General features: G+C 72.2%; 69 protein-coding genes. 36 read left to right on the top strand and 33 right to left on the bottom strand.

What is annotated here, in order from left to right; translation table 11 throughout:
* From AWX74_RS40370 to AWX74_RS32965, 3 genes are all read right to left on the bottom strand, one after another.
* Positions 1-3170 (bottom strand): TIR domain-containing protein (locus AWX74_RS40370; protein ID WP_114476444.1); only part of this gene is annotated, 3170 nt, incomplete at its 3' end.
* A gap of 80 nt (positions 3171-3250) precedes the next feature.
* Positions 3251-4165, bottom strand: a complete 915-nt coding sequence (locus AWX74_RS32970; RefSeq protein ID WP_423212989.1) for a PKD domain-containing protein — start codon at positions 4163-4165, stop codon at positions 3251-3253.
* Positions 4162-4932 carry a hypothetical protein gene (locus AWX74_RS32965; RefSeq protein ID WP_091284683.1) on the bottom strand — a complete coding sequence of 257 codons (771 nt, stop codon included), beginning with the start codon at positions 4930-4932 and terminating at the stop codon, positions 4162-4164. The genes AWX74_RS32970 and AWX74_RS32965 overlap by 4 nt, the downstream gene beginning before the upstream one ends.
* 82 nt (positions 4933-5014) lie before the next feature.
* On the opposite strand from AWX74_RS32965, the gene AWX74_RS32960 reads away from it, so the two are divergent.
* Positions 5015-6259, top strand: coding sequence for a tyrosine recombinase (locus tag AWX74_RS32960; RefSeq protein WP_091284681.1), 1245 nt, complete (start codon positions 5015-5017; stop codon positions 6257-6259).
* Positions 6260-6294: 35 nt separating this feature from the next.
* Here the strand turns inward: AWX74_RS32960 and AWX74_RS32955 are convergent, their stop codons facing one another.
* The gene (locus AWX74_RS32955) at positions 6295-6513 is read right to left on the bottom strand and encodes a hypothetical protein (protein WP_006542192.1); all 219 of its coding nucleotides are present in this window, start codon (positions 6511-6513) and stop codon (positions 6295-6297) included.
* A gap of 565 nt (positions 6514-7078) precedes the next feature.
* Between AWX74_RS32955 and npdG the strand changes: the two genes are divergently transcribed.
* Both npdG and AWX74_RS32945 read left to right on the top strand, forming a co-directional pair.
* Positions 7079-7762 (top strand): NADPH-dependent F420 reductase, encoded by a 684-nt coding sequence (npdG, locus tag AWX74_RS32950; RefSeq protein WP_242666525.1) that lies wholly within the window; start codon positions 7079-7081, stop codon positions 7760-7762.
* A 77-nt stretch (positions 7763-7839) separates the two neighbouring features.
* Positions 7840-8670 carry a helical backbone metal receptor gene (locus AWX74_RS32945; RefSeq protein WP_091284677.1) on the top strand — a complete coding sequence of 277 codons (831 nt, stop codon included), beginning with the start codon at positions 7840-7842 and terminating at the stop codon, positions 8668-8670.
* A 72-nt stretch (positions 8671-8742) separates the two neighbouring features.
* Here the strand turns inward: AWX74_RS32945 and panB are convergent, their stop codons facing one another.
* Positions 8743-9795, bottom strand: a complete 1053-nt coding sequence (gene panB / locus AWX74_RS32940) for a 3-methyl-2-oxobutanoate hydroxymethyltransferase (RefSeq protein ID WP_091284676.1) — start codon at positions 9793-9795, stop codon at positions 8743-8745.
* Positions 9796-10288: 493 nt separating this feature from the next.
* Between panB and AWX74_RS32935 the strand changes: the two genes are divergently transcribed.
* Positions 10289-10933, top strand: a complete 645-nt coding sequence (locus tag AWX74_RS32935; RefSeq protein ID WP_054566668.1) for a TetR-like C-terminal domain-containing protein — start codon at positions 10289-10291, stop codon at positions 10931-10933.
* Between the two features lie 263 nt (positions 10934-11196).
* Positions 11197-13173 (top strand): threonine--tRNA ligase, encoded by a 1977-nt coding sequence (gene thrS / locus AWX74_RS32930; protein ID WP_091284673.1) that lies wholly within the window; start codon positions 11197-11199, stop codon positions 13171-13173.
* Between the two features lie 156 nt (positions 13174-13329).
* Here the strand turns inward: thrS and AWX74_RS32925 are convergent, their stop codons facing one another.
* Positions 13330-15123, bottom strand: coding sequence for an NAD+ synthase (locus AWX74_RS32925; RefSeq protein WP_091284671.1), 1794 nt, complete (start codon positions 15121-15123; stop codon positions 13330-13332).
* 239 nt (positions 15124-15362) lie between these two features.
* Here AWX74_RS32925 and AWX74_RS32920 point away from each other — a divergent pair, with 239 nt between their 5' ends.
* Complete coding sequence (locus AWX74_RS32920; RefSeq protein WP_006542200.1) at positions 15363-16721, top strand: glutamine synthetase family protein; 1359 nt, start codon at positions 15363-15365, stop codon at positions 16719-16721.
* Entirely contained in the window at positions 16658-19882 is a 3225-nt protein-coding gene (locus tag AWX74_RS32915) for a bifunctional [glutamine synthetase] adenylyltransferase/[glutamine synthetase]-adenylyl-L-tyrosine phosphorylase (RefSeq protein WP_226931355.1), read from the top strand. The genes AWX74_RS32920 and AWX74_RS32915 overlap by 64 nt, the downstream gene beginning before the upstream one ends.
* 150 nt (positions 19883-20032) lie before the next feature.
* On the opposite strand, the gene glnII is transcribed toward AWX74_RS32915, so the two are convergent.
* Together glnII and glnA are read right to left on the bottom strand one after the other, a co-directional pair.
* Complete coding sequence (glnII, locus tag AWX74_RS32910; RefSeq protein ID WP_091284667.1) at positions 20033-21088, bottom strand: glutamine synthetase GlnII; 1056 nt, start codon at positions 21086-21088, stop codon at positions 20033-20035.
* A gap of 520 nt (positions 21089-21608) precedes the next feature.
* Positions 21609-23033 carry a type I glutamate--ammonia ligase gene (gene glnA, locus AWX74_RS32905; protein ID WP_006542203.1) on the bottom strand — a complete coding sequence of 475 codons (1425 nt, stop codon included), beginning with the start codon at positions 23031-23033 and terminating at the stop codon, positions 21609-21611.
* Positions 23034-23214: 181 nt separating this feature from the next.
* Between glnA and AWX74_RS32900 the strand changes: the two genes are divergently transcribed.
* Positions 23215-23691, top strand: coding sequence for an RDD family protein (locus AWX74_RS32900; protein ID WP_235497891.1), 477 nt, complete (start codon positions 23215-23217; stop codon positions 23689-23691).
* Between the two features lie 138 nt (positions 23692-23829).
* On the opposite strand, the gene AWX74_RS32895 is transcribed toward AWX74_RS32900, so the two are convergent.
* The 5 genes from AWX74_RS32895 to AWX74_RS32875 form a co-directional block, all read right to left on the bottom strand.
* Positions 23830-24843 (bottom strand): DUF4191 domain-containing protein, encoded by a 1014-nt coding sequence (locus AWX74_RS32895; protein ID WP_165615889.1) that lies wholly within the window; start codon positions 24841-24843, stop codon positions 23830-23832.
* 57 nt (positions 24844-24900) lie between these two features.
* Entirely contained in the window at positions 24901-25344 is a 444-nt protein-coding gene (locus AWX74_RS32890) for a hypothetical protein (protein WP_091284663.1), read from the bottom strand.
* Between the two features lie 218 nt (positions 25345-25562).
* Positions 25563-26555 (bottom strand): lipoyl synthase, encoded by a 993-nt coding sequence (lipA, locus tag AWX74_RS32885; RefSeq protein WP_091284661.1) that lies wholly within the window; start codon positions 26553-26555, stop codon positions 25563-25565.
* Positions 26552-27253, bottom strand: a complete 702-nt coding sequence (gene lipB, locus AWX74_RS32880; protein ID WP_165615888.1) for a lipoyl(octanoyl) transferase LipB — start codon at positions 27251-27253, stop codon at positions 26552-26554. Before lipB ends, lipA begins: the two co-directional genes overlap by 4 nt.
* Positions 27254-27349: 96 nt before the next feature.
* The gene (locus tag AWX74_RS32875) at positions 27350-28072 is read right to left on the bottom strand and encodes a Type 1 glutamine amidotransferase-like domain-containing protein (RefSeq protein WP_054566679.1); all 723 of its coding nucleotides are present in this window, start codon (positions 28070-28072) and stop codon (positions 27350-27352) included.
* Between the two features lie 193 nt (positions 28073-28265).
* Here AWX74_RS32875 and AWX74_RS32870 point away from each other — a divergent pair, with 193 nt between their 5' ends.
* Complete coding sequence (locus tag AWX74_RS32870) at positions 28266-30137, top strand: protein kinase (RefSeq protein ID WP_242666523.1); 1872 nt, start codon at positions 28266-28268, stop codon at positions 30135-30137.
* 10 nt (positions 30138-30147) lie between these two features.
* On the opposite strand, the gene AWX74_RS32865 is transcribed toward AWX74_RS32870, so the two are convergent.
* From AWX74_RS32865 to AWX74_RS32850, 4 genes are all read right to left on the bottom strand, one after another.
* Positions 30148-31059 (bottom strand): TIGR01777 family oxidoreductase, encoded by a 912-nt coding sequence (locus AWX74_RS32865; protein ID WP_091284656.1) that lies wholly within the window; start codon positions 31057-31059, stop codon positions 30148-30150.
* A 92-nt stretch (positions 31060-31151) separates the two neighbouring features.
* A complete protein-coding gene (gene sucB / locus AWX74_RS32860; protein ID WP_091284654.1) occupies positions 31152-32570 on the bottom strand; it encodes a 2-oxoglutarate dehydrogenase, E2 component, dihydrolipoamide succinyltransferase in 1419 nt (472 codons plus the stop codon).
* A gap of 84 nt (positions 32571-32654) precedes the next feature.
* Complete coding sequence (gene lpdA, locus AWX74_RS32855; protein WP_091284652.1) at positions 32655-34037, bottom strand: dihydrolipoyl dehydrogenase; 1383 nt, start codon at positions 34035-34037, stop codon at positions 32655-32657.
* Between the two features lie 329 nt (positions 34038-34366).
* Positions 34367-35956, bottom strand: coding sequence for a leucyl aminopeptidase (locus AWX74_RS32850; protein WP_091284651.1), 1590 nt, complete (start codon positions 35954-35956; stop codon positions 34367-34369).
* Positions 35957-36284: 328 nt separating this feature from the next.
* Here AWX74_RS32850 and gcvT point away from each other — a divergent pair, with 328 nt between their 5' ends.
* Positions 36285-37400, top strand: a complete 1116-nt coding sequence (gene gcvT, locus AWX74_RS32845; protein ID WP_091284649.1) for a glycine cleavage system aminomethyltransferase GcvT — start codon at positions 36285-36287, stop codon at positions 37398-37400.
* A gap of 211 nt (positions 37401-37611) precedes the next feature.
* On the opposite strand, the gene cobS is transcribed toward gcvT, so the two are convergent.
* Both cobS and cobT read right to left on the bottom strand, forming a co-directional pair.
* Positions 37612-38451, bottom strand: a complete 840-nt coding sequence (gene cobS / locus AWX74_RS32840) for an adenosylcobinamide-GDP ribazoletransferase (protein ID WP_083473244.1) — start codon at positions 38449-38451, stop codon at positions 37612-37614.
* Positions 38448-39650, bottom strand: a complete 1203-nt coding sequence (cobT, locus tag AWX74_RS32835) for a nicotinate-nucleotide--dimethylbenzimidazole phosphoribosyltransferase (protein ID WP_091284647.1) — start codon at positions 39648-39650, stop codon at positions 38448-38450. Before cobT ends, cobS begins: the two co-directional genes overlap by 4 nt.
* Before the next feature lie 167 nt (positions 39651-39817).
* On the opposite strand from cobT, the gene AWX74_RS32830 reads away from it, so the two are divergent.
* Entirely contained in the window at positions 39818-42043 is a 2226-nt protein-coding gene (locus tag AWX74_RS32830; protein WP_226931357.1) for a WD40 repeat domain-containing protein, read from the top strand.
* 99 nt (positions 42044-42142) lie between these two features.
* On the opposite strand, the gene AWX74_RS32825 is transcribed toward AWX74_RS32830, so the two are convergent.
* Both AWX74_RS32825 and AWX74_RS39655 read right to left on the bottom strand, forming a co-directional pair.
* A complete protein-coding gene (locus AWX74_RS32825) occupies positions 42143-43639 on the bottom strand; it encodes a bifunctional adenosylcobinamide kinase/adenosylcobinamide-phosphate guanylyltransferase (RefSeq protein ID WP_091284642.1) in 1497 nt (498 codons plus the stop codon).
* Between the two features lie 35 nt (positions 43640-43674).
* On the bottom strand, positions 43675-43860 hold the full coding sequence (locus AWX74_RS39655) for a hypothetical protein (protein ID WP_131799601.1): 186 nt from the start codon (positions 43858-43860) through the stop codon (positions 43675-43677).
* Positions 43861-44189: 329 nt separating this feature from the next.
* Between AWX74_RS39655 and AWX74_RS32820 the strand changes: the two genes are divergently transcribed.
* The 3 genes from AWX74_RS32820 (at position 44190) to AWX74_RS32810 (ending at position 45753) form a co-directional block, all read left to right on the top strand.
* A complete protein-coding gene (locus tag AWX74_RS32820) occupies positions 44190-44402 on the top strand; it encodes a hypothetical protein (protein WP_006544309.1) in 213 nt (70 codons plus the stop codon).
* 180 nt (positions 44403-44582) lie between these two features.
* A complete protein-coding gene (locus AWX74_RS32815) occupies positions 44583-45071 on the top strand; it encodes a nitroreductase/quinone reductase family protein (protein ID WP_091284640.1) in 489 nt (162 codons plus the stop codon).
* Between the two features lie 118 nt (positions 45072-45189).
* Positions 45190-45753, top strand: a complete 564-nt coding sequence (locus AWX74_RS32810) for a TetR/AcrR family transcriptional regulator (protein ID WP_091284711.1) — start codon at positions 45190-45192, stop codon at positions 45751-45753.
* 67 nt (positions 45754-45820) lie between these two features.
* Here AWX74_RS32810 and AWX74_RS32805 read toward each other — a convergent pair whose 3' ends face one another.
* The 3 genes from AWX74_RS32805 to nadA form a co-directional block, all read right to left on the bottom strand.
* Positions 45821-46798 carry an aldo/keto reductase family protein gene (locus AWX74_RS32805; protein WP_091284638.1) on the bottom strand — a complete coding sequence of 326 codons (978 nt, stop codon included), beginning with the start codon at positions 46796-46798 and terminating at the stop codon, positions 45821-45823.
* 163 nt (positions 46799-46961) lie between these two features.
* The gene (locus tag AWX74_RS32800; RefSeq protein WP_091284637.1) at positions 46962-47603 is read right to left on the bottom strand and encodes a DUF3043 domain-containing protein; all 642 of its coding nucleotides are present in this window, start codon (positions 47601-47603) and stop codon (positions 46962-46964) included.
* Positions 47603-48790 (bottom strand): quinolinate synthase NadA, encoded by a 1188-nt coding sequence (gene nadA / locus AWX74_RS32795; RefSeq protein ID WP_091284635.1) that lies wholly within the window; start codon positions 48788-48790, stop codon positions 47603-47605. The genes AWX74_RS32800 and nadA overlap by 1 nt, the downstream gene beginning before the upstream one ends.
* A 653-nt stretch (positions 48791-49443) precedes the next feature.
* Here nadA and erpA point away from each other — a divergent pair.
* Both erpA and AWX74_RS32780 read left to right on the top strand, forming a co-directional pair.
* Positions 49444-49806, top strand: coding sequence for an iron-sulfur cluster insertion protein ErpA (gene erpA, locus AWX74_RS32785; RefSeq protein ID WP_054566692.1), 363 nt, complete (start codon positions 49444-49446; stop codon positions 49804-49806).
* A 260-nt stretch (positions 49807-50066) separates the two neighbouring features.
* A complete protein-coding gene (locus AWX74_RS32780; protein WP_091284709.1) occupies positions 50067-51047 on the top strand; it encodes a carbohydrate kinase family protein in 981 nt (326 codons plus the stop codon).
* Between the two features lie 99 nt (positions 51048-51146).
* On the opposite strand, the gene AWX74_RS32775 is transcribed toward AWX74_RS32780, so the two are convergent.
* Positions 51147-51422, bottom strand: a complete 276-nt coding sequence (locus tag AWX74_RS32775) for a sulfurtransferase TusA family protein (RefSeq protein WP_091284631.1) — start codon at positions 51420-51422, stop codon at positions 51147-51149.
* Positions 51422-52588: a cysteine desulfurase family protein gene (locus tag AWX74_RS32770; protein WP_091284629.1), complete on the bottom strand. Its 1167-nt coding sequence runs from the start codon at positions 52586-52588 to the stop codon at positions 51422-51424. The genes AWX74_RS32775 and AWX74_RS32770 overlap by 1 nt, the downstream gene beginning before the upstream one ends.
* Positions 52589-53071: 483 nt before the next feature.
* Between AWX74_RS32770 and ctaC the strand changes: the two genes are divergently transcribed.
* Genes ctaC through AWX74_RS32755 form a run of 3 tightly spaced genes read left to right on the top strand, consistent with a single transcriptional unit; the run spans position 53072 to position 56024 of the window.
* Positions 53072-53932: an aa3-type cytochrome oxidase subunit II gene (gene ctaC / locus AWX74_RS32765; protein ID WP_091284707.1), complete on the top strand. Its 861-nt coding sequence runs from the start codon at positions 53072-53074 to the stop codon at positions 53930-53932.
* Positions 53929-55626, top strand: a complete 1698-nt coding sequence (gene ctaD / locus AWX74_RS32760) for an aa3-type cytochrome oxidase subunit I (protein ID WP_054566696.1) — start codon at positions 53929-53931, stop codon at positions 55624-55626. The genes ctaC and ctaD overlap by 4 nt, the downstream gene beginning before the upstream one ends.
* Positions 55623-56024 (top strand): cytochrome c oxidase subunit 4, encoded by a 402-nt coding sequence (locus tag AWX74_RS32755; RefSeq protein WP_054566697.1) that lies wholly within the window; start codon positions 55623-55625, stop codon positions 56022-56024. Before ctaD ends, AWX74_RS32755 begins: the two co-directional genes overlap by 4 nt.
* 339 nt (positions 56025-56363) lie before the next feature.
* Here AWX74_RS32755 and trpD read toward each other — a convergent pair whose 3' ends face one another.
* Both trpD and AWX74_RS32745 read right to left on the bottom strand, forming a co-directional pair.
* Positions 56364-57551, bottom strand: coding sequence for an anthranilate phosphoribosyltransferase (trpD, locus tag AWX74_RS32750; RefSeq protein WP_091284627.1), 1188 nt, complete (start codon positions 57549-57551; stop codon positions 56364-56366).
* 107 nt (positions 57552-57658) lie between these two features.
* Entirely contained in the window at positions 57659-58084 is a 426-nt protein-coding gene (locus AWX74_RS32745; protein WP_091284705.1) for a response regulator transcription factor, read from the bottom strand.
* A gap of 517 nt (positions 58085-58601) precedes the next feature.
* On the opposite strand from AWX74_RS32745, the gene AWX74_RS32740 reads away from it, so the two are divergent.
* The 8 genes from AWX74_RS32740 to qcrB all read left to right on the top strand — a co-directional run bounded on the left by AWX74_RS32740 (position 58602) and on the right by qcrB (position 65662).
* Entirely contained in the window at positions 58602-59030 is a 429-nt protein-coding gene (locus AWX74_RS32740; RefSeq protein WP_006543965.1) for a Fur family transcriptional regulator, read from the top strand.
* Positions 59031-59066: 36 nt separating this feature from the next.
* The gene (locus tag AWX74_RS32735) at positions 59067-59507 is read left to right on the top strand and encodes a rubrerythrin family protein (protein ID WP_006543966.1); all 441 of its coding nucleotides are present in this window, start codon (positions 59067-59069) and stop codon (positions 59505-59507) included.
* A gap of 183 nt (positions 59508-59690) precedes the next feature.
* Positions 59691-60290, top strand: a complete 600-nt coding sequence (locus AWX74_RS32730; RefSeq protein WP_091284624.1) for a DUF3501 family protein — start codon at positions 59691-59693, stop codon at positions 60288-60290.
* A gap of 196 nt (positions 60291-60486) precedes the next feature.
* Entirely contained in the window at positions 60487-60948 is a 462-nt protein-coding gene (locus tag AWX74_RS32725) for an SseB family protein (protein ID WP_242666522.1), read from the top strand.
* A 247-nt stretch (positions 60949-61195) separates the two neighbouring features.
* Complete coding sequence (gene ctaE, locus AWX74_RS32720; RefSeq protein WP_006543969.1) at positions 61196-61834, top strand: aa3-type cytochrome oxidase subunit III; 639 nt, start codon at positions 61196-61198, stop codon at positions 61832-61834.
* A 5-nt stretch (positions 61835-61839) separates the two neighbouring features.
* Complete coding sequence (qcrC, locus tag AWX74_RS32715) at positions 61840-62718, top strand: cytochrome bc1 complex diheme cytochrome c subunit (RefSeq protein WP_076825285.1); 879 nt, start codon at positions 61840-61842, stop codon at positions 62716-62718.
* Positions 62715-64046 (top strand): cytochrome bc1 complex Rieske iron-sulfur subunit, encoded by a 1332-nt coding sequence (gene qcrA / locus AWX74_RS32710; protein ID WP_091284622.1) that lies wholly within the window; start codon positions 62715-62717, stop codon positions 64044-64046. Before qcrC ends, qcrA begins: the two co-directional genes overlap by 4 nt.
* The gene (gene qcrB, locus AWX74_RS32705) at positions 64043-65662 is read left to right on the top strand and encodes a cytochrome bc1 complex cytochrome b subunit (RefSeq protein WP_091284620.1); all 1620 of its coding nucleotides are present in this window, start codon (positions 64043-64045) and stop codon (positions 65660-65662) included. The genes qcrA and qcrB overlap by 4 nt, the downstream gene beginning before the upstream one ends.
* A 168-nt stretch (positions 65663-65830) precedes the next feature.
* Here qcrB and AWX74_RS32700 read toward each other — a convergent pair whose 3' ends face one another.
* Both AWX74_RS32700 and AWX74_RS32695 read right to left on the bottom strand, forming a co-directional pair.
* A complete protein-coding gene (locus AWX74_RS32700) occupies positions 65831-67528 on the bottom strand; it encodes a DEDD exonuclease domain-containing protein (RefSeq protein WP_091284618.1) in 1698 nt (565 codons plus the stop codon).
* 90 nt (positions 67529-67618) lie between these two features.
* A complete protein-coding gene (locus AWX74_RS32695; RefSeq protein WP_091284616.1) occupies positions 67619-68086 on the bottom strand; it encodes a VOC family protein in 468 nt (155 codons plus the stop codon).
* A 160-nt stretch (positions 68087-68246) separates the two neighbouring features.
* On the opposite strand from AWX74_RS32695, the gene AWX74_RS32690 reads away from it, so the two are divergent.
* Positions 68247-68663: an HIT family protein gene (locus tag AWX74_RS32690; protein ID WP_091284614.1), complete on the top strand. Its 417-nt coding sequence runs from the start codon at positions 68247-68249 to the stop codon at positions 68661-68663.
* A gap of 374 nt (positions 68664-69037) precedes the next feature.
* Here the strand turns inward: AWX74_RS32690 and AWX74_RS32685 are convergent, their stop codons facing one another.
* On the bottom strand, positions 69038-70342 hold the full coding sequence (locus AWX74_RS32685) for a DUF4352 domain-containing protein (RefSeq protein ID WP_091284612.1): 1305 nt from the start codon (positions 70340-70342) through the stop codon (positions 69038-69040).
* Positions 70343-71084: 742 nt separating this feature from the next.
* Between AWX74_RS32685 and AWX74_RS32675 the strand changes: the two genes are divergently transcribed.
* The 3 genes from AWX74_RS32675 (at position 71085) to AWX74_RS32665 (ending at position 74067) form a co-directional block, all read left to right on the top strand.
* Positions 71085-72401, top strand: coding sequence for an NYN domain-containing protein (locus tag AWX74_RS32675; protein WP_091284609.1), 1317 nt, complete (start codon positions 71085-71087; stop codon positions 72399-72401).
* A gap of 159 nt (positions 72402-72560) precedes the next feature.
* The gene (locus AWX74_RS32670) at positions 72561-72740 is read left to right on the top strand and encodes a hypothetical protein (protein ID WP_091284607.1); all 180 of its coding nucleotides are present in this window, start codon (positions 72561-72563) and stop codon (positions 72738-72740) included.
* 205 nt (positions 72741-72945) lie between these two features.
* A complete protein-coding gene (locus tag AWX74_RS32665; RefSeq protein WP_091284701.1) occupies positions 72946-74067 on the top strand; it encodes a glycosyltransferase family 4 protein in 1122 nt (373 codons plus the stop codon).
* 98 nt (positions 74068-74165) lie between these two features.
* Here the strand turns inward: AWX74_RS32665 and AWX74_RS32660 are convergent, their stop codons facing one another.
* The gene (locus tag AWX74_RS32660; protein WP_091284606.1) at positions 74166-75980 is read right to left on the bottom strand and encodes an AMP-dependent synthetase/ligase; all 1815 of its coding nucleotides are present in this window, start codon (positions 75978-75980) and stop codon (positions 74166-74168) included.
* Between the two features lie 334 nt (positions 75981-76314).
* On the opposite strand from AWX74_RS32660, the gene AWX74_RS32655 reads away from it, so the two are divergent.
* The 5 genes from AWX74_RS32655 (at position 76315) to AWX74_RS32635 (ending at position 80511) form a co-directional block, all read left to right on the top strand.
* A complete protein-coding gene (locus tag AWX74_RS32655) occupies positions 76315-77082 on the top strand; it encodes a metallophosphoesterase family protein (RefSeq protein ID WP_035956038.1) in 768 nt (255 codons plus the stop codon).
* A gap of 165 nt (positions 77083-77247) precedes the next feature.
* A complete protein-coding gene (locus AWX74_RS32650) occupies positions 77248-77694 on the top strand; it encodes an SRPBCC family protein (protein WP_054566710.1) in 447 nt (148 codons plus the stop codon).
* Positions 77695-77700: 6 nt separating this feature from the next.
* Positions 77701-78933 carry an ArsA family ATPase gene (locus AWX74_RS32645; RefSeq protein WP_278184673.1) on the top strand — a complete coding sequence of 411 codons (1233 nt, stop codon included), beginning with the start codon at positions 77701-77703 and terminating at the stop codon, positions 78931-78933.
* Positions 78930-79532 (top strand): hypothetical protein, encoded by a 603-nt coding sequence (locus AWX74_RS39650; RefSeq protein WP_131799600.1) that lies wholly within the window; start codon positions 78930-78932, stop codon positions 79530-79532. Before AWX74_RS32645 ends, AWX74_RS39650 begins: the two co-directional genes overlap by 4 nt.
* Positions 79533-79539: 7 nt before the next feature.
* Complete coding sequence (locus AWX74_RS32635) at positions 79540-80511, top strand: ROK family glucokinase (RefSeq protein ID WP_091284600.1); 972 nt, start codon at positions 79540-79542, stop codon at positions 80509-80511.
* Here AWX74_RS32635 and AWX74_RS32630 read toward each other — a convergent pair.
* Positions 80512-81144, bottom strand: a 633-nt coding sequence (locus tag AWX74_RS32630; protein WP_131799599.1) for an HNH endonuclease, incomplete at its 5' end; no start/stop codon positions are given.

Here is an 81144-nt window from a genome sequence, read left to right as displayed (position 1 = left end):
GTCAGTCTCCGGGTTTGTTGGCCAGTTGTGGTCGCCCACAGACGCACTGCTCCGCTGCGGTCGCCGGTGGCGAGGGTGGTGCCGTCCGGGGAGAACCTCACCGTCTCCACACCGCTGCCGCTGGTCAGTTTCTGGGTTTGTTGGCCGGTGCTGGTTTCCCACAGGCGGACTGCTCCGCTGGTGTCGCTGGTGGCGAGGGTGGTGCCGTCCGGGGAGAATGCCACTGTCTTCACCCAGCCGTGGTGGCCGGTTAGTTTCCGGGTTTGTCGGCCAGTGGTGGTTTCCCACAGGTGGACCGCTCCGCCGCGGTCAGCGGTCGCGAGGGTGGTGCCGTCCGGGGAGAACGCCACCGCCTCCACCAAGCCGTGATGGCCGGTCAGCAGGCGTAGCGGGCGCAGGGTGGCCATGTGCAGGAGCGCCACGGTTGGACCCCAACCGACCGCGAGAACACCGTCGGGGGTGACTGCGGCGCAGGTGATGGCGGCGGGGCCAGGAAGAACCATGAGATCGACGGGGTCGCGGCCGGGGATCGCGGCTCGGGCAAGCTCGGGACTTTGCGCGGCCTCGGAGTCGAGCAGCGGGTTGAGGAGCGCCGCGTCCGTCCAGAGGCTGCTGGTCAGCCGTGCCCCGCTGAGAGCGGGGTGGACGAGTAGCGCGCCGGTGAGGTTGGCGCCGGTGAGGTTGGCGCCAGTCAGGTCGGCGTGGTGTAGGCGGGCCCCGCTGAGGTTGGCCCCGCGCATGTTCGCGAACCGCAGGTTCTGGCCGGCCAGGTCTTGGCCGCGCAGGTCCTGACCGGCGAGCTGAGCGCCGTCGATGGTCAGGTCCATCCGGCGGGTGATACGCAGGGCATTGCTGCGAGCCGTGCCATTGGTATCCCTGCGGTCGGCTAGGGCGGAACGGGCCCATCGCCGTAAATCGGCGTGCGGGGCGGCGCCGTGCAAGAAGTCGACCATCAGCTCGGACATCTCTCGTCCGGAGAGCAGCCCTGGGGCGACCTCGTCGTCCGTCTGGGCGAGCTGGGCGGCAGCCTGCACGGCGACGAGATACTCCAGCACGGAGCGGTGTACGAAGCTGAACGTGTTGTCGTCGGTGCGCGTGAGCAGGCTGCCGGAGCCGACCATGAATACTGCATGCCCCGGTTCAATCTTCGCTTCCCCAAGGTCGTTCAGGGTCGCCTGCACGGTAGTCGATAGGCCGGCGAGGTCCGTGGTGTCCTGCCCGCTTTCCCACAGGAAGACCGCGAGCGCGTCGACGGCCCGCCGTAACTGGTCGGCATCGAGAGTCTGGTGCCCGCCGCGGGTCGGTCGACGGCGTGCCACCTCGTGGTGTAGCCAGCGCTCCAGCAGCTTGGCGTACAGGTCCGCGGAGGTGATGGTGCCGTCGGCCGCGCGGGCGTTCAGCAAATCCTCTTCGTCGAGGTCGGCGATGAACCCCAGCATGCGGGGATTGGCTGACAGGCCCAGCAAGTCACGGATGGAACCGATGAGGGTGAGCCGGCTCTCGGCTCGCCGGGTCGCCTCCGCGCAGCTTTCCTCATCAGTGAGGGCGGCCCCGCGAGTCTCAGTCTCTGCGGTGACCTGTCGGCGGAAAAGCTGGACGAGGAACTGGCGGATCTGGTCGTGGTCGAAGTCGGCGAGGTGGATCTCGCGGCTACCTGCCCCGAGCCGCACTGCGGTACCGAGCTCGGTGCGGTGCTGGCTGTTGGTGAGAAAATGCTGGGTCCGGCTGGTCAGGACCACCTTGGCCCGGCCGGTAACCGCGGAGAGGACCATGCGTAGGTATTCGGCCGCGTTGTCGTAGGTCACCCGCAGCGCCAGCTCGTCGAACCCGTCGAAGAGAAGCACGACTTGGCCTTGGTCCACCTTGCGGCGCACCTTACGGACATCGACGCCGTGCTCGCCCTCCTTGCTCAGGTGTAGTGCCAGTAGGTCGTCGATCGAATGTGTCTTCTCCAGGGTCCGCAGCTCGACCAGTATCGGCACGATCTGGGGCAGCTCCTTCGGGATTCTCCGGGCGAGTTCCCTGAGCAGGAAGGTCTTGCCGTGCCCGAAGGCACCCAGCACCAGCAGGAAGCGTGCTTCCTCAACATCAAGCCAGTCGCGCATCGCGGCAAACACGTCATCCTGTACGTCGTGCCGTTCGCCCCGGCCGACGATGAGGCTGTCGATGGCATTGCCGGCCACGGTGTAGCGTTGCGGCACGTACAATCCAGGTGGATACGTGGGATCATCGGTTAGGCGCTGCGTCTGGCGGGCCACATACCGGCGCGGATCCCAGCGGCCCTCGAACTTTGTCAGGCTGAACACCTGGATCCGGTGCCGCCGAGCGTGACGGAGAGCCTCTTCCCCTGCGGGATCACCGAGATGGACCAGCTCGGAACCCACGAACTCGTCGATCGGCACGTAGACCGGCTTCACCACCGCCTCGTAGAAGGCCTCGACCGCGGCCACGTCGGGGGAATCGATGCTGACCCCTACGGGCCACCGTTGCCGTTCGCCGTCGCGTTCCCCGGCCACGTCCAGGTAGCCGGACAGCCCGCGTGCCCTGCCCCGGCGGATCGTCGCCTCGGGATGGCGTAGTCGGCACGCCTCCTCTGCCAGTTCGAGTAGTTGGGCGGTCAACGCATCTCGGTCCGGTCCCGGGAACGGTGGTGCCGGCTGGCCCCTGACCTCGCCGCTGTCACCCGGAAAGGCCGGTGAAATCTTGGGAGTCGTTGCCTGACCTCCGAAGGCCGCCCGCATCCCCTCGATCAGAACTCTGTGGGCGTCGTCCTCGCCGCGGTCGACCAGGCTGATCCGGGCGATCTCACGTATCAGCGGCGGCGACTCGCACGGCACCACCCGAACGGGAACCAGCAGCCGGCGCCCGGAGACTGAATCCGCCAGCGCCGAGTTCAACTCCGCCCTGGGCCACTCGGACCTGAGGTAGGCGGGGGAGAGGATCACCACTACGCAGGACGCCGCCGTCAGCTCCTGAACGGTCCATTCGACGAGGTTGCGGCCGGGAACCGCGTGCCAGGCCTGTAGCCGGGGCTGGTATCCGGCCTGTTGCAGCTGCCAGGCGACCCACAGCGCCCAAGGCTCGTCCGCCGCCGCATAGCTGATGAAGACCGCGCGGCGAGTCGCTGGCGTTCCCGTGCCGCCGTTCTGGCCCCCGATGACCCCCGTCATAAGTGCCAAGCCTGCCACGTACCGTCACAGAGCGGACGGCCGCTCTGTCGATCCCGACATCCGTCGGGGGTGGGGTGAGGTCAGTCGTTGCCGACGAGGACGCCGCCGGCTTCCTCGATGGTGATCGGGGTGGTGGCGTTGAGGGCGACGGCGTCGAGGGGGAAGGCCTGGGCGACGCCGGGGACGGTGAAGTAGCCGTCCCAGGTCACGGTGAGGGTCACCTGGTACGTCCCGGGCCGGTGGTACTGGTGGGTGACGTAGGCGTCCGGGTGGTCGCGGGGGGAGATCGCCGGGTCGTAGGGTCGGCCGGGGGCGTCCGGGCCGGTCTCGCCGTCGCCGAACTGCCAGGAGTAGTGCGGGACCGCGCTGATCGTCGCCAGCACCGGTTGGGTGACGTCGAAGGTGAACGCGGCGGGCACGCCGGTGTACATGATCGTCGGGAGGTTCGCGAAGCTGTTCCCGATCGGCTGGACGACGACCTTCGGGGTGGGCAGCAGCTCCTCGCGCAGGTAGTCGGCGAACTGTGCGGCGAGGTCGTCGACGGCGATGCCGTCGGGGTCGTAGAGGACCGGCCCGCAGTCGGCGATCAGGGCGTCGTACTCGGCCCGCTCCGCCGCGGTCATCTCCGGGGGGGCTCCGACACCGGTCAGCGCCGCGCATCTCGCGTCCGGGTCGGGTGGGCAGTCGTCGCCGCAGCCACCACCGGTGCCGGTGCCGTCGTCGAGCGGGACCTTGGTGAGGTAGCCGCCGCGGTAGTGGTACTGGAAGCCGTTGTCCGTGGCGCGGGTGTCGCAGCTGCCCCAGACGGCTCCCGTGCAGGCGCCCTGCGGGTCTGGTGCGGCGAGGGCCGGCCGGGTGGCGCCGGGCAGCGGTCCGCCGCCGGGCGCCAGTATCGCGGCGATCACCGCCGCCCCCACCAGCATGGTGCGGGTGGCCGCGCGGGCCGAGGTCGGCGGGTGAGCACGGGGACCGGGGCGGGGGCGGCTGCCGCTCATGACGGCCGTCCCGCCGCGTAGGTGATGTTCTGGATGCGCCAGCCCGGGCCGGTCAGGACGAGCCGTGCGACGGCGGAGCGGGTCGGGACCGCGGGCACCTGCCCGGCGTCGCGCCCGGCCGGGTCGAGGAGCCCGACCGCGCGGGTGGTCGCGGCGAACCGGACGTCGACGACGGTGCCGCGGCGTGCTCCCGCCGCCAGGCCGGTGATCTCGTAGGGTGCCTGGGCGGCCCGGGCGCCGGTCTGGTCGAGGTAGCGGGTCATGCCGACGTCGAGCGCGCAGGTCTGGCAGCCGGGCAGCGCGGTCGCGGAGATGTCGGCGACCCGGCCGGCCTGCGCGGCCGCGTTGATCTCGCCGTAGTAGGCGGAGACGACCCGGCCGGCGCCGGCGGGGGAGTCGTCCCTGGCCGCGGGCCCACCGGCGGCTCCGCCCGTACCTCCCGTGCCCGCGGGGCCTGCCGCGCCCGTGGCGGCCGTGGCGGCGGGCCCGGCGGCGGCGGTGGTTGCCGGTGCCTCGGTGCCGGCCCCGGCCCCGGCGCCGGCGCCGGCGCCGGCCGATGCCGCCGAAGTGGTGGCGGAGCCGGGGCGGGCTGGGGGCGGTGCGCCGGCCGACCGGCCCTGCGCGTCGCCGCACCCGGCGAGGGACACGCCCGCGCAGAGGGTGAGGACGACCGAGACAGCGGCGACCGGGACAGCGCCGGCCGAGACAGTGGCGATGACAAGCCTCCGGCATGCGGCGAAACGTGACGATCCAGCGTCAGTCCGCACAGGGTGTCACGATAGACGTTCGCTGGCGCCGTCGGGAACGGGCATCAACGAACCGGCGTCGTCGCGCCCTAATATCAGTTCGATGATGACCACGGCGGAAGGCGGCGACGCCCGCCGCGGTGGGCCCACGTACGACCACGCCCGGACCGCGGCCGGAGATCCGGCTGATGAGTCGACCGATGTCGCCAGCGGTGGCCCGGTGGGCGATGGGGCAGGTGAGGGGGCCGACGCGGGCCAGGTCATCGCCCGGTACCTCGATCATGTGGACGGTGAGCGCGGGCTGGCGCGTAACTCGGTGCTCGCCTACCGCCGGGATCTGCGCCGCTACCAGGAGCACCTGTCGGGGCGGGGAATCCGGTCGCTCGGCGCGGTCGGCGAGGCGCAGATCGCGCAGTTCGCCATCACGTTGCGTACCGGCGACGAGTCGCATCCGCCGCTCGCGGCGGCGTCGGTCGCCCGGATGCTGGTCGCGGTGCGGTCGCTGCATCGCTACGCGGCCCGCGAGGGGGATGTGAGCGCGGACGTGGCCGGGCTGGTCCGGCCGGCGGCTCCGCCGCGGCGTCCACCCCGGGCGCTGACAGTCGACCAGGTGACGGCGCTCATCCTGCAGGCCGGGGCGGCCACGGGGGAGGATCAGACCGGCCTGGCCCGCCGGCTGCGCTCCGCGGCCCTGCTCGAGCTGCTGTACGGGACCGGTGCTCGGATCTCGGAGGCGGTCGGGCTCGACCTCGACGATCTCGACCTGGACGAATCCGTGGTCCGGCTGCGCGGCAAGGGCGGGCGGGGCCGGGTGGTGCCGCTGGGGCGCTATGCGGTGATCGCGCTGGAACGGTATCTGCGGGGCGGCCGACCGCTGCTGGTGGCCGGCGTCGGAGATGCTGGCCCGGCGGTGTTCGTCTCGCGGCGGGGTACCCGGCTGTCCCGCCAGAGCGCCTGGTCGGCGTTGCGGGCGGCGGCGGACGCGGCCGGTGTGACCGGGGCGTCACCGCATGTGCTGCGGCACTCGTTCGCGGCACACCTGCTCGATCGCGGCGCGGACGTACGGGTCGTCCAGGAGTTGCTGGGTCACGCGTCGGTCAGCACGACCCAGATCTACACCCTGACGAACACGGACCTGACGACCATGGACCATCTTCGCGAGGTGTACACGTCGTCGCATCCGCGGGCGGTGCCATGCCCATGCCCGGGCACGACCGCAACAGTGACAGCGCCGGCGGTGACGAGACTGCCCGTGCCGGCGCCGGTCGGAGAGCGGCCGATCGGTGATGGTGATCCGATCGGCGCAGGTGATCGTGATGGTGCCCGGTCGCCCGAGGCGGGAGCGTAGCCGCCCGCCTCAGGACGGATGACCGGGAGGCCGGCTCAGGACGGGGTGTACGGCCCGAGGCTCGGCATGCCGTTGGAGGGCGCGGGCGAGGGGACCCCGCCGACACCGCCAACCGACTGGTTGCTGCGCTCGGCGAGGGTTTCGCCCACCTTGCGCGCGATCGCTTCCATCAGGCGCAGTGCCTGCGGCAGCGACAGGTTCAGCACCACTTCGCTGTCGTTCGTCATCGCGAAGCGAACCGATACGTCCGCCATTGCTCGACCTCTCTCGCCTGACTCGGAAGGTCTACCTACCGAAGATCTGTCTGGTGCGTATGACTGGGGTACGTGTGACTGGGAACGGTACGGCCCATCTTGGACGAACGCACGCTCGGGGTTCCCTGAAGCGGGCCGCCCCTCACGGTGTGTCAGATCGTTGGCGCTCCATGTCGCGGTCAGAGTTCTGTGCGGATCCGCCACTGGTCCTGCTCCTTCGCCGGTCGCGACGCTTTTCCTGAGGTCCGCGCTGCTGTTCGTCGGGCCTGGGGTGCAGGCCGGCCCGGGATTCGCGGTCGCGATCGTAGCTGCCCCGTTGTTCCCTCATAGTCCACTATCGGGTGAGTGTCCGCGTCGGCGGGGTGGGGAAAAATGTCCTGTCGTCTCCCGTTGTGGCATCTGTGCTGGCCGTGGGCCCTCGTCGGATCTGACGCCCAGTCCACGTGAGCGCCCCGGGGCCCGCCGGACGACCCGGGCAACTGGGAGCGGAGTCACAGGCGTCACAGCCAGCACAGGCTGTGACGCACACCAGCACCTGCGGGCCGATTCGGGCAGGATGGGTTTCGTGACCTCAGCCGCGCCCTCCCTTCCTGACGTGTCCTCCCTCGCGATCGGCATCCTGGGCGGTTCCGGGCCCCAGGGTGGCGGGCTCGCGGTCCGTTTCGCGCTGGCCGGGCACCGGGTGCTCGTCGGCTCGCGCTCGGCGGAACGCGGTCGGGACGCCGCAGCCAAGCTCTCCGGGGCCGGGCGGCTCGTCGAGGGTGGGGACAACGCCGACGTCGCCGAGCAGGCGGACGTGGTCATCGTCGCGGTGCCCTGGGAGGGCCACGGCGAACTGCTCGCCGACCTGCGCAAGCAGCTGGCGGGCAAGATCGTCATCGACTGTGTCAACCCGATGGGCTTCGACAAGGGCGGCGCCTTCGCGCTGCCGGTCGAGGAGGGCAGTGCCGCGCAGCAGGCCGCGGCCGTGCTGCCGGACAGCACCGTCGTCGGCGCCTTCCACCACGTCTCCGCGGTCCTGCTCATGGACGAGTCGGTCGCGTCCATCGACACCGACATCCTGGTCGTCGGCGACGACCGCCCGGCGACCGACACGGTGATCGCGCTCGCGAACCGGATCCCCGGGATGCGCGGCATCTACGCCGGCAAGCTGCGCAACGCCGGTCAGGTCGAGGCGCTCACCGCGAACCTCATCTCCGTCAACCGCCGCTACAAGGCGCACGCCGGCCTGCGGGTCACCGACGTCTGAGGCGTCTGGGGACGTCCGGGACGACCGCGGAGACGTCCGAAGCGCCTCCCGGCACGGGCTCGGGTGAGACTGGCGGTATGACGTCCCCGCCGGCGGCACCGTTCCCGGGCTCGTCCCGCGGGCCCGCCCGTGACGACCTGGGTGCCCGTAATGACTCGGGCGCCCGTGACGACCTGGGTGATCTGGTGCCCGTGCCGGCGGTGGTCCGGCGGGTGGTCTCCCTGGTGCCGAGCCTGACGGAGTCCGTCGCGGCGAGCGCACCGGAGCTGCTGGTGGGTGCCACCGACTGGTGCTCCCACCCACCGGGCCTCGCGGTGCGTCGGGTGCGTGGGACGAAGAACCCGGATCTGGCCGCCATCGAGGCGCTGGCGCCCGACCTGGTCTGCGCCAACGCGGAGGAGAACCGCGCGGAGGATCTGGCCGCGTTGCGCGCGGCGGGTCTCGCGGTCTGGGTCACCGCGCCGACCACCGTCCCCGCGGCGCTGCGCAGCCTCGACCGGCTGCTGCGGCTGGGCTGCGGCCTGGCGCGCCCGGACTGGCTGGACGTCGCGGAGCAGGTGTGGGCGGAACCGTTCCGCGGCCGGCGCCGCCGCGCGATCATCCCGATCTGGCGGCGGCCGTGGATGGCGGTCGGGCGGGACACCTTCACCGGCGACGTGCTGGCCCGGCTCGGAGTGGACAACGCGCTGGCCGGATCCGAGCAGCGCTACCCGCGGGTGGACATCGCCGCGCTGCCACCGCACGACCTGGTGGTGCTGCCGGATGAGCCGTACGCGTTCAGCCTGTCCGACGGCCCGGAGTCGTTCGAGGCCCGGGCGGTCTGCGTGTCCGGCCGGCTGCTGACGTGGTACGGCCCGTCCCTGGTGCAGGCACGGGCCGACCTCGCGAACGCGCTGGCGTCTCAGTAGTCGCTGGTAAGGCCGCCGGTCAACGGCTCGACCGCCGGCGGCTCATGGCCGGCGGTCAGTAATGGCCGGCGGTCAGTAGCTGTGCTCCACCGTCGGGTACACCCCGCGGGAGACCTCGTCGCTGTACGCCGCGGCCGCGTCGGCCAGCGCCGTCCGCAGCTCGGCGAAGCGCTTGACGAAGCGAGGTGCCTGGCCGCCGCTGAGCCCGGCCATGTCCTGCCAGACGAGCACCTGCGCGTCGCAGTCCGCGCCCGCGCCGATGCCCACGGTGGAGATCGTCAGTTCCTTGGTCACCCGGGCGGCCAGATCGGCGGGTACGACCTCCAGCACGACCGCGAACGCGCCGGCCTCCTGCAGGCCCAGCGCGTCGGCGAGCAGCACGTCACCGGCGCGGTCACGCCCCTGGACGCGGTAGCCGCCCAGCGTGTGGACACTCTGCGGGGTGAGGCCCAGGTGGCCGACCACCGGGACGCCGGCGGCGACGAGCGCCTCGACCTGTGGCAGCACCCGCGCGCCGCCCTCGAGCTTGACCGCCTGGGCGCCGCCCTCCTTGAGGAACCTGGCGGCCGTCTCCAGCGCCTGCTGCGGGCTCGACTGGTAGGAGCCGAAGGGCAGGTCGGCGACGACCATCGCGTTCGACGCGCCGCGCACCACCGCCTGCACCAGCGGGATCATCTCGTCGACCGTGATCGGAACGGTGGTCTCGTAGCCGTAGACCGTGTTCGCGGCGGAGTCACCGACGAGCAGGACCGGGATGCCGACCTCGTCGAAGATTCCGGCCGAGAGAACGTCGTAGGAGGTGAGCATGGCCCACTTCTCGCCCCGCTCCTTGGCGGCGCGGATGTCGCGCACCGTCGTCCGGCCGCTGCGGCCCAGGCGGATCGAACGGGTCGAGCGGGTCGTGCTCCGGGCGCCGGTCGCGGCGGTGGTGGTGCCAGTGGCGCCGGTGGTGCCGGATGCATCGGTCGCGGCGGGTGCGGTGGCGGCCGCGGCGGTGGTCGGCGCGCCGTAGAGCGTCGCCGCCTCGTCGCTGCCGTCGGCGGCGCTGGCTGAGGTGGGGCTGGCTGGGGTGGAGCTGGGGCCGCCCGCGGCGGAGGAGGTGGGATTGCCGATCGACGAGTTCATGCAAACTCCCGGTAAGCCGTCCGGGCGCGGGATCGCGTCCCGGCGTGTCTCCATGCTGCCACCGAGAGGGCTGTCGCTGACAGGTCTGGCGCGGGCCTGCCCGTACCGGGCCATCATTCGTGCCGGTGATGTCGCCAGCTGCGCCGGAACGGCTGCGGGCGGTGTTCTGGCGGATGCACGTCCCGGCGGAATCGGCCGGGTGTGGTGTGGCCGGCCGTCGCAGGGACGTTACCCAGGCGTGTTGTTCGCGCAATCAGATGCATGTGGCGTCGAACGCACGTACTCTCCGATCTTGACAAATCCTCGGGGCCGGGAAACACCGGCACGATGGGCCCGGTGTCGACCGGGCCAGGCATTCGCGGCCGTGCTCCACGGCCGCGTGAATCGTGAATGGTGCGAAGAAGGCGCGGGTGGCGGCGGGCATGTGGACGGATCGGCCGGGCGACCGGCGCAGGCGCGACGCCTTCCACGGGCGACCCGGCAAGGCGGTCTGATGTCGGTGGCACATGCCAACGGGACGGACCCGCGTGAACACTCGTCCCGGCCACCGTCAGGTGTGGCCCGCCCACCGGGGCGGCCCCGTGACACCCGGCGCGACCCGCTGATCATCGAGGCCACCCTGACGGAGCTCGCGGCCAACGGCTTCGGGGGCCTGTCCATGGAGGCGGTCGCGGCCGCGGCGGGCGTGGGCAAGGCCACCGTCTACCGGCGGTGGCCGACGAAGGGCGCCCTGGTCGCCGAGGCGCTCGCGACCCTGGCCACCTCGCACGAGCCGCATGACACCGGATCCCTGCGCGACGACCTGGTCGCGGCGGTGAACGCGGTGCGCCGGCACGGCATCCAGACGCTGTCGGGGCGGATCATGCCCCGGGTGCTGGCGGAGAAGGAGTCCCACCCCGACCTGTTCGACACCTACCGCCAGCAGGTGATCGTCCCGGCCCGGGAACAGGTCGCGAACGTGCTGCGCCGCGGGGTTGCCAGCGGTGAGCTCAAGGCGGACCTCGACATCGACCTGGCGACGGACATGCTGGTCGGCCCGGTCTCGTACCGGCAGTACACCGCCGGCAGCAACGAGGTGAGCGGGACGCGGATCAGTCAGATCGTCGACACCGTTCTGGGCGGCATCCGCGCCGACTGACGCGCTCCGCGATCGGGCTGGCCGACGCCGCCGGAAAATCGCCTGGGGACGCTCTGTGCGCACGAGTAGCATCGCGATCGGGGAGGCACCCCGCCGCGCGTGCGTGGCCCCGCCCGGCTCCGGCCGGCGTCGGGTGCCGGGCATCAGGTGCCGGCGTGGGCTGTCGTCCCGACAAATGAACAGCCTCCAGAGTTCATCACCAGCCATGGTCAGGGCGTGCGTGGGTGCGCCCGGCCATCCGTTTACTGCCGCAGGAGAATCCGGTGTCCGACGTCCGCGTTACCGTTCAGCGAGGTCAGCAGGCCGAGGAGCGGGTGGTGCGGGCGGGTACGACGGCCGCCGAGCTCTTCGACGGCGAGCGGTCGGTGATCGCCGCCCGGGTCGGTGGCCGCCAGCGTGACCTGGCCCATCCACTGGCTGAAGGGGACGTCGTCGAGCCGATCACCGTCGACTCGCCGGACGGGCGGGCGATCGTGCGCCACTCGTGCGCGCACGTGGTCGCCCAGGCCGTGCAGGACCTGTTCCCCAAGGCGAAGCTCGGGATCGGCCCGCCGATCCAGGACGGCTTCTACTACGACTTCGACGTCGAGCGCCCCTTCACCCCGGAGGACCTCAAGGCCGTCGAGAAGCGCGCCCAGGAGATCATCAAGGCGGGCCAGCGGTTCTCCCGCCGGGTCGTCACCGACGACGAGGCCCGCGCCGAGCTCGCCGACGAGCCGTACAAGATCGAGCTGATCGGGCTGAAGTCGAGCGCGGGTGACGACGCCGAGGCCTCGGTCGAGGTGGGCGCTGGCGAGCTCACCATCTACGACAACCTCGACCCGAAGTCGGGCGAGCTATGCTGGAAGGACCTGTGCCGCGGGCCGCACGTGCCCACCACCCGGCACATCCCCGCGTTCGCGGTGCAGCGCTCCGCGGCGGCCTACTGGCGGGGCAGCGAGCGCAACCCGCAGCTGCAGCGCATCTACGGCACCGCCTGGGAGTCGCGCGAGGCGCTGAAGGAGTACCAGCACCGCCTCGCCGAGGCGGAGAAGCGCGACCACCGGCGCCTCGGCGCCGAGCTGGACCTGTTCTCGTTCCCGACCGAGATCGGCCCGGGGCTGGCCGTGTTCCACCCCAAGGGCGGCGCGATCCGCACCGTCATGGAGGACTACTCGCGCCGCCGGCACATCGAGGCCGGGTACGAGTTCGTGAACACCCCGCACATCACCAAGTCCGACCTGTACGAGATCTCCGGGCACCTGGACTGGTTCGCCGACGGCATGTACCCGCCCATGCAGCTCGACGGCGGGGCGGACTACTACCTCAAGCCGATGAACTGCCCGATGCACATCCTGATCTTCCGGTCACGCGGCCGGTCGTACCGGGAGCTGCCGCTGCGGCTGTTCGAGTTCGGCACCGTCTACCGGTACGAGAAGTCCGGCGTGGTGCACGGCCTGACCCGGGTGCGCGGGCTCACCCAGGACGACGCGCACCTCTTCTGCGCCCGTGAGCAGCTCCCGGAGGAGCTCGACTCCGTCCTGAAGTTCGTCCTCGGGCTGCTGCGCGACTACGGCCTGGAGGACTTCTACCTGGAGCTGTCGACCCGTCCCGAGGGCAAGGCGATCGGCTCGGACGAGGAGTGGGCGGAGGCCACCGAGCTGCTGCGCGAGGCCGCCTCCAAGCAGGACCTCGAACTGGTGATGGACGAGGGCGGCGGCGCCTTCTACGGGCCGAAGATCTCGGTGCAGGCCAAGGACGCGATCGGGCGGACCTGGCAGCTGTCCACCATCCAGGTGGACTTCCAGCTCCCGCAGCGGTTCGACATGACCTACCAGGCCGCCGACGGCACCCGCCAGCGCCCCTTCATGATCCACCGGGCGCTGTTCGGCACGATCGAGCGCTTCTTCGCGATCCTGCTGGAGCACTACGCCGGCGCGCTGCCGCCCTGGCTGGCCCCGGTGCAGGTCGTCGGCATCCCGATCACCGACGAGCACGTGCCCTACCTCGACGACGTCGCGGCGAAGCTGCGGGAGCGCGGCATCCGGGTCGAGGTCGACTCCTCCGACGACCGGATGCAGAAGAAGATCCGCACCGCGCAGAAGCAGAAGGTGCCCTTCATGCTGCTCGCTGGCGACGAGGACGTCTCGAAGGGCGCGGTGTCCTTCCGGTTCCGTGACGGCACGCAGCGCAACGGCGTGCCGGTCGACGAGGCCATCGCCGAGATCCTCGACGCCGTGGACCGCCGCATCCAGGTCTGAGCCGCGAAGGCGAACGTGGACCCGGCGACTGCACACCGGGTCCACGGAACAGCGACCACCCTCGTGGCCGACCGTCCGGTCAGGGAAGGCCGTCGCGGCTGACCAGGCAGGCGGCCAGACCCACCAGGCAGGCGGCCAGACCGAGCGGGGAAGGGCTCAGTCCCGTTCGCGCTCGCGCCAGCGGGAGGTGATGGGCAGGCGGCGGTCGCGGCCGAAGGCCTTCGACGTCACCTTCGGCCCGGGCGGGTTCTGTCGCCGCTTGTACTCGGCGAGGTCGACGAGGCGGATCACCCGGTCGACCGTGGCCGGATCGTGGCCGGCGGCGGTCAGCTCGGCCCGGCCGAGGTCGTGGCTGACATAGTCGTCGAGGACGGCGTCGAGCTCGGTGTAGTCGGGCAGCCGGTCGGAGTCGAGCTGCCCCGGGGCGAGCTCGGCCGACGGCGGCTTGACGATGATCTCCTCCGGGATCGGCGGGACCTCCCCGCGGGCCGTAGCCTGGGCGTTGCGCCAGCGGGAGAGCGCCCACACCATCGTCTTCGAGACGTCCTTGATCGGGGCGAAGCCGCCGGCGCTGTCGCCGTACAGGGTGGAGAAGCCGGTGGCCAGCTCGCTCTTGTTGCCGGTGGTCAGCACGAGGTGGCCGTGCTCGTTCGACAGCGCCATCAGCAGCGTTCCGCGTACCCGTGCCTGCAGGTTCTCCGCGGCCAGGCCGTGCAGGCCGCCGGCGGCGGCCAGGGCCGCGTGGAAGGCCGCGACGGTCGGCTCGATCGGGACGACGCTGTGCCGGGTGCCCTGGCGGCGGGCCAGCTCCGCGGCGTCGTCCAGCGACCCCTGGGACGAGTGGGCCGAGGGCATCGCGACGGTGTACACGGCCTCGCCGCCGAGGGCGTCCACGGCGATCGTGGCGACCAGGGCCGAGTCGATGCCGCCGGACAGGCCGAGCGCCACCGAGCGGAAGCCGTTCTTGCGGACGTAGTCGCGGGTGCCCGTGACCACCGCGGCGTACAGCTCACCGACGGGGTCGGGGCGCTGCGCGATCTGGTGTGGCCGCGGCTCCCAGGCCGGCAGCGGCTCGCCGGCCAGCACGATGTGGCTGACCTCCATCATGGTGCCGTCGCCGGCGGCGACCTGCCCGGTCATCCCGGTGGCCGTTCCCGGGGTGTTGCTGGCGGGCAGGTCGAGATCGACGGTGAGCAGGGTCTCCTCGAAGACCGGTGCCCGGGCGAGGACCGCCCCGGCCGGGTCGACGACGAGCGAGTCGCCGTCGAAGACCAGCTCGTCCTGGCCGCCGACCAGGTTGATGTAGGCGAGGGTGGCGTCCGCCTCACGGGCCCGGCGTGCGCACAGCTCGTCCCGGTGGAAGGACTTGCCCTGCTCGTAGGGCGAGCCGTTGATGCACAGCAGCAGCCCGACCCCGACCTTGCGGGCCACGGCGACGGGGCCGCCGGCCTGCCAGAGGTCCTCGCAGACGGTGAGGCCGACGTCCACGCCGTGCAGGCGGAAGACGGGGAAGGTCGTGCCGGGCACGAAGTAGCGGAACTCGTCGAAGACGCCGTAGTTGGGCAGGTGGTGCTTGGCCGAGCGGGCGGCGACGCGGCCCTGCCACAGGACGGCGACGCAGTTCTGCGGCTCGCCGGCGGGGCGGCCGACCGCCGGCGCCGGGGTGGCGGAGGCGTCGAGGTACCCGACGACGACGGCGATGGAGCCCGCTCCCTCCTCGTGGAGGCGGGCCGCGAGCCGCTCCAGTGTCGCCGCGGAGGCCGCCACGAAGGAGCGGCGCAGGACGAGGTCCTCGGCCGGGTAGCCGGTCAGGGTCATCTCGCCGAAGGCGACCAGATGAGCGCCCTGGGCCAGTGCCTGCTTGGTCCAGGAGCTCACCAGGTCGGCGTTGGCGTCCAGATCTCCGACGGTGGTGTCCACCTGGGCGAGGGCGATCCGAAGCTGGGCCATACACCGAAGCGTAGGCCGGGTTTGCCCCGCCGGCGGCCGGTGGTGTGTTGCTGGGGCGCAGGTGACACCGGGGATTGCGGTGGCGCAACTTCGCTGTAACGTGCGGAGCCCGCGGTGCGATCAGTCGCTACTCTCGGGTCGAAGCACCCGGTGGCACCGTGTCCCGACGGGGAACAGCACCACCGGAAGACGACTCGGCTCGCCGTGCAGACGAGTCCGCACTCACGCGCGGAGGGCCCATGGACAAGCAGCAGGAATTCGTTCTCCGCACCCTCGAGGAACGCGACATCCGGTTCGTCCGGCTCTGGTTCACCGACGTGCTCGGCGTGCTGAAGTCCGTCGAGATCGCGCCCGCCGAGCTGGAGGGCGCGCTGGCGGAGGGCATCGGGTTCGACGGCTCGGCGATCGAGGGCTTCGCCCGGGTGCACGAGGCGGACATGCTGGTCCGGCCCGACCCGTCCACCTTCCAGGTGCTGCCGTGGCGCGGTGAGCACCCGATGACCGCCCGGATGTTCTGTGACCTGATCATGCCGGACGGCACGCCGGCCGCCGCGGACTCCCGCTGGGTGCTGCGCCGCACCCTGGCGAAGGCGGCCGACGCCGGCTTCACCTTCTACACCCACCCCGAGATCGAGTTCTTCCTGCTCAAGCATCCGCCGACCCGCGGCGGCCCGGTGCCGCCGCCGGTGGACGAGTCGGGCTACTTCGACCTGACCCCGAACGACATCAGCCATGACTTCCGCCAGCAGGCCATCAGCGTGCTCGAACGCCTCGGCATCTCGGTGGAGTTCAGCCACCACGAGGTCGCGCCGGGCCAGCAGGAGATCGACCTGCGGTACGCCGACGCGCTCACCATCGCCGACAACATCATGACCTTCCGCCAGGTGGTGAAGGAGGTGGCGCTGCGGCAGGGCATCTACGCGACGTTCATGCCCAAGCCGTTCAGCGATCAGGCCGGCTCGGGCATGCACACCCACATGAGCCTGTTCGAGGGTGACCGCAACGCCTTCCACGACCCGACCGACGAGTACCAGCTGTCGAAGGTGGGGAAGGCCTTCATCGCCGGGGTGCTGACCCACGCCGCGGAGATCACCGCGGTGACGAACCAGTGGGTGAACTCGTACAAGCGGCTGGTGGGCGAGGGGCGCGCCGGCGAGCTGCGGGAGGCGCCCGCCTATGTCTGCTGGGGCCACAACAACCGGTCGGCCCTGGTTCGGGTACCGCTGTACAAGCTGAACAAGGCGAACACGGCCCGGGTCGAGTTCCGCTCCCCGGACAGCGCCTGCAACCCGTACCTGACCTTCGCGCTGATGCTCGCCGCCGGCCTGCGCGGCGTCCAGGGCGGTTACGAGCTGCCGGCGCCCGCGGCGGACGACGTGTGGACGCTCACCGACTCCCAGCGCCGCGAGCGTGGCATCACCGAGCTGCCCGGATCGCTCGCCGAGGCGATCACCGCGATGGAGAACTCGTCGCTGGTCCGTGAGACGCTTGGCGACGAGTTGTTCGACTTCTTCCTACGGAACAAGCGGTCCGAATGGATCGAGTACCGCCGCCAGGTCACGCCCTTCGAGATCGACCGGTACCTTCCGACGTTGTGAGTGACCGGCCGGCCAGGGGCGTCGACCCCCGCCGGAACACCGTCGGTGCCCAGCTCGCCCGGCTGGGCTTCTCCGACGTCGAGCGGGTCGCGGCCACGATGCGCCGGCTCGGGCTGCTGCCCCCGTCGGACGGGGCGGCGCCCGCAGGGCCCGGGGAGCCCGCCGGGCCTGCCGGGCCTGCCGCCGGGCTCGCGGTGAATGTCATCATCGGCGAGCTCGCCGCCTCGGCGGACGCCGATCTCGCCCTGCGCTGCCTCGAACGACTGGTCGAGGCCCAGCCCGCCGGGGCGCAACCACGGCTGTTGCCGGCGCTGGCCGACAACCCCGGTCTGCGCCGCCGGCTGATCGCCGTGCTGGGCGCGAGCTCGGCGCTCGGGGACCACCTCGTCGCCCATCCGCTGGACTGGCTGATCCTCGCCCCGGACGGGGCCACCGCGGGGCCGTCGGACCCGGCGGTCACCCGCCGCGGCCTGCTGCGTGCGGTCGGCGCCGATCCGGCGGCCGCGGTGCCCCGGGCCCGCGGTGACGGGGTGGCGGTCCTCGACGCGCTGCGGCTGGCCTACCGGCGTGCGCTGCTGGTACTCGCCGCGCGGGACCTCACCGGCACCGTGTCGCTGGACGACGCCACCGCGGAGCTCGCGGACCTGGCCGGGGCGGCGCTCGACGCCGCGCTCGCGGTCGCCCGGGCCGGAGCGGGCCCGGCGGATGCGCCCGTCCGCCTGGCGATCATCGGCATGGGCAAGTGCGGTGGGCGTGAGCTGAACTACGTCAGCGACGTGGACGTGCTGTTCGTCGCCGAACCGGTCGCCGACCACGGGCCGGGGGCACTGAGAAAGCCAGGAGAGCTGGGGAAGCCAGGAGAGCCGGGAGGCCTTCCCGGCTCCGGCGCTCCGCCCGACCTGGAGGCGACGCTGCGTGCCGCCACCAGGCTGGCCGAGGGCGTCGTGCGGGTGTGCGGCACGCCCACCGCGGCCGGCGAGCTGTTCCCGGTGGACGTCAACCTGCGGCCCGAGGGCCGGCACGGCGCGCTCGTGCGCACCCTGGACAGCCATCGCGCCTACTACCGGCGCTGGGCACGGACCTGGGAGTTCCAGGCGCTGCTCAAGGCCCGCCCGGTGGCCGGCGACCTCGAGCTGGGAGCACGCTTCGGCGAGATGATCGCACCGCTGGTGTGGACGGCGGCGTCGCGCCCCGACTTCGTCACGGACGTCCGGGCCATGCGGCGCCGGGTGGAACGGTCGCTGTCCCGTTTCGAGGCCGACCGCAACCTCAAGCTCGGCCCCGGCGGGCTGCGTGACGTCGAGTTCGCCGTGCAGCTGCTGCAGCTCGTCCACGGCCGGGCGGACGCCAAGCTGCAGGTGGCCGCCACCCTGGACGCCCTGGACGGACTGCGGCGCGGAGGCTACGTCGGCCGCCGCGACGCGGCCGGGTTCGCCGACGCCTACCGGTTCCTGCGGGTCGCCGAGCACCGGCTGCAGCTGCAGCGGCTGCGCCGGCTGCACACCCTGCCCCGGGATCCCGGCGAGCTGCGCTGGCTGGCGCGCTGCATGGGGCTGCCGGGGGCCGCGGAGCTTGCGGAGGAGCACCGGCGGGTGACCCGCACCGTCCGCTCCCTGCACGAGAAGCTCTTCTACCAGCCGCTGCTGGAGGCGGTGGCGCGGCTGTCGGCGGAGGAGATGCGGCTGACCCCGCAGGAGGCCGCGGACCGGCTCGCCGCGCTCGGTTTCGCCCAGCCGGCGCGCTGCCTGCGCCACATCGAGGCGCTGACGAACGGGGTGAGCCGCACCGCCGTCATCCAACGGCGCCTGCTGCCCGCCATGCTCCCCGCGTTCGCGGACGCACCCGAGCCGGACGCCGGGCTGCTCGCCTACCGGCAGGTGAGCGAGGCGCTGGGCCGCACGCCGTGGTACCTGCGCCTGCTGCGGGACTCGGCCGGGGCCGCGGACCGCCTCGCACGGGTGCTCGCGACGAGCCGGTACGTCGCCGACCTGATGACCCGCGCGCCGGAGTCGGTGCGGCTGCTGCGCACCGAGGAGGAGCTGCGGCCGACCTCGCGCGAGGCGATGGTGCGCACCCTGCTCGCGGTGTCGCGACGCAACCCCGAGGCCGCGGACGCGGTCGGCCGGGCGCGGGCGGTGCGGCGGGTGGAGCTGGTCCGCATCGCCTGCGCGGACCTGCTCGGTCTGCTGGACGTCGGCGCCGTCGGGCAGGCGCTGTCCGACGCGGCCGCCGCGACCGTGGAGGCGGCACTGCTGGTCGCCCGCCGCCGCGTCGCCGGCGGGGACGACGAGGCGCTGCCGGTGCGGCTCGCGGTGATCGCGATGGGACGTCTGGGCGGCCGCGAGCTGTCCTATGGCAGTGACGCCGATGTGCTGTTCGTCCACGAGGCGCTGCCGGGCACCCCGCAGCCGCTGGCCGCCCGGCTCGCCGCCGACGTCATCGGTGAGCTGCACCGCCTGCTTGCGCTACCCGGGCCCGACCCGCCCCTCACCCTGGACGCCGGGCTGCGCCCCGAGGGCCGCGGCGGCCCGTTGTCGCGGACGGTCGAGGGCTACGCGGCGTACTACGACCGGTGGTCACTGGGGTGGGAGGCGCAGGCGCTGCTGCGCGCCGAGCCGCTGGCCGGCGACGCCGAGCTCGGCGCCCGGTTCTGCGCGCTCGCGGACCGGATCCGCTACCCGTCCGCGCTGCCGGCGGGCACGATCACCGAGATCCTGCGGTTGCGCGGGCGGATGGAGCGTGAGCGCGTCCCGCGCGGGGTCGACCGGGCGATGCACGTGAAGTTCGGTCCCGGCGGGCTGACGGACGTCGAGTGGACCGTGCAGGTGCTCCAGCTTCGGCACGCCCGCCGCGTCCCGGCGCTGCGCACGACCGCGACCCGCGCCTGCCTGCGCGCGGCCGCGACGGCCGGCCTGCTCGCGCCCGCGCAGCTGTCCGCGCTGGATGCGGCCTGGACCCTGGCCTCCCGGGTGCGCAACGGCGTCATGCTGACGTCCGGCCAGCGTGGTGATCTTCTTCCGGGCGTGGCGCCCGGCCTGGAACGGGTCGCCCGCGCGCTCGGCTACCCCGCCGACGAGGTGGACCAGCTGCCCGGTGACTACCGCCGGGCAGCGGCACGTGCACACGCGGTCGCCCTGGAGGTGCTCGGTCGCGAGCAGTGAGCCTTTTCGATCACACCCGGGGACCGGTGCACACCCGACGGACGGTTCACCGGCTCCGGTACGGGATGCGCCGAACCGGAGCCGATGATGGACGAGCGGTCCCGCGGGCGGCGAGACCCGCCCGCGAGTACCCGCCCGCGGGATCTGACGTCAGACCGTGACGGTGGCCTCGGCGCCCTGCGACGGCACGAACAGGGTCGGCTTGTCGCCGGCCAGCGCGCTGCAGCAGGTGTCGATCATGAGCGCGGAGACCACGTACGGGTCCATGTTCGCGTTCGGGCGGCGGTCCTCGATCCAGCCCTTCTTGGCCTTCTCGACGGCCCACGGGATCCGGATCGACGCGCCGCGGTCCGAGGCACCCCAGGAGAACTTGTTCCACGGGGCGGTCTCGTGCTTGCCGGTGAGGCGGTCCTGGATGCCCGTCCCGTAGTGGGTGACGTGCTCCATGACGCGGGGCGCGAGCGACTCGCAGACGGTGACGATCGCGTCCCAGCTCTCCATGGTCTGCTTGGTGGAGAAGTTGGTGTGCGCGCCAGCGCCGTTCCAGTCACCGAGAACGGGCTTCGCGGCGAAGGAGACCGTGGTGTTGAAGTCCTCGGCGATGCGGTGCAGCAGCCAGCGGCCCAGCCAGATGTGGTCGCCGATGGTCGGCGCCGGCAGCACGCCGATCTGGAACTCCCACTGGCCCATCATGACCTCGGCGTTGGTGCCCTCGATCGCGAGGCCGGCGTCCAGGCACGCCTGGGTGTGACGCTCGACGATGGCCCGGCCGGGCATCTTCTCGCCGCCGACGCCGCAGTAGTACGGGCCCTGCGGCTCGGGGAAGCCGACCGCCGGCCAGCCGAGCGGCCGGCCGTTCTGGAAGAACGTGTACTCCTGCTCGATGCCGAACATCGGCGACATGTCGGCGTACTTCTCGGCCACCCCGCGGGCGATGGCACGGGTGTTCGTCGGGTGCGGCGTGAAGTCGGTCAGCTGCACCTCACACAGGACGAGCACGTTGTCGCCACCGCGCAGCGGGTCCGGAACGGTGACGACGGGCTGCAGCACGCAGTCGGAGTTCGACCCCGGGGCCTGGTTGGTGCTGGAGCCGTCGAAGCCCCAGATCTCCGGCTCCTTGCCGCTCTTGACGATGCGGGTCTTGCTCCGCATCAACGGCTCCGGCTCGGTGCCGTCGATCCAGATGTATTCGGCCTGATAGCTCACTAGTACTCCCCGTGGTTGACGTGTCACGTGACGGAGCGACTGTGTGATCGGCCGGGGGAGGGCCGACCCCGGCCGCGACTGACGGGAGGGTTCGTCCGGAGCTTGGTCGGGCCCGGTTTCCAATCAGTTCCCGTCTTGTTAATTCTCGGTCACTCGGTTGTTGCCGGGCGGCCAAAGCCGTGCCTCGAAGCGAATACCGGTCGAGCCGCGACAGATGCGGAACGGAAAAGCGGCTGTAACGAGAGAAGGCCCGTGTCCAGGGGTTCATGGACACGGGCCCTGCCTCATCGGCTGATCCCGCCACGGCCTTGCCGAGGATATTCCGGCGGGTCTGGCCACAGGTCTTCGCCGACCAGTCGGAGGTCCGGACCACGGGTGCGGAGCGGAGGTCCGGCGCGGAGCAGTCCTAGGTCATGCCGAAAAGGCACCGAAAGCCACCGTGGGCCACCGTGCTCGGTGTGCCGAGAGACCGCGGAACCTCATTGGCGACGCCGGTGGAGGACCGGGACGGAATCGAGACTCAGATGTCGTAGTAGAGGCTGAACTCGTAGGGGTGGGGCCGCAGCCGGATGGCGTCGACCTCGTTCACCCGCTTGTAGTCGATCCAGGTCTCGATGAGATCGCCGGTGAACACGTTCCCCTCGCGGAGGAAGTCGTTGTCGGCCTCCAGCGCCTCCAGGACCTTCTCCAGGGAGCCGGGCACCTGCGGGACGGCGGCCAGTTCGTCCGGCGGGAGCTCATAGAGGTCCTTGTCGATGGGGTCCGGCGGGTCGATCTTGTTCTTGACCCCGTCGAGACCGGCCATCAGCATCGCCGCGAACGCGAGGTACGGGTTGCAGCTCGGGTCGGGCACGCGGAACTCGACCCGCTTCGCCTTCGGCGAGTCACCGCCGAGCGGGATCCGGCAGCAGGCCGAGCGGTTGCGCGCCGAGTAGACGAGGTTGACCGGGGCCTCGTAGCCGGGCACCAGCCGCCGGTAGGAGTTCGTGGTGGGGTTGGTGAAAGCGAGCAGGGCCGGCGCGTGGTGCAGCAGCCCGCCGATGTAGTGCCGGGCGGTGTCGGAAAGCCCGCCGTAGCCGTTGGGGCTGTAGAAGAGCGGCTCGCCGTCCTTCCAGAGGCTCTGGTGGGTGTGCATGCCGGAGCCGTTGTCCTCGAACAGCGGCTTGGGCATGAACGTCACCGTCTTGCCCCGGGCGCGGGCCACGTTGCGGATCACGTACTTGTAGAGCATCAGGTTGTCGGCCGTCTTGAGCAGCGTGTCGAACCTGATGTCGATCTCGGCCTGGCCGGCGGTGCCGACCTCGTGGTGCTGCATCTCGACGGTGATACCGACATCGAAGAGCACCCGGCTCATCTCCGAGCGCAGGTCGGTGAAGTGGTCCGTCGGCGGCACCGGGAAGTAGCCGCCCTTGAAGCGGGGCTTGTAACCGAGGTTGCCGCCCTCCTCCTTGCGCGCGGTGTTCCAGGCGGCCTCGACCGAGTCAACGGCGTGCATGGAACCGTACGGGGTGTAGTCGTACCGCACGTCGTCGAAGATGTAGAACTCGGCCTCGGGCCCGAAGTACGCGGTGTCGGCGATGCCGGTGCCGCGCAGGTACTCCTCGGCCTTCCGCGCGATGTTGCGGGGATCCCGCGAGTACTGTTCCTTGGTGATCGGGTCGTGGATGAAGAAGGTCATCGCGAGGGTGGAGTGCTCGCGGAAGGGGTCGACGAAGGCCGTCCGCGGGTCCGGCAGCAGCAGCATGTCCGATTCGTGGATCGCCTGGAAACCGCGGATCGACGACCCGTCGAACATGAGACCGTCACTGAAGACCGACTCGGAGAAGACCTCCGCCGGGATCGTGAAGTGCTGCATGACGCCGGGCAGGTCGCAGAACCGTACATCAATGAACAGAACTTTTTCGTCACGGATATAGCGGAGTACGTCGTCGGCGTTCGTGAACATCCACCCTCCAGCGTTCTTCAGGCTTCCAATGACTGACAGAGTACGCTCTGATCGGTTGCGTGGCGTCACCGCGTGGCGCGTCGAGGGAATCAACGCACTGTTTCGTGGATGTTACGTTAACGGCGTTGGTGACGTTCTGTCATGGCCCTGGTTGCGCGAGCGGGCGACATAGGCTTGCGCGGTGGGACGCGCACTCGGAGGTTGGCTGGAGGGCCCCGGTCTGCCCCGGGACACGCCGCCCGGAGCCCGGCTCGGGCTTCCGGCGGACGGGCCCGGTTCAGTGGTGGGCTTCGGGCCCCGGATCATTGCGTACATCGTCGACGGCGTGCTGGCGAACCTGCTGGTCGGCCTGCTCTTCGTGGTCGGGGTCGACGCGGCGGCGGATATCCGCGGCCTGGCGATCTACGGTGCCTTCCTCCTGGAGGAGCTGGTGCTGGTCACGGTGGCCGGGCAGACGATCGGCATGCGACTCGCGGGGATCAGGGTGATCCGGGTGCGGGACTTCGGGCGGCAGAGCTGGCCGTGGATCCTGGTCCGGACGCTGCTGCTGGCCCTGCTGGTCCCGGCGTTCATCTGGGACCGTGACCTGCGCGGCACGCACGACCGCGCCGCGGGCACGGTCGTCGTGCGTGACGAGATCGTCCCGTCGAAGGCCTGACCTACAGGCCGTGGAGACAGCCGCGGCCTGAGCGGACGGCGAGACACCGACGCCCACGTCCCCGAGTGGGGACGTGGGCGTCATGACGTTGATGGGCCGCCGCGACCGCTGGCCGCCGCCGCGGCGCGGCGGGCAGGTTCAGCGCGGGCGGCCGCCGCGGGGGATGTTGCGCGGGATCGGGCCCTTCGGAATCGGCAGGACGGGGCTGCTCACGGCCCGCAGCCGGCGCTCGAGGGCGTCGACGTCGCGCTTGCGCAGCTCACGGCGCAGCCGCATGAGGGTGCTCTGCAGCTTCGGCAACGGGATCTCGCCCTCGCCGTTGCCGACGATGTAGTCGACCATCGGCGCCTCGCCGACGATCTTGCGAATGCGTCGCTTCTCGGCGGCGAGCAGCTCCCGAGGCCCGCGCCCGCGGCCCTCCGCGATGAGCACCACGCCGGCCCGGCAGACCACACGATGGACCACATCCTGGTGCCGGTTGACCCCGACGGCGGGGGTGAGGCGCCAGTCACCGCGCATGCGCTCCACCACGCCGGCCGCCGCGCCGGGCTTGCCTTCCATCTCCGCGTAGGCGGTCTTCTGGACCCGGCGGCTGAAGACGTTGAGGGCCACCACGATGCCCAGCAGGATCGCGATCGGCAGCCAGACATACAGGGGGCCGACGAAGACTCCGAGCAGCACGCCGATCACCACCGGCACGGCCAGCCCGAGCAGGCTCAGCCAGAGCACCTGCGGATCGCGCTGCCGGGTGATCTTGTAGACCATCCGGATCTGGGCGAGCCTGCCCGGCGCACCGGCGCCCGCGGCATCGCCGCCGGACGCGGGACCGCTGGCCCGGCCGGCCTTCTCCGGCTGGTCGGTCTTGCCCGACCCGGCCTTCGAGCCCGCCTTGGCACCGGCCTTCGCGCCGCCGTTGCCGGCGCCACCGTTCCTGGCGGCCCCGCCATTCCTGCCAGCCCCGTCACTCCTGCCAGCCATGGTGCTCCGCTCCGGGCCACGTGGGCCATCGCCAGCCGCGCCCGGTCCGTTCCGCCCCGCGGCGCTGGCCTTGCCCGACCGACGGGACGACCCGCCACCACTTGTTCCGTTCCCACCCACGGCCGCGAGCGCCGGCTCCCCGCCGGCACCGGTCGGCTTCCTCCGCAGCGCCATAGGCGCGAGCCTACGGCCTTCGCGGGCCCGGCTGGTGGCCCGGTCGGCGCCTGCGGGTCAGGAACGCGCGGCGGCGGCGGCGCGGGCGCGCGGCGGGGAGACCCGAGGCTTGGGGGCGCGCCCGGTGGAGCCGCGGGTTCCCGGGGCCCTGGCGGCCGCTGGCCGCGGTGCCGACTCCCGCTCGCGCGGCGCCGGGAAGTCGCCCCCGGCGGCCGCTGCCACCGGGCGGGTGACCAGCGGCGCACCCGCCCTCGCCTCCGCGGGTATGCCTGCGTGGGCGGTCGTCGCCGGCGGGACCGCCGGCGACGGGACGGACGCGTTCGCCGGGGCGGGCACCAGGCCGAAGGCGGAGACGGAGATCTGGTCGACCCAGCGATAGCCGGTCGTGACGTGCAGGTCGGTGGCGGCCCGCCAGGCGTTGTGGCGAGCTGTGCGCTGGCCGCCGTGCGGCAGGACGAGAAGAGTCAGTTCCTCAAGGGCGGTGAGGAGTGAGCGGAACACGGTGTCGACGACCTCCCGACGCGGTCGTGGAGCCCGAGGCGGGACCGGTGCCCCGCCGGAACAGCACTGACTGTGAAGGGCGCGGGCGCCGCCGATCACTCCCGCGGTTGGCGGAGATGACGGGGGTGCCCACGCCACGGCGAGCCCCGTGTCTTGTGACCGCCGCGTGACGCAGGCACGAGCCTAGTCGTCCGGGGTAGTCATCACCAGCGCACTCGTCACCCGGTGTGAGAGTCGTGCGACACACTTTGGGAGGTAACCGCCTCACCCCGGGCAGTTTCACTACGGAATGTAATCGCCTGCTGGTAGAGGCGGCCGGCGCGGTAGGAGGAGCGGACGAGGGGGCCGGACAGGACGCCGGCGAAGCCCATCTCGGTGCCGCGTTGCTGCCAGGCGATGAACTCGTCGGGGTGTACCCAGCGTTCGACGGGGTGGTGGCGGGGGGTGGGGCGCAGGTACTGGGTGATGGTGAGCAGGTCGCAGCCGGCCTCGTGGAGGGCGGTCATGGCTTGCGCGATCTCGTCGTCGGTCTCGCCGAGGCCGAGGATGAGGTTGGACTTGGTGACGAGGCCCGCGGCGCGGGCGCGGGTGAGGACGTCGAGGGAGCGTTCGTAGCGGAAGCCGGGCCGGATGCGGCGGAAGATCCTGGGGACGGTTTCGAGGTTGTGGGCGAGGACCTCGGGGGTGGCGGTGAAGACCTCGTCGAGCTGGTCGGGGTTGCCGGCGAAGTCGGGGATGAGGACCTCGACGCCGGTGCCGGGGGAGTGGGTGTGGATCTGTCGGACGGTTTCGGCGTAGAGCCAGGCACCGCCGTCGGGGAGGTCGTCGCGGGCGACGCCGGTGACGGTGGCGTAGCGCAGGCCCATGGTGGTGACGGATTCGGCGACGCGGCGTGGTTCGTCGGTGTCCAACGGGGCGGGGCGGCCGGTGTCGATCTGGCAGAAGTCGCAGCGGCGGGTGCAGGTGTCGCCGCCGATGAGGAAGGTGGCCTCGCGGTCTTCCCAGCATTCGTAGATGTTGGGGCAGCCGGCTTCTTCGCAGACGGTGTGCAGGCCGGCGCCGTGGACGAGGCTGCGGACGTCGGTGTATTCGGGGCCGGTGCGCAGGCGGGTGCGGATCCAGGGTGGTTTGCGTTCGATCGGGGTCTGGGCGTTGCGGGCCTCGAGGCGTAGCAGCGGCCGGCCCTCCGGCGCGACTGGCGTGGCCGTCATCCGGCTGCTCCTCCTTCGATGTTCCCGGCGCCGATCAGTGCGTCGGCCTTCGGCTGCCGGCGGGCCTGAGCCTCGCGGCCGGCAGCGAGGTAGTCGGTGATGGCGCCGGTCAGGTGGCGCTCCACCACCGGGCGGGCGTCCGCCACCGTCACCGTGCGCCCCAGCTCCAGGCTGAGGCTGGTCACGCCCGCGTCGGAGATCCCGCACGGCACGATCCGGCCGAACGAGCCCAGGGCGGGGTCGCAGTTGAGCGCGAAGCCGTGTGTGGTGACCTTCCAGCTCACCCGGACACCGATGGCGGCGAGCTTGCGGGTGCCGTCCACCGTCCAGACCCCGGTGCGGCCCTCGACCCGGCGGGTCGCCACGCCGAACTCGGCGCAGACCGCGATCAGGCCGGCTTCCAGCATCCGGACGTAGGCGACGACGTCCAGCGGCATCGGGAGCCGGACGATCGGGTAGCCCACGAGCTGCCCGGGACCATGCCAGGTGATGCTGCCGCCGCGGTCGACGTCGACGACCTCCGCGCCGTCCACCGGGCGGTCGGCGGGGTCGGTGCGCCGGCCCGCCGTGTAGACCTCGGGATGCTCGAGGAGGATCAGCGTGTCCTCGCCGCGCCCGTGACGGCGCTCCTCGGCCAGCGCGCGCTGCCTGCCCCAGGCTTCGTGATAGGGAACGACACCCAACTGCAGGACATCCACGTCCCGAGGGTACGCCGGTGGGACGACCGGCCCGGCCGGCAACGGACGAGTGGCTCGTCCCACCGGCTTCGGATCGGTCTCAGGCCAGGGAGGACGTCAGTCCGGCAGCCGCCGCGGTGAGACGCGCGTCTCGACCGCGGTCGCGCCCGGGCCCGGCTCGACCCGCCAGGCGTGGACGTCCGGCCGGTCCGAGACGGCCTCGACCAGCTCGGTGCCGCGGAAGTGCAGGCCGACGCCGTCGTCGGTGGCCCAGCCGGCGGGGAGCGTCCCGTCGGCGACGAGCCGCTGGTAGAGCGGGCGGCGGGCGCTCTCGGAGTCGTAGTGCGGGGTGTTGCTGTGTGGCAGCAGGCCCAGGCCGTTCGTGACCGGGCGCAGGTCCGGGCCGAAGGAGTCGGTGGTGCCGCCGACATGCCAGCACAGCGACCCGGCCGAGACGCCGCCCAGCACCACGCCGGCCTCCCAGGCCTCACGCAGGATCTCGTCGAGGCCGTGCACCCGCCAGAGCGCGAGCAGGTTCGCCACGCTGCCGCCGCCGACCCAGATGACGTCCTGGGCGAGCAGGTGGGCCCGCGGGTCGGCGACGTTCGGCATCGGGAACAGCGCCAGGTGGGAGACGGCGACGTCCGGCCGGTCCCGGTTCAGCGCCGCGTAGCCGCGGGCGTAGGCGGACTGGTCGTCGCCGAGAGCTGTCTGCAGCAGGCACAGCCGGGGACGGCCGGTCGGCTCCGCGAGGGCGATCGCGTGATCCAGCAGCGGCCCGACCTTGGCTCCCCACCTGCCGTCGGGCTGGAAGCCACCGCTTGTCGCGAGGATCTGCACAGCTGACTCCTGGTTGAGTTCGGCTCCTGGTCGGCCGAGTGCCCGGCCGGCTCGCTCCCACCGTTCGGAACGAAGTTATCCACAACAGCGAAAAGTGTCCTGCGAGGGTTGCCCGTTCGGCCTAGCGTCGACGATCGTGACCTTCACGGACGATTCCGGCGATCGGCCGGGCCGGCACGGCGGTGATCCCACGGTGCCGGGCATTATCCTGCGCCACCGGCGCTACGACGCCGGGGCCGGTGAGGTCTGGGCCGGTCGTGTCGAGCAGCTCGGCGCGGACGTCACGGTTCGGTATGTGCGGCTGCCGGCGGATCCGCTGGTGCGTGCCGAAGCGCTGGGGGAGATCCGGCGCCAGCTCGACGTCCGCCATCCGCACCTGGTCTCGGTGACCGACGCGATCCGGACGGCGGACGGGCTGGCCGTCGTGGCCGAGCCGGTGCCCGAGACCGTCAGCCTGTCCCGGCTGCTCGCCGCCCGGGGCCGGCTGGAGCCGGGCGAGGTCGTGACGATCGGCCTGCCCGTGGCGCAGGCACTCGCGGCGGCGCATGGCGCCGGGCTGGTCCACGGCGAGCTGACCGCGCTGGACATCCTGCTGGAACCGAACGGCCGGCCGGTGCTCGCCGGCGTCGGCGTCGCCGCCCTGACCAGCCCCGGCGGGTCTTCCGCGGACGACGTGCATGATCTTGCGGAGCTTCTGCTCGGGGCCATGAGCCAGGCCACCGGCCCCGACGCGGCCGCGGTGGCGGTGGCGGTGGCGATGGCGCTGATCGACGATCCGCTGCGCCGGCCGTCCGCGGCCGAGCTGGCCGCCGGCCTCGCACGCAGTGCCACCCCACTGCCGATCCGCATGACGGGTGTCTCGCCCGGCGGCTCCGTGGGCAGCGAGATCGAGCTCGCCTCCGACCCGTGGATCGACGAGGCGGAGCCGGCGGCAGACGCTGGTGATGATCTCGATGATGACCGCGACCCGTGGGCCACCGGGCCGGAGTGGCAGGCCGGCCACCGCCACACCGCGCGTGCCCAGGGTGGCGACGGCGAGGTCGCCGGTGGGGACGGGGCCGGCGGGCGGCTGCTGCCACCCCCCGGCGGCGATCCTTCCGAGGCGGCTGTTCCGGACGTCTGGGCGGGCGGCGGGGCCGACGCGGCCTGGCAGGAGCCCGGCGAGCCCGCTTCGCCGCCGTCGGAGGGCATCGCGGCGGGTACGGCGGCGGGCGAATCCGCGGGTACGCCCCCCGGCCCCGGCCCCGGCGTGGGCGCGGGCGCGGCGAGCGGTCGAACCCAGCCGAGAGACGGACGGACCGCACCCTCCGATCCGTCCGAGCTGGTGGGCTCGCTGCACCCGGTGGGCCGTGATCGTCGCGGCGGCAAGGCGGTGCGTCGTGGCGGGCGGTCGGCGACCCCGGCACCGTCGGCGGCACGGCGGGCGGGCCGGGCGTCCGGGCGGGTCCGTGGTGGCGCCCGTGGGGGCCCGGCGGGGCGTTCGGGGCGGTCCGGCCGCGGCGGGCGGAACCGTCTGCTGCTACCGGCGATCGGCTGCGTCGGGCTCGTGGCCGTCGTCATCGCTGTCGTGCTGATGAACGGCGGCTCCGACCGGGCCGAGACCCGCGGGGCCCCGGCGGCCGGCGGCGGGGGAGGGCAGGACCCGAGCGCGACACCGGTGAACGGGCGGTCACCGGAGCAGGCGTGGCGGGCGGTCCTCGAGGAGCTGAACGTCGCGCGAAGCAGGGCCTTCGAACGCGCAGACCTCACCGCGCTGGACGCGGCGGACGCACCGGACAGTGCCGCGCTGCGCACCGACCAGGCAACCGTCCGCACGCTGCTGGAGAAAGGCGCACACTCGTCGCCGGTACGGATTCAGATCATCGACCTGGAGATTCAGCTGGAACGCGCGGATCAGGTCGTGCTGCGCGTGACGGAGAGCGTCGAGGCGTACAACTTCCTCAACGCCGCCGGCGCGGTCCTGGCAAGCGAACCGGGTTCGCCGGAGAGCATCAAGATCCTGACGCTCTGGCGGACCAGCGGAGGCTGGCGGCTCGCGGGCAGCGAGTCGGTTGCGCCTGGCTGACCAGGTCGGATCAGCCGCCGTGGTGCAGGGCGTCCTCCAGCGCCGCGGCGAGGTCCGGGTGGGCGAAACGGAAACCCGCGTCGAGCAGAGCGGCCGGTGCGAGGCGCTGGGAGGCGAACACCCCCTCGTCGGCGAACTCGCCGAGTGCCAGCCGCAGGGCGGCGCGGGGAACCCGCGCGAACGCCGGGCGGTGCAGCGCCCGGGCCAGGGTGGCGGTGAACTCGGCGTTGGTCACGGGCCGCGGGGCGACGAGGTTGACCGGCCCGCGTGTCCCGTCGGCCTCGAGCAGGTAGAGCGCCGCCGCGACGGTGTCGCGCAGGCTGATCCAGCTGAGCCACTGCCGCCCCGGGCCGAGCTGGCCGCCGGCACCCAGGCGGAACAGCGGGAGCAGCCGGCCGAGCATTCCGCCGCGGGCGGACAGCACGACGCCGGTACGCAGCCGCACAACCCGGATTCCGCCCGCCTCGGCCGCCGCGGTGGCGCCCTCCCAGCCGCGGACGAGGTCGGCGAGAAATCCGACGCCCGCACCGGCGGACTCGTCCAGCGCTGGTCCGGTCGCCCCGGCGGGGCTGCCGTACCAGCCGATGGCGCTGCCGGAGAGCAGGACCCGCGGCGGTACGGCGAGACCGGCGAGCGTCTCGGCGAGCAGGCGGGTGCCCTCGATGCGGCTGGCGCACAGGACCTGCTTGTAGCTCGCGGTCCAGCGGTGATCGCCGAGGCCGGCGCCGGCGAGGTTGATCACCGCTTCGACGCCCTGGAGCTCGCGTGGATCCAACTGGCCGGCCAGGGGGTCCCAGCGGATCTCGCCCGGGCCCCGCGGCGGCCGGCGGACGATCCGGACGACCTCGTGGCCGTCAGCCCGCAGGGCTGGCAGCAACGCGGAACCAATGAGCCCGGACGATCCGGTGACGGCCACCTTCATCTGTCCGGGCTCCTCGGCTCGTTCGGCCTGCTTGGTTCGGCCTGCTTGTCAGGCCTGCTCATCGGGCCTGACAAGCAGGCCTGACCGCTCGGCTACAGCCCGAGCTCGGCCTCGAAGGCACCTTCCTCCAGACGGCTCGCCACCGCGGTCAGGAAGCGGGCCGCGTCGGCACCGTCGACGATCCGGTGGTCGTAGGTCAGGGCCAGGTAGACCTTCGACCGAACCGCGATGACCTCACCGAGCTCCGGGTCCGTGACGACGGCCGGCCGCTTGACGACCGACCCGGTGCCCAGGATCGCCACCTGCGGCTGGTTGAGGATCGGGGTGTCGAACAGCGCGCCCCGGCTGCCGGTGTTCGTCAGCGTGAACGTGCCACCGCCCAGGTCGTCCGGAGACACCTGGTTGGCGCGGGTGCGGGCGGCGAGCTCGTCGATCTTGCGTGCCATGCCGCTGAGGTTCAGGTCGCTGGCGTTGTGGATGACCGGGACGACCAGCCCGCGGTCGGTGTCGACCGCGATACCCAGGTTCTCCGCGTCGTGGTAGGTGACCGTGCCGCCCTCCAGATCGATGCTGGAGTTGATCACCGGGTGCTCGCGCAGCGCCTCGCAGGCGGCCACGGCGAAGAACGGCAGGAAGGAGAGCTTCACGCCCTCGCGGGCCAGGAACCCGGCCTTGGCCCGGTCGCGCAGCTTCGCGATGCGCGTGACGTCGGCCTCCACGACGGTCGTGAGCTGCGCGCTGATCTGCAGCGACTCGACCATCCGGCGGGCGACGAGCGAGCGCAGGCGGGTGAGTTTCTCGGTGCGCCCACGGGCGGCGGCTGCGGCGGCCGCGGGGGCCGGCACCGGCGCGGCTGCCGGGCGAGCGACAGCGGCAGCGGGCACGGGAGCGGGCGCGGCGGGAGCCGCCGGGGCCTTCGCCGCATCCTGGATGTCCTGCTTGGTGATGCGCCCCCCCGGCCCACTGCCGGTCACGATGCCGAGGTCGACACCCAGCTCGGCGGCCATCTTGCGGACCAGCGGCGTGACGTACCGGCCGAGGCCGTCGGCGCTGGCGTCCGCGGTGCTCGCCGCGACCGGAGCCTGCGACGGAACCGGAGCGGGGGCCGGCGGCGGTGGCGGGGTCGGCGCGGGCGCGGGGGCCGGTGCCGGGGCCGGCGGGGGCGGCGGAGCCGGGGTGGGCGCGGGCGGCGGCGGGGGAGCGACTGCCTTCGGCGGCTCGGGGGCGGGCGTGGGCTGCGCGGCCGGGGCGCTGGGGGCGGCAGCCGCGGCGGCACCATCCTCGATCACGGCCAGTTCGACGCCGACCTCGACGGTCTCGTCCTCGGCAACCTTGATCGAACCGAGGATGCCGGAGGCCGGCGCGGGGATCTCGGTGTCGACCTTGTCCGTGCTTACTTCCAGCAGCGGCTCGTCGGCCTCGACGCGCTCGCCTTCCTTCTTCAGCCAGCGGGTGACCGTCCCCTCGGAGACGCTCTCCCCGAGGCGGGGCATTGTGACGGAAACTGACATTCTGACAACGACTCCTTCGTCGCGCCCGACGTCGCGCCCTGCTGCCCGGTCGGGCTGTCAGGGACGAACGGCGGGCACCGCAGGCTAACTGTGGACGTGCAGTGGCTTGCCGGCGAGAGCGAGGTGCGCCTCACCGAGCGCCTCGGAGAGGGTCGGGTGCGGGTGGATCAGCTGGGCGACGTCGGTCGGGTAGGCCTCCCAGTTGGTGATGAGCTGGGCCTCGGCGATCAACTCGCCCACCCGGTCGCCCACCATGTGGACGCCGAGGACGGGCCCGTCCTGCGCCGAGACCACGGTTACCGCTCCCGACGAGCGCAGGATCCGTGCTTTGCCGTTTCCTGCCAGGTGATAGGTGGCGGTGTCGACTTCACCGAAACGCTTGCGCGCGGCGGCGACGGTCAGGCCGACGGATGCCACCTCGGGGTGTGAGTACGTGACCCGCGGAACGTTCACGTAGTCGACCGGCACCGGGTCGAGCCCCGCGAGCCGCTCCGCGACCAGGATTCCCTCGGCGAACGCCACGTGGGCGAGCTGGGGCCCCGGCCGAAGGTCCCCGAGCGCGGAGACCGTCGGCAGGTTCGTCCGCAGCTGGGGGTCGACGACGACGTGGCCGCGGTCGATGGTGACGCCGATGCGCTCCAGGCCGAGCCCGGCGGAGACCGGGCCGCGCCCCACGGCCACCAGGAGCAGCTCGGCGTCGATGGTCGCTCCGTCCTCGAGGACGACCGTGACCCCCCGGTCGGTGGTCTTCGCGTCCGCGAACGGCACACCGAGACGTAGTGAGATGCCGCGCCGGCCGAAGGCGCGCTCGAGCAGCTTCGAGCTGGCCTCGTCCTCGGCCGGCACCAGATGGGGCAGGGCCTCGACGATGGTCACCTCGGCGCCGAACGAGCGCCAGACCGATGCGAACTCACACCCGATCGCGCCACCACCGAGGACGACCACCGACGCGGGTACTTGCCCCAGCGCCAGCGCGTCGTCGCTGTCGATCACCGTGCGGTGGTCGATCTCGAGACCGGGCAGGGTCCGCGGCGCCGAACCGGTGGCGAGCAGAAGGTGCCGGCCTTCGATCAGCCGGGCCCCGACGGCCACCGCCGTAGGGGACACCACCTGGCCGGCTCCGGCGACGACCTCGATGCCGCGGGAGTGCACCAGCCCGGTGAGCCCCTTGTACAGACCGTCCACGACCGAGTCGCGGTATCGCGCCACGCCGGCCGGGTCGATACCGCCCAGCGTCGCGTGGACCCCGAAGGCGGCGCTGTCGGCGACGGTGTCCGCCACCTCGGCCGCGTGCAGCAGCGCCTTGGTCGGAATGCAGCCGCGGTGCAGGCAGGTGCCGCCGAGCTTGTCCTTCTCGATCAGGACGACCCGCAGGCCCAGCTCCGCGGCCCGCAGCGCGGCGGCATACCCGCCGCTGCCACCACCGAGGATGACCAGATCGACGGGACCGGCCGCTGTGTCCGCCACGCGAGGTCCCTTCTTCGACGACTTGCGGACGCCAGGGTCCCGGCATGGCGGCGGCAGGAGCGTGGCCGTCGTCATGGCCGGTGAGCCCAGCCGGAACGACTGCGCATCGGGGGGACGAACGCCCCCCATGCACAGCTGTACCGGCTGGGTCCAGTCTTTCACGAGCAGGCGGCCTGTCTGGGCTCCACGACGCCGACTGTGCCGCATCACGCCACCGAGATGTGGCGCGGCTCACCCCCGGTGGCCCGACCTGGCTGCCCGGTCGGATCTCGCGAACCCACAGGGTGACCGCGCGGACCAGCGGGGTGACACAGCACCACCCGGTGGGGTCAGGAGGTCGCCGCGCGGTCCTCGGCCAGCTGGACGAGGGTGCGCACGATCGCCCCCGTGCCCCCCTTCGGCGTGTAGCCGTACGCCTCGCCGCCGTTCCAGGACGGCCCGGCGATGTCGACGTGCGCCCAGGGGATCTCCTCGGGCACGAAGGCGGCGAGGAAGTGCGCGGCCAGCAGCATCCCGGCGTCGCGGTTGCCGCCGGGCGCGACGTTCGTCAGGTCGGCGACCACCGAGTCGAGGCTCTTGCGCAGCTCCGCCGGCATCGGCATCGGCCACACCGTCTCGCCCGCACGCCCGGCGGCGGTGACGACGGCGTCCGGTGCGTCACCGCGGCCCATGACGCCGCTGGTGCGGGTGCCCAGTGCCACGATCTGCGCGCCGGTGAGCGTGGCGACGTCCACGATGAGTGCCGGGTGGTCCTCGCTGGCGCGGGCCAGCGCATCGCCGAGAACCAGCCGGCCCTCGGCGTCGGTGTTGAGCACCTCGACGCGCTTCCCGCCCCGCAGGGTGATCACGTCGGAGGGCCGGATGGCCTCACCGGAAGGCATGTTCTCCGCGCAGGGCATCCAGCCGGTCAGGTTGATCGCAAGCCCAAGCCTGGCCGCGGCGATCACCGACGCGAGCACGGACGCCGCGCCGGCCATGTCGCTCTTCATCCATTCCATGGCCACCGGCGGCTTCAGCGAGAGGCCGCCGGAGTCGAAGGTGATGCCCTTGCCGACCAGGGCCAGGTCGGTGGCCGCGACGGCGGCGCCGTCACCGCTGCCCCTGCTCTCGCTGTCGCTCTCGCCGGCGGTCTTCTCGCCGGCGCCCGCGTAGCGCAGACGGATGAGCCGCGGAGGGTTGACCGAACCCTGACCGACGCCGAGCAGGCCGCCGAAGGCCCCGTCGGCGAGAGCATGCTCGTCCAGCACCGTCACCTCGACACCGACGGCACCAGCCCGTTCGACCGCGATCTCGGCCAGCCGGGCGGGGGAGAGGTGGCTCGGCGGCGTGTTCACCAGGTCCCGGACGAGCGCGACGGACTCGCTGACGATCACCGCACGCGCCAGGGCGGCCTCGGCCGCGGCGACGGCCGCCGGCTCCTCGACCACCAGGACGATCTCCTGGACGGGGGCCGGCCTGGTCGACGCGGCACGCAGGCTGTCGAAGGCATAGGCACCCAGCAGCGATCCCTCGGCCGCCGCGCGCAGCGACGACGGGCTCGCCTCGCCGCCGGCGAGTGCCAGCGTGGTGGCGACCCGGGTCGTTCCGGCGAGTGCCCGGACAGCCGCGCCGGCCGCGCGCCGCAGGGCCTCGTGATCGGTTTCCGCGTCGCGCAGGAACGTGCTGTGATCGCCGAGGCCGACCGCGAGGACGGTCGGAGCCGTCAGCGTTCCCAGCGTCGCGAACCGCACGGTGTCGCCCGCGGCGCCGGTCGCCCCGAGATCGGCGAGGATCCGGGCGAGGCGGCCACCGAGCGCGGAGTCGAGCGGCCCGGTCCCGCCGAGAGGCACCGGGCCGTCCTCGCCTTTGGCTATTCCGACCACTATCGCGTCGACGTCGAGATCGGTGAGCGCGGTGGCGGCGACAGAGGTGACGGTCATGGCCTGAGCGTATTGGGCCCGCCTGGCAGTGCCCCTCGTGGCGGTGGCAGGTGTGTGGCGGCGGGTGCGACCCGCGGTGCGGGCTGTGACAGGCCGGTTGCCAGGCCGTGACGGGCCTGTTGCCGGGGCATGACGGACATCGGGTCGGGGGTGCGGCGGTCGGTCGAGGCAGCCGCCCTCGGCAACGGCGGGAGCCGCCGTCGGCAACGGCGGGAGCCGCCCTCGGCAACGGCGGGAGCCGCCGTCGGCAACGGCGGGAGCCGCCCTCGGCAACGGCGGGGGCCGCCGTCGGCAACGGCGGAGCCCACCGGACCGCTACGCTGCCGGCATGACAGAGGCTGCCGGAAGGACAGAGCTGCGCCGGTCCCCGCTGTACGAGCGGCACATCGAGCTGGGCGCGAAGACGGCCGGCTTCGGCGGGTGGGAGATGCCGATCGAGTACGCGGGCCGTGGGGTGCTGGCCGAGCACGCCGCCGTGCGTTCCGCGGTCGGTGTCTTCGACGTCAGCCATCTGGGCAAGGCCCGTGTGCGCGGCGCCGGCGCGGTGGACTTCGTCAACTCGTGCCTGACCAACGACCTGCGCCGGATCGGTCCCGGTCAGGCGCAGTACACGTTGTGCTGCGACGAGACCGGCGGTGTCGTCGACGACCTCATCGCCTACTTCTACGCCGATGACGACGTGTTCCTGGTCCCGAACGCCGCGAACACCGCCGAGGTCGTCCGGCGGCTGGCCGCGGCCGCGCCGTCAGGGGTGGCGGTGACGGATCTGCACACCGACTACGCCGTCCTCGCCGTGCAGGGCCCGGCGTCGGTCCAGGTCCTCGCCGCGCTGGGCCTGCCGGCCGACGGCGCCTACATGAGCTTCGCCGACGCCGACTGGAAGGGCCGGCCGGTCGTCGTCTGCCGCTCGGGCTACACCGGCGAGATCGGTTTCGAGCTGCTGCCCCGCTGGGAGGACGCGGTGCCGCTCTGGGACGAGGTGCTGGCGGCGGCGGCCGGCGTCGGTGGTCTTGCGTGTGGCCTCGGTGCCCGCGACACGCTGCGGACCGAGATGGGCTACCCGCTGCACGGCCAGGACCTGTCGCTGTCGATCTCGCCCGTGCAGGCCCGTTCCGGCTGGGCGGTCGGCTGGGACAAGCCGGCCTTCTGGGGCCGGGAGGCGCTGCTCGCCGAGCGTGCGGCCGGCGCGGCCCGCTCGCTGTGGGGCCTGCGCTCGAACGACCGCGGCATCCCGCGCCCGCACATGCGGGTGACCGGTGCCGGTGGCGCCGAGGTCGGCGAGGTCACCAGCGGCACGTTCTCGCCGACGCTGCGCCAGGGCATCGGCCTCGCCCTGCTCGACCGGTCGGTGACCGCGGGCGACACCGTGACGGTGGACGTCCGCGGCCGCGTCTCGTCGATGACGGTTGTCCGCCCCCCGTTCGTCTCCGCCTCCCCGCGCTAGCTTCGCGTCGGCGTTGCTGACGGGTAAACGTTGAGGATTCTGGCTGCTGGAACGACCGAAACCCTCAACGTTTGTCGATCGTCAGGTGGTCCTGCGGACACTTCGCGTCTTTTGTGGTGAATTGCTGGCGCGCTGCGGCGATGCGGCGCTGCGGCGATGCGGGGTCCTGGCGGGTGGCGGGTCGAGGGCCGGGGCCTGGGCGGTTTGCGGATCAGGCGAGGCCGAGGAACCGCAGGATCGACGTCGGGATCGTCATGGCCATCGTCAGCAGGCAGACCATGAGGGTGATCTCGATCGTCGCGCCGAGCGTGTCGCCGGTGATGCCACCGAAGCGGCGGACGAGGCGGTGGCGGACCAGCAACGCCGCGGCGAGCCCGACCACCACGGCCACCACCGCGCGGACGGCCCTGCCGTCGTCGCCACCGTGGAAGTCGAACCGCCCGGCCAGCGCGGCCACCAGCAGCACACCGGCGGTGGCCGCTGTCGCGTCGCGGCGGCGCACCGTGCCCGCGACCAGCGCGCCGAGGCCGTCCGGCCGGGCCGCCGGTGTCCGCTCGACGCAGGACCAGGTCGCGGCGAGCCGGCTGGTCATCGCCGCGACCAGGATCGACACGGTGCCCCGGTGCGCGCTGATCGCGACGCTCAGCGCCGAGACCTGGATGAGCACCACGAACAGCACGGTGATCGCGCCGAAGGCACCGATGGTCGACTCCCGCATGACGGCGAGCATCCGGTCACGGCCGCCGCGGACGCCGAACGAGTCGGCCACGTCCGCCAGCCCGTCCAGGTGCAGGCCGCGGGTGAGCAGCGCGATCAGCGCGAGGCCGACGACTGCGGGAAGCAGCGTCTGCGGGCGTTCGCCCGGTGGCTTCGTCATGACCCGCAGACCCAGCACCACCAGGGCGCAGACGAAGCCGAGCGCGAACCCGACCGCTGGAGCCGCCAGCATGGCGCGCCTGGCCGTGGTGCGGTCCAGGCGCTCGGGGCCGCGGATCGGCACCACGGTGAGCAGGGTGACGGCCGCACGCACCCCGATCACCGGGGCGGTCACGGGGCGTCGGTGCTGGTGCCGTCGGCGGCCGGACCGTCCCCCGAGCCCTCGCCGTCGCCCTCGCTTTCGCTGGGGGCAGGGTCGGACGGGTCGTTCTTCCCGCTGCTGACGCCGGCCTGGTCGAAGGTCGCCATCTCGGCGAGGGTGCGCTGCGCCGCCAGCAGCATCGGCACGGCGAGCAGGGCGCCGGTGCCCTCACCGAGGCGCAGTCCGGCGTCCACGAGCGGCTCGAGCCCGAGCCGGTTGAGGACGAACCGCTGCGCCGGCTCGGGGGAGCGGCTGCCGGCGATCCACCACTGCCGCGCGCCCGGGACGATGGTCTCGGCGGCCAGCGCCGCCGCGCAGACGATCACTCCGTCGAGGACGACCGGTGTGCGCCGGACCCCGGCCTGGACGAGGAGACCGGCGAGCGCGGCGAGATCCGCCCCACCAGCGACCCGCAGCACCGACAGCGCGTTGCCGGCGTGCCGGGCGCGCCGCATCGCGTCCCGGATCGCGGCAACCTTGATCATCCATCGCTGGTCGTCGATGCCGGTTCCGCGCCCGACCACCTCGGCCGGCTCCAGGTCGAGCAGGGTGCCGATCACCGCCGCCGCCGCGGTGGTGTTGCCGATACCCATCTCACCGGGGATGAGCAGATCCGCGCCGGCGTCGATCTCCTCGTCCGCGATCAGCCGGCCCACGGCGAACGCCGCGGAGACCTCGGCCGAGGTGAGCGCGTCATCCTGGTCGATCCGCCCGCTCGCGCGGCGGATCCGGTACCGCTCGGGTGGTGCTGTGCCGTCGACGCCGCCCGGGGCGGTCGGCTCCGGTGTGTCGACGGCGACGTCCACCACCCGGACCGACGCGCCGACCTGGCGCGCCAGCACGTTGACGGCCGCGCCGCCGGCGGCGAAGTTCGCCACCATCTGCGCCGTGACCTCCGACGGGAACGCCGACACCCCGGCGGCCGCGATGCCGTGATCACCGGCGATGACGATCACCCGGATGCGGCCGGGTGGCCGGGGTGGGCAGGTGCCCTGCACGCCCGCGAGCCAGATCGACAGGTCCTCGAGGCGGCCGAGCGCGCCCGGCGGCTTGGTGAGGATGCCGTGGCGCCTGCGCGCGGCCGCCATGGCCTCCTGGTCGAGTTCCGGTACGTCCGGAAAGGTGGTCGAGGTCGGCGGCTGCGGGGCGGATCCGGCCGGAGTGATGTCCACAGGTCCTTATTACCTGATGGGCCACCTTCATCCGACCCCCGGCCAGGTGCCGGGACCGGTCCGCGTACGCAGGTGGTCCCACTGTGTCGTCCGGCCCGCCGGGCGCAGGGTGTTCCGGTAATTTGCCGGATGTGTCTGCCGCCCCGCCGCCCGGTCAGCCGACCGTCTTGGCGGGGGGCCTCGGCCGGCTGACCGGCGAGGACCTGCGGCGGTACCTGGAGCGCGCGGTGGTCGGCGAGGATGCCGCGATCGGGCGGGACGTTCTGGCGGCCTACTGGTCCGCCACGGGTGAGCTGGACCGCGACGAGGTCGACGAGCTGTGCGGGGAGTTCGCCCCCGCACTGGCCCGGGCGCTCGGGCAGAACGCGCATCTACTCGCCCCGACCACGCCGGCCGGAGCGCTCGGCGCGATTGTGCTGAGCCGGCTGGACGGCGTCCGCGCACTGGAGCCGGCGCGGGCGGCGCTGGCCCGTGAGCTCGCCGGTCCGCGGCTGGTCAACCGGTGGCCGCTGCCCGACCAGCCACACCCGGCGCTGCGGCGGGTGCTGGCCGGCCACCGCGGGCAGGTGCACGCGCTGGCCGTCGCACCCGACGGCTCCTGGCTGGCCTCGGCAGGGATGGACGGGACGCTGCGGACCTGGACGGTCGGCACGGGCATCGCGCGGTCGATGTTCACCGGGCACACGGGCAACGTGCTGAGCTGTGCCATCGCCCCGGACGGCGGCTGGCTGGCCTCCGCGGGCCTGGACGGCACCGTGCGGATCTGGGACGTCCCGGACGAGGGATCCCGGGCATCCGGCGCGCACCGCGCGGCCGAGGTGGCGGAGGTGGACGGGATGGTCGGTGCGGGGTGCCCCGCCCGCCTCGTCCTGCGCGGCCACCGGGGCCCGGTGAACGGCGTCGCGGTGAGCCTCGACGGCCGCTCGGTGGTGGCGGTCGGCTCCGACGGCACGCTGCGGACCTGGGATGTCGCCACGGGCAGCCCGAAGCTGACCGTGCCGGTGGCGGTGGGACCGTTGCGTTGCTGCGCGGTCGGCCCGGACCCGACGACGGTCGTCGTCGCCGGTGACGACGGAGCCATCTGGCTGGTCGACCTGCGCACCGGCGCCGCCGGCAGCCGCCTGCCCGGTCACCTCGGGCCGGTGCTCGCGCTGGCCTACGGCCCGGACGGCTCCTGGCTGGTGTCGGCCGGGGAGGACGGCACGCTGCGCCGGTGGGACACGGTCACCGGCCGACAGGTCGCCACGATCGGCGACAACGGGCGTCCCGTGCACGCCTGTGCCCTGTCGCCGGACGGCTCCTTCGCCGTCGCGCCGGAAGGGGATGTGATCGCGGTGCGCGACCCCGGCGACGGTACCCAGCGAGCCGAGCTGACCGGGGCGGTCGGCACCCGGGCCTGCGTCGTCGCCCCGGACGGCTCCTGGATCGCCTCAGGCGGCCGTTACGGCACGATCCGGCTCTGGAGCACCAGGGGGGAGCTGCCCCGGGTGCCGACCGCGGAACGCAACGAGGGCACCCGGGGGTGCTCCGTCGTCGTGCGCTCCGCCGCGCCCGGCCTCGACGCATCCGCCGCGGGTGCCGCGGGCTATGTCGTGTCGTCCAGCGACGATGGAACCGTCACGGCGTGGGATCTCGCGACCGGCGAGCCGGGCGCGGCGCTGGCGGGTCTGCCTGGCCCGGCCCGGGGGTGCCGCAGCAGCCCCGACGGGGGCTGGGCCGTCGTGCCGGCCCAGCCGAACGCGCTGCGGCTCTGGGAGCCGGCCACCGGGACGGTGCGGGCGGTGCTCACCGCGGACGTGGCGATCCTCGGCTTCGCCGTGGCCGCGGACGGCACCTGGGTCGCGGGCGGCTGCGAGGACGACTCGGTGCGGCTCTGGGACGCCGAGTCCGGCGAGTGGATGGCGACCTTCACCGGCCACACCGCGCGGGTGCCGGCCTGCGTCGCCGGCCCGGACGGGACGTGGCTCGCCTCCGGCGCCGACGACGCGACCGTGCGGGTGTGGGATGTGGTGACCCTCGAGCAGCGGGCGGTGCTGCGCGGCCACCACGGGCCGGTGTTCGGGCTCGCGACCGATGCGGCCGGCCGGCTGCTGGCCTCCGCCGGGCAGGACCACACCGTGCGGATCTGGGACGTCGCGACCGGCCGGGCGCTGACCGTGCTCGAGGGCCACACGCAGGCCGTCCGGGAGGTGAGCTTCGCCCCGGACGGGTCGTGGCTGGCCAGCGCGGGTGGCGACGGGTCGGTGCGGATCTGGGACCCGCGGACGTGGACCTGCGGCGCGATGATGCGGTTCGAGGGCACGGCCCGCGGCTGCGCCTGGCTGCCCGACGGCACCGGCCTGGTGGTGGCCGGCTCGTCCGGGCTGTACCTGTACTCGTTCCTGCACGACTGACGCCGCTGAGGCCACGGAGGCCGCCGAGATCCCGCGGGCCGCGCCCGCGTGCTGTGCCGGCCTCCGACCGACCGACCGGCCTGCCTCCGGCCGGCCTGGTCAGCTGGCGGGTTCGGCGGGGCGCAGCCGGACGGGCAGGCCGGCCACGGACAGCCAGACCTCGTCCGCCTCGGCCGCGAGCCGGGCGTTGACCTCGCCGAGGCGGTCGACGAACCGGCGCCCCACCGCGGTAGGCGCCACCGGGCCCGAGCCGGCCTCGTCCGTCACCGCCACCACGCGACGTCGCGCCTCACGCCATGCCTCGACCAGGCCGTGCACGGACGCGCCGAAGTCCGGTTCGTCCTCATCCAGTCGCGCGGCCACCCACAGCGAGATGCTGTCGATGAGCAGCGCGGGGCCGGGCGCGCGCAGCAGCGGCTCGAGATCGAGGGTCTCCACGGTGCGCCAGCCCGGCGGTCGGCGGTCGCGGTGGGCCTGGATCCGGGCCGCCCAGTCGGGGTCGGATCCGTCCGCGGGCCGGCCGGTGGCGACGTAGAGGACGTCCGGCTCGGCGAGCAGCCGATGCTCGGCGTGCGCGGACTTGCCCGACCGGGTGCCACCGGTGACCAGGACCCGCCGCGGCGGTGCCGGTGGCGCCGCGCGGTCCGCTGGCCGGTCCGCCGCGCGGTCCGCTGGCTGGTCCGCCGGCGCCGAGGGTCGCGGCGGGTCCGTCCCCAGGGAGGCCTTCGACGGCGCCCTCGAGGGTGCGCGTGGTGGGACGTCCAGGATGGTGCCGTCGGGTGGGGCCTCGGCACCGAGGTCGTGCAGCCGCCGCGCCAGCTCGTCGCCGGGCGGGTTGCGGTGGCTCAGATGGACGGCGAGCACCCTGGTGGACTCGACGACGGCCCCGAGCTCGCGCAGCTCGGCGACGAGCCGGGCGAACGAGGGCAGGTCCAGGTGCTCGCCGAACCCGGGGCGGTCGCCGTTGTTCTCCTCCAGCAGCACGACGTCGAACGCACGGCCGGCGAGCGCGGTCAGTGTCTGTGGCGGCAGCGGCGCTGCGGTGTCGCAGCCGTACAGCAGCCGTGATCCGTCCGGGGTGGTGACGTCGAAGAGCACCGCCGGCCCGATGTCGGCGTCGCCGTGCCGGGCGGCCACCGGACGCACCAGGTAGCGCGGCTCGTCCCCCCGGCCGAGTTCGACGGGCTCGCCGGCGGTGGCGGTCAGCAGGCGAAGCGGCGAACCGTCAGCGCCGGGTTCCCGGCTCTCCCAGCGGCGGATGAAGGCCCGGCAGACCTCCAGCGCCGCGGGGGGAGCCAGCACGTCGAGCGGCTGGTCCGCGACGGTGGACCAGGAGCGCCACATCAGTGCCTCCGGGCCGAGGTGGTCCGGATGGGCATGCCCCACCAGGAGGTGGCGCAGGCCCGCGAGGCTCACCCCGAACCGCGCCGCGGCGCGGGGGACGTCCGGCCCGAAGTCGATCAGGAGACGATCGTCGACGAGGACGGCGCTCTGGCCACGTGGCTGATGCGTGCGGGCCCACGCGCAGGAGGCGCACTCGCACCACGGGTTCGGCCATCCGTCGGCCGAACCCGTTCCCAGCAGGGTGAGCCGCACCGCGCCCCTGGCCCTTCGTCGGTGATCGGCGGTGATCAGTGGTGGGCGTGCGGGTGGCGCTTGCGCTCCCAGAGCGTCATCAGGGTCAGGACCACGGCGAGCGCGGCGATCGCGCCGAAGGTGAGCAGGGCGGCGGCCCACCACACCATGCCCCCCTCGTGGTGCTCGGCTGTCTCGGCGAGTACCGCCGCGGCGGTGTAGGCGGGAGTCACTGCTGCCATCCTCTCTGACGATCTCTGACGAGCTGAACTGCTTCGGGCTCGAACCGTGTGGTCTCACTCGGTGGAGCCGGCACCGGGCCGGGGCCGCGCGCGTCGGGGCGCGGCCGGAACCGACGTTACCGACCCACGGGCCACTGATGCCGCTCTTGTCCGAAGGAGCATCGGTCGCCGCGGGCCGAAGGTGCACGGAGCGTCCGTGGCGTGCACGTGGCATGTGGCACTCATCCGCGGGTCGCGCGCGCTTGGATGGGGTAATGGGCATCTCCCGGGGTCTGTGGTGGCCCCGGCCGGGCGGTCGACGCCGCCGGACGTCGGGAAGGACGTGGACCGTGAGCTGGACTTGGCGGTACGAGGCAGAGGACGGCTCGGTCGTCGCGGTGGACGGTGCGAACGGATCGGAGTCGTTCACGAGCCAGGGCGACGCCGAGACGTGGATCGGCGAGCTGTGGCGCGACCTGCTGGACAAGGGGGTGACGCAGGTGAGCCTGATGGAGTCGGGTACCCGCGTCTACGGGCCGATGAGCCTGCGGCCGGTGACCTGAGCGGCCGTATCCCCGCCTCCCGCGGACCCGGGCTCGGCAGGTAGCAGAGCTCACGGGGAAAGTCACAACGATCGGGCCCGAAGGGGTTGACACCCAGGCGGCTAACGCTGTTAGCTTCAGACATCGGCTAACAGTGTTAGCTGACCGATGGGTGAAACACCCGGAAGTGAGGCGTCGATCATGAGCTCGAACGCGGACAGCGCGGCGAACGCGGGCGAGGCCCGGCACTACCGTCAGCCCGGCTGGTTCACCAGGAAAGTGGCCAACCGTGCGGTGGCGCTGGTCAACGGGCTCGGGCTGAGCGTGTGGGGAAGCCGGATGCTGGAGGTTCGCGGCCGTTCCTCGGGCCAGATCCGCCGGGTGCCGGTGAACCTCCTGACCCTGGACGGGCGTCAGTACCTCGTCTCGGCGCGGGGCCATGGCCAGTGGGTCCGCAACGTGCGTGCCGCCGACGGTGAGCTGGCGCTGGTACTGGGGCGCCGGCGATCGAGCTACCAGGCGGTCGAGCTGACCGGCCCGGAGCAGGTCCCGGTGCTGCGCGCCTATCTGGTGAAGTGGAAGGCGGAGGTCGGCGCGTTCTTCGAAGGCGTGGGTCCGGAATCCTCGGACGAGGAGCTCGCCCGCATCGCGCCGCGCCATCCGGTGTTCGCCCTCACGCCGCTGCGGTGAGCCGGGCGGCGGTCTGTGGACGGTAGGCCAGGGAGGGACTGCGGTGAGCACAGATGCCGCGGGCGTTGTCGTTGCGAGCACGGCGGCTGCGGGCACGGCGGCCGCGGGCGCGGCGGGCATGGCGCTTCCCGTGGCGCGGATCGCGCCACGGCCGGTGCCACCGGCCCGCTCCGCCCGGGTCACCGAGATCCTGCAGGCGGCACTGCGACTGCTGGAGGACGAAGGCGCGCAGTCGCTCACGATGCGCCGCCTCGGGGAGGTGCTCGGCATCCGGGCGCCGTCGCTGTACAAGCACCTGCCCGGCAAGCCCGCGGTCGAGGCCGCGTTGGTCGAGACCGCGCTCTGGGAGATCGGCGACGTGCTGCACCGGGTGGTGGACGCATCCGGGCCGGACGACGTCGTGGCCCGGCTGCTGGCCGAATACCGCCGGTACGCGCTGGAACGGCCGAACCTCTATCGGCTGGCGGCGGTCGACCCGCTCGGGCGGACCGACCTGACGCCGGGGCTCGAGGACTGGTCGGGCGAGCCGTTCTACCGGGCCACCGCAGAGCCCTACCTGGCTCAGGCGCTGTGGGCGGCGGCGCACGGCACGGTGTTGCTAGAACTCGCCGGGCGGTTCCTGCCCGGGTCGGATCTGGACCGGACCTGGGCGGCGCTGGCCAGGGCGTTCAGCGCCCGGTGAGGGTGCCCTCAGGCACCCGCACCGGACGGTACCCGGCACCCGCATCGGGCGGCGGGCATGGCGCGGCTCAGGCGCCCTCGGGCTCCGTGGTCGCGACCGAGGCGAGGGCCTTGTCGATCCGGGCGAGCAGGGCCGGTTCCAGGACCACCCCGCTGGCCCCGACGTTGTCCTTGACCTGCTCGGGCCGGGTGGCCCCGACGATGGCCGACGCCACGTTGTCGTTCTGCAGGACCCAGGCGACCGCGAGCTGCGCCATCGTCAGGCCGGCGTCCGCCGCGATCGGGCGCAGGTCCTGGACCGCGGTCAGGACCTCGTCCGTCATGAAACGGGCGATGAAGCCGGCTCCGGTGCCACCCGTCGCACGGCTGCCGGCCGGTGGCGGGCTGCCCGGCAGGTACTTGCCGGTCAGCACACCCTGGGCGATCGGCGACCAGACGATCTGCGAGATGCCCAGCTCCCGCGAGGTGGGGACGACCTCGGCCTCGATGGTCCGGTACAGCATCGAGTACTGCGGCTGGTTGGAGATGATCCGGTCCAGGCCCAGCTCACCGGCGATCCGCACCGCGTCGGCGATCTGCGCCGCCGTCCACTCCGAGACGCCGACGTAGAGCACCTTGCCGGCGCGTACCAGGTCGTCGAAGGCGCGCAGCGTCTCCTCCAACGGCACCGTCGGGTCGTAGCGGTGGGCCTGGTAGAGGTCGATGTGGTCGGTTCCCAGCCGGCGCAGCGAGTTGTGCGCCGACTCGATGATGTGCTTGCGGCCCAGCCCCTTGTCGTTCTCACCAGGCCCGGTCGGCCAGAAGACCTTGGTGAACAGCTCGTAGGACTCTCGCCGCACACCGGCGAGGGCCGCACCGAGGACGGATTCGGCGCGGGTCTGGGCGTAGACGTCCGCGGTGTCGAAGGTGGTGATCCCCGCGTCGAGGGCCGCGTGCACGCAGGCGGTCGCGGCGTCGGCCTCGATCTGGTCACCATGGGTGATCCAGTTGCCGTAGGAGATCTCGCTGACCGACAGTCCGCTGTTACCGAGGCGTCGATGCTTCACAGCCGAACCCTTTCACACGATCGCCCGCCGCCTCGCCGTCTCCTGGCGCGTTCTGCCCGCGAGCAGGAGGGAAGCAGGAGCAGAAGCTAGGGCCACGGGCAGCGGCCGGCGCAGCGGCGCAACGGGATGCGCGGACCAGCGGTCCGGCGGTCCGGCCCGCGGGTCAGCGGTCCGACCGGGAGACCCGGGGACGGGGCATCCGCCAGCGGCGCGGCAGCAGCGCCCGCTGCGCAGAGTAGGCCCGCACCTTCACCCGGGAGTCCGGGTACTTCTCCGCCACCCGCCGGCTCACCTGCCGCGCCAGCACGATCGAGTCCACGACGACGGCGATGATCCCGACCAGCATCAGGTAGGTCGCGGTCAGCCGCACGTAGGAGTTCGGCACCAGGCCGCCGATGAAGTAGACGAGGGCGACGGCCAGGAAGATCGGCCCGATGTTGAACCGGGTGTCGACGAAGTCGCGCGCGATCACCCGCTCGGGTGCCCGCTCACGCGGCGGGAGCTTGTTGACGTCGCCGGACATCATCGCCGTGCGGTACTGCTGGCTCTGCTCGCGTCGCTCGGCGCGCTGCAGCCGCCGGCCCTCCTTGCCGGTCGCGGCGCGCACCGCCCCGGCGCCGCCGGCACCGCCGCGCGGCCTGGCGGCCCGTGCCTGCGCCCGCTTGGGGGTCGGCCGCCCCTTCCCGGCGGTGACCCGGGCGTTCTCGGCGGAGTCACCACCGGCCCGGGCGGACGCCGGCACCGGCTCGTCGCCGACCGCCGGGTCCGCCTCGGACTCGGTGTTCCGCTTCTTCAGCAGGGCCATCAGGGGAGCGCCAACATCTGGTCAAGGGCCTTTCGGGCGTAGGTCGCGACCTCGGGGTCGACGGTGATGCGGTTCACGGTCTCCCCACGAGCGAGTGCCTCGAGCGTCCACACGAGGTGCGGCATGTCGATGCGGTTCATCGTGGAGCAGAAGCACACCGTACGGTCGAGAAAGACGATCTTCTTGTCAGGATGACGGTTCGCCAGCCGTTGTACCAGGTTCAGCTCGGTTCCCACCGCGAACATGGCCCCGGGCGGGGCCTCGTCCACCACCTTGATGATGTATTCGGTGGAACCGACCAGGTCGGCGGCCTCGACGACGTCACGCCGGCACTCGGGGTGCACCAGGACCTGTACCCCCGGAACGCGGTTGCGTACCTCGTCCACACACTCCCGGGTGAAACGGCCGTGCACCGAGCAGTGGCCGCGCCAGAGGATCATCCGCGCGTCCTGCAGCTGGGCGCGGGTCAGCCCGCCGCCGGGCCGCCGTGGGTCGTAGACCACACAGTCGGCCTCCGACATGCCCAGCTTGTCGATGGCGGTGTTGCGCCCCAGGTGCTGGTCGGGCAGGAAGATCACCCGCTTTCCGCGCCGCTCGCCGAACGCCCAGCCCAGCGCCCGCTCGGCGTTGGACGAGGTGCAGATCGTCCCGTCGTGGCGCCCGGTGAAGGCCTTGATCGCGGCGGAGGAGTTCATGTAGCTGACCGGGACGGTGTCCGCGGCGACGCCCGCGTCGAGCAGGTCGTCCCAGGCCTGTGCCACCTGCTCGGCGGTGGCCATGTCGGCCATCGAGCAGCCGGCGGCGAGGTCGGGAAGGATCACCCGCTGGTGGTCCGCGGTCAGGATGTCCGCGCTCTCCGCCATGAAGTGCACACCGCAGAACACGATCGAGCTGGCCGCCGGCCGCGCCGCCGCCTGCTGGGCGAGCTTGAACGAGTCCCCGGTGACGTCGGCGAACGCGATGACGTCGTCGCGCTGGTAGTGGTGCCCCAGGACGAACACGTCGTCGCCGAGGGCCGCCTTGGCCGCCCGGGCTCGCTCGGCCAGCCCGGGGTCGGCCGCCGGCGGGAGATCACCGGGGCACTCGACACCCCGCTCGCTGCCGGGGTCGGCGTCCCGCCCGAGCAGCAGCAGTGCGAGCGGTGAGGCGGTGACGCCCAGGCGTTCCAGGGCTGGGTTGACAGTCATGTCCGCTCCTTCGGGCTGGCCCGGTGGGCCGCCGCCGCTCGCTGCTCGTGGCTGGTTCGTCGTGGCCGGTTCTTCGTCGTGGCCGGTTCGTCGTGGTGGGCCGGTGGCGGGGGTCGATCGGGTTGGGCCAGGTCGGTCGGGTCGGCCGGATCGGTCGGGTCGAGGGCGGGTCCGGCCTGGCGGCCATCGCCGGACCGTGCCGCGCGGCTGTTCGCGGGCGGCGAAACCCGTGCCGACCGCGAGACCGGCCCGGGAACCACGCCGGCCCGGGAACCGGCCCAGCCACAGGGGCCGAGCTGGTCACGGAAAACGTGCCGAACGCCGAAAACGTGCCGGTCACAACAGTGTGCCGAACAGCTCCGGGTGCTAATGGTCGTTCAGACTCTAACTCCGGATCGCCTGGTCTGCGCGAACTTGGGGCGGTCGGCCCCGAGATCAAGGACGCATGTCACTTGCGCGTCGTGGCCGACGTCCAGGTCGCTGGCTACGATGGGAAGCGGATCCTTGCTCGCGGTGTTGAGCAAGAACGGCGGCACGGCAGGTGTGTCGCCCGTGGGGAGGCGTCGCCCGGCGCCACTTCCCGCGTACGGCCGCCTTGGGTACCAGGAAGCCTGGTGAACCAGGCACGTCCACAAGGGCAGGGAGCAGCCCCTATGACCGTGCAGGACACAACCGAGACCGAGACCAGGCCGAGCAGCGTCGTTCTCACCGACACGGCCGCCGGCAAGGTGAGGACCCTGCTCGAGCAGGAGGGGAGGGACGACCTCCAGCTCCGGATCGCCGTGCAGCCCGGCGGCTGCTCGGGCATGCGGTACCAGCTCTTCTTCGACGAGCGCCAGCTCGACGGTGACACCGTCCTCGACTTCTCCGGAGTCAAGGTCGCGGTGGACCGGATGAGCTTCCCGTACCTCGGTGGCGCGACGATCGACTTCGTCGACACCATCGAGAAGCAGGGCTTCACGATCGACAACCCGAACGCGCAGGGCTCCTGCGCGTGTGGAGACTCCTTCCACTGATCGGCCGATGATCGGCTGATCGGATGATCGGCACCGGAGTGGTCTGGCCGTCCCGGCGGTACCCGCGCCGTGCCGGCTCCGGTCGGAGTCAGTAGCTCAGCACAGCCAGAAACGGAACCCGGCGTGACGCCGTCTGTCACGCCGGGTTCCGTCATTTCTCCGGGTACACACGCACGAAAGCGGGCATGTTCGGCACACGTCCGAACGGTGCGGTGATGTCCCCGCTGGCCGGGTGGGCGCTGGCGGTAGGCTGCGTCCTCGTGCGTATCGCCGTGACTGGGTCCATCGCCACTGACCACCTCATGCGTTTCCCGGGGCGGTTCGCCGAGCAGCTGCTCGCGGACCAGCTCGAGCGCGTCTCGTTGTCCTTCCTCGTGGACGAGCTGGTGATCCGCCGCGGTGGGGTCGCGGCGAACATCGGCTTCGGCCTGGGGCGTCTGGGGCTTCATCCGATCCTGGTCGGCGCGGTCGGTGAGGACTTCGCCGACTACCGCTCCTGGCTCGACCGGCACGGCGTCGACACCGCCTCGGTCTGGGTGAGCGAGATCGCGCACACCGCCCGGTTCGTGTGCACCACGGACAACGACCTCTGCCAGATCGCGTCGTTCTACCCCGGCGCGATGAGCGAGGCGGCGAGCATCGAGCTGCGTCCCGTCGCCGAGCGCTTCGGTGGGCTCGACCTCGTGGTGATCAGCCCCAACGACCCGCAGGCGATGATTCGCCACACCGAGGAGTGCCGGGAGCGTGGCTACGCCTTCGCGGCGGACCCGTCCCAGCAGCTGGCGACAATGGACGGTGAGAGCATCCGTTCGCTCATCGACGGTGCCGCCTACCTGTTCTGCAACGAGTACGAGAAGGCGCTGCTGGCCTCCAAGACCGGCCTGACCGACGAGGAAATCCTCGGCCGCGTCCAGGTGCGGGTCACGACACTGGGTAAGGACGGAGTCGTCATCGAGTCCGCCGGCACCGAAGCGATCAAGGTTTCGGTTGTTCCGGCGCTCAGCACCGCCGATCCGACCGGGGTGGGCGACGCGTTCCGGGCCGGTTTCCTTTCCGGTGTCTCCTGGGGCCTGTCGCTGGAGCGGGCCGCTCAGACCGGGTGCATGCTCGCGACACTGGTGCTGGAGACCGTCGGCACCCAGGAGTACACGGTGGAGCGCGAGACGTTCGTGAACCGGCTCACCGAGGCGTACGGGGCAGCGGCCGCCGACGAGATCGCCGGGCACCTGCCCGCGCTCTGAGCACAGCCGCGCTCGGCTCCGCCGGCGGGCGAGTGTCTGCCGGCGGAGGTGCCTGCCGTCTTGGCGCCTGCGGTGCCTACCGGCAGGCACCCGGTGCGCTCAGCTCAGCCTGCGGATGAGGAAGACGGCCGCGGTGGGGGCGGCGACCAGCTCGTGGCCGCGCATCCGGCACCAGGCGGCGACGTCCGCCGCGGCCGCCGGGTCGTCGGCCCGCAGCTCGACGAGCTGGCCCACCTCGACGTCGCGGATGCGCCGGGCCAGGTCGATGATCGGCAGCGGGCACCGCCGCCCCAGGGCGTCGACGACGACCGCGGGCCGCTCGGACGCGGGCCGCTCGGACGCGGGCGGCTCGGGCGGCTCGGGTACGGCGTTCATCAAAGTCCCGCGGCGCCGGCGCGCTCACGCACGGCCCGCACCGCGGCCGGCAACGCGGCCAACAGCGCGTCGACGTCCGCCTCGGTGGACTCCCGGCCGAAGGAGACCCGCAGGTTGCCGTGGGTCAGCGCGCCCATCGCGACCAGCACGTGGCTTGGCGTCAGGGTGTCGGCGGTGCAGCTCGATCCGGAGCTGACCGCGATGCCGGCCTGGTCGAGCTCGGCGAGCAGCGCCTCGCCCGCGACGTACAGACACGAGAAGGCCACCACGTGCGGCAGGGCGACCGTGGGATCGGTGCCGCCCGGCCCGAGCAGCTCGACATCCTCCACCAGCTCCGGCAGGCGCTCGCGCAACCGGTTCGCGTAGGACGCCAGCCGTGGTGCCTCGGCGTCGATCTCTGTGGCGCGCACGGCCAGCGCGGCCGCCGTCGCCACCACGGCGGGAACGTTGGGGAAACCGGGGACCCGCCCGTACTCGCGCTCGTCGGCCGGCCCCGGCGCGGCCCACCTGGTTCCCGTGCGGACCACGAGGAGGCCCACCCCGGGCGGCCCACCGAACTTGTGCGCGCTCGCGGTCAGCAGGTCCGCACCCAGCTCGGGCAGATCGACCCGGATCCGCCCCAGCGTCATCGCGGCGTCGGTGAGCAGCGGCACGCCCCGCGCCCGTAGCGCCTGCGCCACCTCGGCGACCGGCTGGACCGTGCCGACCTCGTGGTTGGCGTGCTGCAGTGCCGCCACCGCCGTGTCCGGGCGGGCGTCGAGCGCGGCGGTGAAGGCGGCCGGATCGACGCGGCCGAGCCGGTCCACCCCGATCGTCACGACCTCGCCGCCGGCACCTTCGTGGCGCTGGGCGGCGTGCAGGACGCTGGAGTGTTCCACGGCACTGACCACGACCACCCCGCCGGCCCGGCGGCGAGCCGCCGCGGTACCGAGAAGTGCCAGGTGGGCCGCGGCGGTGCCACTGGCCGTGAAGCTGATTTCGGGGGCGCGGGCACCCAGCACGCCGGCCACGGTCTCGCGGGCGGCATCGAGCAACATCCGCGCGCGACGCCCCTCGCGATGGAGCCGGGCCGGGTCGGCCCAGCCGTCGTCCATCGCGGCGAGCAGCGCTTCCCGGGCGACCGGATGCAGCGGCGTGGTCGACGCGTGGTCGAGGTATGCCGGCACGAGAGTGACGCTACGCCCGTTGCGGGGCATCCGGGTGCCCCCAGCACAGCGGTGTCGCCGCATTCGTGCAGGGAACGGGAAAGGCTTTGCGGGGTGTCGTGAAGAAAGCAGATGGCGGAAAGCACCGCCGGGGGTCCGGTCGGGCCCCGCCGGCGGTCCGGATCAAGGGCACTCCGGCCTGTCCACGTTGCCCCGCGGGTCGCGTCTCACAGCTCCGGACGGGGCCTGCGGCGAGAAGCTCGACCGCTGCTGGGATACGCTGCTGCCGCACCATCTACAGCGTGTCGAAGACAGTCGGAAGACGAAGCAGCGAGGCCGGTTGGACCGGCCGGCCCGCGAAGCGTTTCTATGCGGTCGCGAGGCGGTGGCGGAGCTTGCGATCCGTCCATCGCCGACGCGGCCGCTAGTCGTGGGAGGCAGGACCTGGTGAGGAGATCCTTCGGTCGGACCCGGCCGTCGCTCGCGGATGTCGAGGACACGCCGATGGCCCCGGCTGACACCGTTGACGCGGACGAGCCGGCGAGCCGTCGGGTTGGACACCGACGGCCGGCCCGGCGTCGCGCGGGAGCGCGCATGGGCGCCACGCTGGCGGCCGTAGGCCTGCTGGCGACCGCCTGCGACGTTCCCAACTTTGGATTCCCAGATGGTGTGACCAACCACACCCCGCGGATCCTGAACATGTGGCAGGGCTCGGTGATCGCAGCCCTGGCCGTCGGTGTGTTCGTATGGGCTCTGATCTTCTACGCGGTCATCGTGTTCCGGAAGCGCAGTGATGTACTGCCGCGCCAGGTCCGGTACAACCTGCCCGTCGAGATCCTGTACACCGTCGTGCCAGTTGTGATCGTGGCGGGCCTCTTCTACTACACCGCCCGTGACGAGACCGAGATCACCAAGCTCTCGGACGACCCCGACGTCACGGTGAACGTGATCGGTTTCCGGTGGAACTGGCAGTTCCAGTACCTCGACACCGGCAAGACGCCGGGCACGAACCAGGTCGAGGTCACCGGCCGGCCCGGTGAGGCCCCGGTGCTGGTGCTGCCCGAGGGCCGGTCCGTCCGGTTCGTGCTCACGTCGCCGGACGTGATCCACTCGTTCTGGGTGCCCGAGTTCCTGTTCAAGCGGGACGTCGTCCCCGGGCGCGTCAACCAGTTCGAGCTCACCGCGACGAAGACCGGAACCTTTGTCGGTCGATGCGCCGAGCTGTGCGGTACCGACCATGACCGGATGACGTTCTACGTCAAGGTCGTGCCCGGTGCCGAGTACGACCGCTTCATCGAGGAACGGGAGACCGCCGCGATCAGCGCGGCACCGTCCTCCGGCGCCACCACCGGGAGTGTCCAGTGACCCTTCTGCACGAGTCGCCCGCCGGGCCGGCCGGGCACGCTCACGACTCGGCGGACCCGAACTACAAGCCGCCGATCTCGAACCTGCTCGGCTACCTGCGGACGACGTCCCACAAAGACATCGCGATCATGTACTTCCTGACGTCGTTCGCGTTCTTCGTCATCGCCGGCATTCTCGCGATCTTCATCCGGGCGGAGCTTGCCCGCCCGGGCCTGCAGTACTTCTCGAACGAGCAGTACAACCAGTACTTCACCATGCACGGCACGCTCATGCTGCTGATGTTCGCGACGCCGCTGGCGTTCGCGTTCGCCAACTACCTGGTGCCGCTGCAGATCGGCTCGCCGGACGTCGCGTTCCCGCGGCTGAACGCGCTGTCGTACTGGCTTTTCCTGTTCGGCAGCCTCACCGTCTTCGCCGGGTTCGCGACCCCTGGGGGCGCGGCGTCGTTCGGCTGGTTCGCGTACGCGCCGCTGAGCAACGCGCAGTACTCGCCCGGCGTCGGCTCCGACCTGTGGGTCCTCGGCCTGACGGTGCAGGGTCTCGGCACCATCCTCGGTGCCGTCAACTTCATCACCACCATCCTGTGCCTGCGCGCCCCGGGCATGACGATGTTCCGGATGCCGATCTTCTGCTGGAACCTGCTGGTCACCTCGATCCTGGTGCTGGTGGCGTTCCCGGTGCTGGCGGCCGCGCTGCTGGCACTCGCCGCGGATCGAAGGTTCGGGGCCCACATCTTCGACGCCGAGAACGGCGGCGCGATGCTGTGGCAGCACCTGTTCTGGTTCTTCGGGCATCCCGAGGTCTACATCATCGCGCTGCCGTTCTTCGGGATCATCAGTGAGATCATCCCGGTGTTCTCCCGCAAGCCGCTGTTCGGCTACAAGGGCCTGGTGTTCGCCACCATCGGCATCGGTGCCCTGTCCGTCGCGGTCTGGGCGCACCACATGTTCGTCACCGGCGCCGTGCTGCTGCCCTTCTTCGCCTTCCTGTCGTTCCTGATCGCGGTGCCGACCGGCATCAAGTTCTTCAACTGGATCGGCACGATGTGGCGTGGGCAGCTCAGCTTCGAGGCTCCGATGCTCTTCGCGGTCGGCTTCCTCGTGACGTTCCTGTTCGGTGGTCTCACCGGTGTGCTGCTGGCCAGCCCGCCGATCGACTTCCACGTGAGCGACAGCTACTTCGTGGTCGGGCACTTCCACTATGTCGTGGCCGGCCTCATGTTCGCCGCCTTCGCCGGCGTCTACTTCTGGTTCCCGAAGGTCACCGGCCGGATGATGAACGAGAAGCTGGCGAAGCTGCACTTCTGGTCGCTGTTCCTGGGCTTCAACGCGACCTTCCTGGTGTTCCACTGGCTGGGCACCGAGGGCATGCCGCGGCGGTTCGCCGACTACAGCCCGAATGACGGCTTCACCACGCTGAACACCGTCGCGACGGCCGGCTCGTTCCTGATGGGCCTTTCCACGTTGCCGCTGCTCTACAACCTGTGGTACTCCTACCGCAAGGGTCCGATCGCCGCGGCTGACGACCCGTGGGGGCACGCGAACTCGCTGGAGTGGGCCACCTCGTGCCCGCCGCCTCGGCACAACTTCCGGTCGCTGCCGCGAATCCGCTCCGAGCGCCCGGCCTTCGACGCGCACCACCCAGGTGTCGTCGGGCACGCCACACCGGAACTCGGGCAGGGAGCCGCGCGATGAAGGTAGAAGGCTTCATCTTCAACTTCTTCGGCATCTTCGCCGGGGCGGCCGCGCTGGTCTACTGGTTCTGGGCGAAGGACCCGACCGGGACCGCCGCGCTCACCCTGTGCGCGGGTATGGGCCTGCTGATCGGCGGCTACCTGGTCTTCACCGGCCGCCGGATCGGCATGCGCCCGCAGGACCTGCCGGATGCGGAGATCGTTGACGGGGCGGGCGAGCTCGGGCACTTCACCCCGGGCAGCTACTACCCGTTCTTCCTCGCCGCGAGTGCGTCCGTGGCCGCGATGGGCCTGGCGTTCGGCATCTGGATGACCATCCTGGGCGCGGTGATGACCTTCGTCAGCGCCGTCTGCCTGGTCATGGAGAACTTCTGGCGCCCGCCGCTGCCTGAGGACTGATCCTTCTCCATCGTCGACCGCGCAGGGGCCGCGGTCCCGGGGTGACCATCCCGGGACCGCGGCCCCTGTCGTTTACCGCGGAAGATCCGAAACCGCGCCCACCCCGCCCAGGAGCAGAGGATCTTGGCTGTGAGGATCTTGGTTGTTCTGGAGCCCGCCGCAGAATCCCGAGCTTCGGGCTTCCCCTGCCGCTGCCCCCGCTGTCACTGAGCAAGAAGGGAGGATTCCGGCTGCTGCAGCAACCGAAATCCTCCCTTCTTGCTGATCGACAAGCGTTGCGGGCCGCAAAAGCGTTGCGAGCCGTCAAGTGCCCCCACGCCCCGTTTGTCGGGCGGCCGGTCAGCCCCGGGCCCTGGCCGCCTGCTGGCTCGCCTCGGCCCAGCGGCGCAGGGTCTCCGCGGCGGCACCCGAGTCGATGGACTCGGCGGCGCGGCCGAGCTGGGCGGCGATCTGCTCGGTGACGGGCGCGTCGGTCGGGCCGGCCGCCGAGACCAGCGCCGCCGCCGCGGCGAGCAGGACGGCGTCGCGCACCGGCCCGATCTCCCCGCCGAGGACGGTGTGTACCACCGCCGCGTTGTACGTCGCGTCGGCGCCGCGCAGGGCGGTCGCGTCCGGGGGAGTGATGCCGAGGTCGCGTGGGTCGAAACGGTCGCGGCGTACCTGCGACCGGACCCCCGCCCCGATCTCGGCCCCGATCTCGGCGCCACCGGCTCCGGTGGGCCCGCCAGGCTCCCCGGGCCGGCCGGAGCCGCCCGAGCCGGCTGCGGCCGGCGTGGGTGCGTTCACGACCCAGACGGTGGACGCGGTGGCGGTGGTCAGCTCGTCCAGTCCGTCGTCACCGCGGAAGACCAGGCCCCGGGTGCCCCGGTCGGCCAGGACGTCCGCGACGATCGGGGCGAGGCGTGCGTCGGCGACGCCGATCGTCTGCGCGCCGGGCCGGCCCGGGTTCGCCAGCGGCCCGAGGATGTTGAACGCGGTCTGCACCCCCAGCTCCTTGCGGGTGCTCCCCACGTGCCGTATCGCCGGGTGGAAGACCGGGGCGAAGCAGAACGCGATTCCCGCCGCGGCCAGGCAGGCCTCGACACCGGCCGGTGGCAGGTCGATCACCACGCCGAGCTCGGCGAGGACGTCCGCCGAGCCGCTGGCCGAGGACGCGGCCCGGTTGCCGTGCTTGACGACGGTGACCCCGGCGCCGGCGGTGACGATCGCGGCCATGGTCGACAGGTTCACCGTGTTGGAGCGGTCACCGCCGGTGCCACAGGTGTCGACGGCCGCGGCCCGCAGCTCCTCGGCGAGGGGGAGCGGCTCGGCGATGCTCAGCATCGTGCGGACCAGTCCGCCGATCTCCTGGGCGGTCTCACCTTTCGCCCGCAGCGCGACGATGAAGCCCGCGACCTGGGCCGGGGTGGCCAGCCCGGCCATGATCTGCTCCATCGCCCACCCGGTCTGGTCGGCGGTGAGCGGCTGCCTGGCGAGCAGCATGCTGATCAGGTCCGGCCAGTTCTCGCTGGCCGCTGTGCTCGTCATGACGACTTCCGTCTGTGGGTGAGCCATTTCCATCTCACGAGGCTTGGTTGGGATACCGCAGGTTCGAGCCGACGATGGAAATGGCTCAGTCACGATGCGTGCTGGGGCTAGTGCGCCCGGGTGTTGACCACGGGCCGACGCGAGACCGTGCCGGCGGCCCGGGCCCGCAGCAGCCGGACGACCTCGTCGGTGAGCGTGCCGGGGTCGACGGGGTGGCCCACGACCCCGTCCGCCTGCGACCAGGTCGCGAGCCAGCGGTCGTCGCGCCGGGCGACGAGCAGCAGGGTGGGCGGGCAGTCGGCGACCTCGTTCTTGAGCTGCCGGGACAGCCCCATGCCGCCGGACGGGGTCGCCTCGGCGTCGAGGATGCAGAGGTCGGCCTCGCCGTGGTCGACGGCGTCGATGAGCGTCTCGGCGTCCGTCACCTCGACGAACTCGATCTCGTCGAGGTCGGCTGCGGGGCGACGCCCGACCGCGGCCAGGACGCGCTCTCGGACGTCCGGCTTGCTCGCGTAGACGAGGACGGTGCTCATGGCGTCCACGGGCCTTTCTGGCGGGCGACCGCTGTGGCGGCGATCGGGAGGCGACTGCCGGTACCGGCACTGCGTGGGCACCGGTTGCCGGCGTCGGACCTCGGACATCACGCCGAGACGCCCCGGCCGTGGTGTCACGGGTCTCACCATCCCGGTATCCGTCCCGAAGGCTATCTGTTCGTGGGCCCGCGGTCGCGCACCCCATCCGGCACCGGGGCCCCGGGGGCAGAACGGTACGGTCTTGGCCGTCCGGCGGACGTACTCGGTGGCGGGGGCGGATGGCCTGGAGTGGCCGGGCGATTCGGTCCGGTGAGGTTTGCCAGCAGGCCGCCCGAAGAGTGATACTGAGACTCGTTCTCAACGAGCCTTTTCTCTCGCGGACTCGGACTCGCGGCACCCGTGACCGTGCACCCCGAGAGAGGGAAAAGGGTCGACAGTTTGTCCCAGCGCCTGCCCGGGCGGTCCTCTCCTCCGGGGCTGTGCGCGGGCGGGCGCCAACCGATGACGGGCGTGATCCATGCCGGAGCGAACCGAACTACGCCTCACCCCCCAGCGCGGTGCCGTGCTGGAGGTGCTGAAGGCCGCCGACGACCATCCCACGGCGGCCGAGGTCTACGAGCGCGTGCGGGTCGCTGCCCCTGGGATCGGCAGCGCCACGGTGTACCGCGCGCTCGCGTTGCTGGTGGCGACCGGGCATGCCCTTGAACTGAGCCTCGGGGACGGCACGGCCGCCAGGTACGACGCCAACACCAGCCGGCACGACCATGCCGTGTGCGAGCGGTGCGGTCGGGCCGCGGATATCGACCATCCCGTCCCGGACGGGATGGTGGCCGAGATCGCGCGCCGGTCCGGCTTCACGATCACCGGGTACGACCTGCAGTTCCGAGGGCTGTGCCCGGATTGTCAGACCACCGGCGCGGGCCAGGACCCGGGCCGGTGGGCGTAACAGAACACCCGAATCCTGTAACTGGAGGAGTTTCGCATGCCGAAGCTTGAAGGCACCAAGACCCACGAGAACCTCAAGGAGGCCTTCGCCGGCGAGAGCCAGGCCAACCGTCGTTACCTGTACTTCGCGCGCCGGGCCGACATCGAGGGCCTGACCGACGCCTCCGCCCTCTTCCGTGACACCGCCGAGGGCGAGACGGGCCACGCGTTCGGGCACATGGACTTCCTCGCCGAGGTCGGCGACCCGGCCACGGGTGAGCCGGTCGGCACCACCGCGAAGAACCTCGCGAGCGCCGTCGCCGGAGAGACCTACGAGTTCACCGCGATGTACCCGGGCTTCGCGAAGACCGCCCGCGAGGAGGGCTTCGAGGAGATCGCCGACTGGTTCGCGACTCTCGCGCGCGCCGAGAAGACCCACGCCGGCCGCTTCAAGAAGGCCCTCGACGCGGTGACCGCCGAGGAGACCGCGGACGCCTGATCGGCGCCCGCGCCTGCTGGCGCATCCGCTCGTCGCACGGAAGGGGGCGGGCGTCGGACGTCCGTGTCCGCCCCCGGCCGGCGGCGATTCCGGTCCGCACGGTGGTTCCCTGTCCAGAGTCACACCGTCCAGGGCCACATGGCCACCCGCACACGCCCACCCGACGGGGCAGGAGGTAGCACGATGGCGTTCACCACCGCCGACATCACGACGGACCATCGGTCCTATGCGGCGTCACGCAGCGAGGCCCGGGCCCGGATGATCCCGATCCGCAGCGAACGGCGGGTCCGCGTCGGCGACATCCTGCTGTTCGAGTTCGAGAACGCCCAGACCCTGCAGTACCAGGTGCAGGAGATGGTCTACACCGAGCGGCTCAGCGCGCCGGGCGAGGTCGCCCACGAGATCGACGTCTACTCGCGGCTGCTGCCCTCCAGCCATGTCCTCACCGCCACGATGTTCATCGAGCTCAACCAGCTCGACGCCGTGCGCGACGAGCTGCGCCGCCTGGACGGTGTCCAGCGCCGGATCTCGCTGGAGATCGGCGGCGTCACCGTGCCCGCGGTCGAGATCCCGGGCATCGACGAGGACCCGAACTCCCCGAGCGAGACCGTCTCGGTGCACATGTTCCGGTTCCCGCTCACGGACGAGACCAGGGACGCCTTCCGCGATCCCGAGGTCCCCGCCGAGCTCGTGGTCGACCACCCGGCCTACAGCGACTCGACACCCATCACCGGTGCCACCCGCCGCAGCCTGATCGCGGACCTCGCGCTGCCCAGCAGCTGACCTGGCGCTGCCCGGCCGCGGACCTGGCGCTGCGCAGCAGCTGACCTGGCATTACCGAGCCGCGGACCGGTCCGCTGACCGCTCCGCGGCCGGCCAGACCTTCGTGGCGGCGCCGGCGCGGTCGCCCGTTCATCCCGGCCCGGGCCGGGTATGCGAGTCAGGACAGACTCGTTCCCGGCCCGAGGGGAGCGGCTTCGTGACCGATGACCACGCCCGCCGCGATGATGACTTCAGCCAGCGCATCAACTACTTCAGCCAGCCCGGCGTGCCCGGCCACGGCGTGACGACGCGGGCCGGTGAGGCGCTGCACCGGCTGGCCCGCGATGAGGACGACTCCGCCGCGCTGGGCGCCCTCGCCACCTCCGACGTCCTCGTGCCGGACCTCAGTGACCCCGGGCGGGACAACGGCGACGCCCGGGTGGTGAAGCTCCCGGTCGCCGAGCAGCCGGACGGCAGCCAGTTCGTGCCGACGTTCACCTCGGAGCAGCGGCTCACCGACGCCCTGCCCGGGGTCGGCCGGTACCGGCGGGTGCCGCTTGCGGCCCTGCTGCGGATGTGGCCCTCCGACGATCTCATGCTCGCCGTCGACCCGGGTGCGGACGAGGGGATCACGTTCCCCGCGGAGGGCATCCGGGCGCTCGTCGCACTCGCGGACTGAGCCGTCCGGGCCACCGTCGGCGCGCCGCGGCGCCACGGGTGAGGGACACAACAACTGGCGGGTCCCAAACCGGGCGCAAGGTGTGCGCGACACCTCATCACGTGCCAGAACCTGCGTATTAGCAGGCCTTTCGAGCGTGCTGCGCGCAGTTTTCGATCTTCGACGGGCGGCTTCGGCGCGTCATCGACGCCCTGTAGTCCTACCGATTGTCGAACCTACGGTGGCGCGTGCGGCGTCACATGCCAGAATGACCGTCGTGGCCTCAGCCCCTGTCCTCGAGAAGGCTCCTCCAGCGCACCCGGCGGCCAACCGTCCCTCGATGGTCTCGGTCGGCACAGTGGTGTGGCTGTCGTCGGAGCTGATGTTCTTCGCGGCGCTGTTCGCGATGTACTACACGATCCGCTCGGTCAACAGCGGCAACTGGCCGCCGGTCACCGGCGACCCGGCCGGGTCCGAGATCGGCCCTGTGCACCTGCACGTCCCGTATGCACTCTTCTTCACGGTGATCCTGGTCCTGTCCAGCGTCACCTGCCAGCTGGGAGTCTTCGCCGCCGAGCGCGGCGACGTCTTCGGGCTGCGCCGCTGGTACCTCATCTCCCTGCTGATGGGAATCGTCTTCGTCGGCGGGCAGGCCTGGGAGTACTTCAAGGAGAACGAGTTCACCCTGGCGTCGCACGGCTACGGGTCGGTGTACTACCTGACCACCGGGTTCCACGGGCTGCACGTGATCGGTGGGCTGGTCGCCTTCGTTCTGGTGCTGGCCAGGTCGACCTACGGGCGCTTCACGCCTGAGAAGGCGACGTCAGCCATCGTCGTGTCGTACTACTGGCACTTCGTCGACGTCGTCTGGATCGCCCTGTTCGCCACCATCTACCTCCTCCAGTGAGCGACATGACCACATCCAAGGCATCCGAATCCGCGGCGTCGTCGTCCGCGGGCGCGACCGGCAGACCCCGGCTCGTCTCGGCCAGGTTCGGTCGACGCTCCCGGTCCGCCTCCGCGCGCCGCCGTCGGCGGTCGTCGTCCATCGTCCTGCTCTTCGGCCTGCTGGCCACGGGGGTGCTGTGGACGGTGCTCGCTCCCGGTGGCAACGCGGCGGACACTGCGAGCGCGAACGAGGCCGTGCGCCAGGGCAAGCTCCTCTACTCGCAGGGCTGCGCGACCTGCCACGGCCTGAACGCCCAGGGTTCCACCGAGGGCCCGAGCCTGATCGGCGTGGGCGCGGCCGCGGTGGACTTCCAGGTGTCGACCGGGCGCATGCCGCTCGCCGCGCCCGCCGCGCAGGCCGACCGCAAGGACCCGCTCTACTCGCAGACGCAGATCGACCAGCTTGCGGCCTACATCCAGTCGCTCGGCGGTGGCCCTGAGAAGCCCAACCTGACGGATGAGGACCTCAACGACGCCGATCTCGCCGAAGGCGGCGAGCTGTTCCTGACGAACTGCGCGCAGTGCCACCAGGCCGCCGGCGCCGGTGCGCCGCTGACCTACGGCAAGTTCGCGCCGTCGCTCAGCCAGGCCACCCCCGACCAGGTCGTCGAGGCGATGCGGACCGGCCCGGAGTCCATGCCGGTGTTCGGGTCCGGTCAGATCACCGATGAGGAGGCCGTCGCGGTCGCCGCGTACGTCCGCCACCTCCAGGACTCACCGGCTCCCGGTGGTTCGTCGCTCGGCAAGTACGGCCCCGTCCCCGAGGGCCTGGTCGCGATCGTGATCGGTCTGGGCGCGCTGCTCGGCGTCTGCCTCTGGATCGGCGCGAGGCAGAAGCTGTGAGCGCGAACCAGGGCCCGACCGGGCCGGAGTCCGGTGCCGATGCCGGCGGCGAGCTGCCACCAGACTCGCCGCAGCGTCGTATGCACTACGCCGGCTATCAGGGAGAGTCGGCCGACAAATCAGACCAGGACTCGATGAGCAGCGTTTTCAAGCGGACGAAGCACCCGGTCGACACGTCCGGGCGTCCCAAGGACCCCGCCGACCCCCGAGCCGGTGGCCCGGACGTCTCCTCCGGGGGACATGACGGCCCCGAGGTGCTCGGCACACCCCCGCACCCGACCGACTCCTCCAGTGCCCCGGAGACGTCGGTCATGCGACCCGGCGGTACCGCCACCGCGACGGTGCAGGGCGAGGGCGGTGGCGGCGGCGGGGGGATCACTCCCCGCGCGCCGCACTCCGCGGAGTACGACCGGCGTGCCTCGCGGCGCGCCGAGCGGCTCATCGCCTTCTGGTTCACCATCTCGATCGTCGGCACCGTCGGTTTCATCGTCACCAACTTCGTCGGTGACAAGCACGAGCAGTACTACACGCCCGCCATGGGTACGGCGCTCGGGCTCGCGATCGGCGGCCTCGGGGTCGGCATGATCCTGTGGGCCAAGCGCCTCATGCCGCACGAGCACGCGGTCCAGGAGCGGCACGAGTTCACCTCCTCGCAGGAGGAGATCGCCCTCACCGAGGAGGAGGTCGCCCTCGGCTTCGCCGACTCCGGCCTCGCCAAGTACCCGCTGCTGCGGCGCAGCCTGCTGGCGGCCGGGACGATCCTCGGTGGTCTGGTCGTCGTGCCGCTGCTGAACCTGACCAACAGCAAGCCCGGCAAGAAGCTCGACCACACCCACTGGGTCAAGGGCGCCCGTCTGGTCAACCTGCAGGGTCGCTACGTCAAGATCGGTGACATCGCGATCGGCGGTATCGAGACGGTGCTCCCGGCCATCCCGGTGAAGGAGGCCGACGGCAGCATCTCCTACGAGCCCAAGCTGGACGTCCACACCAAGGCGGACAGCACCACGATCCTCATCCGTCTCGAGCCCGGCGTGAACAAGCCGCGCCCGGGCCGCGAGGACTGGGCCGTGGACGGGCACGTCGCCTACTCGAAGATCTGCACCCACGCCGGGTGCCCCGTCAGCCTCTACGAGCAGCAGACCCACCACCTGCTGTGCCCCTGCCACCAGTCGGTGTTCAACGTGCCGGACGGGTGCCGGGCGATCTTCGGGCCGGCGAGCCGCTCGCTGCCGCAGCTCGCCATCGCGGTGGATGACGAGGGCTACTTCATCGCCCGCAACGGCGACTACACCGAGCCCGTCGGCGCCGCGTTCTGGGAGCGCTCATGACCACCGCATCCGCACCCACGCCGAAGTTCCAGAAGCGGCCCACGCCGGCACGCGCGGTCAACCGGGCCATCGACGAGCGGTTCGGGACCCAGAGCGCGATCCGCCGGAACTTCAACAAGGTGTTCCCGGACCACTGGTCCTTCCTCATCGGTGAGATCGCGCTCTACAGCTTCGTCGTCCTGCTGCTCACCGGTATCTACCTGACCCTCTTCTTCGACCCGTCGAACGTCGAGGTCATCTACAACGGCTCGTACGTCCCGCTCAAGGGCGTCGAGATGAGCCGGGCGTACGCGTCGACGCTGGACATCAGCTTCGACACCCGCGCCGGGCTGGTGTTCCGCCAGATCCACCACTGGGCGGCCCTGGTCTTCGTCGCGTCGATCATCGCGCACATGATGCGGGTGTTCTTCACCGGCGCCTACCGCAAGCCGCGCGAGGTCAACTGGCTGATCGGCATCGGCCTGCTGGCGCTGGGCCTGGTCGAGGGCTTCGCCGGCTACTCGCTGCCGGACGACCTGCTCTCCGGCACCGGTCTGCGGATCGCGGCCTCGATCGCCCAGTCCATCCCGGTCATCGGGACCTGGACGTCGTTCCTGGTGTTCAACGGGGAGTTCCCGGGTGAGAACTTCATCCCGCGGCTCTACGTGGTGCACATCCTGCTCGTGCCCGGCATTCTGCTCGCGCTGATCGGCGCGCACATGGGCATCCTGTGGCACCAGAAGCACACCGACTTCCCCGGCCCGGGCAAGACCGAGCACAACGTGGTCGGTCACCGGGTCTTCCCGGTCTTCGCGGTGAAGTCCGGTGGCTTCTTCATGCTGACCTTCGCGGTGCTCGCGCTGCTCGGCGGTCTCGCCCAGATCAACCCGATCTGGACGTTCGGGCCGTACGACCCGGCCAAGGTCAGCTCGGCGTCCCAGCCCGACTGGTACATCGGCTTCCTGGACGGATCGACCCGGCTCATGCCGCCGTGGGAGTTCCGCGGGCTCGGGCACACGATTCCGGCGGTCCTGTGGCCGACGGCGGTGCTGCCCGGCATCCTGTTCACGCTGGCGGCGCTCTGGCCGTTCCTGGAGACGAAGTTCACCGGGGACAAGGAGTCGCACAACCTGCTGCAGCGCCCGCGGGAGGCTCCGACCCGCACCGCGATCGGTGCGATGAGCCTCAGCTTCTACCTGGTGCTGTGGATCTCCGGTGGTAACGACATCATCGCCCACACGTTCAGCATCTCGCTGAACACGATGACCTGGGCGGGCCGGATCGGGCTCATCGTGGTCCCGCCGATCGCCTATGTCGTCACCAAGAAGCTGTGCATCTCGCTGAACGAGCGGGATCACGAGATCGACCACCACGGCATCGAGACCGGCATCATCCGCCAGCTCGCCAACGGCGAGTTCGTGGAGGACCACCGGCCGAAGCCGCCGCCGGTCTCGGACTACCCGCAGGTTCCGACGGACCGGATCCCGGTGGCGATCGGGGCCGGCGAGGGCGAGCACGGCAAGGGCCTGGTGCGCCGCGCCGGCGCGGCCGTCGGTGGCTTCTTCACCGAGGAGTCCGAGAAGCCGGCGGCTCCGGGCACGGGTTCCCACGGGGGCGGTGGCCAGACCAAGCACTGACCGCCGCGTATCGCGGAGCTCCGCGCACCGTTCGCGCGCGGAGCTCCGGCGCCTGGAGGAGCCGAAGACCCGCCGAGGCCTGCGAAGGGCCGCCCCACGTCGCTGACGAGGGGCGGCCCTTCGTCATGTCGGGGACTGCTTCCGCGTGGGCGCCGCCGTGGCCGGTGGTCAGGTCGCGTACCGCAGCGCGGCGCGGATCGCCCCCCGCGCCGGCCAGCTCCATTCCCCCTCCAGGCGGACCAGCCGGACGCCCGGCGCGGCGAGCCAGCGCCCGATCCGCTCGGTCTCCTCCACCAGGGCACACGGCGTCGGCCCCGGCACGGGGCGAACAGTCTCCGCGGTCGAGACGACCGCGTCGACCCAGGGCCTCGGGTCCACCCCACGTGCCACCGTCGCCGCGGAGACGAGCCTGCCGTGGCGGATCACCGAGAGATCCCACCCGGCGTCGGCGGTCGGCGCCGCGGCGACCATCTCCGGGATGCCGGTCAACGCGGCGAGGCGCTGCCGGCGCGCGGCGGTGCGCAGATAGCCCGCGAGGCGGTCGCGGACCTCGGCGGCCTGCTCATACCGCTGCTCGGCCGCCAGCCGCGCGATGTGCGCCTCCAGCGCCTCCTGGACGGCTCCCGGATCACCGCTCATCGCCTCCCGGGCGGCGCCCACCACCTCGGCGTACTCCGCGACACCCTGCCGGCCGTCGCAGGGCGCCCCGCACCGGCCCAGCTCGGCCAGCGCACAGGCGGCCGTCGGCCGGCTCGGTGACAGCCGGGTCGAGCACTGGCGCAGCGGCACCGCCGCCAGCAGGGCGATCTCGGCCTCCTGCGCGGCCTGGGTGCTGCCGAAAGGGCCCAGGTAGGTCACACCGTCGCCGACGGAGCGCACCCGGGACAGCCGGGGGAACGGCTCCTCGGTGAGGCGCAGGTAGACCGCCCGCTCCGGATGGCGGGACCGGCGGTTGAACGGCGGCTTGTGCTCGGCGATCAGCCGGAGCTCGCGCACCTCGGCCTCCAGCGCGTGCGCGCACCCGATCGCGTCCACCCGCTCGGCGAGCGCGACCATCTGGGCCATCCGGCTGCGCGGCTCACTGGCGGTGAAATAGGTCCGCACCCTGGAGCGCACCGACCGGGACGTACCGACGTAGAGCGGGCGGTCGGCACCGTCGCGGAACACGTAGACGCCGGGGCCGGTCGGCAGGTCGTCGGCGAGGTGGCGCTTGCGCCGCTGGGCGGGGGAGACCCGCGCGCTGTACTCCCGCACGTCCTCCAGCGTGGTGACGCCGAGATTGCCCAGCCGCTCGAACAGCCCGTGCAGGACGGCGACGGTGGCCCGGGCGTCGGCCAGGGCCCGGTGGTTCGGCTCGGTCGGGCTGCCGAACAGCGTGGCCAGCGATGCCAGCCGGCAGTTCGGGGCTTCGTCCCGGGTCACCACCCGGCGTGCGATGAGCACCGTGTCGAGGTGCTCCCAGGCCGGGACGGGATAGCCGCACGCCTGCGCCGCCGCGCGCAGGAAGCCGAGGTCGAACGCGGCGTTGTGGGCGACGAGCACCGCCCCGCGGGAGAACTCCAGGAAGGTCGGCACGACCTCGTCGAGGGTCGGCGCCGTGGCCAGCATGCTGTCGGTGATCCCGGTGAGCACCGACACCACCGCGGGGATCGGCGTGGACGCCCGGACCAGGGACGACATCTCGCCCAGGACCTGCCCGCCGCGGACCTTCACCGCGCCGATCTCGGTGATCTCGGATGTCGCCGGGGAACCACCGGTGGTCTCCAGGTCGACGACGACGAAGGTCAGGTCGGCCAGCGGGCGGCCGAGCTCAGCGAGACTCGCCTGGCGCGGAGCTGCACCGGAACGGGCGGGAACAGGGCACACGGGCACACCCTAGGCGGCGGGTACGACAGCTCTCGCCAGGGCCCGTCCCGGGCATCGGGTCGGGCATCGGGGGAGGGGGCGGCACCGGCCTCAGGAGAACGGGCGGGCGAACGCCGTGGGCCCGGCGTTCATCACGCGGAACTCGTTGCCCTCCGGATCGCGCAGCACGTAGCCGGTCTCGCCGTGCGACTCGTACCGGGACAGCTTGCGGGCCCCCAGCGTGGCCAGCCAGCCGACGACCCGCTCGGCGTCGGCGGCGAACAGCTCCAGGTGCAGGCGGTTGGGGTCCTCGTCCGGCACTGCGCCGTGCTCGTCGCGCCGGCCACCGCGGCGCCCCGGCCAGCGCACGGACCGTTGCCTGGCCCGCTGCCGGAGCAGGAGCTTGGGCCCGGCTCCCGCGGGGTGGTGCAGCAGGGCGGCGTCGCGTGCCTGCTCCGACACCTCGTAGCCCAGGGCCGCGGACCAGAAACGGACCATAGTGCCCACATCGCTACAGTCGACACTGATTCGACCGACCTTGATGCCGTTCGTCTCAAACCTGGCCACCTGAAGCATCATTCCGCATGGCCGGGCAAGTTGGTGCACCAGTGGGGATCCGGCGTGTCCTACTCGTGAGTACAGTGTGCGCATTCTCCGTTTTGTTACAAAAGTGCAATTCGATAGCTGTTGTCGTGTCGCGACGAGCGTGCGGTGGCGGCGATCTCGGTAGGGTCCCGCTATGGCCAGTGTCTTCACCCGGATCATCAACGGCGAGCTGCCCGGTCGCATCGTCTACTCGGACGAGGTCTCGGTCGCCTTCCTCTCGATCGCACCGATCCGCCCCGGTCACACGCTCGTGGTGCCCCGGCTGGAGATTGACCACTGGATCGACCTGCCCGACGATGTGGTGCGGTCCGTGTGGTCCGCCGCGGCCACGATCGGGCGGGCGATGGACGCGGCGTTCAAGCCGCGCCGGGTGGCCGCGATCCTCGCGGGCCTGGAGGTTCCGCACACCCACGTGCACCTGATCCCCATCGAGTCGGAGGCGCAGCTGAGCTTCGCGCTCGCCGACCGGGACCCCGACCCGGCCGTGATGGACGACGCGGCCGAGCGGCTGCGCGCGGCGCTCGCGGCGCAGGGCCACAGCCAGACCTGATCATCCGCCAGCTCGGAAACACTGCGGCTCAGGGGGCAGTCCGCCGAGCCTGCGTGGGTGTTCGGTGCGTCGTGCTGAACCGGCGGTGGAGTCCGGGTGGGAGGCGGTCGTCCTGCCCGGCAGTCCCGGTGGCCCGGTTTGGCGAGTCGCAAGAGCGGAGGGTTTTGGTCGTTCCAACGACCAAAACCCTCACTTCTCGCGGGTCGCCAGGCGAACTCTCGCCCGTTTCATCCCTCTTGAGAGGAAAAGCGGGTGGCTCGGCAACAGCCTCGGCCCCGGCTCGGCGGCAGCCCCAGCCTCGGCGGCAGCCCCAGCCTCGGCGGCCGAGTCGGCGCACCGACGGTGGAGCCGGTGCGCCGACGGTCAGGTCAGGGTCAGAGCTGGAACTTCGCGGGCTGTACCGCGAACAGCGGCTCCCAGTTGAGCGTGAAGTGGCCGAGGGGCGCGTCGATGAGCACGAACCCGGTGACCTTCTGTCCGGCCTTGACGTTGCTGGTGTAGAGCTTGGGCACGAGCGAGCTGAACTCACCGTCGTACCGGCTGCCGTCCGTGGTCTGGATGTAGAAGTCGTCGGGAGCGGCCGAGATGTCGCCCGCGCTGACCTCCACGGTCACGTTCAGGACGTAGAAGGCTCCCTGGACCGGCGGGTCGCCGTACTCCTCGACCCTCGCCGTCGAGGTGCAGACCGAGTTCAGCGTGGCCTTGGCGTCGAAGGTGCTGTACGAGGACGTGCCCTTGCCGGTGACCGACGACGAGCCACCCAGCCCGGCCACGCCCGCGGGCGGGTTGGCGGGGGTGAGCGGCGTGCAGCCTGCGGGCGCCGACGCCTGCGGGGCGGCGGCACCGCCCGCGGGCGGTGCGGTACCCGGCGCGGCTCCACCGCCGGGAGCCGCGGCACCGCTCGCCCCGAGGCTGGGCAGCGTGACCGTGGCGGGAGTGGACGCCGCGACGGTCTGGTCGGAGTCATCGTCGCCGCCCCCGGCGGCGAAGGCGATGACCAGGCCCAGAACGACCGCGGCGACAACCGCCAGCGGAACGATGATCACCGCGGGGTTGCGTCGCCGCGGAGCCGGAGTGGGTCCTGCGGGCTGGGGCCACTGTCCCGGCTGCTCCTGGAACTGCCCGGGCCCCGGCGGGCCCTGCGGTGGGTAGCCCTGGTAGTTGGCCTGCGCGTACTGGTCGGGCGCGCCGGAGAAGCCGGCCGGTGGGTACTGGCCGGGCTGCCCCTGGTAGTCGGCCGGAGGGTACTGACCGGGGTAGCCGCCGGGCTGCGGCCAGCCGCTGGCCGGCACGCCCTGCTGTGCCTGCCCGCCGGGCTGCTGCCAGCCGGTGGCGGGCGGTGCCTGATGGCCCCAGGGCGTGTCAGTGCTCTGCGGTGGCCACTGCTGCTGTGGCTGCGAATGCCCAGCACCCGGCCACGAGCTTTCCGGCGTGGGACCGGCTGCCGGCGGCGCCCCCCAGGCGCCGGCGGGCGGCGGCGACGGCCAGCCGCCCTCCTGACCGGGAGCCGGGGTGCCACCTCCCCACTGCGGCACCGGCGCGGGCGGAGGTGTCGCACCGGCGTTGGCCGGCGGGCTTCCAGCGCCTGCCGGCTGTTGCCACGAGGTGCTGGGAGCCCGCTGGGTCTCCTGGTTGTCCAGCCCGGGCGCAGGCTGGCCGGATGGGTTCTGGTCGGTCACACAGGTCCTCTCGACGGCCGCCGTCGCGCGTCCAACGAGGCGGAGCACAAATAACCACGGCGAGGTTACATAAGACGTATATCGACGCGGACAATGGCCCTCTTTTCAGCCCTTAGTGGTCTTGGTGAAGCTGTTGCTGCTCCGGTCGGGACGCGGAGGGACCGCGCTCGGCGCACTCTGGACGCACAATGCCGCCCGTTTTCTGGTCGGACTCGTCGCTGTTTGCGTCTGGCACGTTGCGTTCACGGCCGGCCCCATTGCTGATCGCCGCGCACTGTTGTTCCTGGACGCCGTTCGGTGAGGGGTGTCGTTCGGTACGTGTTCCCGCGGCGCGGGTGGACGTCGATCCGGGTGGGCAGGCAGGTCACAGGGTGGGCGGGGAGGCCGGGGCGGGCAGGTAGGTCAGGGTGGACGGGCAGGCGAGGGTGGGCGGGCAGGGAACACCGTGGGTCCGGTCGCGGCCGGTTCGGTCATGGCCGGGTGAGCGCGGAGATACCGGCAGCGGCCGGGCGATCTCATGCGTCGGGGAGGCGTGGGTGCACCGACCGATACTCTGGACCGTCGCTGTCGTCGTTCGTTCCGGAGTCCCCGTGCCCGTGGAATCGCCTCGCGCGTCAGACCGGCTGCGGGTGGTCGGCGTCTCGACCCGTGGCGTGTCTGAGCCGGGGGGCCTGCGGCGATTCGTGCTGGTTTCTTCTTCGGTCGGAGACGTCAGACAATCCCGGCGAGCCGGAGCTGTCGGATGAACGACACACTCCCCGCGGATGTGCGAGCGCAGGTCGTCGCCTACGCCGCCGACACGCTGGCCGACCTCGCGGAGTCGGTCGTCCCGCCCAGCCTGCTCGCCGTGCGCCGCTTCAAACCGTCACGACGAGCCCGTCTCGGTGCCGTGCCGCTGGCCTCCGCGATGGAGAACGACGCCCATTTCCGGGGCCGGGTGGCGGACTGGGTGCGTCGGACGAACCCGGACCTCGTCGCCGCTGTGACCGCCCCGGACGGTCCGCCGCCGGCCGCGCCGCCCGCTCAGGTCGCGGCCATCGCCTACATCCTGCGGACCGCGGAGTGGGCGGTGCTCGTCGAGGAGGCGGCCCGATCCTCGGCGCAGGAGGTCACCTCGGCGCGGATCGACGCGGCGGCGCAGGAGATCCGCCGCCTCGAGGAACAGATCGAGGCCGTCCGGCGGCTGGCGCGTGCCGAGCAGGAGCAGCTGCGGGGCCAGCTCGAGCAGGCCCGGGCGGACGTGGAGGAGGGCCGTCGCCGCCTGCGGGCCTCCGCCGATCGGGTGCGGCGGGCCGAGGTCACGGCGCGGGAGATCAGCCTGGCCGCGGAGGCGGCACGGGACGCCGCGTTGCAGACCGCCCGGGAGGCCGAGGCCGAGGCGAGGCGGCTGCGGGCGAAGGTCGCTGATCTGGAGGCCGCGGCTTCCGCGACCCGCCGCGACAACCGGGAGTCGCGCAGCATGGACGAGGCACGGTTGCGGGTGCTGCTCGACACGCTGATGGCCGCGGCGAACGGTGTCCGGCGGGAGCTTTCGCTGCCGACGACCGTCGCGCGGCCCGCCGACCTGCTCGTGCGCTCCGAGAGCGGCGGGCGGGCCTTCGACCCGTTCTCCGGCGTCGGCGGGCGGGGACGCGCCGAGGACGACCCCACCATCATCGACGACGTCCTCGCGGTTCCAGGCCTGCATCTGATCATCGACGGGTACAACGTCACCAAGCGCGGCTACGGCAGCCTGACGTTGCAGGCGCAGCGGGCGCGGCTGCTGGCCGGTCTCGGGGCGCTCGCGGGCCGGTCGCCGGACACGGAGGTGACGGTCGTCTTCGACGCGACGGCTGTCCTCGCCCGCCCGGTCGGCGTGGCCATGCCGCGCGGCGTGCGGGTTGTGTTCAGCCAGGCCGGCGAGCTCGCCGACGACGAGATCCGGCGTCTCGTGCGGGCTGAGCCGCAGGGCCGCCCGGTCGCGGTCGTGACGTCCGATCGCGAGGTAGCGGACAACTGCGGGGCTCTGGGAGCGCGCACGGTCTCCTCGGACGCCCTGCTCTCCCGCCTGGACCGCTGACGCCGCCGAGAACCGTCGCCGGAAACCGCCGCCGAAAACTGTCGTACCCCCGCTCTAGCGTGACACCTGTCGAACTGGTGTCCGATTTCGGCGTGGCCGCGAGGCCGGTGCGGGCCGGCCGGTGCGCGGCCGCCGCCGTGAGGGCGAGAGGTGAGCGCGATGCTGATCGACTGCGACACGTGCACAGCGCAGAAGGCCGCCTGTGAGGGCTGTGTGATGACCTTTCTGCTGGCCACGCCGAGCGGAGCGCCGGAGTGGGATGACGACGAGCGCCGGGCGCTGGAGGTGCTGGCCGCCGGCGGCCTGATTCGCATGCCGCGCGGATTCGAGGCGGCCTGATCCGTTCCGGGCGTGTCACCCCGCGGTCGTCCGGTTTCTGGCTGATGTCCGCCGCGGTGCGGCGGGCAGGTCAACAGTCCGAACGGCAGCGATCCGTGTGCGGATGGATGCCTGGTGTCGTCGGCCTGGGTGAAGTTCGGACGCCGGATGAGAACTAGCGCGTCCCACGCGGCCCCTGGCACGGGTGATGCGGGAGCATGACCGCGTGCGGGTGCTCACGGTGACCAACGATTTTCCGCCGCGTCCGGGCGGAATCCAGGCGTATGTGCACAACTTCGCCTCGCGCCTTCCGTCGGACGAGGTCGTCGTGTACGCACCGGCCTGGCGCGGAGCCGCCGAGTTCGACGCGGCGGCGCCCTTCCCCGTCATCCGGCATCCGACGTCCCTGATGTTGCCCACACCGGATGTGCTGCGCCGGGCCCGGGAGATCGCCCGGGCCGAGAAGTGCGACACCCTGTGGTTCGGTGCGGCCGCGCCGCTCGGCCTGCTGGGCTCCCGGCTGCGTCGCGAGATCGACGCCCGGCGGGTGGTCGCGAGCACCCACGGCCACGAGGTGGGCTGGGCGGCGTTGCCCGGGCCGCGGCAGTTACTGCGGCGGATCGGGTCGACCACCGACGTCGTCACCTATCTCACCGACTACACCCGGGCGCGCCTCGCGCCGGCCCTCGGTGCGCGCCCTGACCTGGCCAGGCTGCCCAGCGGGGTTGATCCCGCGCTGTTCCGCCCGGGTGAGGGCCGGGACGAGATCCGCCGCCGCTACCAGCTCGACGGTCGTCCGGTGGTCGTGTGCGTGAGCCGGCTGGTGCCTCGCAAGGGTCAGGACATGCTGATCAGGGCGCTGCCGGCGTTGCGTCGCCGGGTCCCGGGCACCGCGCTGCTGCTCGTCGGTGGCGGGCCGTACCGGCAGGAGCTCGCCCGGCTCATCCGTGAGAACGACGTGGCCGACCATGTGGTGCTGACCGGTTCGGTGCCCTGGGAGGAGCTGCCGGCCCACTACGCGGCCGGCGACGTGTTCGCGATGCCGTGCCGCAACCGGCGGGCCGGGCTGGAGGTCGAGGGGCTGGGCATCGTCTACCTGGAGGCGTCGGCGACGGGCCTGCCGGTCGTCGCCGGGCGCAGTGGGGGTGCCCCCGACGCGGTTCTCGACCAGCGCACCGGAGTCGTCGTCGACGGCCAGGACCTGCGCGGGCTGGTCCGCGCGGTCGGTGATCTCCTGGCCGACCCGGACCGGGCCCGGTCGATGGGCACGGCGGGGCGTGCGTGGGTCGAGTTGCGCTGGCGATGGGACGTCCTGGCGAGCCAGCTGCATGAGCTGCTGCTCGCCTGAACAGGCGTTCCGCCCGGCCGAGCCCACCGCCCGCCCGGCCGAGCCCACCGCCCGGTCGGTCGGTCGGCCCGGCCGGGCGGCCGGGCGGTCGTGCGGCGTCAGGTGGTGACGCGGGGGGTCGCGTAGATGGCTTCCACCGTGTCCGCGAAGCGCTCCATCACCACGTTGCGCTTCACCTTGAGGCTGGGGGTCAGCTCGCCGCTGGCGATGGTGAAGTCATACGGGAGGATCACGAACTTCTTGATCGCCTCGGCGTGGGAGACCGTGGCGTTCGCGGCGTCCACGGCCTGCTGGATCTCGGCCACCAGCGTGGGGTCGTTCGCGAGGTCGCTGGGGGTGGTGGTCGCCGGGCGCCCGTTGGCCTTGAGCCAGGTGGCGAACGCCTCGGGGTCCAGGGTGATGAGGGCGGCGATGAACGGCCGCTGGTCGCCGACGAGCATCGCCTGCCCGACCAGCGGGTGCTGGCCGATCCGCTGCTCCAGCGGCGCCGGGGCGACGTTCTTGCCGCCGGCGGTCACCAGGATCTCCTTCTTCCGGCCGGTGATCCGCAGATGCCCCGTCTCGTCGAGCGAGCCGAGGTCACCGGTGCGCAGGAAGCCGTCGGAGTCCAGGGCCTCCTTGCCTGCGGTCTCGTTGTTGCGGTAGCCGCTGAGCACCAGGTCGCCGCGCAGCAGCACTTCGCCGTCGTCGGCGATGCGGACCGTGACCCCGGGCAGCGGGAGGCCCACGGTGCCGATCTTCAGTGACTCCGGCCGGTTCACCGTGGCCGCGGCGGTGGACTCGGTCAGGCCGTAGCCCTCCAGGATGAGGAAGCCGATGCCGCGGAAGAAGTGGCAGAGGTGGACGTTCAGCGGAGCCCCGCCGCTGATCCCGTGGGTGATGTTGCCGCCCAGCGCGGCCCGCAGCTTGCTGTAGACGAGCCGGCTGAACACCGCGTGCTTCAGCCGCAGTGGCAGGCCCGGGCCGCCCTGGTCGAGGGCGCGGCTGTAGGCGACCGCGGTGGCCTCGGCCGCGTCGAAGATGCGGCCCTTTCCATCGGCGTGCGCCTTCGCCCGGGCTCCGGCGTACACCTTCTCGAAGACTCTCGGCACCGCGAGGATGAAGGTCGGCTGGACCTTGGCGAGGTCGGCCAGCAGTGTGTTGGTGTCCGGTGTGTAGGCGATGCAGCGGGCGTTGTTGATGATCGTGCACTGCATGGTGCGGGCGAGCACGTGCGCCAACGGCAGGAACATCAGCGTCGACGCGTCCTCGGTGAAGTGGTTCGGCATCGCCTCCGCGCTGGCCAGGGCGTTGAACAGCAGCGCGCGGTGCGACAGCTCGCAGCCCTTGGGCCGGCCGGTGGTGCCCGAGGTGTAGATGACCGTGGCGATGCTGTCCGCCGTGACGTCGGAGCGCGCCGCCGCGAGCTCCTCGGCACCGACCCCGGTGCCCGCCCCGGCCTCGCCCAGGGTGTCGAGGGCGCCCTGGTCGAGGACCAGGACCTCCCGTAGGGCGGGCAGCCGGTCGCGGACCTCGGCCACCAGTGCCGCGTGCTCGTCGGACTCGACCACGGCGAGCACGGTCCCCGAGTCGGACATGATCCATTCGATCTGCGCCGCGCTCGAGGTCTCGTAGATCGGCACGGTGATGCCACCCGCCGCCCACACCGCGTAGTCGAGGACCGTCCACTCGTACCGGGTGCGGCTCATGATCGCGAAGCGGTCGCCGGGCTGCAGGCCGCGGGCGACGAGCCCGGCGGCGGTGCGTACGACCAGATCGCGGAACTCGCTCGCGGTCATGTCGACGTAGGCGTCGTTGACCTTGTGCCTGACGATGACCTTGTTCGGGACGCGCTGCGCGTTGGTGAAGATCGCGTCGCTCAGCGTCAGGTCGTCCGCCACGGTGACCTGGGCGGGGGAGGCGTACTCGCGCACGGGAGCTCCTCAGGATGACGGGGCCGTCCGGTGGGGGTGTCGGAGGCCGGTGGTCAAGCCCGTGGTCGGGCCGGGGCAGGTGTGCTGGGCAGGTGCGACGGGCCCGGCGACGGGGCGGGGCCGCCGGTGGGGAAGTTGAAGGGTGGCTGTCATCTTTGTGACGACAGCGGGTCAAGTGACGTTAGCCTGTGAGTCGCGCCACGGCGAGCAGCCTCAATTCCCCGGTTGCGATTTCCCCGGTTACGCCGAGCGGCCCGGTTCGGGCGCCGACGTCACGTCGCGCCACGGGCTGACGGTTGGTGCGGGAAAGTGTCCCTGACCTAAGCTCTCTGAGGTGCGGGTGCATGTGGTGAGCGACGTCCACGGGCGGTCGGACGCGATCCCGGGCGCCGCCGTGGGTGCCGACGCCTTCATCTGCCTCGGCGATCTGATCCTGTTCATCGACTACCGGGATCACAGCCGCGGGATCATGGGCGACCTCTTCGGCGCCGAGGCGGTGCGCCGGATGATCGAGCTGCGGACCGAGCAGCGGTTCGACGAGGCGCGGGAATGGTCCCGCAAACTGTGGGCGAGTGTCGACGGCAACCGGTCGGCCGTTGTGGAAGCCGCCATCCGGCGCCAGTACGCCGCCATGTTCGCCGCCTTCCCGACGCCGACCTACCTCACCTACGGCAACGTGGACCTGCCGGAGCTCTACCCCGACTTCCTGCGTGACGGGGTGACCCTGCTGGATGGCCAGACCGTCGAGATCGGCGGCCTGACCTTCGGTTTCGTCGGCGGCGGCCTACGGACGCCGATGAACACCCCGTTCGAGATCGACGACGACGCCTACGCGGCGAAGGTGGCCGCCGTGGGGGCGGTGGACGTCCTGTGCTGCCACATCCCGCCGCATGTCCCCGAACTGGTCTACGACACCGTCGCCGAGCGTTTCGAGCGTGGCAGCAAGGCCGTGCTGGAGGCGATCCACGCGACGCGGCCGCGGTATGTGCTGTTCGGGCACGTACACCAGCCGCTGGTCGCGGAGCTGGAAATCGGCACCACCCGCTGTGTGAACGTGGGCCACTTCAACGCGCGGGGCACGCCGTACGTCCTCGAGTGGTAGGCCACCCGGCGCGGCGCCGGGATTCCGGTAGCCTCAACGATCGATCGGGCATTCGTCCTGTGCCCTGCGGCGCGGGTCAGTAGCCACCGCCGGTCACAGCGTGCGGCCTCGCGACCGGCCCGCTGTCTCCGCCGGGGCGATGAGATGTGGAGGTGCGGACGGCTTATGGCGGATCACGCGCAGTCGTCGATCGTCATCGATGCCCGGCCGGCTGTCGTCATGGGGGCCATCGCGGACATCGCCGCCTACCCGACCTGGGTGGGGCAGATCGAGGAGGCCGAGATCCTCGCGGTGGGGCCGGAAGGCCGTCCGCAGCAGGCCCGGTTCCGGATCAACGCGGTCGTGGTGAAGGACGAGTTCGTCAACGAGTACGTCTGGAAGGGCGACGAGCAGGTCAGCTGGAGCCTCGTCTCCGGCCAGACGATGTCCGCCCAGGACGGCGGCTACACCCTGCGTGATCTCGGCGACGGTCGCACCGAGGTGACCTACGAGCTCACGGTGGAGCTGAAGGTCAAGATCCCCGGCATTCTGCGGCGCAAGGTCCAGACCGGCATCGTCGACGCGGCGCTGAAGGACCTGAAGAAGCACGTCGAGAAGCTCGCGGAGAGCTGACCACCGGTGCGGTGTGTGCTCCTTACGGGCAAGGGCGGGGGCGGGACCACGACGGTCGCCGCGGCGACCGCCACCCTCGCGGCCCAGCGCGGCTATCGGACTCTCGTCGTCTCCGTGGACCCGGCCGCCGGCCTCGCCGGTGTCCTGGACCATCCGCTGGGGCCGGCCGAGGTCGAGCTCGAATCCGGGCTGTTCGCCCTCCAGACCGATCTGCGGCACGCGTTCGCCGAGCGGTGGCCGCGGGTCCGCGCGCTGATCGCCGCCGGGCTGCCCGACTCCGGCCTCGACCTCGACCCGCTTGAGGTTGAGGAGCTCCTGCGGCTGCCCGGTGCCCTGGAGGCGCTGACGCTGCTGGAGCTGCGCGACCGGATCAGGGCCGACCGCTATGACGTCGTCGTCGTCGACGCGGGGCCGGCGAGCGCCGCCCTGCGGCTGCTCGCCAGCCCGGAGACGCTCGCCTGGGGCTGCCGGCGGCTGGGCCCGCCCGACGGGGCGCTCGCCCGCTGGATGCGACCGGGGCTGCCGCTGCCCGTGCCGCTGTCGGGCCGGTTCGTCGGGCGCCTCGCCGCCATGGCCGGGCCCGCCTACGAGGCTGTCTCCGGGTTGGCGGCGCTCGCACACGAGATGCGCGCCCTGCTCGCGGACCCGGCGGTGACCAGCGTGCGGCTCGTGCTGACTCCCGAGACGTCCGCGCTCGCGCAGACCCGTCGCACCCTGGGCGGGCTGTCCCTGCATGGCATCGGGGTGGACGCGGTGATCGTGAACCGGGTGATCGGCCAGGACGGTGGCGACGCGTGGCGGGCGGGATGGGCGGCGGCGCACCGCGACCAGCTCGCCGAGATCGCGGAGCTGGTCGCCCCGCTGCCGGTGCTGGCCGCGGCCTACCGGGCCGGTGAGCCGCTCGGGCTTGAGGAGCTGGCGGCGTTCGGCGCCGCGGCCTACGACGGGCGGGACCCGGCCGCTGTGCTCGGCACGCACCGCGGCGAGGACGGTGCCACCCCACGGGTGGAACGCACCGAGTCCGGCTACGAGATGTCGTTCGAGCTGCCGTTCGTCCACCGGTCGGAGGTGGATCTCGCCCGCGTCGGGGACGATCTCGTCGTCAGCGTCGGATCGGATCGCCGGCATGTCTCGTTGCCGGCCGCGCTGCGCCGGTGCGACGTCCTCGGCGCTCACCTCGCCGAGGACAGGCTGACGGTGTCGTTCGTGCCCGACCCGGCACAGTGGGTCCGCGCGTGAGCGAGTCGACGCTGCGCGGCCCCGCGGGCGCGGGTGCCCGCCCGGGTTCGGGTGGCTCAGCGGGCGAACCCGCGGGTGAGCGGCCCGGTGCCGGTCCGGGCGAGGGAAGCGCGCGAGAGGTTGTCGGCTCGCTCGCGCAGGAGGCCGCCCTGTTGGCGGCGGCGGTCCAGAAATGGATGGCCGCGGACCGCGATCCCCGCGCGCAGGACGGACCCCGCCCGCCGGAGGACGCCTCCGAGGTTGCCGCCGAGCCTGACCAAGGCGCGGAGCCTGACCAAGGCGCGGAGGCCGGCCCGGGCGCGAAGGCGGGCTCGGGCGCGGGACCGGGCTCCGCGCCGGCCGGCCATGAGTGGCCGTGCTGTGTGTGCCCGGTCTGTCGGCTCCTGGCCGGTCTGCGCGGCGAGCACGCCGAGGTCGCGGAGGTCGCCGGCCACCTGCTCTCCGCCGCGACGTCGCTCGGTGCCGCCGTCCGTGCGGCCTGGGGGGCCTGGAATGCTGATCACCGTGACGAACCGGCCGAGAGCCGGACGACAGCGACATCCCAGCCAACATCCCAGGGGTCGGCCCGACCCCGCGTGCAGAAGATAAATGTGAGGTGAGCGCCCAGTGACCACCGGGTCGGCGGCCGCCCCCATGGGGGACAGGGACCTGGCGATCGGGGTGGACATCGGCGGGACCAAGGTCGCCGCCGGTGTCATCGACGCCCAGGGGACGGTGCTGGCCTCCACGCGGCGACCGACCCCGAGCCATGATCCGGTCGAGGTCGCCGAAGTCGTCGTCGAACTGGTGGCCGAGCTGCGGCAGAGCTTCGAGATCCGCGCGGTCGGTGTCGGCGCCGCGGGCTGGATCGACCGGGATCGCTCCACCGTGCTCTTCGCGCCCAACCTGGCGTGGCGGGACGAGCCGCTGCGGCAGGTGCTGGCGGACCGTGTCGGCCTGCCCGTGGTGGTCGAGAACGACGCGAACGCCATGGCCTGGGCCGAGTACCGCTTCGGCGCGGGCCGCGGCCATTCCGACCTGGTCTGCGTCACGGTCGGGACGGGCATCGGCGGTGGCATCGTCCTGAACGGGCTGCTGCACCGTGGCGCGTTCGGGATCGGCGCGGAGATGGGCCACATGCAGATGGTTCCCGGTGGCCACGAGTGCGGCTGCGGGAACACCGGTTGCTGGGAGCAGTACGCCAGCGGCCGGGCGGTCGTCCGGGCGGCTCGTGAGATCGCGGCGGAGTCGCCCGAGGCGGCTCTGCGGATGCTGGGCGGGCGCCAGGCAGCGGACCTGACCGGCCCGGATGTCACGGCCGCCGCGCAGCAGGGTGACCCGGCCGCGCTGGCATGCCTGGAGCAGGTCGGTCACTGGCTCGGCCAGGGTCTCGCGAACCTGGCCGCCGTCCTTGATCCGAGCCGCTTCGTCGTCGGCGGTGGCGTCTCGGACGCGGGCGAGCTGCTGGTCGGCCCGGCACGCACCCGGTTCCGCTCGGTGCTGTCCGGCCGCGGTCACCGGCCGGAGGCCGACGTGGTGGTCGCCACGCTCGGCTCCGCCGCCGGCATCGTCGGCGCCGCCGACCTCGCCCGAAGCTAGCTACGCGACGGTTGCGTGGTCCTGGAGGAGTACGAAGAGGGATTCGCCGAGGTTGAGCCGGCCGCCGTCGCGGGTGGTGACGGCGTCTGGTGCGACGTGCCCGGTGTCGTCGGCGAGGGCGGTGGTGGGGTGTTCCCCGGGTGTGACGGGTGGTGCGGGGGTGAGGGTGCGGCCGTCGGGGAGCAGCGCGGTGGTGGTGCCGTCGGGGGTTCTGCGGAGCACGATGCCTTCCTCGTGGAGGTGGCGGTGGTGGGTGCCGCAGAGGAGGACGAGGTTGTCGAGGTCGGTGCGGCCGCCGTTGGCCCAGCCGGTGAGGTGGTGGATGTTCAGCCATCGGGTGTGGTCGCAGCCCGGGTACTGACAGGTGCCGTGGTCACGGGCGTGGACGGCGGTGCGTAGCCGGCTGGTGGGGAAGCGGTGGCGGCGACCGAGGGCCAGTGGGTTGCCGTGCGGGTCGACGAGCAGGGCTTGGACGAGGCTGTCGCAGCCGAGGCGTCGCAGGACCGTCGGGGGCAGGGCGGCCGGGGTGGTGCTGCCGGTCGCGGTGGTGTCTGGCCGTAGGTCGGTGGGCTGCAGGTGCAGGACGAGGGTGTGGGTGGGGTGGAGGAGCCCGGGGGCGCCGTGGTGCAGGAA

The organism is Parafrankia irregularis, assembly GCF_001536285.1.
Classification (GTDB): Bacteria; Actinomycetota; Actinomycetes; order Frankiales; family Frankiaceae; genus Parafrankia; species Parafrankia irregularis.
This window is presented reverse-complemented; position numbering and strand designations above follow the sequence as displayed.

Excerpts from the sequence above, each read along its gene's own strand:
- AWX74_RS32960 (WP_091284681.1), top strand. The coding sequence starts at position 5,015 with ATGATGACCACGGCGGAAGGCGGCGACGCCCGCCGCGGTGGGCCCACG.
- AWX74_RS32730 (WP_091284624.1), top strand. The coding sequence starts at position 59,691 with ATGGCGTTCACCACCGCCGACATCACGACGGACCATCGGTCCTATGCG.
- AWX74_RS32775 (WP_091284631.1), bottom strand. The coding sequence starts at position 51,422 with ATGAACGCCGTACCCGAGCCGCCCGAGCCGCCCGCGTCCGAGCGGCCC.
- AWX74_RS32945 (WP_091284677.1), top strand. The coding sequence starts at position 7,840 with ATGACGTCCCCGCCGGCGGCACCGTTCCCGGGCTCGTCCCGCGGGCCC.
- ctaC (WP_091284707.1), top strand. The coding sequence starts at position 53,072 with ATGGCCCCGGCTGACACCGTTGACGCGGACGAGCCGGCGAGCCGTCGG.
- AWX74_RS32970 (WP_423212989.1), bottom strand. The coding sequence starts at position 4,165 with ATGAGCGGCAGCCGCCCCCGCCCCGGTCCCCGTGCTCACCCGCCGACC.
- sucB (WP_091284654.1), bottom strand. The coding sequence starts at position 32,570 with ATGTCAGTTTCCGTCACAATGCCCCGCCTCGGGGAGAGCGTCTCCGAG.
- panB (WP_091284676.1), bottom strand. The coding sequence starts at position 9,795 with ATGAACTCGTCGATCGGCAATCCCACCTCCTCCGCCGCGGGCGGCCCC.
- AWX74_RS32745 (WP_091284705.1), bottom strand. The coding sequence starts at position 58,084 with ATGAGCACCGTCCTCGTCTACGCGAGCAAGCCGGACGTCCGAGAGCGC.
- AWX74_RS32675 (WP_091284609.1), top strand. The coding sequence starts at position 71,085 with ATGAACGACACACTCCCCGCGGATGTGCGAGCGCAGGTCGTCGCCTAC.
- AWX74_RS32850 (WP_091284651.1), bottom strand. The coding sequence starts at position 35,956 with ATGACCGTCACCTCTGTCGCCGCCACCGCGCTCACCGATCTCGACGTC.
- nadA (WP_091284635.1), bottom strand. The coding sequence starts at position 48,790 with ATGACTGTCAACCCAGCCCTGGAACGCCTGGGCGTCACCGCCTCACCG.
- gcvT (WP_091284649.1), top strand. The coding sequence starts at position 36,285 with ATGACAGAGGCTGCCGGAAGGACAGAGCTGCGCCGGTCCCCGCTGTAC.
- AWX74_RS32740 (WP_006543965.1), top strand. The coding sequence starts at position 58,602 with ATGCCGGAGCGAACCGAACTACGCCTCACCCCCCAGCGCGGTGCCGTG.
- AWX74_RS32915 (WP_226931355.1), top strand. The coding sequence starts at position 16,658 with ATGGATCGAGTACCGCCGCCAGGTCACGCCCTTCGAGATCGACCGGTA.
- AWX74_RS32815 (WP_091284640.1), top strand. The coding sequence starts at position 44,583 with ATGAGCTCGAACGCGGACAGCGCGGCGAACGCGGGCGAGGCCCGGCAC.
- AWX74_RS32755 (WP_054566697.1), top strand. The coding sequence starts at position 55,623 with ATGAAGGTAGAAGGCTTCATCTTCAACTTCTTCGGCATCTTCGCCGGG.
- AWX74_RS32695 (WP_091284616.1), bottom strand. The coding sequence starts at position 68,086 with ATGATGCTTCAGGTGGCCAGGTTTGAGACGAACGGCATCAAGGTCGGT.
- AWX74_RS32865 (WP_091284656.1), bottom strand. The coding sequence starts at position 31,059 with ATGAAGGTGGCCGTCACCGGATCGTCCGGGCTCATTGGTTCCGCGTTG.
- lipA (WP_091284661.1), bottom strand. The coding sequence starts at position 26,555 with ATGACGGCCACGCCAGTCGCGCCGGAGGGCCGGCCGCTGCTACGCCTC.
- AWX74_RS32810 (WP_091284711.1), top strand. The coding sequence starts at position 45,190 with ATGGCGCTTCCCGTGGCGCGGATCGCGCCACGGCCGGTGCCACCGGCC.
- AWX74_RS32920 (WP_006542200.1), top strand. The coding sequence starts at position 15,363 with ATGGACAAGCAGCAGGAATTCGTTCTCCGCACCCTCGAGGAACGCGAC.
- AWX74_RS39655 (WP_131799601.1), bottom strand. The coding sequence starts at position 43,860 with ATGGCAGCAGTGACTCCCGCCTACACCGCCGCGGCGGTACTCGCCGAG.
- trpD (WP_091284627.1), bottom strand. The coding sequence starts at position 57,551 with ATGACGAGCACAGCGGCCAGCGAGAACTGGCCGGACCTGATCAGCATG.
- erpA (WP_054566692.1), top strand. The coding sequence starts at position 49,444 with ATGACCGTGCAGGACACAACCGAGACCGAGACCAGGCCGAGCAGCGTC.
- AWX74_RS32935 (WP_054566668.1), top strand. The coding sequence starts at position 10,289 with ATGTCGGTGGCACATGCCAACGGGACGGACCCGCGTGAACACTCGTCC.
- AWX74_RS32650 (WP_054566710.1), top strand. The coding sequence starts at position 77,248 with ATGGCGGATCACGCGCAGTCGTCGATCGTCATCGATGCCCGGCCGGCT.
- AWX74_RS32800 (WP_091284637.1), bottom strand. The coding sequence starts at position 47,603 with ATGGCCCTGCTGAAGAAGCGGAACACCGAGTCCGAGGCGGACCCGGCG.
- AWX74_RS32670 (WP_091284607.1), top strand. The coding sequence starts at position 72,561 with ATGCTGATCGACTGCGACACGTGCACAGCGCAGAAGGCCGCCTGTGAG.
- AWX74_RS32895 (WP_165615889.1), bottom strand. The coding sequence starts at position 24,843 with ATGGCGCTGCGGAGGAAGCCGACCGGTGCCGGCGGGGAGCCGGCGCTC.
- AWX74_RS32925 (WP_091284671.1), bottom strand. The coding sequence starts at position 15,123 with ATGGCCCAGCTTCGGATCGCCCTCGCCCAGGTGGACACCACCGTCGGA.
- qcrC (WP_076825285.1), top strand. The coding sequence starts at position 61,840 with ATGACCACATCCAAGGCATCCGAATCCGCGGCGTCGTCGTCCGCGGGC.
- AWX74_RS32955 (WP_006542192.1), bottom strand. The coding sequence starts at position 6,513 with ATGGCGGACGTATCGGTTCGCTTCGCGATGACGAACGACAGCGAAGTG.
- qcrB (WP_091284620.1), top strand. The coding sequence starts at position 64,043 with ATGACCACCGCATCCGCACCCACGCCGAAGTTCCAGAAGCGGCCCACG.
- ctaE (WP_006543969.1), top strand. The coding sequence starts at position 61,196 with ATGACCGTCGTGGCCTCAGCCCCTGTCCTCGAGAAGGCTCCTCCAGCG.
- glnA (WP_006542203.1), bottom strand. The coding sequence starts at position 23,033 with ATGTTCACGAACGCCGACGACGTACTCCGCTATATCCGTGACGAAAAA.
- AWX74_RS32735 (WP_006543966.1), top strand. The coding sequence starts at position 59,067 with ATGCCGAAGCTTGAAGGCACCAAGACCCACGAGAACCTCAAGGAGGCC.
- AWX74_RS32690 (WP_091284614.1), top strand. The coding sequence starts at position 68,247 with ATGGCCAGTGTCTTCACCCGGATCATCAACGGCGAGCTGCCCGGTCGC.